86 protein-coding genes, 2 tRNA genes and 1 pseudogene (1 of these 89 running past the window's edge) are annotated in these 115,343 nt (G+C 67.3%); 35 read left to right on the top strand and 54 right to left on the bottom strand.

Annotation, left to right across the window (positions count from 1 at the left end):
* On the bottom strand, window positions 1–888 hold the 5' portion of the coding sequence (locus EJP69_RS15415; protein ID WP_126471248.1) for a Bug family tripartite tricarboxylate transporter substrate binding protein. Its footprint begins 144 nt before the window's first position; 888 of the gene's 1,032 nt are visible here — the first part of the coding sequence; it begins with the start codon at window positions 886–888; its stop codon lies beyond the left edge, outside the window.
* 252 nt (window positions 889–1,140) lie between these two features.
* On the opposite strand from EJP69_RS15415, the gene EJP69_RS15410 reads away from it, so the two are divergent.
* Window positions 1,141–1,215: transfer RNA gene (locus EJP69_RS15410), tRNA-Arg, on the top strand.
* Window positions 1,216–1,336: 121 nt separating this feature from the next.
* Here EJP69_RS15410 and EJP69_RS15405 read toward each other — a convergent pair.
* A complete protein-coding gene (locus tag EJP69_RS15405; RefSeq protein ID WP_126471246.1) occupies window positions 1,337–4,492 on the bottom strand; it encodes an ATP-binding protein in 3,156 nt (1,051 codons plus the stop codon).
* Window positions 4,493–4,633: 141 nt separating this feature from the next.
* Here EJP69_RS15405 and EJP69_RS15400 point away from each other — a divergent pair, with 141 nt between their 5' ends.
* Both EJP69_RS15400 and EJP69_RS15395 read left to right on the top strand, forming a co-directional pair.
* Complete coding sequence (locus tag EJP69_RS15400) at window positions 4,634–5,023, top strand: cupin domain-containing protein (protein WP_093206519.1); 390 nt, start codon at window positions 4,634–4,636, stop codon at window positions 5,021–5,023.
* Complete coding sequence (locus EJP69_RS15395) at window positions 5,020–5,835, top strand: class I SAM-dependent methyltransferase (protein ID WP_126471243.1); 816 nt, start codon at window positions 5,020–5,022, stop codon at window positions 5,833–5,835. Before EJP69_RS15400 ends, EJP69_RS15395 begins: the two co-directional genes overlap by 4 nt.
* 82 nt (window positions 5,836–5,917) lie before the next feature.
* Here the strand turns inward: EJP69_RS15395 and EJP69_RS15390 are convergent, their stop codons facing one another.
* The gene (locus EJP69_RS15390; protein WP_126471241.1) at window positions 5,918–9,544 is read right to left on the bottom strand and encodes an ABC transporter ATP-binding protein/permease; all 3,627 of its coding nucleotides are present in this window, start codon (window positions 9,542–9,544) and stop codon (window positions 5,918–5,920) included.
* A 127-nt stretch (window positions 9,545–9,671) separates the two neighbouring features.
* On the opposite strand from EJP69_RS15390, the gene EJP69_RS15385 reads away from it, so the two are divergent.
* Window positions 9,672–10,595, top strand: coding sequence for a LysR substrate-binding domain-containing protein (locus EJP69_RS15385; protein WP_093304452.1), 924 nt, complete (start codon window positions 9,672–9,674; stop codon window positions 10,593–10,595).
* Between the two features lie 74 nt (window positions 10,596–10,669).
* Here EJP69_RS15385 and EJP69_RS15380 read toward each other — a convergent pair whose 3' ends face one another.
* The 6 genes from EJP69_RS15380 to EJP69_RS15355 all read right to left on the bottom strand — a co-directional run bounded on the left by EJP69_RS15380 (window position 10,670) and on the right by EJP69_RS15355 (window position 18,014).
* A complete protein-coding gene (locus EJP69_RS15380) occupies window positions 10,670–13,066 on the bottom strand; it encodes a DNA polymerase II (RefSeq protein ID WP_206169338.1) in 2,397 nt (798 codons plus the stop codon).
* A gap of 103 nt (window positions 13,067–13,169) precedes the next feature.
* Complete coding sequence (locus EJP69_RS15375) at window positions 13,170–13,856, bottom strand: GntR family transcriptional regulator (RefSeq protein WP_093206515.1); 687 nt, start codon at window positions 13,854–13,856, stop codon at window positions 13,170–13,172.
* A 72-nt stretch (window positions 13,857–13,928) separates the two neighbouring features.
* Window positions 13,929–15,383, bottom strand: coding sequence for a dihydropyrimidinase (gene hydA / locus EJP69_RS15370; RefSeq protein WP_126471239.1), 1,455 nt, complete (start codon window positions 15,381–15,383; stop codon window positions 13,929–13,931).
* A gap of 25 nt (window positions 15,384–15,408) precedes the next feature.
* The gene (locus EJP69_RS15365; protein ID WP_093206513.1) at window positions 15,409–16,131 is read right to left on the bottom strand and encodes an amino acid ABC transporter permease; all 723 of its coding nucleotides are present in this window, start codon (window positions 16,129–16,131) and stop codon (window positions 15,409–15,411) included.
* A gap of 48 nt (window positions 16,132–16,179) precedes the next feature.
* Complete coding sequence (locus EJP69_RS15360; RefSeq protein ID WP_093206512.1) at window positions 16,180–17,013, bottom strand: ABC transporter substrate-binding protein; 834 nt, start codon at window positions 17,011–17,013, stop codon at window positions 16,180–16,182.
* A gap of 104 nt (window positions 17,014–17,117) precedes the next feature.
* Window positions 17,118–18,014, bottom strand: a complete 897-nt coding sequence (locus tag EJP69_RS15355) for a dihydrodipicolinate synthase family protein (RefSeq protein ID WP_126471237.1) — start codon at window positions 18,012–18,014, stop codon at window positions 17,118–17,120.
* A gap of 109 nt (window positions 18,015–18,123) precedes the next feature.
* Here EJP69_RS15355 and EJP69_RS15350 point away from each other — a divergent pair, with 109 nt between their 5' ends.
* From EJP69_RS15350 to EJP69_RS15340, 3 genes are read left to right on the top strand one after another with little or no spacing between them, the layout of a single operon-like run.
* Complete coding sequence (locus EJP69_RS15350; protein WP_126471235.1) at window positions 18,124–21,072, top strand: FAD-dependent oxidoreductase; 2,949 nt, start codon at window positions 18,124–18,126, stop codon at window positions 21,070–21,072.
* A gap of 5 nt (window positions 21,073–21,077) precedes the next feature.
* Window positions 21,078–22,325, top strand: a complete 1,248-nt coding sequence (locus EJP69_RS15345; RefSeq protein ID WP_126471233.1) for a M20/M25/M40 family metallo-hydrolase — start codon at window positions 21,078–21,080, stop codon at window positions 22,323–22,325.
* A gap of 24 nt (window positions 22,326–22,349) precedes the next feature.
* Window positions 22,350–23,084 (top strand): amino acid ABC transporter ATP-binding protein, encoded by a 735-nt coding sequence (locus EJP69_RS15340; RefSeq protein WP_093206508.1) that lies wholly within the window; start codon window positions 22,350–22,352, stop codon window positions 23,082–23,084.
* A gap of 34 nt (window positions 23,085–23,118) precedes the next feature.
* On the opposite strand, the gene EJP69_RS15335 is transcribed toward EJP69_RS15340, so the two are convergent.
* Genes EJP69_RS15335 through EJP69_RS15315 form a run of 5 tightly spaced genes read right to left on the bottom strand, consistent with a single transcriptional unit; the run spans window position 23,119 to window position 27,554 of the window.
* Window positions 23,119–23,910 carry an IclR family transcriptional regulator gene (locus EJP69_RS15335; RefSeq protein ID WP_170217132.1) on the bottom strand — a complete coding sequence of 264 codons (792 nt, stop codon included), beginning with the start codon at window positions 23,908–23,910 and terminating at the stop codon, window positions 23,119–23,121.
* A gap of 19 nt (window positions 23,911–23,929) precedes the next feature.
* Entirely contained in the window at window positions 23,930–24,622 is a 693-nt protein-coding gene (locus EJP69_RS15330; protein ID WP_093206506.1) for an amino acid ABC transporter permease, read from the bottom strand.
* Entirely contained in the window at window positions 24,619–25,392 is a 774-nt protein-coding gene (locus EJP69_RS15325; RefSeq protein WP_093304462.1) for an amino acid ABC transporter permease, read from the bottom strand. The genes EJP69_RS15330 and EJP69_RS15325 overlap by 4 nt, the downstream gene beginning before the upstream one ends.
* A 42-nt stretch (window positions 25,393–25,434) precedes the next feature.
* Window positions 25,435–26,334 carry a transporter substrate-binding domain-containing protein gene (locus EJP69_RS15320; RefSeq protein ID WP_126471231.1) on the bottom strand — a complete coding sequence of 300 codons (900 nt, stop codon included), beginning with the start codon at window positions 26,332–26,334 and terminating at the stop codon, window positions 25,435–25,437.
* 41 nt (window positions 26,335–26,375) lie between these two features.
* Window positions 26,376–27,554, bottom strand: a complete 1,179-nt coding sequence (locus EJP69_RS15315) for an aminotransferase class V-fold PLP-dependent enzyme (RefSeq protein ID WP_126471228.1) — start codon at window positions 27,552–27,554, stop codon at window positions 26,376–26,378.
* Window positions 27,555–28,211: 657 nt separating this feature from the next.
* Here EJP69_RS15315 and EJP69_RS15310 point away from each other — a divergent pair.
* Window positions 28,212–29,318 (top strand): S-(hydroxymethyl)glutathione dehydrogenase/class III alcohol dehydrogenase, encoded by a 1,107-nt coding sequence (locus tag EJP69_RS15310; RefSeq protein ID WP_126471226.1) that lies wholly within the window; start codon window positions 28,212–28,214, stop codon window positions 29,316–29,318.
* Between the two features lie 187 nt (window positions 29,319–29,505).
* Here EJP69_RS15310 and EJP69_RS15305 read toward each other — a convergent pair whose 3' ends face one another.
* Window positions 29,506–29,877, bottom strand: coding sequence for a phage protein NinX family protein (locus EJP69_RS15305; RefSeq protein ID WP_093206025.1), 372 nt, complete (start codon window positions 29,875–29,877; stop codon window positions 29,506–29,508).
* A 447-nt stretch (window positions 29,878–30,324) separates the two neighbouring features.
* On the opposite strand from EJP69_RS15305, the gene EJP69_RS15300 reads away from it, so the two are divergent.
* Together EJP69_RS15300 and EJP69_RS15295 are read left to right on the top strand one after the other, a co-directional pair.
* A complete protein-coding gene (locus tag EJP69_RS15300) occupies window positions 30,325–33,432 on the top strand; it encodes a hypothetical protein (RefSeq protein WP_126471224.1) in 3,108 nt (1,035 codons plus the stop codon).
* Window positions 33,433–33,817: 385 nt separating this feature from the next.
* Complete coding sequence (locus EJP69_RS15295) at window positions 33,818–35,494, top strand: methyl-accepting chemotaxis protein (RefSeq protein WP_126471222.1); 1,677 nt, start codon at window positions 33,818–33,820, stop codon at window positions 35,492–35,494.
* Window positions 35,495–35,514: 20 nt separating this feature from the next.
* On the opposite strand, the gene EJP69_RS15290 is transcribed toward EJP69_RS15295, so the two are convergent.
* Window positions 35,515–35,835, bottom strand: a complete 321-nt coding sequence (locus EJP69_RS15290) for a hypothetical protein (protein WP_126471221.1) — start codon at window positions 35,833–35,835, stop codon at window positions 35,515–35,517.
* Between the two features lie 201 nt (window positions 35,836–36,036).
* Between EJP69_RS15290 and EJP69_RS15280 the strand changes: the two genes are divergently transcribed.
* Window positions 36,037–37,551 (top strand): hypothetical protein, encoded by a 1,515-nt coding sequence (locus tag EJP69_RS15280; RefSeq protein ID WP_170217128.1) that lies wholly within the window; start codon window positions 36,037–36,039, stop codon window positions 37,549–37,551.
* Window positions 37,552–37,579: 28 nt separating this feature from the next.
* Here EJP69_RS15280 and EJP69_RS15275 read toward each other — a convergent pair whose 3' ends face one another.
* The 10 genes from EJP69_RS15275 to EJP69_RS15230 all read right to left on the bottom strand — a co-directional run bounded on the left by EJP69_RS15275 (window position 37,580) and on the right by EJP69_RS15230 (window position 48,781).
* Entirely contained in the window at window positions 37,580–38,281 is a 702-nt protein-coding gene (locus EJP69_RS15275) for an EthD domain-containing protein (protein ID WP_126471215.1), read from the bottom strand.
* A gap of 2 nt (window positions 38,282–38,283) precedes the next feature.
* Window positions 38,284–39,465, bottom strand: coding sequence for an NADH:flavin oxidoreductase/NADH oxidase (locus EJP69_RS15270; RefSeq protein WP_126471213.1), 1,182 nt, complete (start codon window positions 39,463–39,465; stop codon window positions 38,284–38,286).
* Between the two features lie 24 nt (window positions 39,466–39,489).
* Window positions 39,490–40,419, bottom strand: a complete 930-nt coding sequence (locus EJP69_RS15265; protein WP_240652166.1) for a DMT family transporter — start codon at window positions 40,417–40,419, stop codon at window positions 39,490–39,492.
* A 1-nt stretch (window position 40,420) separates the two neighbouring features.
* Window positions 40,421–41,389 (bottom strand): MBL fold metallo-hydrolase, encoded by a 969-nt coding sequence (locus tag EJP69_RS15260; RefSeq protein ID WP_126471211.1) that lies wholly within the window; start codon window positions 41,387–41,389, stop codon window positions 40,421–40,423.
* A 29-nt stretch (window positions 41,390–41,418) separates the two neighbouring features.
* A complete protein-coding gene (locus tag EJP69_RS15255; RefSeq protein WP_093304749.1) occupies window positions 41,419–42,129 on the bottom strand; it encodes an ABC transporter ATP-binding protein in 711 nt (236 codons plus the stop codon).
* A gap of 19 nt (window positions 42,130–42,148) precedes the next feature.
* Window positions 42,149–43,939 carry a branched-chain amino acid ABC transporter ATP-binding protein/permease gene (locus EJP69_RS15250; protein WP_093304484.1) on the bottom strand — a complete coding sequence of 597 codons (1,791 nt, stop codon included), beginning with the start codon at window positions 43,937–43,939 and terminating at the stop codon, window positions 42,149–42,151.
* A complete protein-coding gene (locus EJP69_RS15245; protein WP_093205585.1) occupies window positions 43,936–44,859 on the bottom strand; it encodes a branched-chain amino acid ABC transporter permease in 924 nt (307 codons plus the stop codon). The genes EJP69_RS15250 and EJP69_RS15245 overlap by 4 nt, the downstream gene beginning before the upstream one ends.
* A gap of 72 nt (window positions 44,860–44,931) precedes the next feature.
* A complete protein-coding gene (locus EJP69_RS15240) occupies window positions 44,932–46,140 on the bottom strand; it encodes an ABC transporter substrate-binding protein (protein WP_093205587.1) in 1,209 nt (402 codons plus the stop codon).
* A 62-nt stretch (window positions 46,141–46,202) separates the two neighbouring features.
* A complete protein-coding gene (locus EJP69_RS15235; protein WP_126471209.1) occupies window positions 46,203–46,979 on the bottom strand; it encodes an SDR family NAD(P)-dependent oxidoreductase in 777 nt (258 codons plus the stop codon).
* A gap of 41 nt (window positions 46,980–47,020) precedes the next feature.
* A complete protein-coding gene (locus EJP69_RS15230; protein WP_126471207.1) occupies window positions 47,021–48,781 on the bottom strand; it encodes an FAD-dependent oxidoreductase in 1,761 nt (586 codons plus the stop codon).
* A gap of 186 nt (window positions 48,782–48,967) precedes the next feature.
* On the opposite strand from EJP69_RS15230, the gene EJP69_RS15225 reads away from it, so the two are divergent.
* A complete protein-coding gene (locus EJP69_RS15225; RefSeq protein WP_093205606.1) occupies window positions 48,968–49,765 on the top strand; it encodes an IclR family transcriptional regulator in 798 nt (265 codons plus the stop codon).
* 78 nt (window positions 49,766–49,843) lie between these two features.
* Here EJP69_RS15225 and EJP69_RS15220 read toward each other — a convergent pair whose 3' ends face one another.
* The 6 genes from EJP69_RS15220 to EJP69_RS15190 all read right to left on the bottom strand — a co-directional run bounded on the left by EJP69_RS15220 (window position 49,844) and on the right by EJP69_RS15190 (window position 54,760).
* Window positions 49,844–50,590, bottom strand: coding sequence for a lysophospholipid acyltransferase family protein (locus EJP69_RS15220; protein WP_126471205.1), 747 nt, complete (start codon window positions 50,588–50,590; stop codon window positions 49,844–49,846).
* A 141-nt stretch (window positions 50,591–50,731) separates the two neighbouring features.
* Complete coding sequence (locus EJP69_RS15210) at window positions 50,732–52,018, bottom strand: dihydroorotase (RefSeq protein ID WP_126471203.1); 1,287 nt, start codon at window positions 52,016–52,018, stop codon at window positions 50,732–50,734.
* 139 nt (window positions 52,019–52,157) lie between these two features.
* Window positions 52,158–53,120 (bottom strand): aspartate carbamoyltransferase catalytic subunit, encoded by a 963-nt coding sequence (locus tag EJP69_RS15205; RefSeq protein ID WP_093205614.1) that lies wholly within the window; start codon window positions 53,118–53,120, stop codon window positions 52,158–52,160.
* Window positions 53,120–53,617 carry a bifunctional pyr operon transcriptional regulator/uracil phosphoribosyltransferase PyrR gene (gene pyrR / locus EJP69_RS15200; RefSeq protein ID WP_093205616.1) on the bottom strand — a complete coding sequence of 166 codons (498 nt, stop codon included), beginning with the start codon at window positions 53,615–53,617 and terminating at the stop codon, window positions 53,120–53,122. Before pyrR ends, EJP69_RS15205 begins: the two co-directional genes overlap by 1 nt.
* Window positions 53,614–54,042, bottom strand: a complete 429-nt coding sequence (gene ruvX / locus EJP69_RS15195) for a Holliday junction resolvase RuvX (RefSeq protein WP_093205619.1) — start codon at window positions 54,040–54,042, stop codon at window positions 53,614–53,616. Before ruvX ends, pyrR begins: the two co-directional genes overlap by 4 nt.
* Window positions 54,043–54,160: 118 nt before the next feature.
* The gene (locus tag EJP69_RS15190; RefSeq protein ID WP_093205621.1) at window positions 54,161–54,760 is read right to left on the bottom strand and encodes a YqgE/AlgH family protein; all 600 of its coding nucleotides are present in this window, start codon (window positions 54,758–54,760) and stop codon (window positions 54,161–54,163) included.
* On the opposite strand from EJP69_RS15190, the gene EJP69_RS15185 reads away from it, so the two are divergent.
* A complete protein-coding gene (locus tag EJP69_RS15185) occupies window positions 54,761–56,260 on the top strand; it encodes a cryptochrome/photolyase family protein (RefSeq protein WP_093205624.1) in 1,500 nt (499 codons plus the stop codon).
* 64 nt (window positions 56,261–56,324) lie between these two features.
* On the opposite strand, the gene EJP69_RS15180 is transcribed toward EJP69_RS15185, so the two are convergent.
* From EJP69_RS15180 to EJP69_RS15155, 6 genes are all read right to left on the bottom strand, one after another.
* Window positions 56,325–62,489 carry an Hpt domain-containing protein gene (locus tag EJP69_RS15180; RefSeq protein ID WP_126471201.1) on the bottom strand — a complete coding sequence of 2,055 codons (6,165 nt, stop codon included), beginning with the start codon at window positions 62,487–62,489 and terminating at the stop codon, window positions 56,325–56,327.
* Between the two features lie 184 nt (window positions 62,490–62,673).
* A complete protein-coding gene (locus EJP69_RS15175) occupies window positions 62,674–64,983 on the bottom strand; it encodes a methyl-accepting chemotaxis protein (RefSeq protein WP_093205629.1) in 2,310 nt (769 codons plus the stop codon).
* 30 nt (window positions 64,984–65,013) lie between these two features.
* The gene (locus tag EJP69_RS15170; protein ID WP_056595423.1) at window positions 65,014–65,547 is read right to left on the bottom strand and encodes a chemotaxis protein CheW; all 534 of its coding nucleotides are present in this window, start codon (window positions 65,545–65,547) and stop codon (window positions 65,014–65,016) included.
* 19 nt (window positions 65,548–65,566) lie between these two features.
* Window positions 65,567–65,932: a response regulator gene (locus EJP69_RS15165; RefSeq protein WP_093304503.1), complete on the bottom strand. Its 366-nt coding sequence runs from the start codon at window positions 65,930–65,932 to the stop codon at window positions 65,567–65,569.
* Window positions 65,932–66,330, bottom strand: coding sequence for a response regulator (locus EJP69_RS15160; RefSeq protein ID WP_093205631.1), 399 nt, complete (start codon window positions 66,328–66,330; stop codon window positions 65,932–65,934). The genes EJP69_RS15165 and EJP69_RS15160 overlap by 1 nt, the downstream gene beginning before the upstream one ends.
* 84 nt (window positions 66,331–66,414) lie before the next feature.
* On the bottom strand, window positions 66,415–66,585 hold the full coding sequence (locus EJP69_RS15155; protein WP_007838397.1) for a rubredoxin: 171 nt from the start codon (window positions 66,583–66,585) through the stop codon (window positions 66,415–66,417).
* A gap of 111 nt (window positions 66,586–66,696) precedes the next feature.
* Between EJP69_RS15155 and thiD the strand changes: the two genes are divergently transcribed.
* Genes thiD through EJP69_RS15140 form a run of 3 tightly spaced genes read left to right on the top strand, consistent with a single transcriptional unit; the run spans window position 66,697 to window position 69,428 of the window.
* Entirely contained in the window at window positions 66,697–67,659 is a 963-nt protein-coding gene (thiD, locus tag EJP69_RS15150; protein WP_093205634.1) for a bifunctional hydroxymethylpyrimidine kinase/phosphomethylpyrimidine kinase, read from the top strand.
* Window positions 67,659–68,939, top strand: a complete 1,281-nt coding sequence (hemL, locus tag EJP69_RS15145; RefSeq protein ID WP_093205636.1) for a glutamate-1-semialdehyde 2,1-aminomutase — start codon at window positions 67,659–67,661, stop codon at window positions 68,937–68,939. The genes thiD and hemL overlap by 1 nt, the downstream gene beginning before the upstream one ends.
* 3 nt (window positions 68,940–68,942) lie before the next feature.
* A complete protein-coding gene (locus EJP69_RS15140) occupies window positions 68,943–69,428 on the top strand; it encodes a hypothetical protein (RefSeq protein WP_093205639.1) in 486 nt (161 codons plus the stop codon).
* 90 nt (window positions 69,429–69,518) lie between these two features.
* On the opposite strand, the gene purH is transcribed toward EJP69_RS15140, so the two are convergent.
* From purH to dusB, 3 genes are read right to left on the bottom strand one after another with little or no spacing between them, the layout of a single operon-like run.
* Window positions 69,519–71,126, bottom strand: a complete 1,608-nt coding sequence (purH, locus tag EJP69_RS15135) for a bifunctional phosphoribosylaminoimidazolecarboxamide formyltransferase/IMP cyclohydrolase (protein WP_126471199.1) — start codon at window positions 71,124–71,126, stop codon at window positions 69,519–69,521.
* A 16-nt stretch (window positions 71,127–71,142) separates the two neighbouring features.
* The gene (locus EJP69_RS15130) at window positions 71,143–71,379 is read right to left on the bottom strand and encodes a Fis family transcriptional regulator (RefSeq protein ID WP_093205644.1); all 237 of its coding nucleotides are present in this window, start codon (window positions 71,377–71,379) and stop codon (window positions 71,143–71,145) included.
* Between the two features lie 17 nt (window positions 71,380–71,396).
* On the bottom strand, window positions 71,397–72,461 hold the full coding sequence (dusB, locus tag EJP69_RS15125; RefSeq protein WP_093205646.1) for a tRNA dihydrouridine synthase DusB: 1,065 nt from the start codon (window positions 72,459–72,461) through the stop codon (window positions 71,397–71,399).
* A gap of 175 nt (window positions 72,462–72,636) precedes the next feature.
* Between dusB and EJP69_RS15120 the strand changes: the two genes are divergently transcribed.
* On the top strand, window positions 72,637–73,107 hold the full coding sequence (locus EJP69_RS15120) for a YqaA family protein (protein WP_093205649.1): 471 nt from the start codon (window positions 72,637–72,639) through the stop codon (window positions 73,105–73,107).
* A gap of 18 nt (window positions 73,108–73,125) precedes the next feature.
* Here the strand turns inward: EJP69_RS15120 and EJP69_RS15115 are convergent, their stop codons facing one another.
* The 4 genes from EJP69_RS15115 to ychF all read right to left on the bottom strand — a co-directional run bounded on the left by EJP69_RS15115 (window position 73,126) and on the right by ychF (window position 75,734).
* The gene (locus EJP69_RS15115; protein ID WP_126471197.1) at window positions 73,126–73,800 is read right to left on the bottom strand and encodes a glutathione S-transferase; all 675 of its coding nucleotides are present in this window, start codon (window positions 73,798–73,800) and stop codon (window positions 73,126–73,128) included.
* 112 nt (window positions 73,801–73,912) lie between these two features.
* The gene (locus EJP69_RS15110; protein WP_126471195.1) at window positions 73,913–74,098 is read right to left on the bottom strand and encodes a hypothetical protein; all 186 of its coding nucleotides are present in this window, start codon (window positions 74,096–74,098) and stop codon (window positions 73,913–73,915) included.
* Window positions 74,095–74,616 carry an ATPase gene (locus EJP69_RS15105; RefSeq protein ID WP_126471178.1) on the bottom strand — a complete coding sequence of 174 codons (522 nt, stop codon included), beginning with the start codon at window positions 74,614–74,616 and terminating at the stop codon, window positions 74,095–74,097. Before EJP69_RS15105 ends, EJP69_RS15110 begins: the two co-directional genes overlap by 4 nt.
* A 26-nt stretch (window positions 74,617–74,642) precedes the next feature.
* A complete protein-coding gene (ychF, locus tag EJP69_RS15100) occupies window positions 74,643–75,734 on the bottom strand; it encodes a redox-regulated ATPase YchF (RefSeq protein WP_093205654.1) in 1,092 nt (363 codons plus the stop codon).
* Between the two features lie 211 nt (window positions 75,735–75,945).
* On the opposite strand from ychF, the gene EJP69_RS15095 reads away from it, so the two are divergent.
* From EJP69_RS15095 to rbsD, 6 genes are read left to right on the top strand one after another with little or no spacing between them, the layout of a single operon-like run.
* Window positions 75,946–76,899 carry a sugar ABC transporter substrate-binding protein gene (locus tag EJP69_RS15095; protein ID WP_093304509.1) on the top strand — a complete coding sequence of 318 codons (954 nt, stop codon included), beginning with the start codon at window positions 75,946–75,948 and terminating at the stop codon, window positions 76,897–76,899.
* A gap of 46 nt (window positions 76,900–76,945) precedes the next feature.
* On the top strand, window positions 76,946–78,538 hold the full coding sequence (locus tag EJP69_RS15090; RefSeq protein WP_126471176.1) for a sugar ABC transporter ATP-binding protein: 1,593 nt from the start codon (window positions 76,946–76,948) through the stop codon (window positions 78,536–78,538).
* On the top strand, window positions 78,535–79,530 hold the full coding sequence (locus EJP69_RS15085) for an ABC transporter permease (RefSeq protein WP_126471174.1): 996 nt from the start codon (window positions 78,535–78,537) through the stop codon (window positions 79,528–79,530). Before EJP69_RS15090 ends, EJP69_RS15085 begins: the two co-directional genes overlap by 4 nt.
* Before the next feature lie 34 nt (window positions 79,531–79,564).
* A complete protein-coding gene (locus EJP69_RS15080; protein ID WP_126471172.1) occupies window positions 79,565–80,683 on the top strand; it encodes a LacI family DNA-binding transcriptional regulator in 1,119 nt (372 codons plus the stop codon).
* Window positions 80,680–81,645, top strand: a complete 966-nt coding sequence (gene rbsK / locus EJP69_RS15075) for a ribokinase (protein WP_126471170.1) — start codon at window positions 80,680–80,682, stop codon at window positions 81,643–81,645. The genes EJP69_RS15080 and rbsK overlap by 4 nt, the downstream gene beginning before the upstream one ends.
* Entirely contained in the window at window positions 81,642–82,034 is a 393-nt protein-coding gene (rbsD, locus tag EJP69_RS15070) for a D-ribose pyranase (protein WP_126471168.1), read from the top strand. The genes rbsK and rbsD overlap by 4 nt, the downstream gene beginning before the upstream one ends.
* 115 nt (window positions 82,035–82,149) lie before the next feature.
* Here rbsD and EJP69_RS15065 read toward each other — a convergent pair whose 3' ends face one another.
* Window positions 82,150–83,031, bottom strand: coding sequence for an MOSC domain-containing protein (locus tag EJP69_RS15065; protein ID WP_093205671.1), 882 nt, complete (start codon window positions 83,029–83,031; stop codon window positions 82,150–82,152).
* Between the two features lie 182 nt (window positions 83,032–83,213).
* Between EJP69_RS15065 and EJP69_RS15060 the strand changes: the two genes are divergently transcribed.
* Genes EJP69_RS15060 through EJP69_RS15050 form a run of 3 tightly spaced genes read left to right on the top strand, consistent with a single transcriptional unit; the run spans window position 83,214 to window position 86,925 of the window.
* Window positions 83,214–84,341 (top strand): FAD-dependent monooxygenase, encoded by a 1,128-nt coding sequence (locus EJP69_RS15060; RefSeq protein WP_126471166.1) that lies wholly within the window; start codon window positions 83,214–83,216, stop codon window positions 84,339–84,341.
* A gap of 35 nt (window positions 84,342–84,376) precedes the next feature.
* Complete coding sequence (locus tag EJP69_RS15055) at window positions 84,377–85,099, top strand: DsbC family protein (protein ID WP_093205676.1); 723 nt, start codon at window positions 84,377–84,379, stop codon at window positions 85,097–85,099.
* A complete protein-coding gene (locus tag EJP69_RS15050; RefSeq protein WP_126471164.1) occupies window positions 85,099–86,925 on the top strand; it encodes a M61 family metallopeptidase in 1,827 nt (608 codons plus the stop codon). The genes EJP69_RS15055 and EJP69_RS15050 overlap by 1 nt, the downstream gene beginning before the upstream one ends.
* A 16-nt stretch (window positions 86,926–86,941) precedes the next feature.
* On the opposite strand, the gene EJP69_RS15045 is transcribed toward EJP69_RS15050, so the two are convergent.
* Together EJP69_RS15045 and EJP69_RS15040 are read right to left on the bottom strand one after the other, a co-directional pair.
* Complete coding sequence (locus EJP69_RS15045) at window positions 86,942–87,532, bottom strand: DUF2325 domain-containing protein (RefSeq protein ID WP_093304525.1); 591 nt, start codon at window positions 87,530–87,532, stop codon at window positions 86,942–86,944.
* A 66-nt stretch (window positions 87,533–87,598) separates the two neighbouring features.
* Window positions 87,599–87,934 (bottom strand): SMR family transporter, encoded by a 336-nt coding sequence (locus EJP69_RS15040; protein WP_093205684.1) that lies wholly within the window; start codon window positions 87,932–87,934, stop codon window positions 87,599–87,601.
* Window positions 87,935–88,039: 105 nt separating this feature from the next.
* On the opposite strand from EJP69_RS15040, the gene EJP69_RS15035 reads away from it, so the two are divergent.
* Entirely contained in the window at window positions 88,040–88,819 is a 780-nt protein-coding gene (locus tag EJP69_RS15035) for an enoyl-CoA hydratase (RefSeq protein WP_019656299.1), read from the top strand.
* Between the two features lie 25 nt (window positions 88,820–88,844).
* Here the strand turns inward: EJP69_RS15035 and EJP69_RS15030 are convergent, their stop codons facing one another.
* Together EJP69_RS15030 and EJP69_RS15025 are read right to left on the bottom strand one after the other, a co-directional pair.
* Window positions 88,845–90,212: a hypothetical protein gene (locus EJP69_RS15030; RefSeq protein ID WP_126471162.1), complete on the bottom strand. Its 1,368-nt coding sequence runs from the start codon at window positions 90,210–90,212 to the stop codon at window positions 88,845–88,847.
* Window positions 90,209–90,874 carry a sigma-70 family RNA polymerase sigma factor gene (locus tag EJP69_RS15025; protein WP_126471160.1) on the bottom strand — a complete coding sequence of 222 codons (666 nt, stop codon included), beginning with the start codon at window positions 90,872–90,874 and terminating at the stop codon, window positions 90,209–90,211. The genes EJP69_RS15030 and EJP69_RS15025 overlap by 4 nt, the downstream gene beginning before the upstream one ends.
* Window positions 90,875–91,010: 136 nt before the next feature.
* Between EJP69_RS15025 and EJP69_RS15020 the strand changes: the two genes are divergently transcribed.
* The 4 genes from EJP69_RS15020 to EJP69_RS15005 all read left to right on the top strand — a co-directional run bounded on the left by EJP69_RS15020 (window position 91,011) and on the right by EJP69_RS15005 (window position 95,064).
* Window positions 91,011–92,552 (top strand): vWA domain-containing protein, encoded by a 1,542-nt coding sequence (locus EJP69_RS15020; RefSeq protein WP_170217131.1) that lies wholly within the window; start codon window positions 91,011–91,013, stop codon window positions 92,550–92,552.
* A 55-nt stretch (window positions 92,553–92,607) separates the two neighbouring features.
* Window positions 92,608–92,684: transfer RNA gene (locus tag EJP69_RS15015), tRNA-Met, on the top strand.
* Window positions 92,685–93,229: 545 nt separating this feature from the next.
* Window positions 93,230–93,904, top strand: a complete 675-nt coding sequence (locus EJP69_RS15010) for a uracil-DNA glycosylase family protein (RefSeq protein ID WP_170217130.1) — start codon at window positions 93,230–93,232, stop codon at window positions 93,902–93,904.
* Window positions 93,905–94,338: 434 nt separating this feature from the next.
* Complete coding sequence (locus EJP69_RS15005) at window positions 94,339–95,064, top strand: DUF3800 domain-containing protein (RefSeq protein ID WP_206169337.1); 726 nt, start codon at window positions 94,339–94,341, stop codon at window positions 95,062–95,064.
* A gap of 314 nt (window positions 95,065–95,378) precedes the next feature.
* Here the strand turns inward: EJP69_RS15005 and EJP69_RS15000 are convergent, their stop codons facing one another.
* Window positions 95,379–96,449 carry a hypothetical protein gene (locus EJP69_RS15000; protein WP_126471151.1) on the bottom strand — a complete coding sequence of 357 codons (1,071 nt, stop codon included), beginning with the start codon at window positions 96,447–96,449 and terminating at the stop codon, window positions 95,379–95,381.
* A gap of 706 nt (window positions 96,450–97,155) precedes the next feature.
* Between EJP69_RS15000 and EJP69_RS14995 the strand changes: the two genes are divergently transcribed.
* Window positions 97,156–101,550 (top strand): NACHT domain-containing protein, encoded by a 4,395-nt coding sequence (locus EJP69_RS14995; RefSeq protein WP_126471149.1) that lies wholly within the window; start codon window positions 97,156–97,158, stop codon window positions 101,548–101,550.
* Window positions 101,551–101,966: 416 nt separating this feature from the next.
* On the opposite strand, the gene EJP69_RS14990 is transcribed toward EJP69_RS14995, so the two are convergent.
* The 3 genes from EJP69_RS14990 to EJP69_RS14980 all read right to left on the bottom strand — a co-directional run bounded on the left by EJP69_RS14990 (window position 101,967) and on the right by EJP69_RS14980 (window position 111,348).
* Entirely contained in the window at window positions 101,967–106,433 is a 4,467-nt protein-coding gene (locus EJP69_RS14990; RefSeq protein WP_126471147.1) for a hypothetical protein, read from the bottom strand.
* Window positions 106,430–110,962: a hypothetical protein gene (locus EJP69_RS14985; protein ID WP_126471145.1), complete on the bottom strand. Its 4,533-nt coding sequence runs from the start codon at window positions 110,960–110,962 to the stop codon at window positions 106,430–106,432. The genes EJP69_RS14990 and EJP69_RS14985 overlap by 4 nt, the downstream gene beginning before the upstream one ends.
* A gap of 260 nt (window positions 110,963–111,222) precedes the next feature.
* Window positions 111,223–111,348, bottom strand: coding sequence for a YHYH domain-containing protein (locus tag EJP69_RS14980; protein WP_126471143.1), 126 nt, complete (start codon window positions 111,346–111,348; stop codon window positions 111,223–111,225).
* Between the two features lie 429 nt (window positions 111,349–111,777).
* On the opposite strand from EJP69_RS14980, the gene EJP69_RS14975 reads away from it, so the two are divergent.
* The 3 genes and pseudogenes from EJP69_RS14975 to EJP69_RS14965 all read left to right on the top strand — a co-directional run.
* The gene (locus tag EJP69_RS14975) at window positions 111,778–113,592 is read left to right on the top strand and encodes a 3'-5' exonuclease (protein WP_206169336.1); all 1,815 of its coding nucleotides are present in this window, start codon (window positions 111,778–111,780) and stop codon (window positions 113,590–113,592) included.
* Window positions 113,589–114,284: a PIN domain-containing protein gene (locus EJP69_RS14970; protein ID WP_126471141.1), complete on the top strand. Its 696-nt coding sequence runs from the start codon at window positions 113,589–113,591 to the stop codon at window positions 114,282–114,284. Before EJP69_RS14975 ends, EJP69_RS14970 begins: the two co-directional genes overlap by 4 nt.
* A gap of 274 nt (window positions 114,285–114,558) precedes the next feature.
* Window positions 114,559–115,343: pseudogene (locus tag EJP69_RS14965) on the top strand (hypothetical protein); the annotation flags it as partial.

Raw genomic sequence — 115,343 nt, 5'->3', positions numbered from 1 at the left:
CGTCGCGGCCACCTTGGTCAGCAGGTCCTTGTAGAAGGCGAGCTGGTCGGGCGTGACGCCGGGCGGCATGAAGATGCCGCGCAGCATCGTGTACCTGGTGGGCACGCCCGCTTCCTTGCAGGTGGGGATGTCGTTCCAGGACTGGGTGTCGGTGACCTTGGCCTTGAACGGCATGCGCTCGTCGTCGAACACGCACAGCGCGCGCAGCTTGCCCGCGCGCCACTGCGCCACGGCCTCGATCGGGTTGTTGACCGTCGACTGCACGTGCCCGCCCACCAGCTGCACCGCCACCTCGCCGCCGCCCTTGAAGGGCACGTAGATGAACTTGGTGCCGGTGGCTTTCTCGAGCGCGACCGTGATGATCTGGTCTTCCTGCTTCGAGCCGGTGCCGGCCATCTTGAACTTGTTCGGCCCCGCGGCCTTCACCGCGGCGACGTATTCGCCGGCGCTCTTGTAGGGCTCGGAGGCGTTGGTCCACAGCACGAACTGGTCGAGCGCCAGCATCGCGACCGGCGTCATGTCCTTCCAGTTGAAGGGCACGCCCGTGGCCATCGGCGTGGTGAACAGGTTCGACAGCGAGATGACGATCTTGTGCGGATCGCCCTTCGCCTCCTTCACCGCCAGGAAGCCCTCGGCGCCGGCGCCGCCGGACTTGTTGACGACGATCAGCGGCTCCTTCATCAGCTTGTACTTGATGACGATGCCCTGCAGCAGGCGCCCCATCTGGTCGGCGCCACCGCCGGTGCCGGCGGGAATCACGAACTCCACCGGCTTGGTGGGTTCCCATGCGAAGGCGGGCGCGGCACCGGTCACCAGCACCACCGCGGAGGCAGTGGTGGCAAGTACGGCAGTCGCGCGGCTCAGAACATTCGAGGCGATCTTCTTCATCAGGGTGTCTCCTGTGTAGTGATTTCGCTCTTTTTTGTTCTTGAATCTGAGCAGAGATGCGAACGGGCACGATGGTGCGCGCCGACGATTCGAGGCGGCTTGATCGCGGTCAACTTTTCGCAGATTTCGTATTCGGGTTAGCCCGCGCTGGCGATGCGCGCGGGGCTGCTCGCGACCCCGGACCGGACTGTCATCGCAAACCCTATAAAATCGCGGGCGCGCTGCGGACTCACCGCCTCGCGTATCCATCCGGTCTTCGTAGTTCAATGGATAGAACGGGGTCCTCCTAAGACTCAGATACAGGTTCGATTCCTGTCGAAGGCACCAGCAAGCCGTTGATGTTCAACGGCTTTTTTTTCGACCGGGACATGCGTGGGACATTCAGCAGATTTCGGACGCTGAAGTCGGCAGACCCATCCGTTCGTCACGCTCGTGCCGCGCGGGCCTCCTAGCCGGCTGACTCCCGGCAGCGTGCGGCGTCCAGTGCATGGCCGCAAGCGTGGAACTCCCGCGCCGCCGCGGCGAAGCCTTCGCGTGCGGCAGCGACACGGCCGGCGGCCCGTTCGATGTGCGCCTGCGCCTCGTGCAGCGAGGCGTACCAGGCCGGCAGCTTCATCACCACGTTGGCCAGGTATTCGGACTGCTGCTGGTGGCTGGCCGCCAGGTCCAGTTCGTGCGCTCTCGCGGCCGCGATGGTGGCCGGGATGGCGAAGGTGATGCGGCAGCCGGGGCAGCTTTCCAGCGGGCCGCGCACGTTGGCCTCGGCCTCCTCCAGCACGCCCAGCGCAGCATCGGGCTGCGTGGCCATCGCGATGCGGGTGCCGTAGATGCGGTCCAGCAGGTGGAAACCGACGTCGGACTGGCGCGCGACGTCGAGCGCTTCGTCGAGCAGGCCGCGCGCCCGGTCCATCTGCCCGCGGTAGATCGCCAGTTCGGAACGGCGCTGCAGCGACAGCGCTTCGCCCGTCGCGCCGCCGATCGCGCGGTGCATGCGCCCGCCCGCCACCAGGTCCTGCTCGGCGGCGTCGAGCTGGCCGCTGAGCAGCCGGGCCTCGCCGCGCAGCGTGACCGCGAACGCATGCCCGCGCGCCGCGCCCAGCTGCTGCGCCTGCGTGGCCAGCGCATCGGCGAACGCGATGACCTCGGCGTACGGCCGCGAGCCGTACAGGAAGCGCTGCGTGATGCACAGGTGGCCATCGAACACGCGCACCGCCAGCTGCGGCAGGTGGCTAGTCTCCTTGAGGTCGGCCCACACGCTGCTGTGCAGGTCGCCGCGCGCGTGGGCCGCCGCGGCCTGCGACCAGGAGGCGATCACGAGCGTGCCTTCGTCGCCGGTCTCCAGGGCGATCCGGCGCACTTCGGCCGACCGGCGCGTACCTTCGGCGGGGTCCCCGAAGCCCAGGGCCGCCGCGCCGCTGTACGCCAGCGCTTCGGCCAGCCGCCCCGCCACCGTGGTGGGATGCACGTCCCGCAGGTACTGCAAGGCACCGGGCGGGTCGCTCATCTTCACTTGCGCCAGGGCCCGCTTGGCGCGCAGTTCGTGGGACAGCGCCTCCGGAACGACGGCGGCGGCCGCATCGTAGGCGGCCAACGTGCCAGGCCGGCCCAGCGCATCCAGGGACTCGGCACGCAGCGCCAGGGCTTCCGGCTGCGCCGCCCGGTGCGCGAGCAGCGGCTCGACGTGGCGCAACACGTCCTCGTAGGCACCGAGGCGGAAGGCCTGACGCGCAGCCGCCAGAGAACACGGCATCGCCCGCTCGGCATCGCCCGCGGCAAGCCAATGATGGCCCACCAGGCCCGGTGCCGCACCGCCTTTCGCGAGCCGCGCCGCCACATCGCGATGCAACAGCACACGCCGGTGCGGCGGGATGCCTTCGGCCAGCGCGTCCCGCACGAGTGCGTGGCGGAAACGGTAGCGGCCATCGGCTACCACCAGCACGCCCGCGGCCAGCGCCTGGTCGAGCCGCGCCAACGCGTCGTGGCCTTCATCGGCGGCCAGCGCCACGGCCGTGGCCACGTCGAAATCTTCGGCCGACAGGGCCAACCGGCGCAGGGCCTCCGTCGCGCCGGGGTCCAGGTCGCACAGGCGTTCGGCCAGGGCCGACGACAGGCTGCGGGACATCACCGCCGTGGCGCCGTCTGAGCTGGCCGCTCCGCGCGCGAGCTCGACCACGGCAAACGGCAGGCCTTCGGCACGACGGGCGATGGCGGTGGCGGCCTCGGCCGTCATCGGTGCGTCGGCCGAGCGGGCTGCGAGCAGCGCCGCTTCTTCCTCGGACAGCGGGCCCAGTTCAAGGGCCTCCAGCTGGCCGGCGCGCTGCAGGCGCGAGGTGTTCCGATCCAGCAGGGGCGGCAGCGCGTGCCGGCATGCGAGCAGCACGAACACCGGGGGGCCGCTCGCAGCCAGTTGCGTCAGCGCCTGGGCGCTCGCGTCGTCCGCCGCGTGCGCATCGTCGACGATGAGCAGCACCGGCTTTTGCGCGGCGGTGGCCAGCAGCAGCCGGCGCACGGCACCCACCATCTGGTGGCGCCCGAGCGGCAGGGCCAGCGGCTTCACGTCGCCCGAGGCGGTCATCTGCGCCAGCACGGCCTGGGCGTGCGCACCGATGGCCTGTGCCGCGTCGGGCAGTTCGCCGAGCAGGGGCTCCACCAGGTCGGCCGCGATGCCGTAGGGCCGGGTCCAGTCGCCGGCCTGCAACGAGCGCACCTGCCAGCCCAGGCCCCGCGCTTCTTCGGCGAGGCGGCGGCAGAACGCGGTCTTGCCCATTCCTGCCGGCGCGCGCACCACCGCGCCCCCCGGACGGCCCGCGAGGCTGGCGCGCAGCCAACCCAGGACACGCACAAGTTCCATGGCACGGCCGACGAAACGCGGCGCGGCACCTTCCAGGCCCGCCACGCATTCGCGGTACAGCGCCTCGGCCGGCGGGCCGGGGCGCATGCCCAGGGTCTGCTGCAGATGGTCGCGCAGGTGGCCGTACCAGCGCAGCGCCGAAGAGCGTCGCCCGGCCGCCAGTTCCTCGCGCATGAGCTGGACATGGGCCGCCTCGTCGGTGGGGTCTTCGCGCACCAGCCGTTCCAGGTCGCCGGTCTGGCGCAGCAGCTGCAGGAACTTGTCGCGCAACCGCTGGCGCGGCGCCTCGGTCCAGGCTTCGTAGCGGGCGTCCGGCAGGAGGTCACCGCCGTAGAGCTGCGCGGCCGCCTTGCAGGCCTGCGGGTCGCCGCTGTGCAGGGCCTCGTCCGCTGCGCGCTCGAACCGGTCGACGTCGCACGCCACAGCCTGGTCGGGCAACAGGAAAACCCGGCCGCCTCGCAGCACCAGGGCGTCGGGCAGGCCGATGAACTGGCGCGCGTGGTGCGCCGCCTTGCGCAGGTTGGCGCTGCCTGCGTCGGGGTCCAGGTGCGGCCACAGGGCTTCCACCACCTGCTCGTTCGCCAGGCTGCGTCCGGGCTGCAACGCCAGCAGCTGCAACAGCTCGGCGGCCCGCCGGGTCAGCGGCACCGGCGGAGCCGGCGGGTCATCCCCGGCCAACCCCACGCTCAGGCGGAATGGGCCCAGCAGCCGGATCGACACGGCATCGGACGACGGAGTCGGTGGGGGCGACATCGCGATTCCTTTCCACCGGCACAGGCCGGGAACGTTTCAGGAACGCCAAGCGTGGAGGATGAGTATGCCGTCTATCGAACCTGGCGGGTGCAACGAATAGACGCACCACCCCCGCGCCCGCGGACCCTCAAGGAGTACCTCATGCATATCGCAAAAGACACAGTCGACGTGAAGATGGAAATTCCCGGTGCCGTGATCCGGCAGCGTTTGAATTTCGGTGACGCGACCGGCTACAGCAAGATCAGCGGCGAGTACTTCACGCTGTCGGCGGGCGTCGACACGACGCCGCTCTTCCAGGGCCTGAACAACCACAACTCCTGCCAGTGCCCGCACTGGGGGTTCGTGCTCAAGGGCCGGATCACCACCACCGACGACGCCGGGGAGCAGGAGACCGTCCAGGCCAACGACCTGTTCTACTGGCCGCCCGGCCACAACGTCAAGGTCGACGCCGACGCGGAGATCGTGATGTTCAGCCCGCAACACGAGCACACGCACGTGATCGACCACATGATCGAGAAGGTGAAGTCATGAACCCGAACAAGGCCCTCTGGGAAAAAGGCGACTTCACCCGCATCGCCGAGAGCATGCGCGAGAGCGGTGAAGACGTCGTGCGGCACGCGCACATCACGCCCGGCATGAAGGTGCTGGACCTCGGCTGCGGCGATGGCAACACCGCCATCCCGGCCGCGAAACTCGGCGCACAGGTGCTGGGCGTCGACATCGCCGCCAACCTGGTCGCCGCGGGCAACCGGCGGGCGGGCCAGGCCGGGCTGTCGGCCAGCTGCCGGTTCGAGGAAGGGGACGCCTGCGACCTGCGGCTCGAGAACAAGTCCTTCGACCTCGTCATCAGCATGTTCGGCGCCATGTTCGCGCCCAAGCCCTTCGACGCGGCACGGGAGATGGTGCGTGTCACGCGCCCGGGCGGCCGCATCCTCATGGGCAACTGGATCCCGAACGACCCCACGCTGGTGGCGCAGATCCTGAAGATCAGCTCGTCGTATGCGCCCCCGCCGCCCGAGGGCTTCGTGAGCCCGATGGGCTGGGGCTCGACCCCGAACATCATCGAGCGCTTTGGCGCAGCGGGCGTCGCTTCGGAGGCCATCAGCTACGAACGCGATAGCTACATCTTCGACTTCAAAGGTTCGCCGGCGGAGTTCGTCGACACGTTCCGGCAGTTCTACGGCCCGACCATGAATGCATTCGACGCGGCAGCCCAGGCGGGGCGCACCGACGAACTGCGCACGGAACTGGTGACGCTGTTCCAGAGCCAGAACCAGAGCCAGTACCCCAACACCTGCCTGATCGCCGCGACGTTCCTGCGAGTGACGGTGGAAGTGGGCTGATCCGCGGTGTCCCGTCGCCCGGCCGGCACGAACCGCGGGAAGCGCTCGCGCTCCCACGCGCGGCCTGCGGCTCGATCCTCCTTCACGCCCGCGCGCACTGCGGTTGCATCACGCCCGCCCCCTGGTGGCTGGCCAGCTTCGCGTAGATGCCTTGCTGGCGCAGCAGCTGCTCGTGCGTGCCGGCTTCGGCCAGCGCGCCGTCGTCCAGCACCAGGATCAGGTCGGCGTCGCGGATGGTGGACAGTCGGTGGGCGATCACGAGCGTGGTCCGGTGCTGCATGAGGACGTCCAGCGCGCTGCGCACCTGCATTTCCGAGAGCGTGTCCAGGTGCGAGGTGGCCTCGTCCAGGATGAGCACCGGAGCGTTCTTCAGGAAGGCGCGGGCGATCGAGATGCGCTGGCGCTGGCCGCCCGACAACTGCATGCCGCGCTCGCCCACGCGCGTGGCCAGGCCGTCGGGCAGGGTCTGCACGAAGCTCGTCAGGGCGGCACGCTCCAGGGCCTGGGCCAGTTCCTCGCTGCCGGCGTCGGGGCGGGCCAGCCGGATGTTCGCCTCGAGCGTGTCGTTGAACAGGTAGGTGTCCTGCGACACCAGCGCGACGCGTTCACGAAGGCCGTCGAGCCGAAGCTGGCGCACGTCCACGCCGTCGATGCTGACGGTGCCCTGGCGGGGGTCCCAGAACCGCAGCAGCAGGCTGGCCACGGTGCTCTTGCCCGCGCCGGAGGCGCCGACCACGGCCACGGTGGCTCCGGCCGGAACGGTGAAGCTCAGGTCGCGCAGGGCGTCCCGCGTCTTGCCGGGGTAGGCGAAGAAGACCCGCTCGAAGGCCAGCGACAGGCCGTGGGTCGACGCCGGCGGAAGCAGCGGACCGTCGACGACCGGCTCGGGCTCGTTGTTGACCACATGCAGGCGACGGGTGGCCGCGATGGTGTCGGCCAGCTGCCGACTGACCTGCGAGATCTCGGACACCGGCAGGAAGGTGGCCGACGCGATCAGCACCAGCAACGGCAGCATGCCGGCGGGCAAGGCACCGATGGCCACCTGCCACGCGCCGATCACAGCGACGGTCAGGCCGCCCAGCCCCATGGCAATTTCGAACCACGCGGTCTGCCGCGACAGGTCGTCCAGGATCTCGAGGCGCCTCGCGCGGCTCTGGTCGGCCACCGCGAGAAACTGCGCGCGGCGGCGACCCGTGGCCTGGAAGGCGGTCAGGTCGGCCAGGCCCTGGATGGTTTCGGCGGTGTGGGCGCTCATCTCGCCCAGCGCGTGACGGGCACGGTCGCCCAGTGCGTCGACCTTGCGCCGCCCCCTGATGGGCGACACCAGCGCATAGGCCAGGAACGGCAGCAGCGCCAGGGCGACAGGCCAGCTGTACGCCGCCAGGAAACCCAGCACCGACAGCGGCACCAGGACCGAGACGATGGCCGGCGCGATGGTGTGGGCGTAGAAGTACTCGACCATTTCCACGTCGTGCGTGGCCAGCGCGACCAGGTCGCCCGAGCGCCGCTGCAGCAGGTAGGCAGGCGCCAGCCGCTCCAGCTTGTCGTAGAGCTTGATCCGCATGCCGGCGAGCAGCCGGTAGGCCATGGCGTGCGCCAGCCAGGACTCGAGCCAGTGGAACAGCGCGGCCAGCGGCGCGGCGACCAGCAGGCCGACGATCAGCGCGGTGGTGTCGCGGCCGTCGCGGATCGCGGCCACCACCAGCGCGCTGAGCACGCCGACGCCGATGAAGGCCGCCACGCGCGCAACGCCCAGCAGGATCGTGGCGATCAGCGTGCCGCGCCAAGGCTGTACCACCGACAGCAGGGTGGCCAGCGTGGCCTTCCAGCCGACCTTGTCGGCATCGGCGTCCAGAAGGCGCGGCTCCGGCCTGCGACCGCCGTCGTCATCGACATCGACGTCGCCATCTTCTCTTGAGCCGCGCGGCGAGGCCGTCTGCGCCGCCGCGGGCTCCGGAGCGACGGCGGTGCCGGTGCCGGCCAGGTCGAGCGCCTGCTCGTGCATCAGGCGGTGATAGAGGCCCTGCTGGCGCATCAACTCGGCGTGACGGCCCTGCTCGACCACGCGCCCCTGGTCCAGCACCAGGCAGCGGTCGGCGCCGATGATGCTGGCCAGGCGATGCGCCAGGATCAGCGTGGTGCGCCCGGCCATGAGTCGGTCCAGCGCCTGCTGGATCAATGCCTCGTTCTCGGTGTCCACCGACGACAGCGCTTCGTCCAGGATCAGGATGGGCGCGTCGCGCAGCAGCGCGCGTGCGATCGCCACGCGCTGGCGCTGGCCGCCCGACAGCTGCAGGCCGCGTTCGCCGATGGGCGTGGCGTAGCCCTGCGGCAGCGCCATGATGAAGTCGTCGATGTTGGCGGCACGGGCCGCGCCGCGCACCTGTTCGTGGGTGGCGTCGGGCCGCCCCAGCCGCAGGTTGTCGTCGATGGTGCCGTGGAACAGCGTGATGTCCTGGCTGACCAGTGCGATCTGGCTCAGCAGCGTCTGCGTGTCGAGGCCGTTGATGTCGTGGCCGCCCACGCGGACGGTGCCGGCCTGCGGCACGCACTCGCGCAGCAGCAGGCGCACGATGGTGGACTTGCCCGCACCGCTCGGGCCCACGATGCCGACGCGCTCGCCGGCCGCGATGCGGAACGACAGGCCCCGGTGGGCGGGACGTTGCGGCGAGTACGAGAACGCCACTCCGTCGAATTCGATGGTGGGTTCCAGGCGCGCCGGTGCGGCCGTCGCCTGGGTAGCGGGTGCGGCGGTCACCGGTTGGGCGTCCATCAGCGCGTGGATGCTGGCCGCGGCGGACTGGCCCAGCATGCCCCGGTGCAGGACGGAACGCAGCTCGCGCAGCGGCCGGAAGATCTCGGTGCCGGCCATCAGCACGATCAGCAGCGCTTCCACGCTCATGTCGCCGGACGCCACCCGCCAGGCGCCCAGTGCCAGCGCCAGTGCAGCGCCCAGCGCCACGCCCAGGTCGCTGATGCCGCGCGTGAGCAGGCTGACCGAGAGCACCCAGAAAGTACTGTCGGAGAGCTTGCGGGCGCGCGCGGCCAGGCGCTCGCCCCAGGCCTTGCCCTGGCCGTAGGACTTCAGGGTAGGCAGGCCCTGCACCGCGTCGAGGAACTCCTCGCCGAACTCGTCCATGGAACGGCTGCGCGCCAGGCTGGCGCGGCGGTCCAGCATGTGCACCGCCATCGGGCCGAACAGCGCGAACAGCGCCGCGACCAGGAATACCAGCGCGGTCGGCACGTCCCAGAAGGCGATGACCGCGAAGATCGCGAACGGCGCCACCGCCGCGATGACGACCTGCGGCAGGTACTGGCCGAAGAAGGTCTGCAGCTGCTCCACGCCGTCCACCACCGTCAGCATCACGCCGCCGGTGCGCTGGTTGGCGAACCAGGCCGGGCCCAGCGCCACGATGCGGTCGTACAGCCGCGCACGCAGCGCCTGCTGCACGTCGGCCGAGGAACGGTTGGCCTGCACCGTGCGCAGGTGGTCGAACAAGGCGCGCAGCAGCACCATGGCGCCGACGCAGGCGGCCGGCGCGATCCACTCCTCGGCGGGTGCTCCCTCGAACACGCGCGCCAGCAACTGGCCGAGGAAGACGTAGCGGGCGATGCCGGCGGCCAGCGCCAGCAACCCCAGGAAGATGCCGCCCGCCATGCGCAAGCGCAGTCCCGCGGTCAATTGCCAAAGCCTGATGTCGAAGTACATGTCGGTCGATGCTTTCTGCGAAGCCGCGATGGTCTTGCATCCGCCGCACGTGCGAAAGCGATAGTTTTTCAATCGGGAGTTGAGATAAATTGCACCCTTCGACGACCTGCCGTTCATCCCGATCCTCATGCCGCCCCTGGCCGCCTTGCGCGCGTTCGAAGCCGTTGCCCGCCTGGGCAGCCTGAGCCGTGCCGCGTCGGAACTCAACGTCACCAAGAGCGCCGTCAGCCATCAGCTGCGTGCGCTGGAGTCCGACCTGGGGGTGCTCCTGCTGCACCGCGGCGGCACGGTGCGCCGCGCGCAGACCACCGAGGCCGGTGCCGCGCTGCTGGCATCCGTACAACAGGCCTTGACCCTGCTGGAGACCGCCTGCGGCAATGCGCGCGCCAGCGCCCGAGGCGGGCGCCGCCGCAGCCTGAACGTGTCGGCCAACCCCTCGTTGGCCGCGCTGTGGCTGGCGCCGCGCATCGGGCGCTTCATCGAGCTGCACCCCGACATCGACGTGCAGGTGTTCCTGCACGCCAGCCAGGACCCGGCCTGGAAGGCGCAGGACATCGACCTCGCGTTCCTGCATGTGCGCGACCTCGGGCCGCACCTGGCGGCGCCCGGCGACATCCCGTTGATGACCGAGACCGTGGTGCCGGTCTGCAGCCCTGCCCTGGTCGCGCCGCACGAGCGCGACGATCCGGCCGTGTTCGCGCGCCACCGCTGGCTGCAGGAAAAGCATGTCGACAGCCCCGAGACCGACTGGCGCACCTGGCGCGTGCGGCTGGGCCTGCCGGAAGGCGCCGGCCAGGATCCGCTGGTGCTCAGCGGCCTGTCCACCGTGGCCGCCGCTGCGGCGGCGGGCGTCGGCATCGCGCTGGGCCGGGCGCCGCTGATCGACGAGGAGCTCGCCCGCGGCCGGCTGGTGGCGCTGACGCCGGGCCTGAGCATGCCCGGCTCATGGGGCTATGTGATGCGGATCCACGCCAACCGGCCGATGGACGCATCGCTGCCGACGCTGGTGGAGTTCCTGACCGAAGAGGGCCGCCGCGCGCCGACGTGGTGACCTTGCATGGCCCGGGGTGACCGGACGAAGGCCCGGACGCCGAGTCCGGAAAGCCTCGCCCCGCTCGCGGCGCGCTAGAAAAGATGCTGCTGCGAGGTCGTCAGGGCCGCGAAGCTCTTGCCCATGGGCTGGAGGATGGCGTCGGCGATCGGCTGCAGTTGCCGGCTCAGGTAGTGGTCGTAGTCGATGCGGGAGTGGAGGACCTCCATCGGCTCCGGGCCGCTGCGGGTCATGACGTACCGGATCCAGCCGCCGTTCTGGTACTGCCTGGGTCTGTGGAGCCGGTCGTTGTGTTCGTCCGCGATGCGCGCGGCGCGCACCTGCGGCGGCACGTTGACGAGGTAGGCATCGAGGCGATGGCGCAGGCGCTTCCTGTAGACGAGCAGCTCGTCCTTGCCGCCGGACAGCGTCGAGCGCACGTACTCCCTCACGAACTCCTCGTAGGGCTCGCCCCGGAAGATGCGCGAGAGCAGCCCCTCCTGGAACTGCCGCGCCAACGGGGTCCAGTCGCTGCGGGCCATCTCCAGGCCGCGGTAGATCATTTCCTCCTTGCCCGCGGCGTCCTTGCTCAGGCCGGCATAGCGCTTCTTGCTGCCCACGTCCGAGCCGCGGATGGTGGGCATGAAGAACTTGCTGTAGTGGGTGTCGAACTCGATCTCCAGGAAGTTCTCGAGCTTGTGTGTCTCGCGAAGGGTGCGCGTCCACCAGTCGTTGATGTCCTTCACCAGGCCCGCCGCGACGGCATGTGCCTCCTCGTTGGCGTGGGTGCGCCCGAGCCAGATGAAGATGGAGTCGGTGTCGCCGTAGATGGTCTCGTAGCCCCGGCGCTCCACGAATTCGCGCGTGAGCTTCATCATCTCGTGCCCGCGCAGGGTCACGGCGGACACCAGCCTGGGATTGAAGAAACGGCATTCGGACGCACCCAGCACGCCGGCGAACGAGTTCATCAGCAGCTTCAGGGCCTGCGACAGCGGTTCGTTCCTGGCCCGCTTGGCCTCGTCCCGCGCACGCCAGAGCGTGGTCACGATCTCGGGCAGGCAGTGCCTCGTGCGCGAGAAGGTCGTCCCCTGGGGCCCCTGGACGAGCATTGAAGGGTCGGCGGCGTTGGCGCCTTCCACGAGGCCCACGGGGTCGACGAGGAAGGTCCGGATGATCGAGGGATACAGGCTCTTGTAGTCCAGCACCACGACGGAGTCGTAGAACCCCGGCTTCGAGTCCATCACGTAGCCGCCGGGAAAGGCCTTGCTCGCGATCTCGCCCACGCTCGGCGCCACGTAGCCCAGGCGATGCATGCGCGGCAGGTAGTGGTGGCTGAACGCCGCGATGGAGCCGCCGAAGTGGTCGATCTGCAGGCCCGTGGTCTGGGCCCGCTCCATCACGAACTGCAGCAGCTTCGCCTTCTCGAAGATGCGCAGGACCAGTTCGCAATCCCGGATGTTGTAGAGCGCGAGCGCGGGCTTGTCCTCCTGGTAGCGCCGCTCGATCTCCGCCATCTTGTCGTACTCGTCGCCGATGGCCTTGCCCTCGCCCAGCAGCGCCTGCGAGACGCTCTCCAGGCTGAACGAAGGAAAGCTCCACATCGCGGCCCGCAGCGCCTCGATGCCGTCGACGATCACCCGCCCGGGCACGGAGGCGAACAGGTAGCCCTGCTTGCCCGGATGGGTGCGCCAGTCGATGGTGTGCCGATCCCGTCCAAGAAGCAGCTGCGCCCCGCAGTCGTCGGCCGTCTTCTGCAGCACCCGCAGGTCGAACTGGATGACGCTCCAGCCGACGATGACGTCCGGGTCGTTCCTCTCGAACCAGTCGTTGAGCTTCTCGATCATGGACTTGCGGGTCGGGCAGTAGACGAGCGAGAAGTCCGCACTCGCCGCTGCCTCGCCCGGCACGGCCGGCGGCTCGCCCAGCATGAAGACGGTCCGGTCCTGTGTTGCGTCCAGCGCGATGGAGTAGAGCGCCTCGTACTGGCTGGTCTCGATGTCCAGGGACACCATCCTGAGCGCCGGACGGTAGTCGGGCGCGGGCCTGAGCCTGCAGTCGACGAGCGCGGAACGGTCCGTGTGCCCTCCTTCCACCTGCACGCCGGCGGTGATGAACCGCTCCATGAGGTGGCGGTCGTGCGGACGCACGTCGGCCTCGAGCAGCGGGATGTCCTGCGCCCGGAGTGCGCGTGCCAGCCGGCCGATCTGCCGGAAGTGCTTCGCGTAGACACCGACGACGGGTTCCTGCTGGAAGTTCTTCAATTCGAGCTCGCGAATCTCCACCCCAGGCATGGCGGCCAGCTGCGCCTCCACTGCCGCACGGTGCCGGGTCGCGACGAAGGCGACGGAGGTCTGGGAAGTGAGCACGACCCGCATCGGCCCCGCATCCGTGGCCAGCCAGTATTCGATTTCCGTGCCTGCCGGGGCATCCCGCCAGTGGCGGGTGAGGATGAAGCCCTTGAGTTCGGTGGGCGCCACGGGAGGCTGGAGCATGGGGGGGCGAGGAAGGGCGGACTCGGTCACCACCGATTCTTGCGCAGTCGCCACTGCATCTGACAGCGCCACTCGTCCGGGCGCCTTCCGGCACGCAGCCGAACTACTCGGTGAGCGCGCGCTTCACGTCTTCCTGCAGGTTGCGCAGGTGGTCGCGCATGGCCGCGCGGGCGCGCTCGGCGTCGCGCGCGCGCAGTGCGCGAATGATCTCACCGTGCTCGTCGTGGTTCTCCGGCTGCCGGTGCAGCGGACTGTGCAGCCGGAAGAGCCGTGCATTGACGCGCAGTTCTTCCACCAGCCGCGGAAACACCACGTTGCCGCTGGCCGTGGCGATCAGCATGTGAAAGCGATCGTCGAAGTGCCAGTGTTCGGTTTCGCTGTGCTCGCTGGCGCCGAGCGTCGCGATGTCGGCCTCGAGGGTCTCGATCTCGGCATCGGTGATCTTGCCCACCGCCAGCGCGATGGCCTCGCACTCGATCACCTCGCGCGCGCGCATGCAGTCGAAGTATTCCTTGGTCTCCAGCGCACGCACGGCGTAGGAGCGCGCGTCGCGCCGCACCAGCAGCCCCTCCCCCGCCAGCCGCACCAGCGCCTCCCTCATGGGCGTGCGCGAGATGCGCAGGTCTTCCGCCAGCCGTGCCTCCTGCAGCGGGCTGCCGGCCGATATCTGGCGATCGAGGATGAGGGTGCGCAGCCGGTCGTAGGCCTGTTCGGCCAGGCTGGCCGAGCGCACCTCCAGGGGGGCGATCGTGATGGTGGCGGGCTGCGAGGGGCTGGGAAGGCTGGGCATGCGGGAATGGGCGGAAGCCACGAGGGCGGGTGAGCTTAGCAGGGCCCGCCTGGCGGGCTCAGGGCCATTCTTTCAGAGCCATTTGTCCAGCGGATTGCCGTCGTTGGGCGCACGGGGCCGCAGGCACGGAAGGAACTGGCCGGAGCCGGGCTCGGCCTGGAACACGCCGTCCTGCCACACCACGCGCCCGCGCGAGACGGTCAGGCCGGGCCAGGCGCGCAGCCGCATGCCCTCGTAGGGGGTGTAGTCGGCGTCGTGGTGGAGCATGTCGTTGGACAGCAGCTTCTCCTGGCCCTGGGGGAACACGTCCCACACCACGAAGTCGGCGTCGCTGCCCACGGCGATGGTGCCCTTGCGCGGGTACAGGCCGTACAGGCGCGCCGGGTTCGTGGCCGTGAGTTCGACGAAGCGGTGGATGTCGATGCGCCCCTTGAGCACGCCTTCGCTCATGAGCAGCGGCAGGCGGGTTTCCACGCCGGGAATGCCGTTGGGGATGCGGTCGAAGGAAGCGTCGTCGCCGGCCACTCGCTTGCCGTCGCTGCCGTTCATGTTGAAGGGCGCGTGGTCGGACGAGACGATGGTGAAGAGTCCGCTGGACAGGCCGTTCCAGATGAACTGCTGGTTCGCCTTGTCGCGCGGCGGCGGGCTGCAGATGCAGCGCGCGCCGTGCATCGGATCGTCGGGGTCGATGCCCAGGTCCTCCGCGCTCAGGAACAGGTACTGCGGACAGGTCTCGGCATGGATGGGCAGCCCGCGCCCGCGCGCCCAGTGGATCTGCTCGACGGCCTCGCGGCCCGAGACGTGAACGATCAGGATGGGCGTGTCGACCAGTTCCGCCAGCGCGATGGCACGGTGCGTCGCCTCGCGCTCCACCGCCATCGGCCGCGAGCTGGAGTGGTAACGCGGCGCGGTGAGGCCCGCGTCGAGCAGCTGCTCGGTAAGCCAGGCGATGCAGTCGCTGTTCTCGGCGTGGATCATCGTCATCGCGCCGTGGCGGCGGGCGGTGGCCAGCACCTCGATGATCTGGCGGTCGTCCAGCTTCAGGTCGTCGTAAGTCATGTAGATCTTGAAGGAGGTGTAGCCTTTCTCGATCAAGGCGGGCAGCTCGCGCTGCGTCACGTCGCGCGTGGCGTCGGCCACGATCAGGTGGAAGGCGTAGTCGATCACCGCCTTGCCCTCGGCGCGGCGGTGATAGTCGTCGACGGCCTCCTGGACGCTGCGGCCCTTCTGCTGCGCGGCGAAGGGCAGCACGGTGGTGGTGCCGCCGCAGGCCGCCGAGCGGGTGCCGGAGAGAAAGTCGTCCGCGAAGCGCGAGCCGTCGCTGGTGGGCTGGTCGAAGTGGCAGTGGCCGTCGACGCCGCCGGGCGTGACCAGCCGGCCGCGCGCGTCGATCTCGCGCGCGGCGCTCGCGTCGAGGCCTTGCGCGATGGCGCAGATGCGCCCGTCGCGCACGCCGATGTCGGCGGTGTAGCGGTCGCCGGCGGTGGCGATGTCGGCGTTGCGCAGGATCAGGTCGTAGGTGCTCATGGGCGTTGGTTCCTCATCGTTCTTCCTAGCGCTGCTCCAGCGCAGGTTCGGCGGGCACCGCCGGCGGCGTGGCGGCATTGCCGTAGGCACGGCCGTAGTGGCGCTCGATGCGGCGCTGGACGAAGTCCCAGGCGGTGGTCATGAGCAGGTAGTAGATGGCGGCAACGATGAAGAGCTCGAGCACCATGAACTTCTCCTGGATCAGCACCTGCGTGCGGCGCAGCAGCTCTTCCATCGAGATCACCGAGGTGATCGAGGTGGTCTTGAGCAGGCCGTTGATGCTGTTGCCCAGCGTCGGCACGATCAGGCGCATGGCCTGCGGCAGCACGATGTAGCGCATGGTCTGCGCGCTGCTGAAGCCCACGGCGCGCGCCGCGTTGGTCTGCCCGACGGGAATCGACTGGATGCCCCCGCGCACGATCTCGGCCAGGTAGGCCGCCTCGTTGAGGATCAGCCCCAGCAGGGCCGACTCGATCACCGAGAGCTTCAGCCCCAGCTGCGGCAGCCCGGTGAAGATGATGATGAGCTGCACCAGCAGCGGCGTGCCGCGGAACACCCAGATGTAGAAATGCGCCGGCGCCGCCAGCCAGCGGTGGCTGGACAGGCGGGCCAGTGCCAGCGCGCAGCCCACGACCAGCCCGCCCGCGATCGCCGCGAGCGTGAGCCACAGCGTGGTCACCGCGCCGCTGAGGATGTACGGATTGAACAGGTAGTCGAAGAAGCCCGACCAGCTCCAGCCTTGTCCCATGGAAGTCTCCTTCGCTTGCTCGATGGCGATGTCGATGACGGCGCGCCGTCAGCTCGCCGGGCCCTTGACGGCCACGGCGCCGTCGGCGGCCTTGACGCCGTACTGGTCGAACAGCTTCTGGAAGCTGCCGTCGGCCTTCATGTCGTTCATGACCTTGGCCATCGCGGCGGCCAGGTCCTTGTTGCGCGCGGCCAGCGCGACCGGCGTGGGGAACAGGCCGTGCAGCACGCGTTCGAAGTCGCCGCGCTTCTGGTATTCGGCGCCGGTCGAGTCGATGGACAGCGCCACCTCGACCTGCCCGGCGCGCAGCGCCTGGAAGGCCATCGCGAAGTTCTCGAAGGTGCGGATGGTCATGCCCTTCATGCCCTTGTCGGTGAGCTGCTTGTCGAGCTCGCGCGCCTTGCGCTCCTCGAAGCCGCCGATCTCCACGCCGATGCTCTTGCCCGAGAGGTCTTCGGGCTTGGCGATCTTCAGCGGGTTGCCCTTGGCGGCGCTGATGCTGATGGCCTGGTCTTCATAGACGAGCATCTGCATGAGCTTGGCGCGCTCGTCGGTGAAGAAGATGCCGGTGTTGATGACGTCCCAGCGGCCGGCCTGCAGGCCGGGGATCATGGCCGAGAACTCGATGCGCACGTACTCGGGCGTGAGGCACAGGCGCTTGGCGATCTGCTCGCCCAGTTCCACGCGCATGCCCTTGAGCGCGCCGGACTGGTCGACGAACTGCATCGGCGGCAGCGTCGGGTTGACCGACATGGTCAGCGTGCCCTTCTTGACGAGGGCCGAATCCGGCACGGGCGACTTGCAGGCCTGCTGCGCGTTCGCGACGCCAGCGCAGGAGATGAAGAGTGCCGTTGCCGACGCGAGAGCGGGGAGCAGTTTCATGATGTTTGTCCTGGAGGGAGGATCGAGGCGACGAGGTGAGAAACGGAAAAAACGGGGAAACGGAGAAGCGGGAATGAGATGCCTGGCGTGGAGCGGCGGTGGCGTCAGGCGCGGATCGAGTCCAGCAGTTCGAGCCGCGCGAGCTCGCGGCGCAGGTCCGCGACGTCCGCATCGGGCAGCGGCAGGCGGGGGGCGCGGGGCTTGCCGACCGGCAGGCCCATCATCGACAGGCCGTCCTTGGAGGCCGCGACGTAGCGGTGGCCGCCGACCCAGCGCACGATAGGCAGCATCTTTTTATAGAGCGCGAGCGCGGCGGGCATGTCGCGCTCGTCGGCCACCAGCTCGAACAGGCGCGCCGACATCTTCGGGATGAGGTTGGAGCACACGGCCACCCAGCCCTGGGCGCCGAGCCAGAACGATTCGTAGCCCAGGATGCCCGCGAACACGGTCATGCGGTCGCCGCACAGCTCGATGATGTCGCGCACGCGGGTCACCTCGAGCGTCGACTCCTTGATGTACTTGCAGTTGTCGATGCGCGAGAGGCGCGCCACCAGCTCGGGCTTGAGGTCGACGTTGGCGGTGGCCGGGTTGTTGTAGACCATGATCGGAATGCCGATCGCCTCGCCCACCTTGCGGTAGTGCTCGAACAGCTCGTCGTCGGTGGGCGTGCTGTAGAAGGGCGGAATGATCATGACGCCGTCGGCGCCCATGTCCTCGGCCTCGCGGCTCAGCCGCACGCACTCGTCGGTCCACTCCGCTCCGGTACCGATCAACACCGGCACGCGTTTTGCAGCGGTGCTCACGCAGGTTTCGATCACCAGCTGTCGCTCGTCGGGCGTCAGCGAGAGGAACTCACCGGTGCTTCCCAGGGGGATCAGCCCGTGGATGCCTTCCTCGATTTGCCAGTTGACCAGCTTCTTCAGCGCAGGCACGTCCACGTGCTTGCCGTCGGCGGTCATGGGGGTGATGAGCACCGTATAGGTGCCTCGGAACGCTGTCATGGGCAGTCCTTGGGGAAAATTCGGATCGACTCGGTATATGTATACGTTGAGTATACGTATACAATTCAGCTCGTCAACCGTAAGTTGACGTTCTTCCTCCGCATTGCCCATGAGCGCCAGACTGACCCACCCTTCCATCACCCCGGCCGGGCGCCCCGTGCGCTTCTGGTACGACGGGCAGCCCGTCGAGGGCCTGGAGGGCGAAACCATCGCGGCGGCGCTGGCGGCCGGCGGCATCAAGGCGATGCGCCACACCCGCGGCGGCGAGCGCCGCGGTCTCTACTGCGGCATGGGGGCGTGCTTCGACTGCCTCGTCACCGTCGATGGCCAGGCCAGCCAGCGCGCCTGCCTCACGAAAGTGGCCGACGGCCAGCAGGTTCGCTCGGCGCAGCCCGCCGGCACGCCCGACGATCCGCTGCGGCCGCTCACCCCAGCGCCCGGCGCCGAACCCGAGCGCCGTCAGGTCGACGTGCTCGTCGTCGGCGCGGGCCCGGCCGGACTTTCGGCCGCGCTCGCCGCGCGTCGCGCCGGTGCCGATGTGCTGGTGCTCGACGAGCGCCCCCAGTCCGGCGGCCAGTTCTACAAGCCGCTCGCGCCTTCGCACGCAACGCCCGCACCGGCCGACCGCCAGTTCGCGCAGGGCCTCGCGCTCGAACATGAAGTCCGCGCAGCCGGCGTCGCCATCGCCCAGGGCGCGCAGGTCTGGGCCGCCTTCTCGCCGCGCGAGGTCGCGGCGCTCATCGATGGGCGCGCCTGCGTCATCGGCTGCCGGCAGCTCGTCATCGCCCCCGGCGCCTACGAGCGCCCCGCGCCCTTCCCCGGCTGGACCCTGCCCGGAGTGATGACCACCGGCGCCGGCCAGACGCTCGCGCGCGCATACCGCGTCGCACCCGGGCGCCGCGTGGTGATCGCCGGCAACGGGCCGCTCAACCTGCAGCTCGCCGCGGAGCTTCTCGCCGGCGGCGCCGAGGTCGTCGCCGTGCTGGAGTCGGCCCCGCGCCCCTCGCCGCGGCAATGGCGTCATCTGCTGGCGGCGGCGCGCACGGCCCCCGACCTGCTGATCGATGGCTGGCGCTACATGCGGAAGCTGCGCGCACGCAAGGTGCCCCTGCTGTGGGAACACGCCGTCGTTTCCGCAGAAGGCTCCGCCGAATTGAGCTCGGTGCAAGTAGCGCGGATCGACGCCCAAGGCCACGCCGTGCCCTCCACGGCGCGCCGCCTCGAAGCCGACACGCTCTGTCTCGGCTACGGCTTCATCCCCTCCACCGAGCTCGCGCGCATGCTCGGCTGCGAGCACCGCCTCGCGCCCCGCCACCTCGGCTATCTCGCGACCGTCACGCAGGAAGACGGCGCCACCAGCCTGCCCGGCGTGTATGTGGTGGGCGACGGCGCCGATCTCGGCGGCTCCCGCGTCGCACTTGCGCGCGGCACGCTGGCGGGCACCGCCGTCGCGCGCAATCTCGGCCTGCAAGCCCCGGAACCCGAAGAAGCGACGGAAAAACTGCATCGCGCCGAATGCTTCCAGCAGGCGCTGTGGTCGATCTACGCGCCGGCGCCCGTATCCCTCGAAGCGGTGCCCGACGAAACCCTGCTGTGCCGCTGCGAGGAGATCACCTTCGGCTCGGTGCGCGAGCAGATCCGCGCCGGCAGCGACACGCTGGCCGCGCTCAAGCGCAACACGCGCCTGGGCATGGGCCGCTGCCAGGCGCGCTACTGCGCCGTCACCGCTGGCAGGTTGTTGACCGAGATGACCGGCCGACCGCCGCAGGTGGAGCAGTACTTCGCGCCTCGCCCACCAGCCAAGCCGGTGCCGGCCGGCGCACTCGGCTTCGAGAAACCCGAGTGGGGCGGCCACAAGCCCGCCATCACGCCCAACCTCGCGCGGCCGGTGGAACAGGCGCCGTTCGGGACCACGCTGCGCACCGACGTGCTGGTGATCGGCGCCGGCGTGCTCGGCTCCTGCCTCGGCTACTACCTGTCGAAGGCCGGCCAGGACGTGACGGTGGTCGACCGCGACGACATCAACCTGCAGGCCTCGGGCGCCAACGCCGGCAGCCTGCACGTGCAGCTGCTGTCCTTCGACTTCGGCGCCAAGGCGCAGGAAGGCGGTGGCCCGGCCGCGGCCACCTTGCCGCTCGGGCCGATGTCGGTGCGCCTGTGGCAGGAGATCGAGGCCGACTGCGGCGAAGACCTGGAGATCAAGATCACCGGCGGCCTCATGGTCGCCGACAGCGAGGCCGGCATGCGCTTCCTCGAGGCCAAGGCCGCTCTGGAGCGCAGCCACGGCATCGATGCGCAGGTGATCGATGGTGCCGAACTGCGCCGCCTCTCACCTGCGCTATCGGCCGAGTTGCTGGGCGCCGAACTCTGCCCCATGGAAGGAAAGATCAACCCGCTGCGTGCCACCTACGCGGTCGCGCGGCGCGCGCAACAGCAGGGTGCGCGCATGCTGCGCGGCTGCGACGTGCAGTCCATCGAGGCGCTGCCGGGCCAAGGCGCCGGCTTCATGGTGCGCACCTCGCGCGGCACCATCCACGCCGGGCGTGTCGTGAACGCGAGCGGCGCATGGTCGAGCGCCGTCGGCCGCATGCTGGGCGTGAACATCCCGGTCAAGGGCGCGCCGCTGCAGATGATCGTGACCGAGCCCGCGCCGCCGCTGGTCAACCATCTCGTCGCGCACGCCGACCGGCACCTGAGCCTGAAGCAGGCGGCCAGCGGCGGCCTGATCATCGGCGGCGGCTGGACGGCCGCCTTCAACGAGGACATGCGCCTCAACCGCGCCGAGCGCGAGAGCATCGAAGGCAACCTCTGGGTGGCCGGCCACGTGCTGCCGGCCGTGCGCGGGCTGCACATGGTGCGCTGCTGGGCCGGCATGAACGTGAACATCGACGGCGCGCCGATCCTCGGCGAAGTGCCGGGCCGCCCCGGCTTCTACAACGCCGTGACCTCCAACGGCTACACGCTCGCCCCCATCACCGCGCGGCTGGTCGCCGACCTGATCGTGCGCGGCCGCGCCGACATCGACATCAGCCCCTTTCTCATCGACCGCTTCCTCTGACCGCCATGACCGAAAACGCCTCCCCGCGCGACACGCTGCGCGACTTCATCGACACGCACTTCGACGAGCAGGTGCGCACCCTCGCCGAGCTGGTGCGCTGCCCCTCAGACAACCCGCCGGGCGACTGCGCCCCGCATGCCGAGCTCACCGCGCGGCTGCTCGAGGCCATGGGCTTCGAGGTGGAGCGCCATGAGGTGCCCGCCGAACACGCGGCCGCGCACGGCATGCGCAGCGTGACCAACCTGATCGTGCGCGAACGCTTCGGCGACGGCCCGGTGGTGGCGCTCAATGCGCACGGCGACGTGGTTCCGCCCGGCGCGGGCTGGAGCGTCGACCCCTACGGCGGCGAGGTGCGCGACGGCTGGCTCTACGGACGCGGCGCCGCGGTGTCGAAGTCGGACTTCACCACCTACGCCTTCGCCATGCGCGCGCTCAAGCACCTCGCGGCCTCGGGCTCGCCGCTGGCCGGCACCGTCGAGCTGCACCTGACCTACGACGAGGAAACCGGCGGCATGACGGGGCCCGACTGGATCCTCTCGAAGGGCCTGAGCAAGCCCGACTTCGTGCTCTCCGCCGCGTTCTCTCACCACGTCGTGGTGGCGCACAACGGCTGCCTGCACCTCGAAGTCGTCGTGCGCGGCACCTCGGCGCATGCCGCGCGCCCCGACACCGGCCACGACGCGATCGAAGCCGCGGCCACCCTGCTGCCCGCGCTCTACCGCTACCGCGACAGCCTCGCCGACCGCCCCTCGCGCACGCCGGGCATCACCCATCCCACGATGGTGGTGGGCCTGATCGACGGCGGCATCAACACCAACGTGGTGTCCGACGTGCTGACCCTGCGCATCGACCGGCGCATCGTGCCCGAGGAATCGCCCGAGGCCGTCGAGGCCGAGCTGCGCGAAGTCATCGAAGCGGCCTGCCGCCCGCTGCCCGGCATCTCGGCGGAAGTCCGCCAGATCCTGCTGGCCCGCCCCTTCGCGCCCGCGCCCGGCGCCGACGAACTGGCTGCCCTGGTGTGCCAGGAGGCCAGCGAAGTCATGGGCAAGCCCGTGACGCCCATCGGCGTGCCGCTGTACACCGACGCACGCCTGTACAGCGAGGCGGGCATTCCCACCGTGATGTACGGCGCCGGCCCCGAGTCGCTGCTCGAAGCCAACGGGCATCGCGCCGACGAGCGCGTGCCGCTGGACGAGCTGCGCAAGGCCACGCGCGTGGTCGCCAACACCCTCCACCGGCTGCTCACGCGCTGAATCCCATCGCATCGAGGACACGACATGATCGAGATCAGCCACGTCGACAAGAGCTACGGCGCCTTCCAGGTGCTGACCGACTGCACCACCCAGGTCCGCAAGGGCGAGGTCGTGGTGGTCTGCGGGCCTTCCGGCTCGGGCAAGTCCACCCTCATCAAGTGCGTCAATGCGCTGGAGCCGTTCCAGCGGGGCCGCATCACCGTCGACGGCGTGTCGGTGGGCGATCCGAAGACCGATCTCAACAGGCTGCGCGCCCGCGTGGGCATGGTGTTCCAGCACTTCGAGCTGTTCCCGCACCTGTCGATCGAGGACAACCTGTCGATCGCGCAGGTCAAGGTGCTCAAGCGCTCCGCCTCCGAGGCCCGCACCGCATCCATGGCGCTGCTGCAGCGCGTCGGCATGCGCGCCCATGCGCACAAGTTTCCCAGCCAGCTCTCCGGTGGCCAGCAGCAGCGCGTGGCGATCGCCCGCGCGCTCGCGATGAACCCGGTGGCCATGCTGTTCGACGAGCCCACCTCCGCGCTCGACCCGGAGATGGTCAACGAGGTGCTCGACGTGATGGTCGAGCTCGCACGCGAAGGCATGACGATGATGTGCGTCACCCACGAGATGGGCTTCGCGCGCAAGGTGGCGAACCGCGTGATCTTCATGGACCGGGGCCGCATCGTCGAGGACTGCGCCAAGGAGGAGTTCTTCGGCAACCCCTCGGGGCGCTCCGACCGCGCGCGGCAGTTCCTCTCGAAGATCCTGCAGCATTGAGACGGCACCGCCTGCGCCGGGAGCCGCCGGGATCTCACCTGGGCTGGATCGCCCGCCTGATCCGGTCCGCGTAGGTCGTCAGCGTCGGCACCATCGCCACGACCTCCTCCAGCGTGCGGCGGCTCTTCGGTGCGGAGATCGTGAGCGCCGCCACGACCTGGCCGTCCGTGTTCTGTATGGCCACCGCGGCGCCGACCACGCCGACGATGTACTCCGACTCGTTGGCCGCATACCCCTGGTTCTTCACCTTCCGAAGGCGCTCCTGGAGCACCTTGGGCTCGGTGATGGTCTTGGGCGTGAGCGGCTCCCAGGGCCCCGAGGCCATGAACCTGGCGAGTTCGTCCGGCGGCAGCGCCGCCAGGAAGACCTGCCCGCTGGACGTGCAGTGCAGCGGCGCCTTCTGCCCGGCCTGGAACTGCAGCGTGAGCGGAGACTGCCCCATGACGCTCGCGATGTACTCGACCTCGCCGGAGGACATCAGCGCGAGGCCGCAGGTCTCCCCGGTCTTCTGCGCAACGGCCGTCAGCAGCGCCTGGATCGGCGCGTAGACGATCGTGGAGCCCAGGATCGACGTCGCCAGTCCGACCAGCTTGGGCGCGACCGCGTACTTGCCCTTGACCGGCATCTTCTGGAGGAACTGCAGCTCCTCCAGCGTGGCGATCATGCGATGCGCCGTGGGCCTGGGCAGGTCGAGGAGGTAGACGATGTCGGCCGCGGAGATCATGCCCATCTTCGCCGCCAGGTTGAGCACCGCGAACAGCCGCTCGACAGGCGTTCCCGCGACGGCCGTCGAGGTCTTCTTCGCTTTCCTGGTCGCAGCGCCCATGGCCGCATTATTCCGGCTTCTAGCGTCGGCCCGGGACGGCATAGCGACTCTTCAGTACGGCCACGAGCTGCGACGTCGCCGAGCAAAGCACCATGTAGATCACGGCGACCGCCAGGTACATCTCGACGAGGCGCGCATCGCGCTGGGCGATCTTCGAGGCGGCGCCCAGCAGATCGGTGACCGACAGCACGTAGACCAGCGAGGTGTCCTGGAACAGGATGATCGTCTGCGTGAGCAGGATCGGGCTGACCACGCGCAGCACCTGCGGCAGGATGATCAACCGGTAGCCTTGCCAGGTCGACATCCCCAGCGCCCTGCACGCGCCGTACTGCCCCTTCGCGATCGACTTGAACCCGGCGCGGATGATCTCGGCGTAGTAGGCGGCCTCGAACAGCGTGAACGTCACGAAGGCAGTCCACACGGGTCCGATCTGCACCGGTCGAGAAGCCCCGGTCATCCACATCAGCACGAGCGGCATCAGGAAGAAGAACCAGAAGAGCACCATGATCAGCGGCACCGAGCGAATCAGCGTGATGTACGCGCTCGCGAGCTGCGACGCGACCGGCACCTCCAGGTGCCTCACGAGAGCGAGCCCGATGCCGAGCACCAGGCCGCCGGCAAAGCCGACCGCCGTGAGCTGCAGGGAGAACACCAGGCCGTCGAGCAGGAACGGCCAGGCCTGCGCGATCACTGAGAAGTCGAAGTGGTTCATGGCTTGGCCGCCTCCTTTCGCATGGGAAAGAAAAGGAAGCGGCGCTTCGCGATCACGGGCTCCGTGCCGGGCGTGCGAAGTCGTTTCTCCAGGCCGTGCATGACGGCGTAGACGGAAAGCGCGAGCAGCAGATAGAGGATGGTTGCCGCGCCGAAGGCCTGGAAGGTCTTGAAGGTGAACTCGTTGATCTGCCGGGCCTGTGCGGTGAGCTCGAGGAGGCCGATGGTCAATGCCACCGACGTGTTCTTGAAGATGCCCATCACCTCGCTGGTCAGCGTCGGCATGATGATGCGCAGCGCCTGCGGCAGCAGGATGGTGCGATACACCCCCAGCTCCGTCATGCCCAGTGCCCGGGCCGCCGAGCGTTGGCCGTAGGGCAAGGCTTCGATTCCTGCCTTGACCTGCTCAGCCACCCGCGCACCGGTGTAGAGCGACAGCGCGATCAGCGCAGGAAAGAAGGCACCCCAGGGCGGCACCATCTTCTTCATCGCGCTGCCGAGATCGGCCGGCAGCAGTTCCGGCAGCACGAAGTACCAGAGGAACATCTGGACGATGATGGGAATGTTGCGGAAGACCTCGACGTAGAGCCGCGCGGCCAGCGCGATGGCCCTGTTGGAGGATGTCCGGCCGCAGCCGACCAGAACCCCCAGCACGAAGGCCACGCACCAGCCCGCCAGGGCCAGCGCGACCGTCCAGGCCAGGCCGCTGAACAGCCAGGCGAGGTAGAGCTCCTCGCCGTCCTGGACTGTCTCGAAAAGAACTTCGAACACATCGAGCTCCGGTCAGTGTCAGGTGATGGTGGTCGCGATGCCTCAGTCGATCCGGTCGCTCGGCGCCTTCACGCGCTCCCTGAGCTTCTCCGTCATCGGAAAGGCCAGGCTCACGTTGCGCGGCGGGATCGGCGATTCGAACCACTTCCTGTAGAGCCTGTCGAACTCGCCGCTCTTCATGAGGCCGCCGATCACGCCGTCGACAAGAGCTTTGAACGCCGGGTCGTCCTTTCGCAGCATCAGGCCGTAGTAGATATTGTCGAAGCCGCCGGGCACGAGGGCAAACGACGCCGGGTTGCGCGAGTTCGCCTTCTCGCCCGCCAGCAGGATGTCGTCCTCGAGCCAGGCCACGGCCCGGTTGCTGTCGAGCGTGAGCATCGACTCGCCATGGTCCTTGGCCGCGATCGTCATCAGCGCCATCTTCTGTTCTTCGTTGAACTTGCGCGCGAAGCCCACGGCGTTGGAGCCTTGCGTAACCACGATGGTCTTGCCCTTGAGGTCGGCCGCGCTCTTCACGCCGGAGTCCACGCGCACCAGCCACAGCGGCTGGCTGACGAAGGTGGCCACGGAGAACGCGACCTGCTTCTGCCGCGCCGCGTTGTTCGCCGTGCCTCCGCACTCGACGTCCACGGTGCCGTTGACGACCAGCGGGATGCGGTTCGACGAGTTGACGGCCACCTGCTTGACCTCCAGCTTCGGCAAGTTCAGCTGCTGCTTCACCTTGTCCACGATGGCCGCGCACAGGTCCATCGAGATGCCGACGGGCTTCTGCTGGCCGTCCAGGAACGAGAACGGCACCGACGACTCGCGGTAGCCGAGCGTGATCGCCCCGGTTTCCTTGATCTTCTGCAGCGTGTCCCCGCCGGTCTGGGCGAAGCTGGGCATGGTCGCGGCCAGCAGGCATGCTGCGGCAACGGTGAGAAACGACGACTTCGGGTTCATGAAGACTCTCCTGCGATCAATGAAGAAAAAACGGATGGCGATCAGTCGACCCGGCTTGCCGCGGCCGGCTGGGCGGCGCGGCTCAGGCGCTGCCGGATCAGCGATACGACCTGGTCGACGTCTTCGGAGGTGTTGAAGAGGCCGAAGGAGATGCGGATGCCGCCGCGCTCGGGCGATACGCGAACCTGGTTCTGCGTGAAGTAGTCCAGCCACTCCGCGACCGGCAGGTCCAGCACGTAGATGTGCGCGCGGCCCGCACGGGCTCGTGGACCGACGAGGCGCACGCCGAGCGTTTCGAGCCCGCCGATCAGCCGGTCGCCCAGCTCGAGCACATGGGCCTCGATGCGCTCGACGCCGGTCTTTCGAATGAGTTCGATCGAGCTCGACAAGGCATGCAGGTCGGGGAGGTTGTAGTTGCCGAACTCGAAGCGCCCTGCATCCTTGCGCGGCGCCAGGTCGTCGGGCCGCGCGATGTAGTCCTCGGGAGGATTCGCCAGGCTGCTCATCGCCAGGTACGCCGGCTGCAGCTCGTCGAGACCTGCCTTCACATAGAGGATGCCCAGCCCCTGGGGCACCAGCAATCCCTTGTGGCAACCGGCGGCCAGCACGGACACGCCCAGCTTCCGTACATCGACCGGCAGCACGCCGATGGACTGCATCGCGTCGACGACCAGGTAGATGCCCTTTTGCGCGCACAGACGGCCGATGCTGGCGATGTCGTGCCGCTGGCCCGCATGGAAGGTCACGTGCGACAACGAGATGACCCGGGTCCTGGCGTCGATGAAGGGCTCGAAGGTTTCCGCCGTCGCGACCTCGTCGTCCGCCACCTTCACGAAGCGCACCTGCACGCCCTTGCGCTTCAGGTTGAGCCAGGCATAGGCATTGTTCGGATGGTCGCCCTCGAGCATCAGGACCGTGTCGCCTTCCGCGAGCGGAACGGCATTGGCGGCGATGTTGAGGCCCTCGGACGTGTTCTTCGTGAAGGCGATCTCGCCGGGCAATGCGTTCAGCAGCGCGGCGACGTCCTCCCGGGCGCGCTCGACGCGGCGCATCCACACCGGCTTCGGGCCGGCCATCTCGTTGCCTTCCGCGAGAAATTCGGAAAGCGCCTGGCGCACGCAGGTCGCCATGGGCGTCTGGTGCGCGGAGTCCAGGTAGAGCATCCGCTTGGTGACCGGAAACTCCTGGCGGATGGAATCAATCTCGAGAATGGCGGACATGGCTTCCTCAGTTCAACAATCGTTGCCCCGGAATGGGGCGGCTGGTGCACGGAACGCATGACCACCGTGTGACGTGAATCGATGCGACGGTGTCATCCTAGGAGTGCCTTCGAGTCACCACGTCTCGATATTCGGCCGTTCCGGAGGCCGGGCTTACGAGGAAAAACACGGGTAGATCGCTCCAGAAGTCGCGTCCGGATTTCGAGACAAAATTTCGTTGCAAACCGCGTCGAACGAGCGCTTCCAAGCACTGCCTGCAGGGTTTTGGAGAGGGCTGGGCAGCAGGCGCCCCCTGCGATGGCGCCCTTGCCAGAGCAGGACTCCTGCACCATGCCGGGGCAACGTGAGCCCGGAACCGTTCGGATGATTTTTTGCGTTGCACTTTCCGGACGCGAATGCAACCAGCGCGCCACACGGGCAAGCGTGATGCAGGAGGCGGCCTGCGAAAGCCCACGCGTCGGGCTCCTGCGTATCGAAATCCGAACACCTCGAGACGGCACGCGGACATACCATCCGCCGCGCCCTGCAGCTGCAGGACTTCGTGAGCAGGCTGATTGCCGTGCCATGCGCTTCGGTGCTTGCGGGTTTCCCTCTGCCACGAAGCCAACGTACATCGCCGTGCCTTGCGGCGTTCGCCCCTCGAGGAACCTTCGTCCCATGAAAACCAAAGCCGCCGTCGCCTGGAAATCCGGAGCTCCGCTCACCATCGAAACCGTGGACCTCGAAGGCCCGAAGTTCGGCGAAGTGCTCGTCGAGATCAAGGCCACCGGCATCTGCCACACCGACTACTACACCCTCTCGGGCGCCGACCCCGAAGGCATCTTCCCCGCCATCCTCGGCCATGAAGGCGCGGGCATCGTGGTCGATGTAGGCCCCGGCGTCACCACCCTGAAGAAGGGCGACCACGTCATTCCGCTGTACACCCCCGAATGCCGCCAGTGCAAGCTCTGCCTGAGCCGCAAGACCAACCTGTGCCAGCTCATCCGAGGCACCCAGGGCAAGGGCCTGATGCCCGACGGCACCAGCCGCTTCAGCCTCGACGGCAAGCCCATCGCCCACTACATGGGTACCAGCACCTTCAGCAACTACACGGTCGCCCCTGAAATCTCCCTGGCCAAGATCCGCGAGGACGCCCCCTTCGACAAGGTCTGCTACATCGGCTGCGGCGTGACCACCGGCATCGGCGCGGTGATCTTCACGGCCAAGGTGGAAGCCGGCGCCAACGTGGTGGTGTTCGGCCTGGGCGGCATCGGCCTGAACGTGATCCAGGGCGCCAAGATGGTGGGCGCGGACAAGATCATCGGCATCGACCTGAACCCCGCGCGCGAGGAAATGGCACGCAAGTTCGGCATGACGCACTTCCTGAACCCGAAGGACCACGAGAACATCGTGGACGCGATCGTGCAGCTGACCGACGGCGGCGCGGACTACAGCTTCGAGTGCATCGGCAACACGAAGGTGATGCGCCAGGCGCTGGAGTGCACGCACAAGGGCTGGGGCCGCAGCATCATCATCGGCGTGGCCGAGGCCGGCGCGGAGATCAGCACGCGGCCGTTCCAGCTGGTCACGGGCCGCAAGTGGGAGGGCTCGGCCTTCGGCGGCGCGCGCGGGCGCACGGACGTGCCGAAGATCGTGGACTGGTACATGGAAGGCAAGATCGACATCGACAGCCTGATCACGCACACCATGCCGCTGGAGAAGATCAACGAGGGCTTCGACCTGATGAAGCGCGGCGAGTCGATCCGCGGCGTGGTGCTGTACTGAGCGATGAGCTTCACGCTGGCCTCGGAGCATTTCTGCCATGGTGGCGCGCAACGACTGGCAGCGGATGGGATAGGCCTGTCAGTTCGTTCTTGATTTCTGTCGAACACCAGAAAGAAAAAAGCCGTTCATCAACGGCTTTCTTGTTTGGTAGAGAGCTATCCCGGGAGCCGGGTCGTCCGCGACATGCTCAATAGGAGCCTTCCCGCGGGAGCTTGACCGGATGAAGCTCCAGATCGCCGAACTGGTCGATCACGACGGCTCTCATTGCCGCGACAAGAAGAGTCTCGCCATTGGCCTCGACTGTCCTGAAGCCCTGCTTGACGGCGATGCACCATCTGGTCGCCCCGAATCCGTCCCACCTGAAGCTGATCCGCTCCCTGTCGATGATCGGTCCGCCATCGGACCACATCGAAGACGGAGCGAATGAAAACGCTTCGCGCTTTGCGGGAATCACGAAGCACGACGGCCTTCCCTGGGGCCGAAGGATGGTCGGCATCATGCCAAGGGCACGCGCCACCCAGTAGTCAAGTTCCGCCCCGTTTACTTCTGAAACTCTCATGACCAGCCATTCTTCCGGGAAAGACCTCGGAGCCGGCACCAGGAACGGCGGCATTCGTGACGTTTTGCATCGAATGCACTGAAAGCTTCCCACTTTTCCCTGGGTTGACACAGAGGGAAGGCAACGCCGAACGACTGCCTTAGGCCTACACCCGGCTCGAAGGCCCGCGATGTAAAGCGCTTACAAATTCGCAGGTTCTCTTGCCGAGTCCAGCAACACGCGCCAGGGCCGTGACTGTTACGGCCCGGGCATGTAACAACGCTACGTAACAAGCGCCGAAGCGCGCCCGCCAGGAGGCCTCCCGGCAGGCCGCCCTCACCCCTCGCCTGCCGAAAATCCATATGCAGATCAACGACTTGCATGTGGATCGGCGCCGTTCCGGCAGCTGCGCAAAAAAGCGGCACACAAGTTGCCCCGTCAGCCAGTCCCATCACCGAGGAGGCTGCCATGACGGATGCCAACACAACGATTTCTTCGACCGCCGGAGGCGCCGACGGCGGTGCCGCACCGGTGATCCTCGCGCAATCGACAGTGAGGCCGGTCGCTCCCATGGGCGCGGCGGCCGCCACGGTGCCGCCGGCCGCGCCGGCAGGTGTCGGGTCGCTGTCCAACGCCACGCCCGGCACGGTCGTCATGCGCGACGGGGTGGCGATTCCCGTCTCTGGCAACCAGACGCTGATGGCCGGTGACCGCGTGATCGTTCCGCAGGACGGTCACGCCAATGTGCTCTTTCCCGGATCGGCCACCAACAAGGCCCCGCTCGCCGGCGTGTTCACCGGCGGAACCGACGCCACCATCAGCTCGACCAAGCTGGCCACCGGGCTCGAACAGGTGAACGTGGATGTGGCCAAGGGCGACCTCGAAGTGACCGCGCCCGACAGCGACGCCGAAGCCGCCGCGCTCGCGGTGAGCAAGAAAACCGCTGCCGGCAGCGGCATCGGATTGGGCGAGTTCGCGCTCGGCGCGCTGGGCGCCGTTGGGCTCGCCGCGGCACTGGGCGGTGGCGGCGGCAGCGACAGCGCCGTTCCCTTCTTCATTCCAGGCATCGGCGAAGGAGACGCCGATGCGGACTCCGATGCGGACGCGGACGCAGATGCCGACGCTGATGCGGATGCGGATGCCGACTCGGATTCCGATGCAGATTCCGATTCCGATTCGGACTCGGATTCCGACTCGGATTCCGACTCGGATTCGGACGCAGACGCGGACGCAGACGCCGACCACCTGCTCGACCCGGGCGACGGCGTCGCCGGCCATCTGGTCGGCGCCCTCGACAACCTGCTCGGCCTGGGCGGGAGCGGCGGTACGGCAGCCGCCGCGCGCAGCGCCGCGGTCACCAATTCCGCGGGCACGCTGGGCTCGCTGCTGCCCACGGTCGACGGCCTCACCGACCTGGTGGACGACGTGCTCTCGCCCATCGCCGGCGACGAGTTCAGGCCCAACGATCCGAACGGGTTCGACCCGCTGGACAACACCGTCGACAACATCACCGTCAACCTCGGCGGCGTGCTCACTCCCGTGGTGGACGGCCTGCTGGGCAACGGATTGACCGACGCGCTCATCGGGTCGCTGAACGGCCAGGTCGACTACCTGACCGATGCGCTGAACAACATCCTCGAGAACGTGCTCGGCAGCGACGGCCTGCTCGGCGGCGTGACCACCGGCCTGGGCATCGACGGCCTCGTGGACGGCCTGATCGGCGACGACGGCGTGGTCAGCCAGGTGCTCGAAGGCCTGCTGGGCGACGGCAGCCTGATTGGCAGCGTGCTCGGCGAGGACGGACTGGTCGGGCAGTTGCTGGGCGATGGTGGCTTGCTGGGCGGTCTGCTCGGCGGCGACGGTGGATTGCTCGGTGGCGTGCTGGGTGATGACGGCCTGCTGGGCGGCCTGCTCGGCGGCGATGGTGGCCTCCTCGGCGGTGTGCTGGGTGACGACGGCTTGCTGGGTGGCTTGCTCGGCGGTGACGGCGGCCTCCTCGGTGGCGTGCTGGGTGACGACGGCTTGCTGGGCGGCCTGCTCGGTGGCGATGGTGGCCTCCTCGGCGGCGTGCTGGGTGACGACGGCCTGCTGGGCGGTGTGCTCGGCGGCGACGGCGGCCTCCTCGGCGGCGTCCTGGGCGACGACGGTCTGCTGGGTGGCCTGCTCGGTGGCGATGGTGGCCTCCTCGGTGGAGTCCTGGGCGATGACGGCCTGCTGGGCGGCGTACTCGGCGGCGACGGTGGATTGCTCGGCGGCGTACTGGGTGACGACGGCCTGCTGGGTGGTGTACTCGGCGGCGACGGCGGCCTCCTCGGCGGCGTCCTGGGCGACGACGGTCTGCTGGGTGGCCTGCTCGGCGACGACGGCCCGCTGGGTGGCGTGCTCGGCGGAGAGGGCTCGCTCTCCGGCCTGCTGGGCAGCGAAGGTCTCACGGGCGGACTGCTCGGCGAGAGCGGACTGGTCGACAGCCTGCTCGGGCCCGACGGCACGGTCGGTCAGTTGCTGAGCGCGACTCCGCTGGCCGGCCTGCTGGGCGGCGAAGGTGGTCTGCTCGGCGGCGTGCTAGGCGATGACGGCCTGGTCGGTGGCCTGCTTGGCGGCGACGGACTGCTCGGCGGTGTACTGGCCGACGACGGTCTCCTCGGCGCCGAGGGTCCGCTCGGCGGTCTGCTGGGCGACGACGGCCTGCTGGGTGGCCTGCTTGGCGGCGACGGTGGCCTTCTCGGCGGCCTGCTGGGCGGCGATGGAGGCTTGCTCGGCGGCGTCCTTGGTGACGATGGACTGCTGGGTGGCGTACTCGGCGGCGACGGCGGCCTGCTGGGCGGCGTTCTGGGCGACGACGGTCTCCTGGGTGGCGTACTCGGCGGCGACGGCGGCCTGCTGGGTGGCGTTCTGGGCGACGACGGCCTCCTGGGCGGCGTGCTCGGCGGTGACGGTGGCCTCCTCGGCGGTGTACTCGGCGACGACGGCTTGCTGGGCGGAGTGCTCGGCGGCGGCGACAGCGGAGGCGGCCTGCTCGGTGGCGTCCTCGGCGAAGACGGCCTCGTGGGCAACCTCCTCGGCAGCGATGGCCTCCTCGGCGGCGTGGTCGGCGGCGGCAACAGCGAAGGCGGCCTCCTCGGCAGCGTCCTCGGCGAGAACGGCCTGCTGGGCGGTGTGCTCGGCGGCGACGGCGGCGGCGCAGGCGGCCTGCTCGGAGGCGTGCTCGGCGACGACGGCCTCGTCGGCAAGATCCTGGGCAACGACGGTCTGGTCGGCGGCCTGCTCGGCGCGCTGGGTGGCGACGGTCCGGTGGCCAACGTGCTGCAGCCGGCGGGAGACACGGCCGCCACGACGGTCGCCGCCGCCGGCAGCACGGCCGGCAGCACCACTGCCCCGGCGACGGACATCCTGGCCGGTGCCGCGAGCGCCGTCGCACCGGTTGTCGATACGGTGGCCGGCGTCGTCGAAGGCGCAGGCCATGCCGTGAGCACCGGGCTGGGCGACGCGGTGGCTCCGATCACCAGCCAGGTCGAGCAGACGGTGAGCCACGTCGTGAGCCCGGTCACCAACATCCTTCACGGCCTGCTGGGCTGACCAGGCCGGCGGACGGGCGGACCCGCGCATCGCTTGCCGCAGGCGATGTAGGCAAGCGCCCACGCGCCCGGCCTGTCCTGTCCCGCAGTCACGGGCCGCCCGCGCGGCCAATCTGGAGGCCTGAAGGTCTTCGGCGGAAGACGGAAGAAATTCCATTCCGCGAACGGACTTCGGTTCCTCCTCACGGCGCTTCATCGCGTCGTTAAGCGCTCCCTCGAGGAGCGCTTTTTTTTGCCCGCGCCCCCGCCTCGCGCTGGGCCGGACACAGTCGCCGCGCAGTCAATGCCACGTAACAAGGCATCGATGTAATCAGATTGATCAGATTTGTAAACCTCCTCCCGCCCACATCCTCCCCGCCCGACGCGGCGGGAGAAATCGATCTCCAGTGACCTCCGATCTCCGCACTCCCCGCTCCACCAACGTCCTCGGCCGCCGCCTGCTCGCCACCTTCGGCATCGTTCTGCTGCTGACGCTCGCCGGCTCCGGCATCGGCATCCGCGCGCTCTCCAAGGTGGACGAGGCGACGCGCGAGGCCATCCGGCAGCACGGCGTCTCGGAGCGCATGGTGGTGGACGCCTACCGCCTGCAGTCCATCAACGCCGAGCGCTACAAGGCGATGGCGCTGAGCTCCGAGCCCGAAGTCGGCGAGATCCTGGCCGCGGACATCCAGGCGACCGAGGCGAAGTACGCCGGGCTGATGCAGCAGGTGTCGCAGCGCCTGCAGAGAGCCTCCGATCGCGAGCTGCTCGAGCGGGCACAGGCCGCGGGCAAGGACTTCGGAATCGCCGTGAAGGAGCTCGTCGCGGCGCGCGACTCCGGCCTCACCGAACGCATCCGCACGGTCTACGCCCAGCGCTTCCAGCCGGGCTCGGCCGCTCTGCTGGAAGCCCTGTCGCGACTGGCGCTCGCGCAGCGCGAAGCCATCGACGAGGCCGGCAGCAACGTCGAGGCGCTGAGCGCCTCCGGCCGCCTGGCGCTGGTGGTGTTCGGCGCGGCGGCCCTGCTGCTCGGCGCGGTGCTGGCGCAGTGGCTGGTGCGCAGCATCAGCCGGCCGATACGCGCAGCCGGCGAAACAGCCGGCCGGGTCGCGAGCCTCGACCTGCGCCAGGACATCGAGGGCCATTCGCGCGACGAAGCCGGCCGGATGCTGCTGGCGCTCGGCGCGATGCAGGGCTCCTTGCGCGAACTGGTCCTGCGCGTGCGCGAGTCGGTGCAGAGCGTGCGCGTGGCGGCGAACGAAATCGCGCACGGCAATTCGGACCTGTCGGCGCGAACGGAAGAAGCCGCGTCCAGCCTGCAGCAGACCGCCGCGGCGCTCGAGCAGGTGATGCGCAAGGTCGAGCAATCGAGCCAGGCCGCGGGCCGCGTCGAGCAGATGGCCGGCGCCGCGGCATCCGTGGCGGCGCAGGGTGGCGAGGTGGTGTCGCAGGTGGTCGGCACCATGCAGGACATCCATCGCGCGTCGCGCAAGGTGGCCGACATCACCGGGGTGATCGACGGCATCGCGTTCCAGACCAACATCCTCGCGCTCAACGCCGCCGTCGAGGCGGCGCGTGCGGGCGAGGCGGGGCGCGGCTTCGCGGTGGTCGCGTCGGAAGTGCGGCAGCTTGCCACGCGCTCGGCCTCGGCGGCGCGCGAGATCAGGAGCCTGATCGACGACTCCGTGCAGCGCATCGAAGCCGGCACCGTGCTGGCCGACGGCGCGGGCCAGACCATGGAGCGCATCGTGGCGTCGATCGGGGAGGTCGCCGACACCGTGGGCGCCATCACGGCGGCGACCCGTTCGCAGACGCACGACGTCGCTCAGATCAACGCCGCCGTCGCGCACCTGGACCGGATGACGCAGCAGAACTCGGCGCTGGTCGAGCAGTCGGCCGCCGCCTCGGAAGGCCTGCGCGATCAAGCGCGCAGCCTCGACGCGCTGATCAGCCAGTTCGTGTTGCCGGGCGATGACGGCAAGGCCGCGGCGGAAGATGCGCAGTGGCTGCCCGCACGCGCGGACGCCCCGGCCCGCGCAGTGCGACTGGCGACGGCACGGAAGGGCCGCCTGCTGCCGGCCTGAGCACTGTCACCCTGTCCGCCTCAGCGGATCAGGCTCATCGGCGCGACCTGCGGCGTCACCTTCGCCTCGGTCGCCGTCAGCAGCTGGCCGTTCGATTCCTTCCAGCACATGAGGTTGGTGATGCCCGAGCCCGCCGGGCCCGGTGCCTGTATCGACACCGCCTTCCACCCCTTGCACGCGCCGCCCACGGTGGTGGGCCGGTCCAGAAACACGTAGTCGGTGCCGGCGTCGATGCGCATCACGCCGACCACGCCGGGCGGAAGCGGCTTGCGCGTCTGGGCGGACGCCGCGCATGCGGTCGCGGCCATGACGATGCCCAGTAAGAAGATGCTGCGCCCCATGCGTGCTGCTCCGGTGTTGCCGAAGGTCGATGTTACTTTTGCGCTCCTTCCGGCATCGCGGCGCATGCCCCCTGCCCTCATTCCCTCCCCAATTTCGGTTATGGATCGAAGACGTCCGAGTCGCTCCAATCGGCGCCTTGCGGCCACGATCGGCGTGCCGCGCTGGAACTGTCTTCAGAAGAATCGACGAGGAGCTCGGGCATGGATCGGAGAAGGTTTGCACTCACCGCGGTGGGCGTCGCGGTATTGAGCGGTTGCGGTGGTGGCGGCAGCGGAGGCGGTGGCGGATTCGCCTTCCCGCCGGTCGGCGCGCCGCCCGCCCCCGCGCCGGGCGAACCTCCGGCACCTCCCGCGCCGCAGCCGCCGGCCCCGCCCGCGCCCAACCCACCGGCACCGGCTCCCGTTCCCGAGCTTGCAACGCCGACCTCGCTGCCCGCATCGACGGTCCTTTCGCAGAGCCTCGCCATCCACGACGACGACATCAACGCCGCCGTCGGCCCCGGCCAGGCGAACTTCTGGGACCTGACGCCCGACTTCAGCATCGGGAACGGCTGGAACGGCCAGTTCGCCGGCTCGGGTTCAGGCGCAGGTTCGGGCGCATTGACCTTGGGTGTGACCGTGGGTGGCGGCTTCGCGGGCTTCAAGATCAACCAGACCTTCGCCGAACTGACGCCGCTGGGCCCCGAGATGACAGCGGCCGACGGCCTGAAAGTGGTGTCGATCACGACCGACCCGCAGTTCCAGTCGAACGGCGTCGCGGCTTTCCTGCACGCGGTGCCCGATGCACGGCTGCAGCAGACCCTGGACCTGCGGCAGACCACCGGCCGCGTGAGCCTCGGGTGGACCGGCAATTGGGGCGTGAAGCGCGGCAACTTCCACGACGAGTCGGCCTTCATGCAGGTGGTGCTGCGCGACACCAGCGGCGGACTGCTCTCCACGCTCTTCAGGGTCGACAGCAATGGCCAGTCGGGCACGTGGGGGTTCGCCTGGCTCACGTCCTTTTCCGGCCAGGTGGTCGTGCTGTCGTTCGAACAGTGCAACCGCGGCCAGGGCACGTCGATCGAGATGGTGTCGGTGGACGACGACGCCGCGCGCAGCTTCATCGTCAACGGCGACTTCAGCAGAGGGCTGACGGGCTGGACCGTGTCGCCCACTCGCGGCGCGCAGAACATCCGATCCGGCGTGAGGACACTGCGCGGCCTCGACGTGCAGCGCACCTTCTACGCGCAACCAGACCAGGCATGGGGGCGCATGACGGACACCTTCCACAACCCCTCGGCATCGCCCATCACGGCAAAGGTGACGTACACCAGCTTCCTGGGCTCCTACGGCGCGGGCGTGATCTACCCACCGGCGGGCGCGCCGCAGAAGGCGCTGGCGGTGTGGGACGGCCTGGGCAAGGGCCGCGACGCGGGCTTCGTCTTCGGCGCGGCGGACCACGTGGACTACGCCTCGACCTCGGCGCTCAACAGCTCGGACGGCAGCAACGTGGTGACGATGGATTTCGACATCACCGTGCCGGCCGGCGGCACGGTCACGCTGGCGAATTTCCTGATCCTGACGGGCACGAACACCTGGATCGGCGCCGCGGGCATCGCGACCCGCGCCACCGATGTGGACGCGCAGGCCGCCGCCATCGCCGCGGACTTCCGCACCAATGTGCTCTACCAGCGCGGCCTGACGCAGCTGCAGCTCGACACGCTGAAGAACTTCTGAGCAGCAGGGTGCGGGTGCCTCGCGGCACTCACACCACGCGGTGCTCTTCCACCACGAAGGCCGTGATCTCCGCCAGGAAGGTGAGCGCATGCGCCATCGTCACCTGCCCCTGCGGCGAGGCGAAGGCGGCGTTCAGCGTGTCGGTGCTCTCGAACCACAGCTCGACGATGCCGTCTATCGGCAGTTCCGCATAGCCGCAGGGCGTGCCCTTCACGAGCTCGCGCGCCGTCACCACGTTCTGGCGGTAGCCGCTCACGCCGGGCATGCGGCGCACATGATCGGCGTGCACCTTCCACTCGCGGCGGAAGTCGTCCTCCGACTGCTCGATCGGCCGGCGCAGCAGCGAGATGCGCTTGAGCAGGCCCTCGGGCTTCGGCGGCAGCGCGATCACCTCGGTCTGCGCGACAGTCACGATGTGCAGCCCACCGAGAAAGCGTTCCTCGTCGGCGCGGATGGCGGCGGCGAGCTCGCCGCGATTGAAGGCCGCGTCGGCCTGCGCGCCCTCGTCGAAGCGCAGTTGCGAGAAGCCGTCGAAGTCCCACGGCCCGCGCGCGAAGTCGATGCCGCGCTGCAGCCGGTCGAGCACGAGGTTCTGCCGATAGTCGCGCAGCGTGGGCAGCTGCGCCACCAGCGGGCCGTGCCTGTCGCGCCAGTGGTCGCGGAAGGCCTCGTCGGTCCATTCGGGTTTCTTGCGGATCAGGCCCATGCGCAGGGTCGTCGGTTCGCTCATCTTCATGTCTCCTCGTTGGTGGATTGCCGCTCGCGGGCTTCGGCACGCGCACGCGCCAGCCCGGGCGCGCGCTTGGCGAGCCACACGCCATGGCGCACCGGCCAGCGCTCGAAACCGGGATCCGCGCCGAGCGCGGCGGCCGCGTGGTGCGGCCAGTAGGGGTCGAACAAGGCCTCGCGGCCCAGCGCGATCAGGTCGGCATCGCCCGCAGCGAGCACGGCCTCGGCCTGTTGCGCATCGACGATCATTCCCACGGCCTGCGTGGGCACCTGCGCCTCGCGCCGGATGCGCGCCGAGAACGGCACCTGGAAGCCCAGCCCGCGCGGCACCGGCAGCGCGCGCGTCTCCTCGGTGAGCCCGCCCGAGGAGCAGTCGATCACGTCGACGCCGCAGCGCTTGAGTTCGCGCGCGAGCACCACCGAGTCGTCGAGGCTCCAGCCGTCGAGCGTGCCGTCGACCGCCGAGAGCCGGCAGAACAGCGGCTTGTGCGCCGGCCATGCGGAGCGCACGCGCTGCGCGATTTCCAGCGCGAGCCACATGCGGTTGTCGCGGCTGCCGCCGAGCGCGTCGTCGCGATGGTTGGCGTTGGGCGACAGGAAGCTCGCGACCAGGTAGCCGTGCCCGAAGTGCAGCTCGACCACGTCGAAGCCAGCCTTGTCAGCGCGCACCGTCGCATCGACAAAACGCTGCACCACCGCCGCGATGCCGTCGGCGTCGAGAGCTCGCGGCGCCGACCAGCCCGGTCCCGCCGCGAGCGCGCTCGGGCCCAGGCGCTCCCACGGCTCCTCGTCGGCGGCCATGCGCGCATCGCCCAGCGCCGCGCCGCCTTCCCACAGCGGCTCGCTGCCGGCCTTGCGCCCCGCATGCGCGAGCTGCACGCCGATGGCGCCGCCCTGGGCGTGCACGAAATCGACCACGGCCTTCAGCGGCGCGATCTGGCTGTCCTTCCACAGGCCGAGGTCGGCGGTGCCGATGCGCCCGCGCGGATCGACCGCGGTGCTCTCGGTGAGGATCAGCCCCGCGCCGCCAAGCGCGAACTTGCCGAGATGCACCATGTGCCACGGCGTGGCATGGCCACGGTCGGCGGCGTGCTGGCACATCGGCGAGATGACGACGCGGTTGGACAGCGTGAGGCCGCGCAGTTGCAGGGGCTGGAACAGCAGGGGAAGAGAGTCGGAAGACATGAATCGAAGGAATCAGGGCATCGGTCAGGACACGGTGGCCGCGGGAGACCGCGTGCCCAGCCAGGTGCCGCTCATCACGGCGGCGAAGCCGAGCAGGTGCCACCAGGTCAGCACCTCGCCGAGCAGCAGCGCCGCGAACGCGACGCCGAACACCGGCACCCAGTAGAGAAAGACGGCGGTGCGCGCCACGCCGATGACGGAGATGGCGCGGTTCCAGATCAGGTTGCCGGCGGCAGTGGCGGCCACGCCCGAGAACAGCACCAGCGCCCATGGCCACGCGCCCGGAAAGATCTGCGCCGCGCCCAGCGGCGAGGGCCCGAGCAGCGTGTGCAGCACCAGCATCGCGGTGCCCAGGACGTAGATGCCCCAGCTCATCGACAGCGGATCGATCTGCCGCGCCAGGCGCTGCACGCCCACGCCGCCGACGGCGAAGCTCACCACCGAGAGCGCGAGCATCAGGTCGCCCAGGCCCGCGCTAGACAGGCTCGCGCCCGGATGGCTCAGCACCACAGCTGCGACGCCCGCGAAACCGAGCGCCACGCCGAAGAGGCGCCGCGCCGTGAGCGCCTCGCGGAACACCAGCGCGGCCATCAGCGCCGACACCAGCGGACTCAGCGCCATGATCAGCGCGCCGTTGGTCGCGGTGGAACGCTGCAGCCCCAGCGCGAACAGGATCTGGTTGGCATACACCATCAGGAAGCCGCAGCCGGCCAGCGCCGCGAGACGGCGCATGCCGAACACCGGCACCCCGCCGCGCCGCCACAGCACGATCGCGCTCAGCGCCAGGCAGGCCACCGCCATGCGCAGCGCCGCCAGCGGCAGCGTGTCGAAGAAACCTGTCAGCACCTTCACGGCCGACACGTTCACGCCCCACACCAGCATCGCCACCAGCAGCCAGGTCTGCACGGCGGCGGGTGTCGCGTCCGGTGCGCGCGCGGCGGGGGCGGGAGTCACCTCAGCCTTCGAGTTCGTTCCACATCTCGATGTCGCGCTCTGCCGTCCAGATGCGCGGGTGCACATAGCCCGTCGCTTCGTCGTATGCGCGGGTCACGTCGAAAGGCATGCAGTGGTCGAAGATCACCCAGTGGCCGTACGTGGGGCGCAGCGCCGCCACGGTTTCCTTGTAGATCGCGTTGAGCGTCTTGCCCTGCGCCACGCCGTTGTTGACCAGCGTGTACACGTCGGAGATGAAGGCGCGCGTGGAGGCGATGGCCTTGCGCACGTCGGCTGCGTTCTCCAGCGCTGCGCCGCGGCCGGGCACCAGCTTCTCGAAGCCGAAGCCCGCGAGACGGTCGAGCGTGGTGGGCCAGTCTCGGAAGTAGCAGTCGCCTGCGTAAGCCGTGCTCTGATATTCGACGAGGTCGCCCGCGAAGCAGATCTTCTGGTCTTCCAGGTAGGCGATGGTGTCGCCCTTGGTGTGGCCGCGGCCGACCTGCGCGATCTTCACTTCGAGCTTCTCGCCCAGCCACACGCTCATGGTGCCGTCGAAGGTCATGGTGGGCCAGGTCAGGCCCGGCGGCACCGATTCGACGTTGCGGAACAGGCGCGGGAAGCGGCCGATCTCGCTGGCCTTGTCCTGCTCGCCGCGCTCGACGATCAGGTCGTAGGTGTCGCGGCTGGCGATGATCTGCTCGGCGCCCTCCTTGAAGTAGGCCGACGCGCCCAGCACGCGCACCGCGTGGTAGTGCGAAAGCAGCACGTACTTGATCGGCAGCGGCGTCACTTCGCGGATGCGGCGGATCACGTCCTGCGCCATCGCGGGCGTGGCCTGGGTATCGACCACCATCACGGCCTCGTCGCCGATGAAGATGCCGGTGTTCGGGTCGCCCTCGGCGGTGTAGGCGTAGGCGTTCTCCGAGAGGCGGGTGAACGAGACCTTCTTTTCCTCGAGGTCGGCGTGGCTGGCGAATTTCTTGGCGGTCATGGGAGTTCCTTTGAAATGAGCGATGGAAGTCAATGCGTGCCGAGGTACGCGGACTTCACCTTGGGGTTGTCGAGCAGCTCGCGGCCGGAGCCTTCGAGCGTGATGCAGCCGGTCTCGAGCACGTAGGCGCGGTCGGCCACGCCCAGCGCCTGCTTGGCCATCTGTTCCACCAGCAGGATGGTCAGGCCCGAGCTGCGCAGCTGACGGATGGCGTCGAAGATGTCCTTGATGATGAGCGGCGCGAGCCCCAGCGAAGGCTCGTCCAGCAGCAGCAGGCGCGGCTCGCTCATGAGCGCGCGGGCGATGGCCAGCATCTGCTGCTCGCCGCCCGACAGCGTGCCCGCGTGCTGGTTCTGGCGCTCCTTCAGGCGCGGGAAGCGCGCGAACTCGCGCTCGATGCCACGCGCCACGAAGGCCTTGTCGTTGCGCCGCGAATAGGCGCCGAGCATGAGGTTCTCGCGCACCGTCTGGTCGGGGAACACGCCGCGCCCCTCGGGCGACAGCGCCACGCCCAGGCCCACGCGCTTGTGCGAAGGCACGTTCGTGCTGTCGTTGCCGTCGATCAGCACGCGGCCCTCGGCCACGGGCTCCAGGCCGACGATGCTTTTCAGCAGCGTGCTCTTGCCGGCGCCGTTGGCGCCGATGATGGTGACGACCTCGCCCGCGCGCACTTCCAGGCTCACGCCCTTGACGGCCTCGATGGCGCCGTACGAGACCTTCACCGATTCAATCTTCAACATGGTGTTCCGGTCTTTCTGCTCAGGCGGCCACGGCATGTGCCTGCGGTTCTTCTTGCTCGTCGTCGACGCCCAGGTAGGCCTCGACCACGCGCGGATTGGCCTGCACCTCGGCGGGCTTGCCCTCGGCGATCTTGATGCCGTAGTCGAGCACGATCACGTGGTCGGAGATCGACATCACCAGGTCCATGTGGTGCTCCACCATCAGGATCGACACGCCGCACTTGCCGATGCGCAGCAGCAGTTCGCCGAGCTCGGCGGTTTCCTGCGGGTTCAGGCCGGCGGCCGGTTCGTCGAGCAGCAGCAGCTGCGGCTCGGTGGCCAGCGCGCGCGCCAGCTCCACGCGGCGCTGCAGGCCGTAGGGCAGGCTGCCGGCGGGCCAGTGCGCAAGGTGGCCAAGGTCCACGAGGTCGAGCAGCTGCAGCGCACGATCGCGCGTCGCCTTCTCCTGCCGGTTCGCCGTTGGCCATGCAACGAGCGACGAGAGGAAGCCGTTGCTCATGCGGCTGTGGCGGCCGAGCATGACGTTGTCGAGCACCGAGAGATCCGCGAACAGGCGCAGGTTCTGGAAGGTGCGGCCCATGCCCAGGCAGCAGATGGTGTGCGCCGGCTGGCCCACGATGTTGCGGCCCAGGAAGCGGATGGAGCCCGCGTCGGGTTCGATCACGCCGGTGAGCATGTTGATCATCGTGCTCTTGCCCGCGCCGTTCGGCCCGATGAGCGCATGGATGTGGCCGCGCTGCAGGCGGAACGACACGTCCTGCGCCGGCTTCACGCCACCGTACGACTTGGTCACGCCCTGCACCACCAGCAGCTCGCCTTCGCCGCCGGGGCCGATCTGGCCGGGCACGCCGTTGCCGCCCGCACCTTCGCCGCGATGGCGCGACTTCATGAACCACTTGTTGAACAGGCCCACCACGCCGCCAGGCATCACGTACAGCGCGAACAGCAGCAGGAAGCCGTACAGGAAATGCTGCGCCGAGGGCCAGCGCGCCAGCAGCGCGTCGGTCAGCGTGAGCAGCACCGCGCCCACCAGCGGCCCGTACATCGAGCCCGCGCCGCCGAACAGCACCAGCAGCAGGATGAAGATCGACAGGTGGAAGGTGATGAAGTCGGAGTTGATGTACTGGTTCTGCTGGGCCACCAGCGCGCCCGCGATGCCGCAGGTGACGGCAGCGACCACGAAAGCCATGACCTTTGCGCGGTACACGCGCACGCCCACGGAAGACGAGGCGATCTCGTCCGCCTGCAGCGACAGCAGCGCGCGGCCGAAGCGGCCGTTCAGCAGGTTGCGCAGCAGCAGGTGCATCGCCGCGCACAGCACGATGCCGAGGATGACCCACTGCGTGGTGTCCAGCGGCGCGCCCTTCCATGTGAGCGGGCGGATACCGTAGATGCCCTGTGCGCCGCCGAACACGTCGGTCCATTCGCCCACGAGCTTCTCGACCACGATGCCGAAGGCCAGCGTGACCATGGCGAGGTACGGCCCCTTCACGCGCAGCGAGGGCAGCGCGATGAGCACGCCGCACAGGCCCGAGATGACGGCTGCCAGCGCGAGCGCGAGCCACGGGTCCATGTCGGTGCGCGAGGTCAGCAGCGCGACGCCGTAGGCGCCCGCCGCGAACAGCCCGGCCTGGCCGAGCGATTTCTGTCCCGCGTAGCCCACCAGCACGTTCATGCCGGCGGCGCAGAGGTAGTAGACGCACATCATGAAGGCGATGCGCAGGTAGTAGTCGTTGCCCGACATCGAGACGATGCCGCAGAGCACCGCGGCGACCAGCACCACGGCCAGGGGATGGGCCAGGCGCTTCATACCTTCTCCACCGTCGTGCGGCCGAACAGGCCCGTGGGACGGAAGGCCAGCACCAGGATGACGAGCGCGAACACCGCCACCTCGCGCCACTGCGCCTGCCAGAGATTGACCATCGACTCGAGCACGCCGAGCAGAAAGCCGCCGATCACGCAGCCGCGCGGGTTGCTCAGGCCGCCGATCATGGCGCCCGAGAAGCCCTTGAGCCCCACGGTGAGGCCCATGAAGAGCGAGGCCTGCGCGATGGGCGCGAGCAGGAAGCCCGAGAGCCCCGCCAGCGCCGAGCTGACGACGAAGGCGCCGATCATCATCGCGTTGGTGTTGATGCCCATGAGGCTGGCGACGTTGCCGTTCTGCGCCACGGCGCGCATCGCCTTGCCGATCATGGTGTTGTTCATGACGCGGTCGAAGCCGAGCATGACGACCACCGCCACGCCCAGCGTGAGCAGTTCCTGCGGGCGCACGCCCACGCCGAACATGCGGATCACGGTGTCGCCCACGGGCGCGGGCACCACCACGGGCTTCGGGCCCCAGATGGCGAGCCCCACGCTCTGCAGGATCACGCCGAAGCCCAGCGTGCTCATCACCCACGCCATGCCGGGGCGGCCGGCGAAGGGCCGCACGCCCAGCACGTAGAGCAGCCAGCCGAGCAGCCCCATCACGCCGAGCGCCGCCAGCAGCGCGAAGAGCTGCGCGCCCGCGCCGGGCACGGCGTCGCCGAAGGTGGTGGAGCTCAGCGGCTTGCCCAGTACCAGGAACAGGGCGCTCATGCCGATGAACGCACCGGCCGAGACGAACTCGCCGTGCGAGAAGTTAAGCGTCTTGGTGGTCGTGAACGTGATGCTGAATCCCAGCGCCACCAGCGCATAGGCACCGCCGACGGCGAGCCCGCTGATGAGCGCCTGCAGGAGCGCTTCAACCATGGTGTGTATCTCCGTTGCGAAGCGGGCCGGCCGGCGCCTGGGCGCGGCGGCCACGCATCTTTCTTGTCTTGCTTACTGCTTGAAGTCGGCCGGCTTCAGGCCCTGGATCAGCGCGTCGCCGTAGGGCAGCAGCTTGCCGTCCTTCCAGCGGATCCAGACCAGGTCCTTGGCGGTCAGCGCCTCGTGGTTGGTCTTGCTGAAGGGCTTGTCGTAGGTCTTCAGCACGCCCTGCACGGGAGTCTTCAGGTCTTCGAGCGCCGTGCGCACCGCCGCGCCGTCGGTGCTGTTGGCCTGCTTCATGGCCTGCGCCAGCAGTTGCATCGAGTCGTAGCCGTGCAGCGCGAACGAGAACGAGCCCGGGGCCTTCAGCTTGGCGCCGATGCGGTCGAACAGCTTCTGCTGCGCGGGCGTGCGGGTCTCGCTCACGGTGCGCATGAAGATCGGCTTCTCAGCCAGCGCCTTGCCGGCCGCGTCGTAGAAGGTGATGTTGTCGGCGGCCCAGGAGGTGAGCGTCAGCGGGAAGTAGTTGATCTTCTCCATGCTGCGCACCAGTTGCGCGATGGGCGTGCCCTGCGCCCACACCACCACGGTGTCGACGTTGGCGGCCTTCATCTTGCTGAGCTGCGAGGTCATGTCGGTGTCGCCGACGCCGAAGCGCTCGGTGGCCGCGATCTTGATGTCCTGCAGCTTGGCGATCTCTTCCATGTCCTTCAGGCCGCCCTGGCCGTAGCCGGTGGTCTCGGCCATCAGGCCCACCACCTTGGAGCCGGCGGTGTTCTTCTTGACGTAGGCCATGAGCGCTGCCACCTGCTCGCGGTCGACCATCGACACGCGGAACATGTAGTTGTCGGCGCCGGGGCTCATCGGCTTGGTGATGTCGGTGCCCGAGCCCACGTTGCCCAGCACGGGAATCTTCTTCTGGTTGGCGATGTGCTTCCACGCCATCGCGTTGCCCGAGTTGGTGGGGCCGAACACCGCGACCACCTTCTCGTTGTCGATCAGGTCGCTCATGTTCTGGATCGACTTCGGCGGTGCCGACACGTCGTCGCGCGTCACCAGCGCGAGCTTCTTGCCCAGCACGCCGCCGGCGGCGTTGATGTCGGCGATGGCCGCTTCCATGCCCAGCACCGCGGCCTGGCCGCTCTGCGCCGAGGGCGACGCGGAAAGGTCGCCGTTGTAGCCGACCTTGATGTCCTGCGCCATGGCACCAGTGGTGCCTGCCGCGAAGGCGGCGAACGCGGCCGTGGCGAGCAGCGTCTTGTACAGACGGATGGTTTTCATTTTTTGTCTCCTGAGGTTGACGGACGAGGAAGCGGAAAGGAAAGAGGGAAGAAAAGCGCGGCTCAGACGGCGAGGAAGCCGCCGTCCACCGGCAGCACGATGCCGGTGACGTAGCGCGACATGTCGCTGGCCAGGAAGATCACCGGGCCGACCAGGTCTTCGGTCTGGCCGACGCGACCCATGGGGATGCGCGTCATGAACGATTCGAGGCGCTGCGGGTTCTCGCGGGTAGCGGCGGTCATAGGCGTCTCGATCACGCCGGGGGCCAGCGCGTTAACGCGCACGCCGGCGGGCGCGAGCTCCTGCGCGAGCGACTGCGTGAGCATCTTGATCGCGCCCTTCGACGGCGAGTAGCCCAGGCTCGCGCCCTGCCCCGCGTAGGCGGCGATGGAGGCGATGTTGATGATCGAGCCCTTGGTCTGCTTGAGCACAGGGATGAAGGCCAGCGTGGTGTTGAAGGTGCCGTGCACGTTCACGTCGATGGTCTTCTTCCAGTTGGCCGCGGCGTTCGGGCTGCTGGTGTTCTCGCGGATGATGATGCCGGCGTTGTTGACCAGCAGGTCGACGTTGCCGATCTCCTTGCCGACGCGCTCGGCCAGCGCCTGGCAGGCCTCGGGCGCGGTGACGTCGAGCACGAAGGACCAGGCTTCGCCGCCCGCGTCGCGCACCAGCTGCGCGGTTTCGCTGACGGTGGCGTCGTTCATGTCGGTGACGACGATGCGGGCGCCGGCCTGCGCCAGGCCCAGCGCGAGCGCGCGGCCATTGCCCTGCCCCGCGCCGGTGATGAAGGCGAGGCGGCCTTCGAGCAGGCGGGGTGCGACGTTGGATGGAAAGGCCATCGGTGTCTCCTTCTTTCTATCTATCTATGTGTGTATGAAGCTCAGGCGGCGCGGCTGACCGGCACGGCCTCGCGCTGCTCCACCTTCAGCTGCGCCGCAGCCTTGGCTTCGGCCTGCGCGACCTGCAGTCCGGCGACGTAGCCGAAGGTCAGGGCCGGGCCGAGCGTGATGCCGGCGCCGGGGTAGTTGCCGCCCATGACGCTGGCCGCGTCGTTGCCCACCGCGTAGAGGCCCTTGATCGGCTGGCGGTTGGCGTCGAGCACGCGGGTCTTCTCGTCGGTGACGAGGCCGGCGAAGGTGCCGATATCGCCGATCACCAGCTTGATGGCGTAGTACGGGCCGTTCTCCAGCGGCGCCACGCACGGGTTCGGCGTGATGTTGGCGTCGCCCTGGTAGCGGTTGTAGGCCTTGCTGCCCTTGCCGAAGGCGGGGTCGTCGCCGTTGCGCGCACCCTTGTTGAACTCCTGCACGGTGGCTTCGAGCGTGGCCGGTGCGATGCCGAGCTCCTTGGCCAGTTCGCCGACGCTGGCGCCGCGCTTGAGATAGCCGCTCTTGAGGTGGCGGCCGATGGGCAGCGGCGCGGGTGCGACGCAGCCCAGGCCGTAGTCGCGCAGCGCCTTGTGGTCGCACAGCAGCCAGGCCGTGACCTCGGGCTCGCCCTCGCAGGCCTTGACCATCGCCTGCACGAAGTCGTGGTACGAGTTGCCTTCGTTGGTGAAGCGGCGGCCCTTGGGGGTGACCGCGATCACGCCGGGCTTGGCGCGATCGATGAAGTGCGGCATCACGCCCTTGCTGCCGTCGGGACGCGTGGTGACCGACGCGGGCACCCAGGCCGCGGCGTGCGGAATGGTGCCGTCGACGCGGCCGCCCACGGCCTCGGCCAGGCGCAGGCCGTCGCCGGTGTTGGTGGAAGGCGATGGCGAGTAGTGCTCGCGGCCGGTGGGTGCGTGCGGGAAGAGCTGCTTGCGGCGTTCCACGTCGTAGGGGAAGCCGCCGCAGGCCAGCACCACGCCGCGCCTGGCGACCACGCGCACGTTCTGGCCTTCGTGCTGCACCACCGCGCCCGAAACGCCGTCGTACTCGACCACCAGCTTCTTCACCGGCGAGGAAAGCCACACCGGAATGTTCTTGTCCATCGCGGCCTTGGCCAGGCGGCCGGCCAGCGCGTTGCCGTTGGTCAGCGTCATGCCGCGGCCGTGGCGCAGCACGTCGAGGAAGTGACGGCTCAGGCGCTTGGTCACGTACCAGAACGAGGTCGGCGACTTGAAGGCCCGCATGAAGTGTTTGATCTCGGGGCCCGAGCCCAACATCATCCCGAACACGGTGAGCTCGGGCAGCGGCGGCGCCAGCTGCTTGATGCGCTTGCCCAGCTCACGGCCGTCGAACGGGCGCGTGACCATCGAGCGCCCGCCCTGCTGGCCGCCGGGTGCCTCGGCGTGGTAGTCGGGGAAGACGGCCGGCATGTCGAACTGCACGCAGGTGTTGCGCGTGAAGAAGTCGATGGCCTTGGGGCCCATGTCGAGGAAGGCGCCGACGCGCGCGGCGTCGAAGTGCGTCGTGGTCTCGTGCTTCATGTATTCGAGCGCAGCGCCCTCGGGCTCGTGGATGCCCTGCTCCGTGGCCAGGCGCGTGCCCGGAATCCACAGCCAGCCGCCCGAGCGCGCGGTGGTGCCGCCGAAGCGCGGCTCCTTCTCGACCACCAGCACCTTCAGCCCCTGCGATGCCGCGGTGACCGCGGTGGCCATGCCCGATGCGCCGCTGCCGACGACGAGCACGTCGCATTCAAAAGTGTTCTGTTCCATGTCTCTGTCTGTTCGCTTGTTTGTGTAAGACCAAAGTTGCGCCGCAGTTTAGGCAGCGAGATTGATATGGTCAAGTGTCTTCGTTACTATCAGATGATCAATCATCATCGATTGAACACGACCATATCAGTAGAAACCCCGATGGCTATACTCGCCCCCACTCTCACTCCCCACGCCGGGCGCCCCATGGAAAAGCCAAGACGTGGCATTCAGTCCGTCGAAATCGGAACGCAACTGCTGGTGGCGCTCGGGCGCCACGTGGCGCCGATGGCGCTGCGCGACCTGGGCAAGGCCGCGGGCGTGCCCGTCGGCAAGGCACACCCCTATCTCGTCAGCTTTCTGAAGGTCGGCTTCGTCGTGCAGGACAGCGCGGGCCGCTACGAACTGGGCCCGCTGGCGCTGCAGCTGGGGCTGGCCAAGCTGCAGCGGCTCGACCCGATCAAGGAGGCGTCGCCCCTCATCGAGCAGCTCGCCTCCGAGACCGAGCAGAGCATCGCGGTGGCCGTGTGGGGCAACTTCGGACCGACCGTGGTGCGGCTGGAGGAGCCGATCCATCCGCTGCACGTGAACCTGCGCACCGGCACCGTCATGTCGCTGGCCTACACCGCGACGGGCCGGCTCTTCGCGGCCTACCTGCCGCCCAAGGTGGTGGAGAAGATGATGCTGGAGGACCTCGCTCGCGCGCGTCCGGCGGACGGCCGCGGCTCCACCGTCGAGCTGTCGCGTGCGGAGATCGAGGCGCTGCTGGTCGAGACGCGGCTGCACGGCATGTCGCGCACACTGGGCCAGCCGATCCCGGGCATCGACGCCTTCTGCGCGCCGGTGTTCGACTCGACCAACAACCTGGTGCTGGGCATCACCGCCATGGGCCCCGAAGCCACCTTCGACCGCGAATGGGATGGCCGCGTGGCGGCACCGCTGAGGGCCTGCGCGCTGGAGATCTCGCGCCGCCTGGGCTTCGTGCCCACGGGCGAGCAGCCCTGAGCACGGGGCGCCACCGCCCCTTCAACAAGAAAAAAGGCGCTTCGTGAAGCGCCTTTTTTCATGGCCCCGAAGAACCGGTCAGTGCGTCTCGCGGCGCAGCTGCTGCACGTCTTCATGCAGCGACTGCGCCCAGGCGCGGCGGTCGCGGCCTTCCGGATCCTGCGGCTCGCCGAAGCGCACGATGGCCAGCAGCGGCGGCGCACGCAGCGTGTTCCACAGCGAGACGACGAGGTTGTCGTCGTCGATGTAGCGCGGCGCCTGGCTGGTCTCGCCGGTGGCGGCGTCGGCGAAGCGCAGCGCGGCGGGCAGCACCGGCGCGCCCGAGGAAATGGAAGCCTGCAGCAGGTTGGCGTGGAAGGGCAGCAGGCCGTGGCCGTCGCTGGTCGTGCCCTCGGGGAACACGCCGATCAGGTCGCCGTTGCGCAGCGCGTCGGTCATGCGGTGCACCACGCGCAGCGCGTCGCGGCGGCGTTCGCGCTCGATGTAGAGCGTGCCCGAGCCGTTGGAGAGCGTGCCGATCAGCGGCCAGCCCTTCACGTCCGACTTCGACACGAAGCGCACGTGCCGCGCCGCGTGGATGGTGGTGATGTCCAGCCACGAGAGGTGGTTGCAGATCAGCAGCACCGGCCCCTTGGGCGGCGGCGTGCCCTGCACCACCAGCGTGATGCCCATGAGCTCCAGCATGCGCCGCGACCAGGCCTGCACGCGCGCGTTGCGCTCGAGCTGCGACAGCTTCGGAAAGGTGAAGCGGATCGTCCACCAGCCCGAAGCCGCGTGCGCCACCGCGCGCGACAGGCGCCAGCAGGCTTTCAGCGAATGAATCATCGAACGGGCCCCTTCCCCGCTACGTCAATGCGCGATCGCGGAACACCGCGGAACCGGCTCTGCCGGGTCGCCGGTGTTGCCCCCTGCGAGGGGGTTGGCGTAGCGACACGAAGTGCGCGAAGACTGGGGGTGAGCGTCATCTCAGCCGTGGACGATGCGGCCCGCCACCAGCGTGTGGCGCGCGCGGCCCTGCAGCGGATAGCCGGCGAAAGGCGTGTGCTTGCCCTGGCTCCTGAGCGCGCCGGGCTCCACCTGCCATTCGAGCGCCGGATCGGCGATGCACAGGTCGGCCACGCCGCCTTCCTGCAGGCGGCCGATGCCGGTGCCCGCATCGGCGGCGCTCAGCAGGCGCGCGGGCGCGGAGGTGACGACCTCGATGGCGCGCGCGAGGCCCGCGCCGCTGCGCTCGCCCCACTGCAGCGCGAGCGGCAGCAGCAGCTCGAGCCCGGTCGCGCCGGCCTCGGCTTCGGCGAAGGGCAGCGTCTTGGCGTCGGCCTCGACCGGCGTGTGGTCGGACACCAGCGCGTCGATGGTGCCGTCGGCCAGCGCGGTCGAAAGCGCGTCGCGGTCGGCCTGCTGGCGCAGCGGCGGGTTCAGGCGGGCGCGGCTGTCGAAGTAGCCGATGTCGGTGTCGGCCAGGTGCAGCGAGTTGATGCTGACGTCGCAGGTGATCGGCAGGCCCTGGGCCTTGGCCTGGCGCACCAGTTCCACGCCGCGGGCGCTGGAGATGCGGCACAGGTGCACGCGCGCGCCGGTGGCCTTCATCAGCTCGACGATGGTGAAGATGGCGATCGTCTCCGCCGACACCGGCACGCCCGCCAGGCCGAGCCTCGTGGCCAGCGGGCCGCTGGCGGCGACGCCCTTGCCGAGGTCGCGGTCCTGCGGACGCAGCCACACGGTGTAGCCGAAGGTGCTGGCGTACGACAGCGCGCGCTGCAGCACCTGCGTGTCGGCCAGCGGCACGTCGGCCTGGCCGAAGCCGATGCAGCCGGCCTCGGTGAGCTCGGCCATCTCGGTCAGCACGCCGCCGGCCAGGCCGCGCGTGAGCGCGCCCAGCGGGAACAGGCGCGCGGCCTGCAGCTTCTCGGCGCGGAACTTGAGCATCTCGACCAGGCCGGGCTCGTCGAGCACCGGGTCGGTGTCGGGCGGGCACACGAGGCTGGTGACGCCGCCCGCGATGGCAGCGGCCATTTCACTCTCGAGCATGCCCTCGTGTTCGTAGCCGGGCTCGCGCAGGCGCGCGGCCAGGTCCACGAGGCCGGGCGTGACGATGCAGCCCGTGGCGTCGATGGTGCGCCCGGCCTTGAAGCCGGCGGGAATGCTGCCGCCGATGCCGGCGATCTTGCCGTCGGCGATAGCGATGTCGGCTTTCTTGTCGGTGCCCGACGCGGGATCGACGACGCGGCCGTTGGTGATGTGGATGTTCATGCGTCTGTACTTCCGGTGACAGTCATGGCCTTTTCGGGAAACACCGTGGAACCGGCTTCGCCGGGCCACTGGTGTTGCCCCCGGTAGGGGGTTGGCGAAGCGACACGAAGTGCGCGAAGACTGGGGGCGAGCAACATTTCTATGCTTCGTTGCCTGCGACGATGCTCATCACCGCCATGCGCACGGCGATGCCGAAAGTGACCTGCGGAAGGATCACGCTCTGCTTGCCGTCGACCACGGCGGAGTCGATCTCCACGCCGCGGTTGATGGGGCCGGGGTGCATCACGATGGCGTCGGGCTTGGCCAGCTGCAGCTTTTCCTGCGTGAGGCCGAAGGTCTTGAAGAACTCCTGCGACGAGGGCAGCAACGCGCCGCTCATGCGTTCGTTCTGCAGGCGCAGCATGATGACCACGTCGCAGTCCTTGATGCCCTCCTCCAGCGTGTGGAACACGCGCACGCCCATGCCGGCCATGTCGCTCGGCACCAGCGTCTTGGGGCCGACCACGCGCACCTCGGCGCAGCCCAGCGTGGTGAGCGCGTGGATGTCGGAACGCGCCACGCGCGAATGCAGCACGTCGCCGACGATGGCGACCGTGAGATTCGAGAAGTCCTTCTTGTAGTGGCGGATCGTGTACATGTCGAGCAGCCCCTGCGTCGGGTGCGCGTGGCGGCCGTCGCCGGCATTCACCACGTGCACGTGCGGCGCGACGTGCTGCGCGATCAGGTAGGGCGCGCCCGACTCGCTGTGGCGCACCACGAACAGGTCGGCGGCCATCGCGCTCAGGTTGGCGATGGTGTCGAGCAGCGACTCGCCCTTGGTGGCCGAGGAGCGTGCGATGTCGAGGTTGATGACGTCGGCGCTCAGGCGCTTGGCCGCGATCTCGAAGGTGGTGCGCGTGCGGGTGCTGTTCTCGAAGAACAGGTTGAACACGCTCTTGCCGCGCAGCAGCGGCACCTTCTTCACCTCGCGGTCGCTCACGCTCGTGAAGTTGGCGGCCGTGTCGAGGATGTGCGTGACGATGTCCTTGGGCAGGCCCTCGATCGACAGCAGGTGGATCAGCTCGCCGTTCTTGTTGAGCTGGGGGTTTCGCTTGTAGAGCATTACTTGCTTTCCTCCACCTTCAGGCTGAATGCGCCGTCGGCAGCGCGGGCCAGCGCGAGCAGCTGCGAATTCGGCAGCGTGAGCTTCTCGGCCGCGAAGTCGGCGGCAACCGGCAGCTCGCGCCCGCCGCGATCCACCAGCACCGCGAGGCGCACGCTGGCCGGGCGACCGAAGTCGAACAGCTCGTTGAGCACCGCGCGGATGGTGCGGCCGGTGTAGAGCACGTCGTCGAGCAGCAGCACGTCGGCGCCGTTCACGTCGAAGGGCAGCGAGGTCTGCGCGCTGGCCGAGAGGCCGCGGCGCGAGAAGTCGTCGCGGTGCATGGCCGACGAGATGACGCCGGGCGCGCCGGGCAGGCCCAGGTCCTTCTGCAGCCGCTCGACCAGCCAGGCACCGCCGGAGGTGATGCCCACCAGCTTCGTTTCGGGGCGCATCAGCGGCTTCACGCCGGCCAGCAGCTTCGTGTAGAGCGCTTCGGCATCGGGAATTGAACTCACGGGAGACTCCTCAGAAATTGCTCCAGGATGATGCAGGCGGAGGCCGCGTCGGCGTCGCGCGCGCCCGAGGCCAGCGCCTCGGTGGTGCTGTAGCGCTCGTCGACCTCGAACACCTGGAGATTGAAACGGCCGCGCAGCTGGCGCGCGAACTTCTGCGCGCGGCGGGTGTTCTCGTGCGCGGCGCCGTCGGGGTGGTAGGGCACGCCGATCACCAGCGCGTCGGGTTGCCACTCCTTGATGCGCGCCCCGACCTGCGCGAAGCGGGCGTCGCCTTCGGCCTTGATGGTGGGTTGCGGGGTGGCGGTGCGCAGCAGCCGGTTGCCGCTGGCCACGCCCGTGCGCTTCAGGCCGAAGTCGAAGGCCAGGAAGCTCTGGAAATGGGCGGGAACAGCGGCAGATGCCGGGGACTGAGCGCTCTCGGACATTGCCGGTCCCCTCACAGGGGGCCGCCGCGCACGGCCGCCCGAAGCGGCCGGCCCGCCCCCGGTAGGGGGTTGGCGAAGCGACACGAAGTGCGCGCAGCCTGGGGGCGAGCCAAGTTCATCATGCGTGTCCGGCGTCGGGGGACAGCTTCCAGGCCTCGAGGCCCAGCAGCATCAGCGCCTTGTCGTAGCGCTGCTCGATGGGGGTGTCGAAGATCACGGCCGGGTCGGCGCCCACGGTGAGCCAGCTGTTCTCGGCCAGCTCGGACTCGAGCTGCCCTTCCCCCCAGGCCGCATAGCCCAGCGAGACCAGCACCTTGCGCGGGCCCGCGCCGGTGGCCAGGGCCTCCAGCACGTCCTTGGAAGTGGTCATCTCCAGCCCGCCGGGGATGGTCATGGTCGAGGCGTAGACCGATTCCTCGGGCTTCTCGGCCTGGGTGAAGACTGGTTCGTGCAGCACGAAGCCGCGCTCGGTCTGCACCGGGCCGCCCTGGAAGACGGGGGCTTCGCCCAGCTCGGGGCGGGCCAGGTGCAGCTCGATCTTCTCGAACAGCACCTTGAGGTTGATGTCGCTGGGCTTGTTGATCACAAGGCCGAGCGCGCCGCGCTCGCTGTGCTCGCAGAGGTACACGACGCTGCGGTTGAAAGTTTTGTCTTCCATCCCGGGCATCGCTATCAAAAAGTGATGCGTGAGGTTCATCGGGGCAGAATCGGCGGCCATATGCCCCCGATTTTACTGGCCGTCGACAAGACCTATCCCAAAGGGCTCATGTGGTTCCGCCGCGACCTGCGCGTGGACGACAACGCCGCCCTCTACCGGGCGCTGAGGGCCTGCCGGCAGGTGCTGTGCGTCTTCGTGTTCGACAAGGCGATCCTGGACGCCCTGCCCACGGTCGACCGGCGGGTGGAGTTCATCCGCGAGTCGCTGGTGGAGCTCGAGGCCGAGCTGCGCGCCCTGGGCGGCGGGCTGATCGTGCGGCACGCCGTGGCGGCGCAGGAGATTCCGGCGATTGCCCGGGAGCTGGGCGTGCAGGCGGTGTTCGCCAACCGCGACGACGAGCCCGACGCGCTGGAGCGCGACGCCAAGGTCTTCGGCGCGCTGGCCAATGCCGGCGTGACCTTCCACACCTACAAGGACTCGACCGTCTTCGACCGCGACGAGGTCATGACCAAGACCGGCCAGCCCTACACCGTGTTCACGCCCTACAAGCGGGCCTGGTTGGCGAAGCTCGACTCCTTCTTCCTCAAGTCGTACCCGGTGCGCAACCACGTCGACGCCCTGGTGCCGTCTCCGCAGGCCTGGGGCGAGCCGGTGCCCGCGCTGCGCGAGATCGGCTTCGAGAAAAGCAACCTGTCGACGCTGGAGATCCCCACCGGCACCCGCGGCGCCGGCCAGCTCTTCGAGGATTTCTTCGAGCGCATCGACCGCTACGACCAGGCGCGCGACTTCCCCGCCGTGCGCGGCCCCAGCTACATGGGCATCCACCTGCGCTTCGGCACGGTGTCGATCCGGCAGATGGCGAGCCTGTCGCACCAGCTCTCGCTGCAGGGCAACACGGGCGCGGCGACCTGGCTGAGCGAGCTGATCTGGCGCGAGTTCTACTTCCAGATCCTGGCGCACTTCCCGCACGTGCACAAAGGCGGCGAGTCGAAGAGCTTCCGCCCCGAGTACGACAAGATCCAGTGGCACCACGGCAAGCACGCCGACCAGCTCTTCGACGCCTGGTGCCAGGGCCGCACCGGCTACCCGCTGGTGGACGCGGCCATGCTGCAGATCAACCAGAGCGGCTACATGCACAACCGCCTGCGCATGGTGGCCGCAAGCTTCCTGTGCAAGGACCTGGGGCTGGACTGGCGGCGCGGCGAAGCCTACTTCGCGCTGCACCTGAACGACTTCGAGCTGGCCTCGAACAACGGCGGATGGCAGTGGGCCAGCTCCAGCGGCTGCGACGCCCAGCCCTACTTCCGCATCTTCAACCCGGTGACGCAGAGCGAGCGCTTCGACCCCGAGGGCAAGTTCATCCGCCGCTACCTGCCGCAGCTGGCGGGGCTGTCGAACGCGGCGATCCACGCACCGTGGCTGGCCTCGCCGGTGGAGCTGGAAGCCGCCGGCGTCAAGCTCGGCGAGACCTACCCGAAGCCGGTGGTCGATCACGCCGAGGCGCGGGAGAAGACGCTGCAGCGCTACGGGGTGGCACGGGCGAAGAGCCTGCAGAAATGAAAAGGGGCCCGCAGGCCCCTTTTTCTCGATCACCGCCCGCAGGCGGCGAATGCATCAGCCAGCGTCAGGCGGCAGCAGCCAGCGCCGACTCGGTCGTGTACGCACGCACCAGGCGCAGCAGTTCCTCTTCCGAGTACGGCTTGCCGAGGTAGTGGTTCACGCCCAGCGTGCGCGCGTAGTCGCGGTGCTTCTCGGCGATGCGCGAGGTGATCATGATGATCGGCAGCTCGGCCAGCGCGGCGTCGGCGCGGATGTTGCGGGCCAGGTCGAAGCCGTCCATGCGCGGCATCTCGATGTCCGACAGCACCACCGCCGGGCGCTCCTGCTGCAGGCGCTCGAGTGCCTGCAGGCCGTCGGCCGCGAGCGACACGCGATAGCCTTCGCGCTGCAGCAGACGCTGCGTGACGCGACGCACCGTGATGGAGTCGTCCACCACCAGCACCAGCGGAATCTGCGGCGCCACCGGCGCCAGCGCCTGCAACGGTTCCTGCGGCGCACCCTGGTCGACCGGGGCGGTCGCCGCCGGAGCTGCCGTCAGCGCGGCAGCCTGGCGCTCGCGCGCCTGCTCGCCGTGCACCGCGGCCAGGGCCACGGGGTTGTAGATCAGCGCCACCGCGCCCGAGGCCAGCACCGAGATGCCGGCCAGGCCGGGCAGCCGCGCGAGTTGCGGGCCGAGGTTCTTCACCACGACTTCCTGGTTGCCCAGCACTTCGTCCACGTGCAGGGCGACGCGCTGCGCCGCGCTTCGCACGACCACGATGGTGTTGTTCCGGGCCGGGCCGTGCTCGCTGCGGGTCGAGGCCTGCAGCAGCGCGCCGGTCCAGTAGAACGGCACATGCTCGCTGCCGAAGGGATGGCTGTTGTTCAGATAGGCCGCTTCGAGATCCGTGCCGCCCACGCGCTGCACAAGCTCCACCAGGTTCGACGGAACGCCGATGGACACCTCGCCCGCGCGCAGCATCACCACGTGCGTCACGGCGGTGGTCAGCGGCAGCACCAGCTTGAAGGTGGTGCCCTGGCCCTGGGTGCTGTGCGTCTCGATGCGGCCGCCGAGCGCCGCGATCTGCGCGCGCACCACGTCCATGCCGATGCCGCGGCCGGCCAGTTCGGAAACCTGCCCCGCCGTCGAGAAGCCGGGCTTGAAGATCAGCTCGGTGGCCTCCTCGGCCGTGAGCTCCTGGTCGGCGCCCAGCAGGCCCAGCGTGCGGGCACGCTCGGCGATGCGCTTGTGGTCGAGGCCGGCGCCGTCGTCGCGGAAGCTCACCGACACGTCGTTGCCTTCGTGGTGCAGGTCGATGACGATCAGGCCGCTGGCGTCCTTGCCGGCCTTCTCGCGCACGGCCGCATCCTCGATGCCGTGGGCCACGCAGTTACGCAGCAGGTGCTCGAAGGCGGGCGTCATGCGGTCCAGCACGCCGCGGTCCATTTCGATGGAGCCGCCGACGATGTCCAGGCGCACCTGCTTGCCGGTGTCCTTCGAGGCCTGGCGCACCACGCGGTAGAGGCGGTCGGAGATGCCCTCGAACTCCACCATGCGCGTGCGCAGCAGGCCGCGCTGCAGTTCGCGCGTCTGGCGCGCCTGCACGCTGAGGTCGTCTTCCGTCGCCTGCACCGTCTTCTGCAGGGTGCGCTGCACGGTGGCCACGTCGTTCACCGACTCGGCCATCATGCGCGTGAGCTCCTGCACTCGGGTGAATCGGTCGAACTCCAGCGGGTCGAAGCTCTGCTGCGAGTCCTTGGCCTGCGCGAGGCGAGACTGCATCTGGCTTTCGGCCTGCACCTCGATGTCGCGCAGCTGCTGGCGCAGGCGGTCCAGGTTGCCCGTCAGGTCGGACAGCGAGCCGCGCAGCTGGCCAAGCTCGGCTTCCAGGCGCGAACGCGTGATGATGACCTCGCCGGTCTGCGCGACCAGGCGGTCGAGCAGCTGGGTACGGATGCGCACAGCCTGGCCGGTCGCGGCGCGCAGCGGTGCCACCAGGGCGGCCGGCGCGGGGCGCGGCTGCAGCGTGGCGGGTGCCGTTGCTGCCGGCGTCGTTTCGGCGGCGGGCTCGTCGTCGAGGCTCGCCGCGGGAGCGACGGTCTCGTCGTTCGCCGGCACGCCGGCTTCGGGCGCCTGCGAAGCGACAGCGACGGGCGCCGCCGACGTGGCGGCGGCCACGATCTGGGCCAGCTCGACCTGCGTGGCGTCGTCGGCCGCGCGCAGCGCGTCGAAGGTGGCCTGGAGGGCGTCGAGGCGGGCAAGCAGCTTCTCGATGTCGGCCCGCTCGGCGCCCTGGGAGCCCAGGACTTCGATCTCGGACTCCATGCGGTGCGCGCGCTCGCCCAGGCGCATGGCGCCGGCCAGCCGCGCACTGCCCTTGAGCGTGTGCAGCGTGCGAAGCACCGAGGCGCGCGGCGCGCTGTCGTCGGGGTGGTGCGCCCACTGGCGCAGCGCCTCGCCGAGCTGGGGCAGCAGTTCGGCCGCCTCTTCCTCGAAGATCGGGAACAGGTCGACGTCGACCGCGTCGGCCAGGTCGATGGCGTCTTCGGAATCGTCCAGAGCCACGTCGGCGACGGGCTCGCTGACCACCACCTGCTGCAGCGGCCGGGCTTCGGCGCGCATGGCGACTTCGGTGGGCATCGGCGAATTGGCGATGTCGCGCAGCGCCTGCAGCGTGCCTTCGGCGGGGTCGCGCAGGAGGCCGACTGCGAACTGGTGCAGCAGGCGGCGCAGCTCGTCGGCGGCGGTCACCAGCACCATGCCCTGCTCGCGGGTGCCGCTGCCCTGCATCTGCAGGTGCTGCAGCGCGGCTTCGAACAGGCGGGCCATGCCCGAGAGGCTGTGGAAGCCGACGGTGGCGGAGCTGCCGGCCAGCGAGTGGGCCAGCGCGACGGTCGAGTCGGACAGGCGCTCATGCGACTCGAGCGCCCACTCGCCCACGTCGGTGGCGAGCTGGCGGGACCATTCGTCGGCCTCGTTGAGGTAGACGTTGTAGAGCTGGATGCCGATGCGCAGCGGGCCGATCACCTTGACCTGGTCTTCGGCGCTTTCCTGCGACGCGGCCGGCGCGGCGGCCACGACCGGCTCGGGCTCGACGGGCGCCACGGGCTCGGGAGCGGCGTCGGCGACGAGGATCTGCGCTTCTTCGGGCACGGCGGGCGCCTCGAAGATGGGCACGACCACTTCCTCGGCAGCTAGCAGGGCAGGCTCGGGTTCAGCTTCGGCCACCGGTTGCGGCGCGGACTCGGCGACCGGCTCTTCCACATGGACTGCATGCAGCGGTTCGGGCGCGGGCGCGGCCTCGACCACTTCGGGTTCGACGACGGGCTCGGCGGCGGCCTGCACGGGCAGCGGCTCGGGTTCCCATTGCAGGTCGGGCAGGCCAGCCGTGGTGGGCACGGAGGTGACGATGGGTTCGGCAGCGGGAGCCGGCGGCTCGGCGGGCTCCGACTTCAGTTCCACGACGGCAGGCGTCCTGGCTGGCGGCGCCAGGAAGTCGAACATCTCGCCGCTCGGCAGCACCAGCGGCGGCGGAGGCTCGTCGGTCTGCTTGGCTTCGAAGTCGATGAAATCGGTCGAGGCGAAATCGTCGTCGGCCTCGGGCGTGGCGGCGGCCTTCGCGGGCTCCGGCTCCTGCCAGGCCAGGGTTTCGAGCGGGGCTTCGGGAACTGCGGGAGCTTCCGGGGCAGCAGCGACAGGCGCCGGCGCGGGTGCTTCCGCCGTCAGGGACAGGTCCGGCAGGTCGGGCAACTGCAGCGGAGGCAGCTCCGCCGCCACCGGGGCCACGACCTCGATGGGCGCGGGTTCTGGCGCGGAAACGGGCGGCTCGGCCGCGATGTGGCGCGCGGCCACAGCAAGGGCTTCGGCATCGGCCACGCGCACCGGCGGAGGCACGGGTTCGCCCGCCAGCAGCGCGTTGGCCACGCGGCTGAACGGCGCGGACTTCCAGCCCTGTGCGGAGCCGGCGGCGATGGCTTCGACCCACTCGCCGAATTCCTTCATCGTGCGTTCGGTGCCTGCCAGCAGTTCCGGCGTGGCGGCGCGCTGGTCGGCCAGCCAGGTGTTGAGCACCTGCTCGAGCGACCAGGCGGCATCGCCGAACTCGGTGAGGCCGACCATGCGCGAGCTGCCCTTGAGCGTGTGGAAGGCGCGGCGCAGGATCGTGAGTTCTTCGGTGTCGTCCGGGTAGCTGGCGAGCTCAGCGATGGCGGCCAGGCCGTTCTGCACCACCTCGCGGGCTTCGTCGAGGAAGATGTTCTGCAGGTCGTCTTCTTCGAGCTCGGTGACTTCGGTGTCGGGCAGCGCGGTCGGGCCGGAGATCTTGTTGGTCCAGCTGTCGGCCTTGCTGCTGAATTCCTCGATCGGCGAGGGCTTGGCCTTGGGCGCGGCAAGCGCCGCGAGCTTCGAGGCTATCTGGGCGTCGACTTCCTCGATGCTGAGCACCGGGGCGGCCGGAGCCTGGCTGGGCGCGGCGCCCTCGCCGGCCGTGGCGTCGGCGGCCTGACGGCCCATCAGCGGCTTGAGTTCGCCGGCATCGGCGTCGAACACGAACAGGCGCTTGGCCAGCGCGGGCTGGTAGCCCAGCATGTCGATCAGGAAGCCGAGCGCGCCGAGGTTGTTGCCCAGCGCGTCGAAGCCGGCCATTTCCTCGGCCGGCGAGGTGCTGACGAGCATCGCCTCGACGTCTTCGCGCATGCGCTGCACGGTGAGCGCGGCCTGGTCGAGGCCGAGCACGGAGAACACACCGCGCATCTGCATGAGTTGCGTCGGCACGGTGCGCAGCAGGCCCTTTTCAGCGGGGCGGCGGAAATACTGGTCGAGCGACTTCTCGAGTTCGCTCAGGTGGCTGCGCAGCTCGTCGACCACGGTGCCCATGGTCTGGCGGTCGCTCACGCGGCGGTAGAGATCCTCCATCCACGGCTCGAGCGGCTCGGAATGGCCGCCGGCGCGCACGCGCTCGATGCGGCCCGCCAGCTGCAGCGTGCGGGCGGTGAGCTGCGGATCGCTCGGGTCCAGGTCTTCGAGGGCGGCTTCCAGGTAGAGCACCGAGGTGGCGACTTCCATCGCGAGTTCGGTGCCCGGAGCCTGGCCGGAACGCACGGAGGCTTCGACCGCATGGGTGAGCGCCTGCACCATCGGCAGGCTCGGCGGATGCAGCTTCTGCAGTGATTCGCCGAGCTGCGCGAAGGTGTCGGCCACCTGGCGCGTGCGGGTGATGTCGCCGCCCGAGAGCGCCGACCACATTTCCTTGGCCGTCTCGATGCGCTTGCGGGCCTGTTGCAGCACCAGCGGATCGAAGCGGCCGAACTGCTCGACGTTGTAGTCGACGTGCTGCTCGCCGGCGATGCCCCAGGCGAGGCGCACGGTGCGCAGCGTGGCGGCGTCGTCGCCGGCTGTGGGCACGGCCTGCGCGCAGAAGAACAGCAGGTCTTGTCCGAGGCGGTCGGACACGAGGCTGTCGCCGCGCGCGAGCGTGGCGTATTGCAGCAGCACGCGCGAGGCGGCGCGCTTGACGTAGGCGTCGGGCGTGATCAGCCCGGTGGCCAGGGCCTCGAAGAAGCCCGCGGCCAGCGTCCAGAAGCTCGCGACGCGGGGCAGCAGCGCGCCGCGGCCGAGGCCCAGGCACAGCGCATGCAGCCGGCGCGCGGCCTGCGTGTCGCCGCTCTTGATCAGCTGCAGCACCTCGCGGTCGAGCCGCGAGCGCACGGCGGGGTCGTAGGCAACGGCCGCCTGCGTGAGCGCCGGCTTGATCTCGACCCAGCGCCAGGCGGTGCTCCAGAGGTCGGCCGGGTGCACGCGCTCGTTGCCGACCAGCTCCAGCACATCGCGGTACTGGGGAAAGAGCGCCACCGAGGAAACCGGCTTGCCGGCCAGCAGCGCGCCGAGGAAGTCGGTGACGGCGAAGCCGGCACGCTCGATCTTGTTCACTGCCGCTTCGTTGCAGCGCTGCGGCTCGGCGATGAAGCCCTGCACCGCGAACTCGATGGCGCCCAGCACCAGCGCGGGCGAGGAGTGCCCCACCATCTGGAGCGCGCCGACGGCCTGGTGAAGTTGCTGGCGGGCCATCTGCAGCGGCCCGCTCTCGGGCTCGCTCGCGGCATCCACCTCGCGCACGAAGCGCCGCAACGACTTGCCTACACCGTCGAGGGATTTCTGGATTTCTCCCAGCACCCAGGCCAGCGGCCCGAGGTCTTCGGTGACCGGCGTGTTGCCGGCGTGAGGGGCCGTGGCAGGGGTTTGAGTCGACACGTTGGGTGCTCGCCGTTCTTAGACTGTCAGTTTTCCAATGGACGCAGGGCGCCCCGAATGCGCAAGGCCGTCGCGGCCACTTCAAGGAACACCGCGGAACCGGCTTTGCCGGGCCGCAGGTGTTGCCCCCGGAAGGGGGTTGCCGAAGCGACACGAAGTGCGCGAAGGCTGGGGGAGATCGTCATCACGCAATCTTGAAACGGGCGACCGAGCGGCGCAGTTCTTCGGCCATCTGCGAGAGTTCGCGCACCTGCTGGGCCGTGGTACGCGTACCTTCTCCGGTCTGTTCCGTCACCGCGAAAATGTGCTGGATGTTCGCGGCCACCACGTTGGCCGAGTCGGCTTCGCGGGAGGCGGATTGCGAAATCTGCTCGATCAGGTCGGCGAGTCGGCGCGACACGCGGTCGATCTCGGACAGCGCGGTACCCGCGTTGTCGGACAGCTTGGCCCCTTCGACCACACCCTGCGTGGAACGCTCCATGGCGCCCACCGCGTCCTGCGTGTCGGTCTGAATCGCCTTCACCAGCGCCGAGATCTGGCGCGTGGCGTCCGCGGAGCGTTCGGCCAGTCGCTGAACTTCTTCCGCCACCACCGAGAAGCCTCGGCCTGCTTCACCGGCGGACGCTGCCTGAATGGCGGCGTTCAGAGCCAGCACGTTCGTCTGTTCGGTAATGTCCGAGATCAGCTCCGTGATTTCACCGATCTCCTGCGAGGATTCGCCCAGGCGCTTGATCCGCTTGGAGGTTTCCTGGATCTGGTCGCGGATGGAGTTCATACCGCCGATGGCGTTCTGCACGGCCTGCAGACCCGAGGATGCGGCCTGCAGCGACTGGCGCGCCACCGTGGCGGACTCTTGCGCTTGCGTGGACACGCCGTTGATTCGCTCGGCCATGGTCAGCACCGACTGGCCGGTTTCGCGAATCTCGCGCAGCTGTTCGGTGGAAGCCGCCAGCAGTTCGGTCGAGGTGCTTTCCACCTGCGACGTCGTCTGCGCCACGCGGGTAGCCGTGTTCTGCACGTTGCCCACCAGCAGTCGCAGTTCTTCCACCGTGTAGTTCACCGAGTCGGCGATGGCGCCGGTGATGTCCTCGGTCACGGTCGCTTCCTGCGTCAGGTCGCCTTCGGCCACTGTCTGCAGTTCGTTCATCAGGCGAAGAATGGCGGCCTGGTTGGCGTTGTTCACGCGGCTGGCTTCGTCGGAAGCCTGTTCGGCGGCCAGACGCTCGCGTTCGGCGACGGCGGCGCGTTCGCGGCCTTCGCGCACCTGCACGAAACCGATGGCGCCGGCGAGTGCCAGGGCGGCCAGCGAGAGCACGAACAGCAGCACGATGGTGCCGGCGCCCAGGCCGGTGCGGGCGGAGAGCTTTTCCTGCAGGTCGCCGAGCGACTTACGCAGCGGCTCGCTGTCGGTCAGGATGGATGCCTGCGCTTCGCGCGCTGCCACCAGGCCCTGCAGGTTGCCCAGAATGGCCGAAGCCTGCGTGCGCATCTGCTCGTAGGTCTTCAGGATGGCCTCGAGCTGCTGGCGCGTCTGCGGGTCCTTCGAGCCGGGGAAGCGCTGCTGCGCATTGCCGTCGAGCAGGCCGCGGGTGGTTTCCTGGAAGGTGTTCAGGTCCTTGCCCAGCAGGAACACGGCGTCGGGGTTCACGCCCTCGACCGTGAAGAACTCGTTGGTCGACTTGCCGATGCGCTGCGTCAGCATCACGAGCTGGCCGGCGGCGGAGATCTCGGGCAGCGTGGCGTTCTGCTGCATCTTCAGCGAGGCGACGGTTTCCGTCATCTCGAGCAGCGTGGACGACTGCTGGTTGATGTCGCGCAGAGCGGCACCCACCTGCGTCAGGATCTGGCGCTGGGCCAGCACGGCCTTGGCGCTGGCCTCGGCGCGGGTGACGAGGGGGTTGATCTTGCCCATCTCCTCGTCGTACTGGTTGCCGACGGCTTCCAGGCGCAGGGAGTCGTCGCCGTTGGTCAGGCCGTGCACGCGACGCGTAAGGTCGTCGGCGCTGTCCTTCACTTCGACGAACGCCGAGGGGCTGCCGACGAGGGCCTGGGAGATCGACTTGGCCAGGCGCTGCGACTGCATCAGCGACTGGCCGGTGGCCGCCACCTGCTGCGCGAGGCGCTCGGCGCGAAGAATGGAGGAGCCGGCAACCAGCAGCAGCAACAGCACCACGATCGCCAGCATGATGGCCAGGATCCGCTGTTGTTTCGCCGGGCTGGAACCCGCACGGCCGCCGGTGGCGTCGGGCAGCGCCTCGACGGCCGCCGCGCCGGGCTCGTTGGCGGCATCGCCGCCGCCGGGCAGGTCGACGTCGCCGAAGCTGGTGTCGGCGGGCGCGGCCCCCTTCTTGGCGAGGCGCACGGTTTTCTCGTCCGGAACCTGGACGGTGTCGACATCGTCGATCGATATCGAACCGGAGCCATCGACGCGGGCCTTGTCGTTCCCGTTGTTCACGGGCAGTAATTTCTTGAACTTGTCGGCGATCGAGCTCACGGTCGGTCCTTCAGGTGGTTTCCGGTACGACTACGCACCAATACTCAAAAACTGGGGTTGCTGCGAAAGCGCCTGCAGGTTGACTTCCTGCCAGCGCTCCCCCGCTGCATCGGTAAACAGATGCCCGTGCCAGGCAGGTGCTTCTGCGCCAGGAGGCTCGGACGCCGTGAAGGCCTCCGCCCCCCGCAACCCCGCCAGTCGATCGACCAGCAATGCGCAGTTGACTTCGAGCAGCTCGTTGAAAGCAACGAGCCGCGACTGGATGCGCGCCGCCTCGGTAGCGGCCAGCGCGCCCGGGACGCCAGTGGCGAACGCCGAAAGCTGCACGACGCCGTAGAGGCCGCCGCGCAGGTTGGCGACGCCGAGGAACCACGGCTCCGTGTAGGGCACGGGCTGCGGCGGCGTCCAGGGAAAGATCTCGCCGGCGTGTCCCAGCGGAAAGAGGTATTTGCCCTCGCCCGCCTCGACCGCCAGCCACGTGGCGGCCACGCCCGTCGTGCGAGCGGCCTGCAGGCGGCTCGCCAGCCGGGACTGGAAGGCTCTCAGAGCATCGCGATTCGCCATGGACTCGGCAGGCTTTCGCTCAGTTCAGCGCGCTGATCTTGGACATCAGGTCGGCGGCGTTGACCGGCTTCACGATGTAGTCGCGCGCGCCCTGGCGCATGCCCCACACGCGGTCGGTCTCCTGGTTCTTGCTGGTGCACAGGATGATCGGGATGGCGGCGTACTTCGGGTCGCGGGCGATGGCGCGCGTGAGCTGGAAGCCGTTCTGGCCGGGCATGACCACGTCCATGAGGATCAGGTCGGGGTGCTCTTCCTCGAGGCGGCGCATGGCGTCGTCGGCGTTTTCGGCCGTCTTGACGGCAAAGCCGTTCTTCTGGAGGAGGTCGGACAGGAACACCAGTTCCGTCTTGGAGTCGTCGACGACGAGGATTTTGCGAATAGGCATTACTGCACTTCCTGTTGAACGGTGCCAAACTGCTGCACGGCCTGCAGCAGCTGGTCTTTGGTGAAAGGCTTGGTCAGGTAGTCCTGGGAACCGACCATGCGGCCGCGTGCCTTGTCGAATACACCGTCTTTCGACGACAGCATGACGACCGGGACGTTGGAAAAGTGGGCGTTGCGCTTGATGATGGCGCAAGTCTGATAGCCGTCGAGGCGCGGCATCAGGATGTCGCAGAAAATCAGATGCGGCTTGTGGTCGTTAACCTTGGAGAGCGCGTCGAAGCCGTCTTCCGCGAGAAGAACCTCGTGCCCACCCTGCTTCAGAAAAATCTCGGCACTGCGCCGGATGGTGTTGCTGTCGTCGATGACCAGCACCTTGTAACCAGATCCATTCGGGCCCATTGCAAACGCTCCTGCTCATGAGACTTGGAAGCCCGCCGCGCCGAACATCGACGCAGACCGCGTAGCTCTATCTATGCCATGCTTTCAGATTTCAACCATTTCGAAGTCTTCCTTGCGCGCACCGCACTCAGGACAGGTCCAGTTCATCGGAACATCGGCCCAGGCCGTGCCTGCCGCGATGCCATCTTCCGGTACACCAACCGCTTCGTCATAGATCCACCCACAAATCAGGCACATCCAAGTTTTCGTATTCATCGGAGCTTAAAGTCCTTGTTCATTAAATGCAACGAGTGTATCTATGCGTATCTCACTGGCAGACGGTAAACGTCGCGCCTATGCCACCATCCAGGGGATTCCGCACGGCGTATGACCATCTACTTACTTCCAGCAGACAACGCCCGCAAACCGGGCGATCTTAACGACCCCTCGCAGGACGACGGCGAACTGGCCGAACGCGACCTGAATCCCCCCTGCGTGCTGGTCTTCAACGCCAGCGATCCCAGCGGGGCGGGCGGCCTGGGGGCCGACGCCCTGGCAATGGGGTCGGTAGGCGCACACATCCTGCCGGTCGTCACGGGTGCCTATGCCCGCGACACGGCAGAGATTTTCGATCACTTCCCCTTCGACGAGGAAGCCATCGCCGAGCAGGCGCGCTCCATCCTGGAGGACGTGGAAGTCCAGCTGATCAAGGTGGGCTTTGCCGGCACCACCGAGGCGCTGAGCACCATCGCGGAAACCGCCGCCGACTATCCGGAGGTGCCCGTGGTGGCCTACATGCCCAACCTTTCGTGGTGGGACGAGAACCTGATCGAGCCCTATCTGGACGCTTTTCGGGAGCTGGTCCTGCCCCAGACGACGGTGTTGGTTGGAAACCACAGCACCCTGTGGCGCTGGCTGCTTCCGGACTGGAACGGCGATCGTCCACCCGGCGCGCGGGACATCGCCAAGGCCGCCGGCGAGTTCGGCGTGCCCTACACGCTGGTCACCGGCCTGATGCTGCCGGACCAGTTCATCGACAACGTGCTGGCCTCGCCGCAGTCGGTGCTCGCCAGCGAGAAGTACGAGCGGCTCGAGGCCGTCTTCGCCGGCGCGGGCGACACCCTGTCGGCCGCGCTGGCCGCCCTGCTCGCCAGCGGCACCGACCTCGTGGCCGCGACCACCGAAGCGCTGGCCTACATGGACCGCTGCCTCGACGCCGGTTTCCGCCCCGGCATGGGCCACGTACTGCCCGACCGCCTGTTCTGGGCCGAACCCGAGGACGAAGACGGCGGCGAAGACCCCGACACACCGCCCGACTTCGCCCTTCCCCCACACGACACCCGACACTGATGACCGACCGCAACGACATTCTTTTCGAGCGCGCCCGCGCCGTGATCCCCGGGGGCGTGAACTCGCCCGTGCGTGCCTTCAAGGCCGTGGGCGGCACGCCCCGCTTCATCCAGCGCGCCCAGGGCGCCTACTTCTGGGACGCCAACGACAAGCGCTACATCGACTACATCGGCTCCTGGGGCCCGATGATCCTGGGCCACGGCCATCCCGCCGTGGTCGAGGCCGTGCAGAAGGCCGTGCTCGAGGGCTTCTCCTACGGCGCGCCGACCGAGCGCGAGATCGAACTGGCCGAGGCGATCCTCGCGCTGGTGCCGTCGATGGAGATGGTGCGCCTCGTGAGCTCGGGCACCGAGGCCGCCATGAGCGCGCTGCGCCTGGCGCGCGGCGCCACCGGCCGCAAGAGCATCGTCAAGTTCGAAGGCTGCTACCACGGCCATGCCGACGCGCTGCTCGTGAAGGCCGGCTCCGGCCTCGCCACCTTCGGCAACCCGACCTCCGCCGGCGTGCCGCCCGAGGTGGTGCAGCACACCATCGTGCTCGAGTACAACAACCTGCAGCAGCTCGAGGAAGCCTTCGCGCTGCACGGCAAGGACATCGCCTGCCTGATGATCGAGGCGATCGCCGGCAACATGAATTTCGTGCGCGCCACGCCCGAATTCGCCCGCCGCTGCCGCGAGCTCTGCACGCAGCACGGCGCCCTGCTGGTGTTCGACGAAGTGATGACGGGCTTTCGCGTGGGACTGCACGGCGCGCAAGGCGTGCTGGGCATCAAGCCCGACCTCACGGTGCTCGGCAAGGTCATCGGCGGCGGCATGCCTCTCGCGGCCTTCGGCGGGCCGCGCGCGATCATGGAGCAGCTCGCGCCGCTGGGGCCGGTCTACCAGGCCGGCACGCTGTCGGGCAATCCGGTCGCCACGGCCTGCGGCCTCGCCACGCTGAAGGAGATCGCGAAGCCCGGTTTCTACGAGGCGCTCGGCAAGAAGACGCGCTCGCTGGTCGACGGCCTGAAGGCGGCCGCGGCGGCCGAAGGCCAGCCCTTCAACGCCGACAGCGAAGGCGGCATGTTCGGCTTCTTCCTGATGAAAGACCTGCCGCAAAACTATGCCACCGTGATGACAACCGACAACGCGAAATTCAATGCGTTGTTTCACGGTTTGCTGGATCGCGGCGTGTATATTGCGCCCGCGCTTTACGAAGCAGGCTTCGTGAGCGCGGCCCACAGCGACGAGGACATCGCCGCCACCATCGAAGCAGCACGACAAATCTTCAGGACACCCTAGCCCATGAACTCCCTGCGCACGTTGCCGGTCTTGAGCATCGCTCTTCTCCTTCCCGGCTTCGCGGCAGCGCAGGAGTCATCCTTCGATCCGAAGAACATCTGGATCAACCCGGGCTTCTATTCCGCACACTTCGACAGCGGCAAGGGCCTGGAGAACGTCAACCAGGGGCTGGGCTTCGAGTACCCGCTGAACGACACCTTCCGGGTCACGGCGGGCACCTTCCGCAACAGCGACCGCCGGCAGTCGAACTACGTGGGCCTGTACGCGCTGCCCTTCGAGTTCTACGGCGTGAAGTTCGGCGCGGTGGTTGGCGGTTTCGACGGCTACCCGAACTACCGCAACGGCAACTGGTTCCCGGCCATCCTTCCGGTGGCAGCCATCGAGGGCAAGAACTGGGGCCTCAACATCGCCTACGTGCCGACCATCAAGAACCGGCTGTACGGCGCGGTCACCTTCCAGCTGAAATACCGCTTCGGCAACCACGAGTAGCCGTCGTCGTCGCCAAAGAAAAAGGCCGGCAGTGCTGCCGGCCTTTTTCTTTGAAATGCCGTGCCGCCCCTTCGCTGGACGGCTGCACTTTCAGTGCCTGAAGTGGCGCACGCCCGACAGCACCATCACCACGCCGCGCTCGTCGGCCGCGTCGATGACTTCCTGGTCACGCATCGAGCCGCCCGGCTGAATGACGCAGCTCGCGCCCGCATCGACCACCACGTCGAGGCCGTCGCGGAACGGGAAGAAGGCGTCGCTGGCCACGGCCGTGTCCTTCAGCGACAGGCCGGCGTGCTCGGCCTTGATGCTGGCGATGCGCGCGGAGTCGAGGCGGCTCATCTGGCCCGCGCCCACGCCCATGGTCATGCCGTTGGCGCAGAACACGATCGCATTGCTCTTCACGTACTTCGCGACCTTCCATGCGAATAGCAGGTCCTGCAGCTGCTGCGGCGTGGGCTGCTTCTTGCTGACGACCTTGAGGTCGGCAATCGCGAGCTCGTGGTTGTCGGCGGTCTGGATCAGCAGGCCCGAGCCGACGCGCTTGACGTCCATGGCGTTGCGGCCGTTGTCCCAGTCGGTGGTGCCGCCCTTGGGCAGTGCGATCTCGAGCACGCGCACGTTGAGCTTGGCCTTGGTGGCCTGGAACACCTCGAGCGCCTCGGCCGTGTAGCCGGGCGCCATCAGCACTTCGACGAACTGCTTGGCGATTTCCTGCGCGGTGGCGCCGTCCACCGGACGGTTGAAGGCGATGATGCCGCCGAAGGCCGAGGTCGGGTCGGTCTTGAAGGCCTTCGAGTAAGCCTCGGCCGCATCCTTGCCGATGGCAACGCCGCAGGGGTTTGCGTGCTTCACGATCACGCAGGCCGGCACGTCGAAGCTCTTCACGCATTCCCACGCGGCATCGGCGTCGGCGATGTTGTTGTAGCTCAGCTCCTTGCCCTGCAGCTGCTTCGCCGACACCAGCGAGCCGGGCGCCGGATACAGGTCGCGGTAGAACGCGGCCTGCTGGTGCGGGTTCTCGCCGTAGCGCAGGTCCTGCACCTTCACGAAGCGGCCGTTGCTCTGCGCCGGGAACAGCGAGCGCTTGGGCGCGGGCTGGCCGATGCTGGCGTCGAAGTCGATGGCCGAGAGGTAGTCGCTGATCGCGCCGTCGTAGTCGGCGATGCGGTTGAAGGCGGCCACCGAGAAAGCGAACTTGGTCTTGTCGCTGAGCTTGCCGTTCGCCTTGAGTTCGGCCAGGGCCACGGCGTACTGCGACGAATCGGTCAGCACGCCCACGTCCTTCCAGTTCTTGGCCGCGCTGCGCACCATGGCCGGACCGCCGATGTCGATGTTCTCGATCGCGTCTTCCAGCGTGCAACCGGGCTTGGCCACGGTGGCCTCGAACGGATACAGGTTGACCACCAGCAGGTCGATGGTGTCGATGCCGTGCTCCTTGATGGCGGCAACGTGCGCGGGCAGGTCGCGGCGCGCGAGCAGGCCGCCGTGGATCTTCGGATGCAGCGTCTTCACGCGGCCGTCGAGCATTTCGGGAAAGCCGGTGTGGTCGGCCACCTCGGTGACGGGCAGGCCGGCGTCGGCCAGCAGCTTGGCGGTGCCGCCGGTGGACAGCAGCTTGATGCCCAGCGCGTGCAGCGCCTGGGCGAATTCGAGGATGCCGGTCTTGTCGGAAACGGAGATGAGTGCAGTCTGGGCCATTGGATATGCCGTGGAGTTATTTCAAAAGTTTGTGCTCGACCAATTTCTTGCGGAGCGTGTTGCGATTCAGGCCCAACCACTGCGCGGCCTTCGACTGGTTGCCCTCGGCGCGCGTCATCACGACATCGAGCAGGGGTTTCTCGACCACGCGCACGAGCATGTCGTACATGCCGTCGGGTTCGGTGCCGCGCAGATCGCGAAAGTAGCTGTCCAGACTGGTGCGCACGCAGTCCTCGATGTGTTTCTTGCTCATTGCTTCTTCTCTTTTTTTCAATCGACGGCGCAGGCCGTCTCCTCTTCACCTGGCAACGCCTCTTCGTCCACCAGGTGCTGCGCGGGCATGCGGTCCATGCGGTCCGCAAGCCCGTCGAAATAGTCGCCGACCGCGCGCAGCTGCTCGGCACAGTCCTCGATGAGATTCATGCGTGCGCGAAACGCTTCGCCGTCCGGCAGCGTGCGCACGTACCAGCCGATGTGCTTGCGCGCCGTGCGCACACCGCTGTAGTCGCCGTAGAGCGCATAGTGCTCCACGAGATGGTCGAGCAGCAAGCGGCGCACTTCCGCCACCAGCGGCGGCGCGCGGTGCGTGCCGGTTTCCAGGAAGTGCGCGATCTCGCGGAAGATCCACGGCCGGCCCTGCGCGGCGCGGCCGATCATCACGGCGTCGGCGCCGGTGGCCGCGAGCACGTCGCGCGCCTTCTCGGGCGAGCGGATATCGCCGTTGGCCACCACCGGAATGCGCACCGCGGCCTTCACGGCGGCGATGGTGTCGTACTCGGCGAAGCCCTTGTAGCCCTGCTCGCGCGTGCGTCCGTGCACGGTGAGCATCCGCACGCCGGCCGATTCGAAGTCGCGCGCGAGCTTCACCGCATTGCGGTGTTCCTGGCTCCAGCCGGTGCGCATCTTGAGCGTGACCGGCACGCCGAAGGGCTGCGCGGCATCGACCACCGCCCGCGCGATCTCGAGCGCCAGCGGCTCGTCGCGCATGAGCGCCGAACCCGCCCACTTGTTGCAGACCTTCTTGGCCGGGCAGCCCATGTTGATGTCGATGATCTGCGCGCCGCGCTCGATGTTGTAGACCGTGGCCTCGGCCATCATGGCCGCATCGGTGCCGGCGATCTGCACCGCAATGGGGCCCGGTTCGCCGTCATGGTTCGCGCGGCGCGAGGTCTTGAGCGAACCCCAGAGCTCCTTGCGCGAGGTGACCATCTCGCTGACCGCGTAGCCGGCGCCGAGCTGGCGGCACAGCATGCGGAAGGGCCGGTCCGTCACGCCTGCCATGGGCGCGACGAACAGGCGGTTTTCCAGCGTGTGGTTGCCGATCTGCAAGGTCATTTTGAAGGGGGAGCGTGCGCGTTCGGCTGCTGAAAAATGAGGCACGATTGTAGCCACGCCGCATTTCAGCGACTGAAACGATTTGCGCCTCCGGCACCCGTACAAATACCGGTGCGCGCCGGGGCTTTCTCCCACGCAGTTGCGGCACCGTCGCTGCCTATACTGCGCCGACCTTATGCAAGCCTGGCTCGATTCCCTCCTGGCGCTGCTGGCGCTGCCGCAGTACGGCCTCTCGACCCTGTTCGTCGCGGCGTTCGTCTCCGCGACGCTTCTGCCGGTGGGCTCCGAGCCGTTCCTCTTCGGGCTGCTCAAGCTCAACCCCGAGATGTTCTGGCCCGCCATCGCTGTGGCTACCCTGGGCAACACGCTGGGGGGCGCGGTCGACTGGTGGATGGGCTACGGCGCGCACAAGGTGGCCGACAAATACTCGCACTCGAAACACCATGTGCGCGTTCTGGGCTGGCTCGAGAAGCTCGGCCCGAAGGCCTGCCTGCTGAGCTGGCTGCCGCTGGTGGGCGATCCGCTGTGCGCCGTGGCGGGCTGGCTCAAGCTGCCCTTCTGGCCGTGCGTGGCCTACATGGCGATCGGGAAATTCCTGCGCTACGTCACGATGACGGTCGCGCTGCTCTACGTGTTCCCTTCCTGAGGCCCGGGCTCCGGCTCCTCAATTCAGCAGTTCGTAGGGCCCGCCGCGCTCAAGTGCGCGCTTGTACGCGGGACGCGAATGAATGCGCTCCAGGTACGCCATCAGCTTCGGCCTCTTCGCATCGAGCCCGCCGCGCGCCTGCGCGGCCTCGACCACGAAGCTCATCTGGATGTCCGCGCCCGTGAACGCGTCACCAGCGAACCACTCGCTCTTGCCGAGCTCGGCTTCCATGTAGTTCAGGTGGCTCGCGATGTTCGGATTGATGAACGCCGACTTCGTCTTCGCCGCGATGGCCTTGGCGATCGGCTTCGCGAAGAAAGGCATCTTCGCCGTCTCGATGCGGTCGAACACCAGCTTCAGCAACAGCGGCGACATCGCGGTGCCTTCGGCGAAGTGCAGCCAGTAGCGATAGCGCAAGGCCTCCGGCGAACCCGCCGCCGGCGCGAGGCGGCCACTGCCGTAGCGCTCGATGATGGCCTCGATGATCGCGCCCGACTCCGCGAGCGTCAGTCCGTCATCCGTCGTGACAACCGGTGACTTTCCCAGCGGATGAATGGCCCGCAGCGAAGCGGGCGCCAACATGGTCTGCGGATCGCGCTGATAGTGGACGATCTCGTAGGGCAACTCGAGCTCCTCGAGCAGCCAGAGAACGCGCTGCGAGCGCGAGTTGTTGAGGTGATGGACGGTGAGCATGAGAGTGGCTTGGCAGGAAGGAACGGGGCGCGCGGAGTCTAGCGCCGGCTCTGCAACCCCGACACATGGCTTGCGACACCAGGCCGACAACGGCCGGCACGTTGATCAACGCCTACTTCACTCCAGCCTTGCGCAATTCTTCAGCCGTGATGCGAACCGGCTTCTGGCCCCGCTGCACCACGATGGCGGTGTTGGTGCGCACTGCGGCTTCGCGCGCCGCCCGTGCTGCGCGCCGGATCGCGATCAGCGAAGCGGCGAGATCCTTGTCCTTTGCCTGCGCGAGTTGATCACTGGTCACGGTGCTTCACCCCATTCAATGAGAGCCGGCTCCTCACCGGCGTTGTCGTACAGCGCCCAAGCATCCACTGCAGCACGGTAGCTGCCTTCGAAGTTCCTGCGTCCTGCCTCGAAGCGGCGGCGAATCACATCTTCAGGAATGTGATGCCCGCCCTGCCGGACACGTTCTGCCACGCGTGCAACGGCAAATTCTGCCGTCGGGAGTGCCAGAAAGAAAAGACTCACGTGATAGCCCGATGCTCTCCATGCGCCGATGTGGCGCAGGTAGCCAAGCCCCGACAACGTGGTCTCGAAAGCAAAGCTCTCCCGACGGCGCACGCATTCCGCGATCTCTTCCAGCATCAGGCGCCCGGCCTTGATAGCTTCCGCTTCCGGGGCGAAGGGCGAAAGTCCCGCCGCAATCAGATCGGCATTGATGAAGCGCGAGAGCTGCGCTTCCTGCGGAAGAAAAGCGCGGGCGAAGGTGGTCTTGCCCGCGCCATTGGGGCCCGCAATGATGACGATCTTGGGACTACTCATCAGCGGGGCATTTCACCCGGCGGGTATCAGGAGCTGAACAGGAAGTTCATCACGTCGCCATCCTTGACGACGTATTCCTTGCCTTCCGAGCGCATCTTCCCCGCGTCCTTCGCGCCCTGCTCGCCCTTGAAGGCGATGTAGTCCTCGAACGCGATGGTCTGGGCGCGGATGTAGCCCTTCTCGAAGTCGCCGTGGATCACGCCTGCCGCCTGCGGGCCGGTGTCGCCGATGTGGATGGTCCAGGCGCGCACTTCCTTCACGCCGGCGGTGAAGTAGGTCTGCAGGCCCAGCAGCTTGAAGGCCGCGCGGATCAGGCGGTTCAGGCCCGGCTCTTCCTGGCCGATTTCGGCGAGGAACATCTTCTTGTCCTCGTCGTCCATCTCGGCCAGGTCGGCTTCGATCTTGGCGCAGATGGCGACCACGGGCGCGTTCTGCTTGGCTGCGTATTCGCGCAGGCGATCGAGGTACGGGTTGTTCTCGAAGCCGTCTTCCGCCACGTTGCCGACGAACATCGCGGGCTTGGCGGTGATCAGCGTGAAGCTCTTGACCAGCGGCTGCTCTTCCTTGGTGAACTCGAGCGCGCGCACCGGCGTGTTCTCGTTCAGCGCGGCCTGGCAGCGTTCGAGCAGGCCGACGAGCTTCTGCGCGTCCTTGTCGCCGGAGCGCGCCACCTTGGTGTGGCGGTGCAGCGCCTTCTCGACCGTGGCGAGGTCGGCCAGGCAGAGTTCGGTCTGGATCACCTCGATGTCGGAGATCGGGTCGACCTTGCCGGCAACGTGCACCACGTTCTCGTCGTCGAAGCAGCGCACCACGTTGACGGTGGCGTCGGTCTCGCGGATGTGGGCCAGGAACTTGTTGCCCAGGCCTTCGCCGGTGCTCGCGCCGGCCACCAGGCCCGCGATGTCGACGAACTCGACGATGGCGGGCACCACGCGCTCGGGCTTGACGATCTCGGCGAGCTGGTCGAGGCGGGGGTCGGGCACTTCCACCACGCCCACGTTGGGCTCGATGGTGCAGAAGGGATAGTTTTCCGCCGCGATGCCGGCCTTGGTCAGCGCATTGAAAAGGGTGGATTTACCGACGTTGGGCAGGCCGACGATGCCGCATTGCAAACTCATGGGAGGTCCTCTTGGGTAACCCGCAATTTTAGGCGAGCATGTCCGGATGCCCATCCGACAGGTCTTCGAGCCGCCGCGCGCCGTCTTTTGCGATCAGGGTTAGCACCGATTCGCAAACGTTTGCGCAAACGTTTCCCTCAGTTAACATCGGCGCCCCGGCCAAGACCGGCGCACCGTTGTTCCGATCAACCAATCCCAGGAGACATCCAACATGAAGTTCACCCGCCGTACCCTGCAAAGCGCTGCCGCACTGACGCTGCTGGGCGCCTTGGCCGGAACGCCCGCCTTCGCGCAGGAAAAACCGAAGGTCGCGCTGGTCATGAAGTCGCTGGCCAACGAATTCTTCCGCACCATGGAAGACGGCGCCAAGGCGCACCAGAAGGCCAACGCCTCGAAGTACACGCTGGTGGCCAACGGCATCAAGGACGAGACCGACACCGCCGCCCAGATCAAGATGGTCGAGCAGATGGTGGCGCAGAAGATCAATGCGCTGGTCATCGCGCCGGCCGATTCGAAGGCGCTGGTGCCGGCGATCAAGGCAGCCATCGACAAGGGCATCCTGGTGGTCAACATCGACAACCAGTTCGACGCCGCCGCACTCAAGGAAAAGGGCATCCAGGTGCCCTTCGTGGGCCCCGACAACCGCGCCGGCGCCAAGCTGGTGGGCGACGCGCTCGCCAAGGAGCTGAAGGCGGGCGACAAGGTCGGCATCATCGAAGGCGTGTCGACCACCTTCAATGCGCAGCAGCGCACGCTGGGTTATCAAGACGCGATGAAGGCCGCCGGCGTGACGGTGGTGGGCGTGCAGTCGGGCCAGTGGGAAATCGACAAGGGCAACACGGTCGCCGCCGGCATGATGCGCGAGCACCCCGACCTGAAGGCGCTGCTCGCCGGCAACGACAGCATGGCGCTCGGCGCAGTGGCCGCGGTCAAGGCCGCCGGCAAGACCGGCAAGGTGCTGGTCGTTGGCTACGACAACATCGGCGCCATCAAGCCGATGCTGAAGGACGGCCGCGTGCTCGCCACGGCCGACCAGTTCGCCGCCAAGCAGGCCGTGTTCGGCATCGAGACCGCACTGAAGGCCATCGCCGACAAGAAGAAGCAGGCGGACATGCCAGCCGAGGTGAAGACCGACGTGGTGCTGGTCACCAAGGACTCGAAGTAAGCAATACACAAGAGAGAAAGCGCAGACGTTGACAGCATCCGCCGCCATGACCCCATCAACGGCCCTGCCCGTGCTCTCCCTGGGCGCCATGGGCAAGGACTACGCGGCACCGGTGCTGGACGACGTCTCGCTCGTGCTCAACCCCGGCGAAGTGCTGGCCCTCACGGGCGAGAACGGCGCCGGCAAGAGCACGCTGTCGAAGATCGTCTGCGGCCTGGTGCAGCCCACGCGCGGCCAGATGCTGCTCGACGGCAAGCCCTTCGCGCCCGCCTCGCGCCGCGACGCGGAGCGCCTGGGCGTGCGCATGGTCATGCAGGAACTCGGCCTCGTCACCACGCTGTCGGTGGCCGAGAACCTGCTGCTCGACCGCCTGCCCAACAAGACCGGCTGGATCCGCCGCGCCAAGCTGCACGAGCTGGCCGCGCGCCAGCTCGCCAAGATCGGCATGGAGAACATCGACCCGGCCACGCCCGTGGCGCGGCTGGGCATCGGCCAGCAGCAGATGGTGGAGATCGCGCGCAACCTGCAGGACGACACGCGCGTGCTGGTGCTCGACGAGCCCACCGCCATGCTCACGCCGCGCGAAACCTCGCACCTGTTCGAGCAGATCGACCTGCTGAAGGCGCGCGGCGTGGCCATCGTCTACGTGTCGCACCGCCTGGAAGAACTGCAGCGTATCGCCGACCGCGTGGCGGTGCTGCGCGACGGCCGGCTGGTGGACGTGCGCGCCATGGCCGGCGTGCGCGAATCCGAACTCGTGCAGCGCATGGTCGGCCGCGCGGTGCACGAGCACGAAGGCCGCGACCGCCGCGTGGCCGGCCCCGTGCTGCTGAGTGCGCGCGGCATCGGCCGGGCGCAGGTCGTGCGCGACGTCGACATCGACCTGCGCGCGGGCGAAGTCATGGGCCTGGCCGGCCTGGTCGGCTCGGGCCGGACCGAACTGGTGCGGCTGCTGTTCGGCGCCGACCGCGCTGACCGCGGCGAGATCACGCTCCATGAAAACAACCAGCCCGTGCAGCACGCGCGCAAGGGCTGGCGCTCGCCGATGCAGGCCATCCGCGCCGGCATCGGCCTGGTCACCGAAGACCGCAAGTCGCAGGGCCTGCTGCTGCCGCAGTCGATCCGCGTCAACGCCACGCTGAGCGACCTGGGCGCGATCTCGCACGCCGGCTGGCTGCAGCGCGCCAGGGAACGCGGCATCGCGCAGAAGCTGGTGGAGCTGCTGCGCATCCGCTCGCGCAGCATCGAGCAGCCGGTTTCCACGCTCAGCGGCGGCAACCAGCAGAAGGTGGTGTTCGCGCGCTGGCTGCACCGCGAATGCAAGGTGCTGCTGCTCGACGAGCCCACGCGCGGCGTGGACGTCGGCGCGCGCGCCGACCTCTACGCCGAGCTCGACCGCATGACCGACGCCGGCAAGGCCCTGCTGATGGTGTCGAGCGACCTGCGCGAACTGATGGCCATGTGCGACCGCATCGGCGTGATGAGCGCCGGGCGCCTCGTCGCCGTGTTCGAGCGCGGCGAGTGGACCGAGCAATCGCTGCTGGCCGCAGCATTCAGCGACGCGACTGGACGCGCCGCCAACCCGCCGACGGTATCCCCCCTTTCCGTTCCGACCCCGGTCACCGCCGACACACCATGAACGCTGCCGCCTCCCCGACCTCCACCCCGAAGCCCGCGCCTTCCGCGCTCAAGGGCCAGCTCGGCACCTACCTGGGCCTGACGGTCGTGCTCGCGGGCATGATCGCGCTCTTCGGATCGCTCAGCGAATACTTCCTGACGCGCGAGACCTTCGTCTCCATCGCGAACGAGATCCCCGCGCTGGCCGTGATGGCGGTCGGCATGACCTTCGTGCTGATCATCGCGGGCATCGATCTCTCGGTGGGCTCGGTGCTGGCGCTGAGCGCGGCCGTCACGGCGGCCGCCATCCTCGAATGGAAGCTCTCGGTGCCGCTGGCCGCCGCGCTCGGCCTGGCTACCGGGCTGGTCTGCGGCACGGTCACCGGCGCGGTGTCGGTGGCCTGGCGGCTGCCGAGCTTCATCGTGTCGCTGGGCATGCTCGAGGCGGTGCGCGGCGGCGCCTATCTCGTGACCGATTCGCGCACGCAGTACGTGGGCGACGCCATCTCGGGCCTCGCGGCGCCATGGATCGGCGGCATCTCGGCCGCCTTCGTGCTGGCGGTGGTGCTGGTGGTCGTCGGCCAGATGGTGCTCACGCGCACCGTGTTCGGCCGCCACGTGGTGGGCATCGGCACCAACGAAGAAGCGATGCGCCTGGCGGGCGTCGATCCGCGCCCGATCCGCATCATCGTGTTCGCGGTCACCGGTCTGCTGGCCGGGCTCGCGGGCCTCATGCAGTCGGCGCGCCTCGAGGCGGCCGACCCGAACGCCGGCGTCGGCATCGAGCTGCAGGTGATCGCGGCAGTGGTCATCGGCGGCACCAGCCTGATGGGCGGGCGCGGCTCGGTCATCAACACCTTCTTCGGCGTGCTGATCATCGCGGTGCTGGAAGCCGGCCTCGCGCAGGTGGGCGCCAGCGAGCCGAGCAAGCGGATCATCACCGGCGCGGTGATCGTCGTGGCGGTCATCATCGACACGCTGCGCCAGCGCCGCGCGGAACGCCGCCTGGCCTGACGACGCAGCCCATCCAGGAACAGGAAGAAAAGACATGGCCACCATCAAGGACGTCGCGCTGAAGGCGGAGGTGTCGGTCACCACCGTCTCGCACGTGGTCAACGACACCCGCCACGTGAGCGCCAAGGTGCGCGAGCGCGTGGAGCTCGCCATCCGCGAGCTGGGCTACGTGCCCAACGCGATGGCGCGCAGCCTGAAGAGCAACACCACCTCGACGCTGGGAATGCTGATTCCCAACAGCTCGAACCCCTACTTCGCCGAGATCGTGCGCACCGTGGAAGACCGCTGCTTCGGCGCCGGCTACACGCTGGTGCTGTGCAACACCGACGACGAGCCCCACCGCCAGAGCGTGTACCTGCAGGTGCTGGCCGAGCGGCGCATCGACGGCCTGATCGTGGTGTCGACCGGCGAGGGCGACCACGACGCGCTGGCCAAGCAGCTGCACGGCCTGCGCATGCCGACCGTGCTGGTCGACCGCGAGATCGCCGACCCCGCCTGCGACCTGGTGGAAACCGCCCACATGCAGGGCGGGCTGCTCGCGGTGCGGCACCTGCTGTCGCTGGGCCACAGGCGCATCGCCTGCATCGGCGGGCCGGTGGGCGTGATGCCGAGCGAGCAGCGCATCGAAGGCTGGCGCATCGCGCTGGCCGAGGCCGGCGCCACGCCCGGCATCGCCAACGGCGATCCGCTGCTGTGGCGCGGCGGCTTCACCAGCCAGGGCGGCTACGAGGCGATGCACGCCATCCTGCGCACCGAGCGGAAGCCCTCGGCCGTCTTCGTCTGCAACGACCTGATGGCCATCGGCGCATTGCGCGCGGCGCACGAAAGCGGCGTGCGCGTGCCCGACGAGCTCTCGATCGTCGGCTTCGACGACATCGAGCTCTCTGCCTACACCAGCCCCCCGCTCACCACCGTGGCGCAGCCCAAGGAGCGCATCGGCGCGATGGCGGTCGACATGCTGCTGGAGCGCGTCGGCGGCAAGCGCCGCGATGCGCGCAAGGTGGTGCTGCAGCCCGAGCTGCGCGTGCGTGCGTCGACCGCGCGGCACGCGAGCTTCCGCGAGCCCGCCGCGCCTGCGGCCTCCGCCGGGGCCGCCGCACCCACCGCAGCCGAAACGCCTTCCACGCCAACCCGAAAGTCCCGCACCCCGTGAGCCTGAAGCCTTCATCCAGCAGCCCAGCCCTGGCGCCGCGCATCGTGGTGCTCGGCAGCCTCAACATGGACCTGGTGCTGCGCGTGCCGCATGCGCCAGCCGCGGGCGAAACCCTGCTGGGCCACTCGATCGCCACCATTCCCGGCGGCAAGGGCGCCAACCAGGCCGTGAGCTGCGCGCGCGAAGGCGGCCATGTGCAGATGATCGGCTGCGTCGGCGACGACGCGCACGGCGCCGCACTGCGCGATTCGCTCCAGCGCGACGGCATCGACACCGCCGCGCTGCGCACCGTGGCGGGCGAGCCCACCGGCACGGCGCTGATCCTCGTGGAAGACGGCGGACAGAACCGCATCGTGATGATTCCCGGCGCCAACGCGCGGGTGGAAGTCGACGAAGCCGCGCTGAAGCAGCAGGTGCAGGGCGCCGCCTTTCTCGTGGCGCAGTTCGAGACGCCGATGGAACAGGTCGCGCGTGGCATCGCCGTGGCGCACGGCGCGGGCTGCAAGGTGCTGCTGAATCCGTCGCCGGTGCAGGCGATCGCCGAGCCGCTTTGGCCGCTGATCGACACGCTGGTCGTCAACGAGATCGAGGCGCAGACGCTGTGCGGCCAATCCGCCGACAGCCCGCAGGAGGCCGCGCAGGCCGGCCAGGCGCTGCGTGCCAGGGGCATCGCGCGCGTGGTGGTCACGCTGGGCGCGCGCGGCGCGGTGGCGGTCGATGCCGACGGCGCGCGCCATCATCCCGCGCCGAAGGTGCAGGCGGTCGACACCACGGCCGCCGGCGACACCTTCCTGGGCGCACTCGCGGTCGCGCTCGGCGAGGGCCAGTCCTTCGACGAGGCCGTGCGCCTGGGCATCCGCGCCGCGGCGCTGTGCATCCAGCAGCCCGGCGCCCAGCCTTCCATTCCGCAGCGCGACGCCGTGCTGCGCAGCCCCATGCCTCCCGACTGGATCAAGCTTTGAAACGCTCTCCCCTGCTGCACGCCGAACTGTCCCACGTGATCGCCTCGCTGGGCCACGGCGACATGCTCGTGCTCGGCGATGCCGGCCTGCCGATTCCCGACGGGCCGCGGCGCATCGACCTCGCCGTGGCGCGCGGCGTGCCGCTGCTCGACGACGTGCTGAATGCGGTGCTTTCGGAAATGCAGGTGGAAGGCATCGTCGTGGCCGACGAAGCGCTGGGCGATGCGAAGAAGCTGCCGGGCTGGTATCCGCAATCGCTGGGCATCGAGCCGCAGACGGTGTCGCACGAGGAATTCAAGCGCCGCACCGCGAAAGCGCGCGCCATGGTGCGCACAGGCGAATGCACGCCCTACGCGAACATCATCCTGATAGCCGGGGTCGCATTCTGACTAACCCCCAGGCTTGCCCACTTCGTGTGGCCGCCAACCCCCTTGCAGGGGGCAATACCAGCGGCCCGGCAAAGCCGGTTCCGCGATATTCCCGGAACAGACGGAACCTGCCCGGCTATTCAAACCTGTAGTTCGCGCCCACCGGCTGCCCGACCTTGAGCGTGTGCTCCACGCCCTGGATCACGATGCAGTTCATGCCGAAGGTGATGCCGCCGTCCACCCGCGCGTCGGCGCGGTAGGTGCGCAGCGTGTTGCCGACCTCGGGGCTGCTCAGGGCCGTGGCCGGGTCGATGTCGGGGATCGGGCAGCGCGTGCAGGGCTTGACGGGGCGCAGCTCGGCCTCGCCTTCGCCGGTCGTGATGTGCAGCGCGTCGACGCGGTCCTCGTCGTGCGACTCGATGCCGGCCAGCACGATGTTCGGGCGGAAGCGCTCGATGCCCACGGCGCCGTGGCCCTGGGCCGCGAGGCGGTCGTTGAGCTCGGCCAGCGAACCTTCGCTGGCCACCAGCAGCGCGTAGCCGTCGGCGAACTGGGTCTGGGCCTCCACGCCGTCGGTCCACTTCATGCTCGACAGGCGCCTGTGCTCGGGGTCGAAGCGCACGAGGCGCAGGGTCTGCGGCTTGCCGGGCTCCGAGAGGAAGTCGCTGAACCATTGAGCGGCGATGTCGCCCATGTCGTAGGCGGCGACTTCGTCCTTCCACACGCGCACCCGCACCGGCTTCTCGACGCGGTCGAAGGCCAGGTGCAGCGCCAGCATGCCGGGCGCGCGCAGCACCACTTCCGTGTGCTTCATCTGCGGCTTGATGAGCGCCATGCGCGGCAGCTGCCGCTGGGTGACGAACTCGCCCTGCTCGTCGACCACCATCCAGGCGCGGTCGAACTCGAGCCCCGCCTCGGTCAGCAGCATTTCGGGGAGCTCCACGCCGGCGCAGGACTTGACGGGGTAGACGAACAGGCGCGAGATGGTTGCCTGGAGATCGAAGGCGGGCTGGGACACGGTGGGGGTTTCCTTGGAATTCGGCCGAGATTGTCCTGCAGCTTTCGAAAATTCCTGGTTCCTCCCAGGGATACCGCGGAACCGGCTTCGCCGGGCCGCTGGTATCGCCCCCGTGAGGGGGTTGGCGAAGCGACACGAAGTGCGCGCAGCCTGGGGGCGGCCGCAGTCCATACAATCCCTCGATGGCTCTCCCCCCCGAAGTTTGCATTCGCGGCGCCGGCATCGTCGGCCGTACGCTGGCCCTGCTGCTCGCACGCGAGCGCGTGCGCGTCGCGCTGGTGGTGCCGCCGGCCGCGCAGGGCAAGGAAGACATCCGCGCCTACGCGCTCAACACCGCCTCCCGCGCGCTGCTCGAATCGCTGCGCGCCTGGCCCGACGCGGCGCACGCCACCGCCGTGCGCGAAATGCTGGTGCACGGCGACGAAGGCGGCCGGGTACAGTTCAGCGCCGCGCGCCAGAAGGTCGATGCGCTGGCCTGGATCGTCGACGTGCCCGCGCTCGAACGACAGCTGGCCGACGCGGTGCGCTTCCAGCCGCTGATCGAAGTGGTGAACGAGCCCGTGGCCGCGCCGCTCACCGTGGTGTGCGAAGGCAAGGCCAGCGCCACGCGCGAGGCGCTCGGCGTGAGCTACGAGATCACGCGCTATCCGCAGCACGCGATCGCGGCACGGCTGGAAGCGGCGCAGTCGCACGACGGCACCGCGCGCCAGTGGTTCAACGACAAGGGCGAGGTGCTCGCGCTGCTGCCGCTGGACGGCACGCACGGCAAGACCGTCGCGCTGGTGTGGTCGGCCGACCAGCTGCGCGCGCCCGAACTGCTCGCGCAGGGCAATGACGAATTCGCCGCCGCCGTCACCGAGGCCAGCCACAACTCGCTCGGCGCGCTCAGGCTCACGAGCGAGCGCGCCGCCTGGCCGCTGGCCCGCGCCATCGCCGACCGCTGGACCGGCGCCATGCCCGGGCAGCCGGGCCGCTCCTGGGCGCTGGCGGGCGACGCTGCCCACACGGTGCACCCGCTCGCCGGCCAGGGCCTGAACCTGGGCCTGGCCGACGCGGCCGAGCTGGCCGACGTGATCAAGAACCGCGACTACTGGCGCAGCGTGGGCGACGCTCGCCTGCTGCGCCGCTACGAACGCGCCCGCCGCGCCGACGTGCTGCAGATGAGCCTCGCGACCGACGGGCTGCAGCAGCTCTTCGCGCACGACCTGGGCCCGCTGCAGGCATTGCGCAACTGGGGCATGCGCGGCTTCGACCGCACGCGCCTCGTCAAGCACTGGATCACCGCGCAGGCGATGGGCCTGAAGGCCTGAGCCCATTCACTTCCGACCGAACAAACGGACTCCCGATGACATTCGTACGCAACCTTCTTCTCGCCGCCTGCACGCTCGGCGCGGTCGTGGCCGCCACCGCAGGCGAAGCCGAGATCCGTAAGAACCTGCCTGCGCGCATTCCGCAGTTCCCGGCCATCGACGAGGTGTCGAAGTCGCCGATCCCGGGGGTGTACGAAGTGCGCGTGAACGGCTCGCAGATCTTCTACACCGACGAGCAGGGCAACTACCTCATCCAGGGCAACCTGATCGACGTGAAGGCGCGCAAGAACCTGACCGAGGAGCGCGTCGAGAAGCTCAGCGCCGTCGCCTTCGACCAGCTGCCGCTGAAGGACTCGATCAAGATCGTGCGCGGCAACGGCAAGCGCAAGCTCGCGGTGTTCGAGGACCCGAACTGCGGCTACTGCAAGCGCTTCGAGAAGGACATGAAGACGGTCGACAACGTCACCGTGTACCTGTTCCTGTATCCGGTGCTCGGACCCGATTCGAACGTCAAGTCGCGCGACATCTGGTGCAGCAAGGACAAGGGCAAGGCCTGGAGCGACTGGATGGAATCGAGCACCCGCCCGGCCTCCGCGCCCGCGAGCTGCGACGTGACCGCGCTGCAGCGCAACGTCGAGTTCGGCCGCAAGTACAACATCACCGGCACGCCCACGCTGATCTTCAGCGACGGCACGCGCACGCCGGGTGCCATTCCCGCGGAGCAGGTCGAGAAGCAACTCGCGGCTTCGTCCAGCTGATGGCGACGAAGGCTCAGGCGCAGCACGCGGCGGGCGTGCGCTATCGCGTCGAATGCGCCGATCCGCACGCGCACCTGTTCGCAGTCACGCTCACCATCGACGCGCCGGCCGCGCAGCAGCGCGTGTCGCTGCCGGTGTGGATTCCGGGCAGCTACCTGGTGCGCGAGTTCGCCAAGAACCTGCAGGGCCTGCGCGCCGCGCAGGGCCGCCGCAAGCCGGTGCTGACGCAGCTCGACAAGTGCAGCTGGCTCGTCGAATGCACGCCCGGCCAGCCGCTGGTGCTGAACTACCAGGTGTGCGCCTACGACAACTCGGTGCGCACCGCATGGCTCGACGCCGAGCGCGGCTTCTTCAACGGCACCAGCGTGTGCCTGCGCGTCGAGGGCCAGACCGAGACGCCGCATGCGCTGGAGATCGTCGCCCCCGCGCTGGCCGACGACGCCGCGCGCTGGTCGTGCGCCACCGCCCTCGTGCCGCTGAAGGCCGACAAGCACGGCTTCGGCAGCTACAAGGCCTCGGGCTACGACGAACTGGCCGACAGCCCCGTCGAGATGGGTGCCTTCTGGAGCGCCGAGTTCGAAGCCTGCGGCGTGCCGCACCGCTTCGTTGTCGCGGGCGCCGCCGCATCGTTCGACGGCGAGAGGCTCATCGCCGACACCAAGGCCATCTGCGAAGCCGAGATGCGTTTCTGGCACGGCGACAAGGTCGGCAAGCGCGGCGGTCCGAAGCCGCCGATCGACCGCTACGTGTTCATGCTCAACGCGGTCGACGACGGCTACGGCGGGCTCGAGCACCGCCACTCCACCGCGCTGATCTGCAACCGCCGCGACCTGCCTCAGCGCGGCGACAAGAAGAAGCAGCCCGACGGCTACACCACGCTGATGGGGCTCATCAGCCACGAGTACTTCCACACCTGGAACGTCAAGCGCATGCGGCCGGCCGAGTTCGCGCGCTACGACTACAGCCAGGAGAACTACACGCAGCTGCTGTGGTTCTTCGAGGGCTTCACGAGCTACTACGACGACCTGCTGCTGCGGCGCGCCGGGCGCATCGACGACACGGCCTACCTGCGCCTGCTGAACAAGACCATCAACCAGGTCATGCAGACGCCGGGCCGGCTGGTGCAGCCGGTGGCCGACGCGAGCTTCGACGCCTGGGTCAAGTACTACCGGCAGGACGAGCAGACACCCAACAGCACGGTGAGCTACTACACCAAGGGCGCGCTGGTGGCGCTGTGCCTCGACCTCACGCTGCGCCACGAAGGCAAGGGCTCGCTCGACGACGTGATGCGCCTGCTGTGGACGAAGAGCGAGGGCGGGCCGATCTCCGAGGACGACATCGCCGCCGCGCTCGAGGCCGTGGGCGGCCGCTCGTACGCGCTGGAGCTGGCGCGCTGGGTGCATTCGACCGAGGAGCTTCCGCTCTCGCAGCTGCTGCGCGTGCACGGCGTCGCCACGCTCGAAGACCCGTCGCAGCCGGCGCAGGCGCTGGGCCTGCGCGTGGCCGAAGCCAACGGCGGCGTGCAGGTGAAGGTGGTGCTGCGCGGCGGTGCGGCCGAGAAGGCCGGCTTCTCCGCGAACGACGAGTGGATCGGCGTCGAGCTGCCCGCCGCCGGCAAGAAGGGCCAGCAGCGGCCCGCGCAGGCCTGGCGCATCGCCAGGCTCGACGACCTGGCGCTCTACCTGGGCGAGACGACGAAGTGCACGGCCATCGTGGCGCGCGACCGCAAGCTGATCCGGCTGCCGCTCGTGCTGCCGACGGGCGCGACCACCTGGCGCCTGTTCTCGCACGATGCCGGCAAGTTGACGAACTGGCTGGCCGGCTAGGGCCGCTAGGGCCGGTTCACGCGCTTTCCGCCGCGGCCGGATTCCTCACGAACATCATCGGCTGAGGCTCGCCCACCAGCACGCAGGGCTTGCCGGTACGCCGGCAGTGGTCCTGCACGCGCCAGTAGGCACCGTGGCTCAGGCAGCCGGTCTGGCAGATCACGAGGTCGGCCGCGCGCAGGCTGGCTTCGAGCGCTGGGTCGTCCGCCGCACCGTCGCCGCCGTCGTGATGCAGGTAGCGGCCGCCGGCGATCTCGACCAGCTGGCGCGCGAGCGATGGCGCCTCTTCCTCGTGGCCGATGCACAGCACGGCCTTCTCCCGCAGGTCGGCCGGTGCCTGCGACTGCGGCGGCATCGCCAGATGGCGCTTGCTGCCCGGCGACAGCAGCGCGTTGAGCCGCTTGGGCAGCGCGCCACCGGCCGAGGCGCGGGCGGCGAGCTCCTCGCGCACGATGGCGATGGCCGAATCCCTCGCCACCAGTGCGCCGCGCAGGCGCACGATCTGTGCTTCCAGCCGCTCGACGAGCGCGGCCTGTTCGACCAGCAGGCGCGAGCAGCGCTCCTGCACGCGGGCATAGGCCCGCAGCAACACGGCATGTTCTTGCATCGGGAACTCCATGGCGGGCATTCTAGATGAGAGCAATTCTCAATTGGAGCGCCTCACCCTTGCCGCTCAGTGGGAAACCGACTTCGAGAACACGTTCACCACCACCACGCCCGCGATGATCAGCCCGAGCCCCGCGATGGCCGGCGCGTCGAGCTTCTGGCCGAACCACAGCCAGCCCACCAGCGAGATCAGCACGATGCCCACGCCGGACCAGATCGCGTAGGCGATGCCGGTGGGAATCGTGCGCAGCGTCAGCGAGAGAAAGTAGAACGCAATGACGTAGCCCGCCACCGAAGCCAGCGTCGGCCACAGCCGCGTGAAGCCTTCGGAGCTCTTGAGGAAACTGGTAGCGATCACCTCGGCCACGATGGCGACGAACAGGAAGCCGTAGTTGGAGTTCATGGCGGCCACTCTATGGGAACCCGCAATGCCCCCGCACCCACGGCGGCCATGCTGGGTATAGTGAAGCGCGTTTTTCTTCCCCTTTCCCGTTCCCCCGGAGACACCATGAGCTACGAAAACATCGAAGTGCGGACCGAAGCAGGCAAGGTCGGCATCATCACCCTCAACCGCCCGAAGGCCCTGAATGCGCTCAACGACGCGCTCATGACCGAGCTGGGCCAGGCCCTGAAGGCCTTCGATGCCGACGACGCCATCGGCTGCATCATCCTCACGGGCAGCGAGCGCGCCTTCGCCGCCGGCGCCGACATCGCGGCGATGGCCAAGTACAGCTTCATCGACACCTACAAGGGCGACTACATCACCCGCAACTGGGAAACCATCCGCTCGATCCGCAAGCCGGTGATCGGCGCGGTGGCCGGCTTCGCGCTGGGCGGCGGTTGCGAACTGGCGATGATGTGCGACTTCATCATCGCGGCCGACAACGCCAAGTTCGGCCAGCCCGAGATCAAGATCGGCGTGATCCCCGGCGCCGGCGGCACGCAGCGCCTGCCGCGCGCGGTGGGCAAGAGCAAGGCCATGGACATGGTGCTCACGGCCCGCATGATGGACGCGGCCGAAGCCGAGCGCGCCGGCCTCGTGAGCCGCGTGGTGCCCTTCGAGAAGCTCGCCGACGAGGCGCTGGGCGCGGCACTGGTGATCTGCGGCTTCTCGCAGATCTCGGTGATCGCGGCGAAGGAATCGGTCAACCGCGCCTTCGAGAGCGGCCTGAGCGACGGCGTGATGTTCGAACGCCGCCTGTTCCACGCGCTGTTCGCCACGCAGGACCAGAAGGAAGGCATGGACGCCTTCCTGACCAAGCGCCAGCCCGACTTCAAGAACGCCTGACGGCGGCGGGACTGCCCGCTGCTCGTCAGCGTTGCAGCAGCGAACGCAGCGCGTCGAGCGCCTGGGCCGGCGGGGTGCCGACCAGCGCAACGCCTCCGGGCGGCGAAGTCCAGCGCACCTGGCCGCCGGCGATCTCCAGCACGGCGACCAGCGTCTTACCCCTGTAGAGCCCCAGCCGCGCCTCGACGGGCGCGGCCAGCGGCTCGTCGGGCGTATTGGCCGAGCGCGCCACGGTGCTCACCAGTGCCGGCAGGCCTTCGATGTCGTCGCGCTCGTGGCGCACGCTGGCGCCTGCGCGCGTGAAGCCGAAAGACGTCCAGCGATCAAGCGCCGCGAAAGATGCTGCCGTCGTGCTTCGCGGCCTTGCGAGCTTGGCCGCGGCTGCACCCGGCGCAGTCGGGTGCAAGGCACCGGAAGCCCCGGCGCTGGCGTTGTCCTGGGCGGCGAGTGCCGGCGCGGAATCCTGCTGCGGCTCACGGTATGGCGGCGCGGCAGCCGGTGCGGGCGCAGCGGCAGGCGCGGGCAAAGGCGCTGGGACTGCGGCGATGACCGGCGGCGGCGGCGCGGCTGCAACGGGAGGAGCCCCTGCCGCATAGGCGCGGCGCTGCTGTTGCTCGTCTCTCGCGTACGACTCGCGACGCTCGTCGCGCGTGATGGGTGCCGGCGCGGCCTGCTCGGCCACGATCGGAGGCGCCGCCGCTGGAGCGGCTGGAGCCACCGGCTCCGCGGGTGCGACCGGCGCGGCGGGAGCAGCCTGCGGAGCGGATGGCGCCGGCTTTGCCGCCTGCCGGACGGCGTCCGCATTCGCGGCCTTGGCAACCTGCTCGGACTCCTTCGCGGCCGAAGAAGAATCGCGCGAAGCCCTGGCACGTTGTTCAGCAGCAGGCCCCGCGGGCGCTCGCGCCACAGCAGGCGGTGTCGGCGCCGCGGCGGGAGCCTCCTGCGCACCGGCCGGCGGAGCAGCCTCCGCGGCAGATTGGGCGGGTGCCGACGCAGGTGCCGGCGCAGCGGCGGGCGCCGGTGCAGTCGTCGCCTCACCCACGCGCGCTTCGCCGTCGAGCCGCGCATCGGGCACCGGCTCGCGATGCCAGAGCACCGTCACGAAAGCGGCCACCAGCACCGTGGCGAAAGCCGCGTTCCACGGCATGCGCGCACGCGGCTCGCCCCCGCCGAACAGGCGACGCCACCAGGGCAGCGCACTCGCGTTGTTGGCGGCCTGGCCCGCGGCAGCCTGTACGGGCGCGAGGTTGTGCGCCATCTTCAGGATCGCCTCGCGGGTGCGCGGATGGGGCGTGGCTTCGCTGTCGGGCGCGTGGTCGAGCGCACGGCGCAGCGCCGGGTCGCGCAGGTCGTCGCGCTCGTCGCCGGATGCGGTGATGTCGTTGCCGCTCATGCCTGCTTCTCCAGCACCGACAGATAGCGCTCCATGCAGCCGCGCAGCTTCTGCAGGCCGTAGCGCAGCCGGCTGCGCACGGTCTCGAAGCCGATCTCAAGGCTCGCGGCCAGCGCCTCGACGGTCAGGCCGTCTTCATGGTGCAGCAGGAACGCGGCGCGCTGCTCGGCCGGAAGCTCGTCGAGGCAGGCCAACAGGCGGCGGCCCGCGGCGCGCCAGAAGGCGAGTTCTTCGGCGGACGGATGCGCCGCCGCATCGACGGCTCCGCGCACGCCGCGATCGAGCGTGGGCACGGCGTCGCCGTCGTCGTCCGGATGCGCGTCGAGCGCCACTTCGCGCCCACTCACGCGCAGCCGGTCCATCGCCAGGTTGTGCGCGATGGTGAAGGCCCAGGTGCGCCACGTCGCGCCCTGCGGCGAGAAGCTCTCGCGCGCCGAGATGATGCGCACCCAGGTGTCCTGGAACACCTCGTCGGCCTGCGCCGCGAGCCGCGCGCCCAGCAGCCGCTTGACGAAGCGGAACAGCCCGCCTTCGTGGCGCGCGTAGAGCACGTCGAACGCGGCTGCGTCGCCCTGCGCGTAGGCCAGCATCAACTGATCGTCGGGCATGGCCTCTCGCTCGGGGGCGTTCTTGGCTGAAGGGGCGCGGGGAAGCGCGGACATCGGAGGATTTTCACCCGAGCTTGTACGGACGAAGAGGCGCACCGGGGTTCGTGGCGGCAAAAAAATTCACGACCGACTAACCCCGCCGGCGCAAGCGGGCCGTATCAGCCTGCACCCAACCACTCGGAGTGCTTCCATGACCCAGCCTTTCGCCACCCGCTTCCGCCGCCCGCTCGTCGTGCTGCTGTGTGCCCAACTGCTCATGGGCGCCAGCGGCGCCACAGAAATGCCCGCCATCGGAAGCTCCGTGCGCTGGCCGACGCCCGCGCCCGACAGCCGCACACTGCCGACGCAGACCTTGCCGAACTTCGAAGCGCCTTCCGCCACGCACTGCGCGCGGCCGGTGCGCACCTACGAGACGCCGGGCATGCCGCGCGTCTCCGGCGCGCGGGAGGAACGCAGGTATGCCGAGGCATCGAAGGAATACAGGGCGAGTCCTTCCGTCGTGCCTTCGCCCACGACGCCAAGGCCGCTGGCTGCACCCGCGGCCAGGTCGGCCCCGGCCGGAGCAGCTCTCGCCGATGCCATCGCGGAAGCACCGCCGGCCTCGGTCGCACCTGTCGCACCGGTCGCGCCCGCCCCCGCGGCCCGCGTTTCCGGCGAGCTTCAAGCGCCCGTACAGGCCCAGCGCCCGGCCAACGAACCCGTCACCGCCGGCATGGTCGACGACAACGCCGACTTCAGCGAATACCTGGCCTTCCACGGCCGCACGCAGGTTCCGCACCGCGAGCGCGACATCAGCGCGCGCTACCTGCTGCAGGTGCGCGACGCGCGCGGCACGGTCGTACCCGATGCCGAAGTGGCCGTGCAGGCCGCGAACGGCGCCGCCATGTGGGCCCGCACGGATGCGGGCGGCCGCGCGTGGCTGCACCCGAACGCCTTCGACAAGGCGCAAAGCCCGGTCTACGAAGTCACGGTGCGCAAGAACGGCCGCCAGAGCACCGCATTCCTGCAGCGCGGCCAGAAGAACGCGGTCGACGTGGTGCTCGGCGGCAAGCCCGGCTCCGTACCGGCACGCGCCAGGCTCGATCTGGTCTTCCTGATCGACGCCACAGGTTCGATGGACGACGAGATCGCCAAGCTCAAGAGCACCCTGCGCACCATCGCCGACCAGGTCGCCGGGCTGCCGAGCCGCCCCGACACCTGCTTCGGCCTCGTGGCCTATCGCGACCGCGGCGACGAGTTCATGGTGCGCCGCCACGACTTCACCAACGACCTGAACGCCTTCCAGGGCGTGCTCGACGCGCTGCGCGCCGCGGGCGGCGGAGACTACCCCGAGGCGATGAACGAGGCGCTGAACGAAACCGTCCACAAGCTGAGCTGGCGCGGCAGCGACACCACCCGCCTCGTGGTGCTGCTGGCCGATGCGCCGCCGCACCTCGACTACGGCGGCCCGCAGTACGACGACGACATGGTCGCCGCGCTGGGCAAGGGCATCAAGGTGTTCAGCGTGGGCGCCTCCGGGCTCGACAAGCAGGGCGAATACATCCAGCGCCAGATCGCGCAGTACACGGGCGGGCGCTTCGTGTTCCTGACCTACAAGGAAGCGACGAACCCGGCGAGCGGCCCGGGAACGCAGACGGTGCACGACGTCGGCAACTACTCGGTGCAGACGCTGGACAAGCTGATCGTGCGGCTCGTTTCCGAAGAATTGGGCAAGTTGCCGTCGGGTGGTTGAGCAACGCGTTCGGAGTGGGCTATAATCTTGGGCTCGGTGTGCAACACCACCGAACGGCTCTTTAGCTCAGTCGGTTAGAGCGATGGAATCATAATCCACAGGTCCGCGGTTCGAGTCCGTGAAGAGCCACCAACACTACTTTTGCGGTTGTCCGCTCAAGTCCAAAAGCCCTAAGTAAATCAACTACTTAGGGCTTTTTTCTTTGCACTTGCTTCCGCATCAGTCCGGGTGCTTCCGCAGCATTTTGCAGTAACTACGTCAGTAACCTCATCGCCGGGCCAATGAGACGAGTGACGGTTACTGCGGCGCGACTCTGAGCCTTCGGTTTATGCGCAGCTTCGCCGCTGATGGCCCAGCTTGCTTAAGCTGCTATTCAGGCGGACCTTACCGCTCACGGATTCAGCTGTGGCTCTACAGCGAACTTGAGACTGGTCGCGGTCCTTCCTAGTCGCAAGATTGAGCGATCGCTCTACGGGCATCTCCGGTCCTCCAGCTTCAGAGCCGGCACAACAACTCAGGTTTGTCGTGCGAATTGATCGGCGCCATAGCCCTCACCGCACTGAACTCTCCACCGGCGCCGTTGGGCGCGGTTGACCTCAATGCTGGATGCCCAAGCGGAACGACCTGCGAAACCATGCATTCAAAGTGTTGAGGTCGCGCAATGCAGAATTCGGGAAATGACCGAAGAGATCGTCGGGGAGTTGCAAAGGATCGTGCGGGCGCACCGCCAGCTGGATGCTGGCGCGCACGGATTGGAACTTCGGCCGGTGCTTCCCTGCGGGCCGCATGACGCCGCAATCTGCTTCGTTGGCAGGGATCCGGGCGAAAAGGAGGCGAAATGTGGCCGCCCATTCATCGGCGAGTCCGGGCAACGTTTGCGGGACTGCCTGCTGGAGTTTTACGCCCCCTCCATTATCCCAAGCGAACAAAGCAGGCTCGAAATAGGCGAACGATTCTTCTGGGTTAACACGGTGCCGTTCAAGCCCAAGCGCAATAAGCCGTGGAGTCAACCGGTGCGGGTCGCGTGTCAGCCTATGCTCCTCCAGCTGATGCAGTCCCATTGGGGCGGTCGTGATGTCGTGACTTTTGGGAACGAGGCGTTCTTCTGGTTCGGGATCGGCCAACCGCGTGCGACTCGGAAAAAGTTTCGCGCTTTTTGGAACCAAGGCGACATTAAATACGAGCGGAGCATCGAAGTGCCATTGCCCGGGCTTGAGCGAACCGTCCGCCTGCACCCTATGCCACACCCCTCACTGGCCAACGCCCGATGGCGGGTCCGGTTCCCTGAGTTGTTCAAGCAGCGGTTGTTCGAGTTAAGCGACCCGATAGTGGCCACCCAACGCCGCTCCTAACCCCTCATGGTGACGCAGACGTCAGCCTGAACCTCGACGCCAGTGATGGGTGATGGTGCTTGATGGCCTGAACGCGCAACGCTTCGGCGAGGCGGGTCTTGCCCGCCCAACATCTGATGACACTCGGCGTCACCACGTCAAATCCCTCCTGCCAAAAATAGCAGGTCAGGGTTACCAAGTGGGTCAGGATTGATGGAAATCGTCGGAGCGAGTAAGCCCCTACTTTATGAAAATCAACAGATTACGGACAAGCGCTACGACCGGCAAAATCCTTTGTGCCGATTTTTTGAGCTCTCGGTACCGAGATTTTTATGATCCCCACAAGAACGCGGCCTTACGGATGCATTCCTACCAAGTTATGCACAGCAAATTCACAAGCTATCAACAACCTTATCCAAGTGACGGCCCATATCTCGTGGCGTAGCATTGCCGCCATGGATGTTATGGACTTTTACGGCGATGAGAGTTGCTGCCATGGCGGCGATCACTTCCTAGTCATCGGTGGCATTGCCATTCCCCAAATTCAGGTCTCCTCGATGGAAGACCGGCTTCGCGCCGTGAGGGCTACCCATCCAAAACACCTCGCTAACAGCGAAGTGAAATGGTCGAACACAAGTAGGGCTGTCTTGAACTTCTACAAAGAGTTCAGCGACGTGTTCTTCGACGCTGCCAAAAACGGGGAGGCGAAGTTCACCAGCTTGTGCATGGACAAGCGCACGTTCAACCACAAGACGTACAACGCCGGCGATCCCGATATTGGGTTCAACAAGATGGTCTACCAGCTCCTGCTGCACAAGGTCGGCAAGGTGTGGGGCAAGACGCATCGGATCACGGTAAAGCTCGATCATCGGACCAGCAAGGACGACCCCAACGAGCTGTGCCCCATGCTGAACCACCACCTCAAGCGTCAGGGCATCGACACGTCCCCGTTCAAGAGGATCGAGTTCAAAGACTCGAAGAAAAGCGAGCTGATCCAGCTGAACGACCTCCTGATTGGCACGCTCGGCGCGAACCACAACAAGAAGACTGGCGCGGCGCACAAGCAGGAACTTGCCGACCACATCATGAAGCAGGCAAAGAACACCTGCCATCCGAAGTCGATCTACGGGTGGAGCGCGACCACCTTCAAAGTCTGGCCGTTTGAGTTCAGGGGAAGGTGAGTCCTAGGGCCTAGACTTTCGCCGCAACGCTCGTCGCTTCCTCAACAGGTTGTAGAGGCTTCGGTCCCTAGAAGTCGACCCCACTGTACAGGATTTAGAGGCTCGAGCAACCTTCGGGCTCGCCCTAACCCTGCGCCGGTTCTAGACCCCTCCTGTGGAGTAGGGGATCCTAGCCTTCAGGCGCCTACGCTGCTCCACTTGATGCGACTTTCTCTCGCTCGGCCGCACGGGGAATCGACCAATCGGCATCACCGCGCCGATTGACGGGCAACTCATAGTCGGTACGAAGAGTGGCTCCGCAGCCTCGGCCCGCCTCAAACTTGCACGACCTGCAGATCTGGAAAGGCGCCCTTAAGCGTCAACACGACACCTTCCGAGATGGCTGAGCCGATCAAGACGATCCGCTTCTGCGCGGCCGCGAGAGTCCTCAAATGGTCCGACAGTTTGCGCGCGAAGCTCGGAACCAAATGCTGCCGAGGGCCCATCACGACGTAAATCGTCTCACAGTTGGAATACATCGCCGGCAACTGGTCCTCGACTTCCAATGTCCGCATGAAGTCGCCATAGTCGACCGAACACACGGTGGTCCGAAGCACTTGCTCCGAAGAAGTGATGAAAGCGATCTCAAGAACGTTGCGGTTGTCTTCTCGTCTGTAAGAGGTGATCAGTCGGTCGTTTAACTTCATCAGAGATGCAGCGGCCTGCTGCCCGCCATGATGTTGGACATCGGCAAGCAATTGACCAAAGCTGTAGGGTCCGTCGTCGCTCCTGATCAGGATGCGATTGAGATCGATATCGAGATTGAACTGCCGTGCGCCGCCATGTTTGAAGGCGTTGTCCATCAATTCGGCGACCACGTCTCTGACGGCATATCCGATGTCCTTTCCCCACACATCGACTATGCAACTGTCCAATACTGCGTCACACATATCGTTCATAACATCGAGGCCGATTTGAGTGATAGACCTCTTAACGACGGCCAAGGGCACCTCGTGTCCCTGGCGCAAGTGCACTTGTACCGATCGCCCAGTCTCTTGGCTCAACGACGCTCGGAGTTCAGCCAGTTCGCGCCAGCGACCGAGCATCTCGGTCGTGAAGCGCACCTCGTCGGTATCGATCAGCTTGGCGTGCGTTTCGCACATCCAAATCCCATTGCTGTAGTCAGACAGCAGGCTCTTATCAAATTTCGAGAGATCCAGGCGCCGGCGAGCGCCCTTTCCTTGCGACGCGGCGCAGATATGCGCCGCGACGCCAGTGTTCGCCGTCTGGGTACCCGACTCTTGAGATGGACCAGAAGTCGGCGCGTGGCAGTTGGGAAATGAACAGACGTTTCCGGCGCGAGTCTTTAGGCTTCGGATGACTTCCGGGCTGAAATCTTCGCGCATCCAAGCTTCCTTTCAACGTTCGGTGGGCCGATTGACCGCCTCGTTACCAGTTCGTATTGCTAGGGTCATTGCAATTCTAGTGAGGGATCGTAGCCCCGCCGAGCTTCCGAAAAGATGTCAGCGCCGTTCGCTCGCACCTCACTAGGAGCTTGCGCGTCGCACGCTTTTGGCCGATCAACAAGCCGAAAACGGGCGAGCGAAAACAGATTCGCCGTTGTTCGTTCTCTCAAACCGCCGAAGCTCGACCGCGCTTGAGAACGTGCGTAGCCGCGAGCTACCGTTCGCGAGCGGCAGCCTCTGGTCGGTAGTACCCATTCGCGGGAGTCCTTCGAACGCCTGCAGTCGCTGAGAAGCTGCTTTACATCGACCGCCAGCTCAGACTAGTTGCCGACATCGCTGAGAGCTGCCGCCCTGTCGGCTACGTGTGATCTGAGGCAACTGTTCAATCCAAGCGCGCAACAGGCGCTCGCATGCCTGAAGATTGGACGTCAGATAGAAGGCTCCAAAATGGGAGCTACCGCCCCTGACCGGGGGACACTCAACAGCGAGAACGCGGCATATGGTGTTTGACTTCTCAGAAATCGCCCCTACTCCTCGTGGACAGCAGGATGCATTTGAGGAGTTGGTGTGCCAACTCGCACGACGTCATCCGCCTGACAACGCCATCGAATTCCGACGCATACACGGAGCTGGAGGAGATGGTGGCGTGGAAGGCTATTGGGTACTTGAGAACGGAGACGAGATTGGGTACCAGGCGAAGTACCATTTGAAGTCAAAGGATGTCGACTGGGAAAAGATTGATGAGTCGGTGACAACGGCTCTGAAATTGCACCGTCGGTTAAGAAAATACGTGATCGCACTCGCTTGCGATCTCACCGACATCACTGCGGGCAAGGGGAAAAAGGGTTGGGAATACTGGACCGACCACAAGAAGAAATGGGAGGTGGAGGCAAGGAGTACCGTCGGACACGACGTGACATTCGATCCGTGGACAGCCTCGGTCACTAGCGGCATGCTCATGGAGCCGAACATGTCGGGCTTGGCAGCCTATTGGTTCGGGACGTTGCCGCTGTCGTCGCAGTGGATGAATACGCAGATCCACCGGGCAGTGGCGGATCTGGATGAGCGATACCACGCCGAAGACCATGTGCATGTCGACGTCGAGCGATTGTTCGACCTGGTTCTCCGCAGCGAGAAGGGGTTGGAGTATCTTCGCGCTGAACTGCAACGGCTCAGGGATAGCTCGAGCAAGCATCTAGTCAATGTCCCCGGAGATCCGGGTCTATACACGGAAGTCATGGAAAAGGCCATGGCCGATGTAGCCGAGGTTCTGCAAGTGGCGGAGCTCATCGATTCGGCTTCCTGGACGCCTTGGCGCACCCATAATTGGCGGCAGCAAGCAAAGACTGCGCAGGGCTCAGTGTCGCTGTTGGCCACGCGCATCAGAGAGAGCCTCAAGGTCGCCGGGATTACCGATGAGGCCAGACGGCAAGGACGGAGCGCAATAGATCGGCTCAGCCGAACAATCGCTAACTTGGCGCAACTGGAACGCATTTGGTCCGGTTTCGCACTTCAAGCTGAGCGTGACCGAGCGATTCTCTTGCACGGCCGCGGCGGCGCAGGCAAGTCTCACCTGCTTGCACATCAAGCCGAGGCGGCTGTTTGCGAGGGACGGCCTGTCGTGTTGGTGCTGGGGCAGCATCTGCGGGCGGGAACACCGATCTGGCCGCAGATCCTGCAGCGCCTTGGCGTCGAGGGGACGCCCGAGAAGTTCCTGCAGGCACTTGACGTGTCAGCCGAAGCGGCGAGTAGACGGGCGCTCTTCCTAATCGATGCCCTGAATGAAGGGGCGGGCACCACGGTCTGGCGCGGCGAGATTGCCAGCTTCCTCGAGACATTCAAACCCTTCCTGAACGTCGTATGCGTGCTCAGTTGTCGTACTGAGTATTTGCCATATGTCCTCCCCAAGGCAGTCCAGGATCTTGTGCAAATTGAAATTCGCGGCTTCGTTACGCCCGAGGAGCAGCGCAATGCAGCTCGCGTGTATATGGACCGCAAAGGCATTGCGCGCCCAAGCACCCCATGGCTGGCTGAGGAATTCACCAATCCGCTATTCCTGCGCAGCGTCTGCGTTGCACTCCAACGGGACAACAAGCACGAATTCCCTCGTGGACTAGCAGGCATCAAGAAGATTCTGGCCTTCTACGTCGAAAGCGTCGCGCGGCACCTAGTACCCGACTACGAAGGCAGTAACGACCTTAGATCGCCAACTTGGGCGACGCTCTTGGCCATCGCCGATGCGATGGCCAAAGGTCGGTGTGATTTCCTCTCAAGGGAAGCCGCCAGCGCCATCGCACAGATGAAATTTGCGTCGTTCGCCACGCCAGCCAATCAGACGTGGCTAGAAGTGCTCCAACGCAGTGGCCTTTTTCGATTCGATCCGGATCCGGACGCGATTGTCGGCGAAGATGACTCGCTGCCATCGTCCATCGACGTTATTCGCTTTTCGTTCCAGCGCTTTCAGGACCACTTGATGACCGAGGCGCTGCTGAGCCCAGTTACAGACGTCCGGCGCGCGTTTGCCAGCCGTGGGGCACTTCACTTCCTAACGGACCGCAAATCCTGGACAGCTGCGAGCGCGGGTCTTTTTGAGGCACTGGCAGTTCAGGTGCCTGAGCGATTCGGGTGCGAACTCGTTGACGTTCTTCCTGGAGGCTTCGCCCGGTGGCATGGCACGACGGGAATCGACTTGGCCTTTCTCGAAAGCATTCGACTACGCAGTAGTGCAGCCTTCAGCGCTCGCACCACGGAACTGTTCGAGCAGGGAGGCGACTGCGGTAAATGGGCTGTGTCAGTGCTGCTTGAGCTCGCGTCAATCCCTGACCACCCATGGAACGCGGAAGGAATGCATACCCGACTGAGTTCGGTGTCCTTGCCGCAACGCGACTCCAGGTGGAGTCTTGCCCTGAACGACATTGGACAAGAGGACGACAGCTACGGGTTCAATTTACTATGTGTTTGGTGCGCGAGCCCCGAGGCTGCGAGCGCAGTTGACCAAACTCGGGAACTAACAGCACTGGCGCTTGGATGGTGCTTGACCAGCAGCAACCGAAGGGTGCGCGACAAAGCCACAAAGGCCATCACACACCTGATGCTCGCTCAGCCAGGCGTGCTTGGGTACTTAGCTGAGCGGCTGGCGCATGTTGACGACCTGTACGTTGGCGAGCGACTGTGGGCGGCCGCCTTCGCCGCCTGCTGCCTAGACCCGAGTCAGTCAAGGCTGAGTTCGTATGCGCAGACAGCATGGCGGTCTGTGTTCGATCATCCGCGGCCTCCGGCGAACCTCCTCATGCGTGACTATGCCCGTGCGATAGTCGAACTGGCGTCACGCGAGGGCGCGGGCATTGAAGGCATAAGCATTGGCCGTTGCAAGCCACCGTATGCTGATGCCGCCATTCGTCTAAATAAAGTACCCAAGTTGAGCGATGCTTGGCAAAAGAAGCTTAGCGATGGAGCGAGTCGCATCGTATCCTCATGTTCGCACTTCGGTGACTTCGGGGACTACGACATCAAACCCGCGATGGGAGCGATCACCACTGTGCCGCTGAGCACGCCTCAGGAGCCCTCGAAGGCGGATGCTTTCCGGGACTTTAAAAAGTCCGTGCTCGAAGACCGGCCAGAGAGAATGGCTGCGTTTGACGAGCTGGCAAGCCACCGGCGCTTGATGCGCATACCGCAGATGGTGGAAAAGAGGGGGGCTTTTTCCTTTAGGTCGAAGAAGCCTTCTGCGCGCGAGCTCGCGAAAGCTGAGGAACTTGAGCGCCGCTTCCTTGCCCGTCTCACGACGGACGAAGTGCAGTCCTTTGAGCGCAACGCGAAGCCTTGGCTGGAAGACAGCCACTTGCCAGCAGTTCCGAAGATTGACGTCGCGAGGTGCTGTACGTGGGTGGCGCTACGCGCCATTGCGATTGGAGGGTCAGCAGTTGACAAGGGAAATGACGCGTATGGTTCGTCGAGTGAGCGGCCGACCGTCGAGCGGCTGGGAAAGAAGTATCAGTGGCTTGCGCTCAGCGAACTGCTCTGTGGATTGACCTCAACGCTTTTCCTCGAGTCCGGATGGGGCGAAGAGCACACGCTGAGGTCTTACGACTTGCCTGTCGATGTTGGATTGGTAAGAGACATTGACCCGACCGTGTTGTCCTTCAAATCTGGGTCGACAACCCGGCCTGAGGACGATTGGCTGCTCGGTCCCGAAATCGCGCTGGAGTCAGTCGGTGAGGCACAACTCAGCAGTTGGCCCTCGCGATCCGATCCTGGGAAGGACTTCGACAAACTGGTCGTCAGAACCAACACGGATGGGCACCGCTGGTTTCTGCTGTACGAGCACGCTCACGTCACTGAGCAGTACCCGGAGAAGACAAGAGAGCACGGTCTGCGACAGCAGGAATTTCGACGAGTCTTCAGCGTGTTCGTTGAAACGTCCCAGCTCGATGAGTTCATCGCGGCACTGTCTAAAGACCAGCAAGTCGACGTGAGCGAGTGGGAGGTTCCACAACTCATCGACACCCCGTACTTCGGCGAATGGCCGTGGCGCGCAACTTGGCCGCAAGCTCAATGGAGTGAGCGGGTTTCCAAAATCTCGCCGGCCGTCCGCATGACATTCCCGTTGACCGAGTACGCTTGGGAGTCGCATCTTGATCTCAGCCTGCCGGAAGGCGCCCGCGCCCACATGCCGGCTCCTTGGCTCGCGAGGAAGCTGAACCTTGATTTGGTGCCAACGCTACGTGAGATGCTCGACCCCCAGCGTAGTCAAGGTACCTTCATTCAGAAGATTTCGCCCCAAGGAAGCGTCGCTCTCTTGCAGGAACGCGCGCTAGACCGTCTGCACGTAGAAGCAGCTTTGACTTGTGTGTGGCTTTTGGTCGCAGAACGCAATGCCTGGCCAGATGGGAGCAACGCAGCCGGCACGTGGCGTCGGACTGAAGGAGTGGCATGGTTGAAGGCTGGCCATATCATGAGCAAGACGTGGAAGCGGGACGGATCGGCGGCAAATGCCTCCTCGGCAGCCCGTACCGCCCGTGGACGGCCCCGTGGCAAGTAACGCATGGGCAGGTTTGCGCAGTCGACCTCGGCAAGGCCTTCCCAACCACGCCTATTAACGACGGAGCGGACTCTGCCCGGATCGCATCATCAACACGGTAGCCGATGTTCGTTGCGCTGCAAATTACGCTTGCAGTGCAAGCGATCGATCTTCGACGCCCACTCACGGCAACTAGTCTGAATTGGCCGTCGGAATGGTGACATCTCCTGTATAGCGGCTACAGTGTCGCCAGAGATGCTCGTCAGTGGCAGACGTAGCTGCAAATGGGGATCGCAATTCTCGTTCTGGAAGTTTTCTTCACGAATGCCGTAGTGCTGTACTTGCCCAGATGGCGTGGGGCGCGGCCTTGCTGGTCTTGAAGAAAAGTGTCTGGTGGAGGGCCCCTCGACCAGGCGCAAGCGCGAGTTTCTGAACCTTCATTGCGACCCCACCACTATTTTCAACTCGATGTCGAGCCTCGCTTCCACCGCACCCGACACGACGGGCACCGCGACGGCAATGAGGTGGGGCTCGTCGAACATGCGAAGGACCCTCTCGCCGCCGTTGGCGCCCGCGTCTCTCCAGACGAGCTCTGATACGACGCGGTAGATGGCAGCGCAGGGGGTGGCCGGTTCGTGCCTTTCTAAGGAATCGTCCTGCGTGCGGACCTCCAGCGTGCTGGACCCGGCGGCAAGGGGCACCTGCATCAACTCGCCCACCAGTACATCGAACTTCGACGCGGCGCTGGGCGCCAATGCCTGCGCCATCTCCCTGCGCAACGCGACACGGAAGAAGAACGGGTCCGTCGCGACTCTAGAATGAACCAGCGATGCACCGGCGAATTCGCTCCTTGCGCCGAACGTCACCAGAGGTTTGCCGTCCCTCGGCATGGGTTTCGTGGTATGGCTGATGGTCAGCTGCGGCCATTCAGGGCGCACCCAGCCCGTCCACGCCGACGGCGTCGAGAGCAGGAAACGCGAGTCGAACTGGTCGGGCATGGGTTGCCCCGCGTCAGGCATGAGGTCGATCGCCTTGAACGCGCGGTACCGCACGGTCACCTCTCCAAGCGACGGCTGCACGCCGCCGCCCTCGATCGGCGGCAGGTCGAAATAGTCGACGAACGTAGCCGGCACGGCGGCGCCCTGTTTGTCCCTCGTCATCGCCGCGTTCCTCAACGCCCATCCGACCGGGGTATCGAGCTTGAAGAAGAAGCGGCGCGTGTCAGGCTCGAAATCATCGTCCGGGACCGGCGAGCTTTCGCCCAGCAACCACTGGCGCAGTGCCTTGTACTGATCATCCCATGGCGAACCGACCGGCGCCGCCTGGATGGCGCGAAGCAGGGCCCATGCCGGGTCACGGGATACTGCCCGCGCAGGTTCCGCAGCCTGCGTCTGACGCTCGACGAAGATGTACTGCTCGTTGGCCCTGACTTCATCGGCATCCCAGCTGACGACCGTGCGCGGGAAGAGCGCGAGGCCATCTTTCGGCAGTGCGCTGGGGAGGAAGTCGCGCCACTTCTCAAAATCGTCGCGATGGACGGCATCGAGCAGCTGTGTCGCACCGGCTGCACGCAGGCTCTGGATCGGCAGCGGCGCGATGGTGGCGGCCAGTGCAAGCCCGAAAAACTTTGGCTCGCCCTTTACGTCCCACCAAGTTTCCTTGTTGGTGCAATCCGCTGCGCAAAGCCACCATGCGCCGAACTCGCGGTAACCCCCGCCGACGGGGAGGGTCACTTCGTAATCCTGGACGCTGGTCGATGAAAGAGGACCTTCGCACGCGGTGGTGAGCTCAGCACCGGCGAGAGCCACCTGCAGTTTCACGCCCGCGGGCGGATCGCCGCGCGACGGGATCAAGAATTCCGCGGACTGCAGCCTCTTGACCTTGACCGATGCGCCATCGAGGAAGGCGAGCCCAGTCCATGTCCCACCTCCGAGTTCATGCAGCACGACGAACTGCGGCCTTGCCGTGACCGACGCGGGCGGCTTACCGCCTTCGAACGCAAGTACGCCGTTCGCGAGCGTCGCTACCGGGGAGGTGTCCGGCAGCGGCCATGGGCATCGAGCCGTGTAAACACGGTACTGAGCCACCGGCACAGCATCGGTCCGCCGTTTCGCGCTCCACTTCAGGCGGACAGCGCCGCGGAAGCCGATAATCGGATGCGACTTCTCGCGGGGCTGCGCCGCCTCGCGGGTGAACAGGTTGTCCAGCAGCTGTTCAAGACCAGTCGGGTGCTCGGCGGGCGCCTCGAGACGCCGTATGGCCGTTTCGATCAGTAATCGCCGCGCGGTCCCCCGCTCCTTGTGCTGGTCGTCCAGGTCCTTCAATTCGATGATCTTCGCCAGCACCTGGTCGCGATCCACGCCGACAACGCCCTGGACCGGCTTCGCGCGGACGAGATCGGCGGCAAAAGCCTGTAGGTCCAACGGCGGAAACTTGTCTTCGGGGGGAGGCGCGGTGACCGCCTGGCTTTCCGCGCACGGGCTGAAGCGCGGATGGTTGCGATACTGCGAGCCCGCCCCCTGAGCCGGCACGGCCCACCAGTCTTCGTCGAATCGGTCCTTGCCGTCGGCGCCAGTGCTGCGGCGCAGGTAGCGCACGCGCTGCACGGAATCTTGCTGGACGAACCTCGACCTGTCGTCGGGTACGGCGTGCGAGATCAGGGCCACGTAGTCGTACCCTTTGTCGCCAAGCGACAGGGCGAACTCGACCTTCTGCGCGACCGGGGATTTCACGTCCGCGCAGGTGCGGCCCCAGACCTCCCAACCCTCGGCGGCTCGCGCGTCGACGCGACGCGCGAGCACCGCATTGAGCTCGCCCTGCTCCGCAGTCAACGAGGAAGCGGTCGGTTTCTGGATGTCCCGGATCGGTCGCCGCATCATCACGATCTCCGCTTTCAGCGGCAAACGGTAGTAGTTGTCGACGCTGCTACCGATCAGCTCCTGCGGCGCGACTTTCCATTGCACCACGAGCTTCTCGCCGTCGCGGGCGCACGTCGTTTCATCCGCCGCCGAAGGAGCGGAGCGCCACCGCGGCACGAAGATCGTCCTGGCAGGGCCGTGCTCGTCGGGTGGTTCACTGCCAACCGCCGGAACAGGCGCCGACTCTTGGCCGAAGACGTCCACGCCGGTGATCCACAGTCGGTAGCGCTGCGGAAGCGCGCTGTCGGGCAATGCCCCCGTTCCGGGGCGTGTCTTCTCCACCGTCCAGATGCCGTGTGCGTCGAACTGGTCAGGCCGCCCGCCGCCTTGCTTCTCCCAGCGCACCTCCGGCGGCGCTCCATTGGCCGGGAAGATGTCGCGCAAGCTGATCGATAGTTGCGCGCATTGCTCCGTGGCGGTCGGTGTCGGATACGCGACCGCAGTCCCGCTCTGCTCGATCGCAGTGGGGCGGCCCAGCAATGCCTCATGTGGTGGGTCGTCGAGAACCCGCAGCGCGGCGATGCGGCCCGGGTCTTGGAAGGCGTTGCCGGCCAGGTCCCTTCGGAACGAATAGCGGCGCGTGACGAGGAAAGGCCGGAGCTCGTCGATTGGGGGCTGCGTCTCCGGCTGGTCGAAGTATTTCTGCATCGCCTTCGATGCGCCTTCCCACAGGCAGTACACATTGAAGGCGTAGTCATAGTCGGCCGCAGGCGCAGGCGGCTTGCGCCGGACGACCCGCAGCCCAACGAGGCCGTCACCCGTCACGGGCTTGGCTCGCAGGAACATCGTCTCGAAGTCGTCGGCTGTGAATTCATGCCCCTTGTCCGCCTGGAATGAGGAGACGATGTCGTAGTCCACCCACGCGCTGAACTTCGAGGCGTCCGGCGGAGGATAGTCACCGACCTGAGTGTCTCTCACTGCATCGAATGCATGCTTGCGCAACCTGAACGTGCCCGCCTTGCACTTGTCGAACGGCAAGTCGGGCGAAAAGCTGTAGAAGCCCGACTTCTTCAGCTCCGCCGGGCGTTGGCGCGTGACCCGAACCTTGATGTCCTTCCCGGTCTGGCCCGACGACAGCTGGAAGTCAGTGCCGAGACCGAAGGCTTCCGCGGCAACGACACGCGCGCCCTGGCGCGCGGGCGGGCAAACCTGCGTTGGTTGGTCGGCCATCGTGAGTGCGGCATCGCACCAGTAGTCGAGCAATTCACCGCCTTGTACCGTTCTCATGCCCATCAAGCCACGAATATTGGCGGCGTCGCCGGCGATGCGCGCGGCTTCGGCTCCGGCGATCGACAGGAGCGAGAGCTGAGCGGCGAACGCTCGAGCACTTGCGGCCGCGTCGACCGGGAGGATCTTCTCGACCCACGGGAAGACTTCCGCGGTCGTCGGAATGCGCCCGAACGATTTCAAGCGGCTGCGCACGTGCCCCCTCAACTCTGACGCGTGCCCGGGGAAGCGGCGCACCAAGGTGGCGAACAGCTCAGCCCAAGCCTTGAGTTCCTCCGCTGTCGCGGAGGACGTGCCGGCCCGCATGCCTTCGCGCCCCATTGATCGAAGGGCGTTCGCCGCGAGGTCGACCAGCTGGCGATGCACGTGCGCGGGGCTCGAATGTCCGAGCAGGTGCGCGATGCCGAGCGCGAGCGTACTGTTGTCGGGGGCGGTGAGGTCGTCCTTCGCGGGGTCGACCTGGCGCCACGGGTGCGGCGAAGGCAGCAGATTGGAATAGGGCTGGCCATCGGGCATCTTCGCCAGCTCGACCAGCGTCCTCGGCGGGTCGAGCATGACGTACGGGTGCGGAAATACAGTGCGCTGATCCACGACGCCGCTGCTACCGACCTGGACGAGCTCCACCAGGAACGAATCCTCCGGCAGCGGGAACATGACATCGCCGGTCGAATCTTCACGCAGGATCCAGCGGACCCGCACGCGCACGTCCTGGCTGCCCGAAGGCAGCAGCACCGCCATCACTTCGATGGATTCGCTCATATCACCTCCGCTTCGGCAGCCAGCAGACGGTCTATCAGGCCGGCCTGGAGCCGGTTGCAATCACCGGCGGGGCCGGAACCGCGGTTGATCATGACGATGGAGAAGTGGCAACTCGTCGAATAGGAACTGCAGCCGATCTTCACCGACACCCTGAAGTCGAAACTGGCTCCCATGTAGAGGATGCCCTGCTCCAGTTCGCCGTTGACGTTGAATGCCGCGCGCGCGTCAATGCGCACGCCCGCGATCGTGACGCCAAGGAAAACGATGGAGGCGTGGCCCCAGACGTCGGCGAAAATCGACGCGCTGACGGGCATGACGTCCTGACTCACATCCACGAACACCTCGATCGCATCGAGCAGCCAGCCGCGATCGGCATCGGCGCCCGTCGGATCCGTGAGGCGAAGCACGGGCACGTCCACCATGGCCACCTGCTTGCGGCAGAACATGAACGTTCCGCCCACCATGACGCCCACGTCGGCGCGTGCATCGGCGATGTTGCTGCCCGTCACCTGCCACGAGTTGCTATAGCCCACGCGCACGGCGAAGCCCAAGCCGAAGCTGACCGGGTTGGTGAAGTACCAGGCCTTGAACCCACCCTGGAAAGTGTTGATGGGCCAGGCGCCGCTGATCCGCGCAGACACAGCCCTGCTCCAGTCAGGCGTGGGTATGCCCAGGTCAGGATCGGTATAGATGGGCGGATAGCCTAACGAGAAGCCGATGCCCTGTTTGTCGCCCCATGCGAGCGTGACCGAGAAATACCCCGCAGTGACTTCGACGCCGCCGCCCACCTTCAGGCCAGGCAGTTGGAGACCCGCGGAAACCAGCTTCTTCGCGAAATCAATCAGCAGGTGGAAGTCGGTTTCGAACGCCGCGAGCAGCTTTATTCGGGCCGATGCATAGAACAGGCCCGAGTCCGACCAAAGCGCGGAGAGATTGTCGTTCCCTCCAGGGGCGGTCGCCAGGTAGCGGTCCGGGCTGAACTGCCCGGTAAGACCCACAGCCAATCCGAGGCCGTCGGTGGCGCGTTGCCACGTATTGAGCCACGCGAGTGGGTTCTCGCCCCGGACGGGAAACAACGAACGTGGCAAGACGCTTTCGGGCGATGCCAGTGCCAGGCGCAATGCGTCGCCCGCCGACTGCTGGGCCCCGTAGGCGATGAGGAACACCGAGTCCTGCAGCTTCGTCCCGGCAACGGATGGATCTTTGCCCATCATCAAGGCGCCCACCCAGAACGGTCGCCCTTGCGAACCGATGCGGATGTAGATGCCCGCCTCGCCCGAGTTCGACAGGCCCGACACCCGCACGGAACCGTAAAAATCCCGCCTTACCGCGTCTGGGAGGTCCTCGCCCGAGGCATGAGTCCCCCCGCCTATGCCTTGGGTGGGGTCACGCCATGCAAGCGCCCCGGTGATCCCCACACCGAATGCCTTGAGATCGATTTCGACCTCCTCGAGCGAGACGTCGAAGCCCACGTCGTTGCCTTTCACCATGACGTCGACCTGGCCGCCCGTGCGTTTGATTCCCGGAATGCCGGTGTCGAGGGCGAAATGGATGCGGCTTCGAATGGCGTTGGCCAGGACGAATTCGACGGCGCGAATGCCGATCGGCCATTTTCCGAACATCCGCGACGGCGCCTCCGCCGGCAGCCGCAGCGCGAGGTTTGGCGCGCCGCCGCTGTCGAGCGGGATCGACATCACCGCATCAATCTCGGTCTGGTCGAAGAACGGGATGGCATCGCGCAAGGTCTGGCCGGCGACCAAGCCCACCTCGAGGGTGGCCGAGCGGAAGTCGGTGCGGAAGCGCTTGAAGGAAAACTTCTCGAAGCCGGGGAGCGAATCCGTGTCGATCGTGCTACCGTCCCTCGGCTTCAACTCGAAGATCGACTGCTGGCCCGAGACGGCGCCGAACTGGCCTTCGCCGAGAAGTTCGACGGGCTTGCCCGTGCGCTTGCCGATCACGGAGTGAAGGACCAGGCGGAGCGTCAGCGCCGACGTCGCCGCTTGACCTTGTGACCCGGTGGTGCGGTACGCCGACAGGAGGAGTTCCACCGGTGGCCTCTGCGAAGAATCGAAAGGATAGAGCCGCACGGCGCCCATATCGTTCTTCCATAGCGCACTCCAAGTATGGCCGTTCGCATCGAGCCAACCGTACTCCAGCCGCAGGTCGGCGTTGATCGCGTCGCCCAGGCGCCGGAAGAATTCGAAGCCTTGCGGCACTTCGGGCAATACAAGCGGCACGTCCGCGATGAAGATGCCGCTCCAGAGGTTGCTGCCCGGGTCTTCCACCGCGCCCAGCAACTGCCCCGAGTGCTGCGCGCGCGTTCTCGGCCAGAGGGCGGGATCCTTCGCCGCCGAGTCCTTGAAGAAACCGGCGCCGAGGTTCAGCGCAGCCGGCGAAAAAGTGGCGGCCCGGCTGTAGTCGAATGCGAACGCGCACGCCAGCGGCTTGCCGTTGCGTTTCATGTCCCAAAGCCACGTGGCCGTCGCGGGGTCGGCCCCCTCGTACAACGGAATGCCCAGACCCGCGGCGAATGGCCAGAGCGCGCCCGTCGCGGTGTCGCCCGTCTTCATGTGCTGCTTCACGTTGTCGCGCACGAAGTTGCGGAACCAGTTCCTTTGCGTGCCGTCGCCTTGCAAGTTGCCCAGGCTGACGACGACGTCCTCGAGATGATTGCGCTCGGCCCACTTGCCCAGCGCAGTTTCATCAAGGTTGAGTTTGAGCTCCCGATCAAAGAATTTCTTCCAGCCCTGCCCTTCGTATGCGCCTGCGATGTACGTAAGCACAAGGCCGAGCGTGGCGTATGCCAAGGTCTCGTTGCCCTCCGCTGCCTTTGCCTGGCCCTGCGCTGCCGAAGGCGGCGGCAACTTCTTGAACGACACCGCGTCGAAACCCGTGCCCAGGTTTGCCATGTCGTGAAGCGTGAGCCCCTGCGGCCCGTCGAGCTCCCAAAGCTTCTGCCAGTCCGGCTGCACTTGCATGCGCGGCGCCACGGTCGATTGATTTGCCTCGAGGATCGCCTTGGCGCGCAGCCGCATCCGTACCGAACGCGAAAACGCATCTGCGTCCTTCGTCTGGAGGAACGAGGCCGCGCCACCGAAAGGCGGAACCCGCAGGCTTGCGGAAGCCGAAGTGAGCTTGCCCTCCCAAACGTCTTGCTTGGCGCCGGCGACGGCGGTGAGGTTGTAGATGAACGGCGAACCCCTGCCGCTGCGGTCCACCTCCAGCAAAGCTTGCCCGATGGGCATGTGGAGCACACCATGCCGCGCGTCCTGCGAGCGCTGGCCTTCCCTCGGCCCGAGCCAGCCACAGGCGAGGCCGACCAAGGGTGCCTTGGGGTTGGCCAAAGCGCCGGCCTTGAGAAGAACCGTGGCCTGCAGGTCCTGTGCGTCGAGGACCTCCTTCGGCCTGCCGGTGCTGTCGACGCCCGGGATTCGCAGGCCGTCGAACCGGGGATCGTCGTGGATCGAGGCCGGCGGCTGCGGATTGGAGCCGAAGGTCACGCTCTTGACGAGGGACGTGTCATGGCCGGTCTTGGGTAGCTCCGCCGTGACTTCGATGCGCGAACCCGGGACGGACCAGGTCGCGCAGGTTCCGAATTCGATGTCATTGCGAGCATCGCGGTGCAGGAAGGCACGCAGGCGCCCGAGCTCGATACGTACCTTCTCGACAGGCAGGTTTCCGCCCTGGCTTTGCGGCGAGGTGAGCTTCAGGGGGTATTTGGGCGGCGGCATCAGGCACAAGAGCGCCATGGACACGGGCGCTTGCGGCGCGTCGAGATCGAGCGTCGACGGCACGCCCTTAGGGGTGAAGTGCAGACGCACCCGCGTCACGTCCAACTTCATGTAATTGACGAAGAACGTGAGCGGCTGGTAGTTGTTGCCGCGCGTCGCAGCGAATGTGATGCCTGCCTGCTCGAGGCCGGAAGACATCAGCGGATAGAGCTTGCAGCTGTGCTCGACCATCCAGCCTTCATCGTCCTCCACGAGGCGGCCGCCGCCGGGCGTCCACGACTGCAACCAACCTGCGTATGCGGGGCCGCCGCCGGATTCGCCCACGGGCTTAGGGCTGGGAGTCGACTGCACTTGCGCATCGTTCACGCCAATGCCGGGGAGGAGCAACTCGAACAGGAAGCTGCCCGGGTACTTAGGCACGTTCGTCTGCTTGCACGACCACACGGAGAACCTATCGAAGACGACGCTGGTGGCTTTGCCGATCGCCTTACCGAATGTCCACTTGCGAACAACGATGCCCGGCCCCTCGCCGGCGCCAACGACGTCCGCCTTCACCGATATGGGGGGGCAGAAATCAAGCCGCCTCCCCCCGCCCGGCTCCGCTGCGCCCGCGATCACCGGGTCTGAATCCGGCACCCTTACTTCGAAGGATGTCCCCAAAAGGCTAATGCCGAGCATCCCGGAGATCGCGACGCGCCCGTGGGGCTGGGGCGTGACGACGCTTGAGGCCGTCGTTTTGAGCGCGAACAGCGCACTGGGAATGCCTGTGAGCAAGTCGAAGGTGTTGCTCTTAGCCATGGCGCCCTCCCGGCGAAACGAAACGGGGCAGCACCTTGTGTGCGCGGTCGGCGCACTGCTGGTTTATCCGCATGGTCCCTCCTCAAATCTCGCTGCCCTCGGCCGCGAGTTGTATTTGGACGTTGACTTGGCTGCCGTGGTGATCCATGAGGTACCACTACAAGCGACGCGAGGATCTGCAATCGCTGCGAGGCGAGGCTGGCAAAGCCAGATCACATATCGAATGTTTGCGTGAGGTAGCTTGCAGTTCTTAGGGCTCGTTAGTGGCAGTGGGAGCCGCCGTTTTTGTGGTCGCGATGACAGCCGTTCTTGTCAGCACCTCCCGAGTGCGCAAGTGCTCCACAACTTAAGCAAAGCGCAGCGATCAGTACTGCAACCTTCTTCATGACGCCTCCTCGTTCCAATGAGCGCTGGAGTGTGTACCTCCGCTTCTATTGTCGGGCAGGGGTTTACGAGCGTTCTCCCATGAACATGGGATGAGCGCGAGGCATCGAGCATCGAACGTGACGATGGTTGGTTGCTGGGGCCGTTGAACTGAAAGTCTGATTCAGTCCGACTGCCGACGCTCGGTGCGTCCAGGCGAATTGGGCACTACCGCTGCAACGCAGTCCTGAACACTCTACTCACCATGAGCTACTGTCGCTCGCCGACGCCAGCACCAAGCCAGTTGCTATGAGAGCGTGCAACCACATGCGCTGATCTGCCGACGGGCGCAAAGAGACGCGGAATCGCAGCGGTTGACGGGATCGACGGGTTACGTTAGGTTTCAATCTCCATCTTTGCTCCTGTCGGCGGCAGGAGCGATCAAATCTTCAATGGCTGTCTTGATTCCTGCGTTGAGTACCTGCGTCGCCCGCATGACGTCCGGCGAGCGCCGCTTGGCGGAGCGCTTGCAGCAGAAGCTCGACGACGACTACCTGCTGTGGTTCGACGTCCCCATCGGCCCCAAGCAGTGCCACCCCGACTTCGTCGTGCTGCATCCCCGCCGAGGCTTGCTGATTCTGGAAACCAAGGATTGGCGCTTGGACACTATCCAGAAAGCCAGCCGCGGCGACTGGCTGATCGCGCCCGATGGCGTGCCCAAGAGCGTCCCAAATCCGATCGAGCAGGCCCGGCATCAAGCGCTGCAGGTCGTCGATGCCCTCAAGCGCGACGCGCAGCTAATCCAGCATGAGGGCAAATGGCAGGGCATGCTCACCTTCCCGTGGAGCTACGGCGTCGTCTTCACGCGAATCACACGCAAGCAGTTCGACGCCGCCGGTCTCGGGCGCGCGATCGAGTCGAACCGTGTTGTCTGCTCCGACGAAATGCTGGAGGACGCTGAGCCAGAGGCCTTCCAGAGCCGACTATGGGACATGTTTCCGCAACTCATGCGTGGCGCGCTGTCGTTGCCCCAGATCGACCGGGTGCGTTGGAACCTGTTTCCCGAGGTGCGCGTCCCCGAGCAAGGTGCGCTCTTCGACGATGCAGACGACAAGGCGACCATCCCCGACTTCCTGCGCGTGATGGATCTGCAGCAGGAGCAGTTGGCGCGCAGCCTAGGCGACGGCCACCGGGTCATCCACGGAGTTGCAGGCTCCGGCAAGACAATGATCCTGGGCTACCGCGCCGAGTACCTAGCCAAGGCCGCGACGGACCTGCACAAGCCCGTGCTCGTCCTTTGCTACAACGAGCCGCTGGCGGTCAAGCTGCACGCCACCATGCAGGCCAAGGCATTGGCAGACCGCGTCCATGTCCGCCACTTTCACAAATGGTGTCGGGACCAACTCGTGGCGTTCGGTCAGCCGTTGCCGCCCAACGGCCTTGCCGTGGGTGCCAAGATGGACCAGATGGTGCACAACGTTATCGACGGGGTGGACCGCAAGATGATTCCGTCGGGCCAGTACCTGGCGGTGCTGGTCGACGAGGGCCACGACTTTGCGCCCGAGTGGCTCAAGCTGGTCACTCAAATGGTCGATCCCACGACCAACAGTTTGCTGCTGCTGTACGACGATGCCCAGAGCATCTACGACAAGCGACGTGGCAAGCCCTTCAGCTTCAAGAGCGTTGGAGTCCAGGCGCAGGGCCGCACGACGATCCTCAAGATCAACTACCGCAACACCAGGCAGATCCTGCAGACGGCGAGTGCGATGGCGACCGAGCTTCTGCGGCCCCAGGAGAAGGACGATGACGGCGTTCCGCTCGTTCAGCCCGTGAGCTGCGGCCGGGACGGGCCGGAACCGATCGTGATCGATCTGCCGAGCACCCGGGCGCAGGCCGACCGGATCGCGGAACTCATGGCCAGCGCGCACAACGAGGGGCACGCCTGGGGCGACATGGCGGTGCTGTGCCGAAGTTGGACCTTGATGGACGAATGCTCCCGAGCCTTGGACCGTCGTCGCCTACCGCACAAGGTGCGCAAGGCCGCGCACGATTTCGATCCCGCCGCAGACACCATCAAGGTGATGACGCTCCATGCGAGCAAGGGGCTGGAATTCCCGGTCGTCGCAGTGATGGGCGCGCGCCAGGCGGTTGCGGGCCTTGAGGTGCTCGCCAAGGAGGACGACGCCTTAGAAGAGATGCGGTTGTTCTACGTTGGCGCCACGCGTGCCACGTCGCGGCTCATGATCGCCAACGCCATCCGGCAGTGAGCAAGACCTATCTGCTGATTGATCTGCAGAACCGGCATCCCGCGCCGGAGGACGTCGCGTCGTGGATGGGGGCGAATGGCGAGGCTTGGATCTTTTTCGGTGAACACGAGATAGGGCTGCTCGCGCAGTACATGGAACTGGGCGACCGAGTCTCTCTTGTCGATATCTCCAAACCCGGCAAGAACTCGCTCGATTTCCACCTTGTTCTCTATCTGGGCTACCTGGTCGGTCGGCATGAGCCAAGGGCCCGCTTTGTGATCGTCGCGGCCGATGGAGACTACGACCCTGCCATCTTGCATGCCCGATCGAAGGGACGACAGGTCGAGCGTGTGGAAGTCTTGGGGCCACTGCCTGACGAAAGAAAATCTGCACCGATCCAACAAGATCCCTTGTCGCAGCCCTCGAGAGCGTTTAGCCCTCCAGCCGGCGAAGCAATAGAACCCATTCCTCTTGCGCCAAACATCAAGAAGCCGAAATTCATCGTTCAGATTTCCTCCGAGATACGCAAGGACTTTGTTGAGGCTGGGAAGCCAAAAACCTTGAGCGCGCTCGAAAAGAGAATCCAGTGGCGTTTTGGCCCCGAGCCAGTACCCGACAAGGTCGCTGAAGTGATGACCGTGCTTGTGATGTCAGGTGAGCTTCGGATTTCCAACGGATCGGTGAAGTATAGAAATCACAACACCCCTGATTGAAGTTGGCTTCAGCCTGACTGCATTCATCTTCCCTCGCCTCCTAACAGTCTGCTCGCCTTCAGAGCAGTCATTGAGCGCGAGCGAATGAGATTGGTTGTTCGAGCCCGCCGGCACCCCCTCAGCCAGCAAGGTGCCCTCCGACAGCTCGAATTCAGTCCGGTAAAGTGGTCCAAGGTCAGCGCTCACCCTACGAACGGGGCTGGCCAATTACAGGGAGGACAACTTGGGTCAGAAATTGGATTTCACGCGTATCCGAGAGCACCGAGGCACGCAGATGGGCGGCTTCGAAGAGCTCTGCTGCCAACTGGCAGCCCTCGAGGACCCGGCAGAGGGGGCCAGCTTCATCCGGAAGGGGTCTGGCGCTGACCAGGGCCTGGAGTGCTACAGAACCTATGCTGACGGGCGTGAAGTCGGCTGGCAAGCAAAGTACTTCGTCAACGGCTTCGAGAGCGGCCAAGTTTCGAATTTGAATGACTCCCTCAAACGAGCGCTCGCGGCGCATCCTCGGTTGCGCAGGTTTGTGGTCTGCCTGCCTATCGACCTGAGGGACAACCAAGCTGGAAAAAAGGACAGCGAGGTCCAACGCTTTGAGAAGTGGCGGACCAAAAGTGTCGCCGCGGCAGAAGCCGACAAGCGAGAGCTGACCATCGAGCTTTGGAGCGCGTCGAGCATCGAAGAGCGACTAGGTCGCGATAACCCCATGTACTCCGGACGTGCTCGCTACTGGTTCGACGCCGTCCGCTTCAGTTCAGCATGGTTTCGAGAGAGGTTCAGCATCGTCCGCTCCAACCTCGGCGAACGGTACAGCCCAGATAGCCACGTCGACCTCCCCATCCAGCAGCTGCTGCAGTCCATCTCACGTACTCCCGAGATGTTCCATGCACCGCACGACTGGGCCGCCAAGGTTACGTACAACCTGGACGGCGCAGTTGTAAGCCTGGAGAGAGAAGGTTTGCAGCAGGTTGCGGACCAAGTTCGTGAGGCTTCTGAACCGCTTCTGCGAAGCCTCGCAGAGCCACCTGCGTTGCCGGAGGAACTGGTTGCAGTGGAAGTCTGGAC

The organism is Variovorax gossypii (assembly GCF_003965815.1).
GTDB lineage: Bacteria > Pseudomonadota > Gammaproteobacteria > Burkholderiales > Burkholderiaceae_C > Variovorax > Variovorax gossypii.
The sequence above is the reverse complement of the archived record's forward strand: the minus strand, read 5'-3'. Positions and strand labels throughout refer to the sequence as shown.

Bases quoted from the DNA above. Each gene is read 5' to 3' on its own strand.
- EJP69_RS15050 (WP_126471164.1), top strand. From the start codon at position 85,099: ATGGCGACGAAGGCTCAGGCGCAGCACGCGGCGGGCGTGCGCTATCGC.
- EJP69_RS15245 (WP_093205585.1), bottom strand. From the start codon at position 44,859: ATGGTTGAAGCGCTCCTGCAGGCGCTCATCAGCGGGCTCGCCGTCGGC.
- EJP69_RS15045 (WP_093304525.1), bottom strand. From the start codon at position 87,532: ATGCAAGAACATGCCGTGTTGCTGCGGGCCTATGCCCGCGTGCAGGAG.
- EJP69_RS15340 (WP_093206508.1), top strand. From the start codon at position 22,350: ATGATCGAGATCAGCCACGTCGACAAGAGCTACGGCGCCTTCCAGGTG.
- EJP69_RS15330 (WP_093206506.1), bottom strand. From the start codon at position 24,622: ATGAACCACTTCGACTTCTCAGTGATCGCGCAGGCCTGGCCGTTCCTG.
- EJP69_RS15220 (WP_126471205.1), bottom strand. From the start codon at position 50,590: ATGATTCATTCGCTGAAAGCCTGCTGGCGCCTGTCGCGCGCGGTGGCG.
- EJP69_RS15395 (WP_126471243.1), top strand. From the start codon at position 5,020: ATGAACCCGAACAAGGCCCTCTGGGAAAAAGGCGACTTCACCCGCATC.
- EJP69_RS15020 (WP_170217131.1), top strand. From the start codon at position 91,011: ATGACCCAGCCTTTCGCCACCCGCTTCCGCCGCCCGCTCGTCGTGCTG.
- EJP69_RS15355 (WP_126471237.1), bottom strand. From the start codon at position 18,014: ATGACAGCGTTCCGAGGCACCTATACGGTGCTCATCACCCCCATGACC.
- EJP69_RS15115 (WP_126471197.1), bottom strand. From the start codon at position 73,800: ATGCTCACCGTCCATCACCTCAACAACTCGCGCTCGCAGCGCGTTCTC.
- EJP69_RS15375 (WP_093206515.1), bottom strand. From the start codon at position 13,856: ATGCCCAGCCTTCCCAGCCCCTCGCAGCCCGCCACCATCACGATCGCC.
- EJP69_RS15210 (WP_126471203.1), bottom strand. From the start codon at position 52,018: ATGAACATCCACATCACCAACGGCCGCGTCGTCGATCCCGCGTCGGGC.
- EJP69_RS15270 (WP_126471213.1), bottom strand. From the start codon at position 39,465: ATGTCTTCCGACTCTCTTCCCCTGCTGTTCCAGCCCCTGCAACTGCGC.
- EJP69_RS15105 (WP_126471178.1), bottom strand. From the start codon at position 74,616: ATGAGTAGTCCCAAGATCGTCATCATTGCGGGCCCCAATGGCGCGGGC.
- EJP69_RS14990 (WP_126471147.1), bottom strand. From the start codon at position 106,433: ATGAGCGAATCCATCGAAGTGATGGCGGTGCTGCTGCCTTCGGGCAGC.
- purH (WP_126471199.1), bottom strand. From the start codon at position 71,126: ATGGCCCAGACTGCACTCATCTCCGTTTCCGACAAGACCGGCATCCTC.
- EJP69_RS15025 (WP_126471160.1), bottom strand. From the start codon at position 90,874: ATGTCCGCGCTTCCCCGCGCCCCTTCAGCCAAGAACGCCCCCGAGCGA.
- EJP69_RS14980 (WP_126471143.1), bottom strand. From the start codon at position 111,348: ATGAAGAAGGTTGCAGTACTGATCGCTGCGCTTTGCTTAAGTTGTGGA.
- EJP69_RS15310 (WP_126471226.1), top strand. From the start codon at position 28,212: ATGAAAACCAAAGCCGCCGTCGCCTGGAAATCCGGAGCTCCGCTCACC.
- EJP69_RS15290 (WP_126471221.1), bottom strand. From the start codon at position 35,835: ATGGGGCGCAGCATCTTCTTACTGGGCATCGTCATGGCCGCGACCGCA.
- EJP69_RS15095 (WP_093304509.1), top strand. From the start codon at position 75,946: ATGAAGTTCACCCGCCGTACCCTGCAAAGCGCTGCCGCACTGACGCTG.
- dusB (WP_093205646.1), bottom strand. From the start codon at position 72,461: ATGACCTTGCAGATCGGCAACCACACGCTGGAAAACCGCCTGTTCGTC.
- EJP69_RS15260 (WP_126471211.1), bottom strand. From the start codon at position 41,389: ATGACCGCCAAGAAATTCGCCAGCCACGCCGACCTCGAGGAAAAGAAG.
- EJP69_RS15155 (WP_007838397.1), bottom strand. From the start codon at position 66,585: ATGAATACGAAAACTTGGATGTGCCTGATTTGTGGGTGGATCTATGAC.
- EJP69_RS15250 (WP_093304484.1), bottom strand. From the start codon at position 43,939: ATGAAGCGCCTGGCCCATCCCCTGGCCGTGGTGCTGGTCGCCGCGGTG.
- EJP69_RS15240 (WP_093205587.1), bottom strand. From the start codon at position 46,140: ATGAAAACCATCCGTCTGTACAAGACGCTGCTCGCCACGGCCGCGTTC.
- EJP69_RS15390 (WP_126471241.1), bottom strand. From the start codon at position 9,544: ATGTACTTCGACATCAGGCTTTGGCAATTGACCGCGGGACTGCGCTTG.
- EJP69_RS15305 (WP_093206025.1), bottom strand. From the start codon at position 29,877: ATGAGAGTTTCAGAAGTAAACGGGGCGGAACTTGACTACTGGGTGGCG.
- EJP69_RS15010 (WP_170217130.1), top strand. From the start codon at position 93,230: ATGACCGAAGAGATCGTCGGGGAGTTGCAAAGGATCGTGCGGGCGCAC.
- EJP69_RS15120 (WP_093205649.1), top strand. From the start codon at position 72,637: ATGCAAGCCTGGCTCGATTCCCTCCTGGCGCTGCTGGCGCTGCCGCAG.
- EJP69_RS15170 (WP_056595423.1), bottom strand. From the start codon at position 65,547: ATGGCGAATCGCGATGCTCTGAGAGCCTTCCAGTCCCGGCTGGCGAGC.
- EJP69_RS15005 (WP_206169337.1), top strand. From the start codon at position 94,339: ATGGATGTTATGGACTTTTACGGCGATGAGAGTTGCTGCCATGGCGGC.
- ychF (WP_093205654.1), bottom strand. From the start codon at position 75,734: ATGAGTTTGCAATGCGGCATCGTCGGCCTGCCCAACGTCGGTAAATCC.
- EJP69_RS15350 (WP_126471235.1), top strand. From the start codon at position 18,124: ATGAGCGCCAGACTGACCCACCCTTCCATCACCCCGGCCGGGCGCCCC.
- EJP69_RS15345 (WP_126471233.1), top strand. From the start codon at position 21,078: ATGACCGAAAACGCCTCCCCGCGCGACACGCTGCGCGACTTCATCGAC.
- EJP69_RS15090 (WP_126471176.1), top strand. From the start codon at position 76,946: ATGACCCCATCAACGGCCCTGCCCGTGCTCTCCCTGGGCGCCATGGGC.
- EJP69_RS15190 (WP_093205621.1), bottom strand. From the start codon at position 54,760: ATGGCCGCCGATTCTGCCCCGATGAACCTCACGCATCACTTTTTGATA.
- EJP69_RS15365 (WP_093206513.1), bottom strand. From the start codon at position 16,131: ATGGGACAAGGCTGGAGCTGGTCGGGCTTCTTCGACTACCTGTTCAAT.
- EJP69_RS15320 (WP_126471231.1), bottom strand. From the start codon at position 26,334: ATGAACCCGAAGTCGTCGTTTCTCACCGTTGCCGCAGCATGCCTGCTG.
- EJP69_RS15230 (WP_126471207.1), bottom strand. From the start codon at position 48,781: ATGGAACAGAACACTTTTGAATGCGACGTGCTCGTCGTCGGCAGCGGC.
- EJP69_RS15085 (WP_126471174.1), top strand. From the start codon at position 78,535: ATGAACGCTGCCGCCTCCCCGACCTCCACCCCGAAGCCCGCGCCTTCC.
- hydA (WP_126471239.1), bottom strand. From the start codon at position 15,383: ATGAGCACCTACGACCTGATCCTGCGCAACGCCGACATCGCCACCGCC.
- EJP69_RS15140 (WP_093205639.1), top strand. From the start codon at position 68,943: ATGAACTCCCTGCGCACGTTGCCGGTCTTGAGCATCGCTCTTCTCCTT.
- thiD (WP_093205634.1), top strand. From the start codon at position 66,697: ATGACCATCTACTTACTTCCAGCAGACAACGCCCGCAAACCGGGCGAT.
- EJP69_RS15405 (WP_126471246.1), bottom strand. From the start codon at position 4,492: ATGTCGCCCCCACCGACTCCGTCGTCCGATGCCGTGTCGATCCGGCTG.
- EJP69_RS15165 (WP_093304503.1), bottom strand. From the start codon at position 65,932: ATGCCTATTCGCAAAATCCTCGTCGTCGACGACTCCAAGACGGAACTG.
- ruvX (WP_093205619.1), bottom strand. From the start codon at position 54,042: ATGTCCGAGAGCGCTCAGTCCCCGGCATCTGCCGCTGTTCCCGCCCAT.
- EJP69_RS15235 (WP_126471209.1), bottom strand. From the start codon at position 46,979: ATGGCCTTTCCATCCAACGTCGCACCCCGCCTGCTCGAAGGCCGCCTC.
- EJP69_RS15160 (WP_093205631.1), bottom strand. From the start codon at position 66,330: ATGGGCCCGAATGGATCTGGTTACAAGGTGCTGGTCATCGACGACAGC.
- EJP69_RS15040 (WP_093205684.1), bottom strand. From the start codon at position 87,934: ATGAACTCCAACTACGGCTTCCTGTTCGTCGCCATCGTGGCCGAGGTG.
- EJP69_RS15060 (WP_126471166.1), top strand. From the start codon at position 83,214: ATGGCTCTCCCCCCCGAAGTTTGCATTCGCGGCGCCGGCATCGTCGGC.
- EJP69_RS15315 (WP_126471228.1), bottom strand. From the start codon at position 27,554: ATGTCCGCCATTCTCGAGATTGATTCCATCCGCCAGGAGTTTCCGGTC.
- EJP69_RS15275 (WP_126471215.1), bottom strand. From the start codon at position 38,281: ATGAGCGAACCGACGACCCTGCGCATGGGCCTGATCCGCAAGAAACCC.
- EJP69_RS15400 (WP_093206519.1), top strand. From the start codon at position 4,634: ATGCATATCGCAAAAGACACAGTCGACGTGAAGATGGAAATTCCCGGT.
- EJP69_RS15255 (WP_093304749.1), bottom strand. From the start codon at position 42,129: ATGTTGAAGATTGAATCGGTGAAGGTCTCGTACGGCGCCATCGAGGCC.
- EJP69_RS15055 (WP_093205676.1), top strand. From the start codon at position 84,377: ATGACATTCGTACGCAACCTTCTTCTCGCCGCCTGCACGCTCGGCGCG.
- EJP69_RS15335 (WP_170217132.1), bottom strand. From the start codon at position 23,910: ATGGGCGCTGCGACCAGGAAAGCGAAGAAGACCTCGACGGCCGTCGCG.
- EJP69_RS15280 (WP_170217128.1), top strand. From the start codon at position 36,037: ATGGATCGGAGAAGGTTTGCACTCACCGCGGTGGGCGTCGCGGTATTG.
- EJP69_RS15300 (WP_126471224.1), top strand. From the start codon at position 30,325: ATGACGGATGCCAACACAACGATTTCTTCGACCGCCGGAGGCGCCGAC.
- EJP69_RS14985 (WP_126471145.1), bottom strand. From the start codon at position 110,962: ATGGCTAAGAGCAACACCTTCGACTTGCTCACAGGCATTCCCAGTGCG.
- EJP69_RS15205 (WP_093205614.1), bottom strand. From the start codon at position 53,120: ATGCTCTACAAGCGAAACCCCCAGCTCAACAAGAACGGCGAGCTGATC.
- EJP69_RS15185 (WP_093205624.1), top strand. From the start codon at position 54,761: ATGCCCCCGATTTTACTGGCCGTCGACAAGACCTATCCCAAAGGGCTC.
- EJP69_RS15130 (WP_093205644.1), bottom strand. From the start codon at position 71,379: ATGAGCAAGAAACACATCGAGGACTGCGTGCGCACCAGTCTGGACAGC.
- EJP69_RS14975 (WP_206169336.1), top strand. From the start codon at position 111,778: ATGGCTGTCTTGATTCCTGCGTTGAGTACCTGCGTCGCCCGCATGACG.
- EJP69_RS15380 (WP_206169338.1), bottom strand. From the start codon at position 13,066: ATGCTCCAGCCTCCCGTGGCGCCCACCGAACTCAAGGGCTTCATCCTC.
- EJP69_RS15080 (WP_126471172.1), top strand. From the start codon at position 79,565: ATGGCCACCATCAAGGACGTCGCGCTGAAGGCGGAGGTGTCGGTCACC.
- EJP69_RS15000 (WP_126471151.1), bottom strand. From the start codon at position 96,449: ATGCGCGAAGATTTCAGCCCGGAAGTCATCCGAAGCCTAAAGACTCGC.
- EJP69_RS15030 (WP_126471162.1), bottom strand. From the start codon at position 90,212: ATGAGCGGCAACGACATCACCGCATCCGGCGACGAGCGCGACGACCTG.
- EJP69_RS15225 (WP_093205606.1), top strand. From the start codon at position 48,968: ATGGAAAAGCCAAGACGTGGCATTCAGTCCGTCGAAATCGGAACGCAA.
- hemL (WP_093205636.1), top strand. From the start codon at position 67,659: ATGACCGACCGCAACGACATTCTTTTCGAGCGCGCCCGCGCCGTGATC.
- EJP69_RS15385 (WP_093304452.1), top strand. From the start codon at position 9,672: ATGCCGCCCCTGGCCGCCTTGCGCGCGTTCGAAGCCGTTGCCCGCCTG.
- EJP69_RS15360 (WP_093206512.1), bottom strand. From the start codon at position 17,013: ATGAAACTGCTCCCCGCTCTCGCGTCGGCAACGGCACTCTTCATCTCC.
- EJP69_RS15035 (WP_019656299.1), top strand. From the start codon at position 88,040: ATGAGCTACGAAAACATCGAAGTGCGGACCGAAGCAGGCAAGGTCGGC.